Here is a 115343-nt window from a genome sequence, read left to right as displayed (position 1 = left end):
GATACCAAAAAGGATAAAACCTATTGAAACCCATGTTTCTTGTAGTGCTAAATCAGGAATAAATCGCTGGTAATTTTCCACAATTTTATGTCCTTTTTTATCCAATAAAAACCCTTGTTCATTTACTTTAAAGAGTGTTTTTTTCCAAGGCCAAACAATACCTAACGAACCTGTTATAAAACCGATAATAAGAGCCGTTACTAATTGATGCCATCGTTTTAAAACATAACCTAAAACATGTGAAATTGACACCAAACCAAAAACAGAACCGATGGTAAAAACACTTATAATTTTTAAATATCTTATTTTTATAGGATCTTTTAATACTTCAAAATTACCCGACAACAAGCTCGTTACAATACCAGCAAAAACATTAACACTGTCGACCAATAACAATACGTAATTTCCTAATAAAATTAAAATAAAAGAACCTGATAACCCAGGAAGTGTCATGCCTGAAACGCCTATAATTCCACAAATAAAAACAAACCAAAGATTATCATTTTCTTTTGCAGGGGTTAAAAAACTGATAAAAACACCAATAGAAACACCAATTATTAAGGCGATAATATTTTTAAATTTCCAATCGTTAAAATCTTTTGAAAGATAATAAATAGAGCCTAAAATCATCCCAAAAAACCACGACCAAACATAGCCTTCATTGTTTTTTAAAAAATAATCTAACACTAACGAAATGGTAAAATAACTGCACATACTCCCTAGCATTACCAGTGCTAAAAATTGCAAATTTGTGTAGTTAGCAAAACTTTTAAAACGTCCGTTAAAAAGTAATTTAAAAGCCTTGCCGTTTATCCGCTGAAAAGAAAAAATAAGTTCTTCATAAAACTCCATTACAAAAGCCACCATTCCGCCAGAAACACCAGGGACTTTATTAGCACCACCCATGGTCATTCCTTTAAAAAAAAGCAGTGTTTTTTGTAATAATGTGCGCTGTTGTTGCTTATACATTTTTAAAATTAAAAAGACTAAAGTAGTTGTTTTTTAACCGATTTTTATTATTTTTTTACGGCTAATTTTTCTAGTAATAAAATTAATGAAAATCCTATAATAATTAATATTGAAGCATACATTAATTCCGGGTTTCCATCATAAGAAAAAGGCAATACACTTTTTTCTAAAAGTGGTTTTACAGCGCCATGCCTATCTGTGTAGGTTGTTAAAACTGTTTTCCAAGGCCAAACTTTATTTAAAGACCCCAGCATAAGACCTGTTAAAGCAATTAACATTTCATTTTTATAATTATAAAACAACCATTTTAATAGTTTTGAAAAAGTGGTTAACCCTATTACAACTCCTATTACAATTGCCGAAATTGTTTTTAACTCTCTATTAGTTAAAGCATTCATCACTAGCGGATAAACACCAATTAACAATAAAATATAAGACCCTGAAATTCCTGGTAAAATCATAGCACAAGAAGCAATTGCCCCTGAAAAAACTAAGAATAAATAACTAACTTCCTGCCCATTAACAGCAGGTAAAACCGTAATTAAATATCCGAAGAAAACACCTAAAACACCAATAGATATCCCTTTAAAACTCCAGTGTTTTATTTGTTTTGCAATGTAAATAATACTTGCCAATACCAGCCCAAAAAAGAACGCCCATAATAAAATTGGTTGGTTTGTTAACAGCCATTTAATTGCTTTGGCTAAAGAAATAATACTGATAAAAATCCCTGTAAAAAGAGCTGCTAAAAAATTCCCGTTTAATTGCTTCCAAGCACTTTTAAGCCCTTGTTTTTTAAAGGTTTTCAATAAGTCTAAATTAACAGCACTTATAGCGTTTAACAATTCTTCATAAATCCCTGAAATAAATGCAATTGTTCCTCCTGAAACTCCTGGAACAACGTCTGCTGCACCCATTGCAATTCCTTTTAACATGATTACTAAATAATCTTTTTTGGTTCTGTTCATCTAATTTTTATGCTTCTTTTTTACTGTTTTTTAAACTTAATCAACCTACTTTTCATAGGTTTTATAGTGTCTTTTTTAGGTGATTTTTTTAAGCCTATTTTTTGAGAAAGCTCTGATAAGTTATTAAAATTCACTTGATATGAAAGTCCTACACCTTGAGTATAACCCTCTTCTTCAGTTGAATATTGCACTTCATTTTGTCGGTTAAAAACAGTTGCCCTTAAACTACCTTCTTTATTTAATAATACCTCAACTTTAACCTCGCCTATAATACTTGTTTGGGTATTTGCCCCCACCGGAACGCCTACCTTACCATTGACAAGCACCCGATCACTTAATTGAGTAGAAATAGAAACATCTACCTGATCGTCTGATTTTAAATTATTAATTTCCTCCCCATTTCCGCTGTCGCCCTGTGTATAACCTAGCCCTAATTGAAATTTACTACCCTCACTATTTAACATATCTGTTAAAATACTTGAAGCTATTTCCGATGCGGTACCTGTTAAACCACTTGCCGCACTATTACCTATTGTTTCTTCATTATAAAAAGTACCAAAAGCTAATAAAAATGAAAAATGCTGCATTTTAGTATTCAAATCATTTCCGTTTAAAATAAACTCTAATTCAGACGCTACTGTTGAATTTGCATTAGGAATTTTAATATCAAATTCTTGTTTTGAACTAAACAATCCGCCTGTTATTTTGGTGTATAAATTAATCGGAATTTTACGATTTGAATTAATATTATCTAATAATTGCGCAGGGTTTGCTTTGGTTTTATAAACCGCAACCAAGTCTAATTCCGCCTCGTACGGGTTTCCATTCCACGAAATTCGCCCGCCTTTTTGAACCGCAAAGGGTTTTGATATTCCTGCGTACTTAAAATTATACATTCCTTTATGAATTTCAAAATCGCCATACATTTTAAACTTACCAAGCGTATTGATATCTATTCTTAAATTACCAATACCACTTCCTTTTAAATCACTCCCCGAAACCTTATCAATTACCACTTGAGCTACAGCATCTTTAGTTACCTCTAAATTTATTTTTAAATCGAGCCCTTTTATATCTTTTATGGTTTGATGCGCATTTTCAACGGTTGGTTTTTCCGTTTTAAAACGGATTAATTTGTAATTATCAATTGTTTTTACGTCGCTTAACGGAATTACAAACAGCGTTCCTTTATTTGTTTTTCCTTCGATAACAATATCTAAATTATTAGTAAGCCCTCTAATTTCAGCATTTCCATCTAAAAAACCTGTTCCGTAATAAGATGATGTTACGGTTTCTTTGGTGTCTAAAATTAATAAATTTTTAGTATCAATATCTAATTTTAAATACCAATCTTTAAAATTTTGATGCGCAATATACCCCGATAACGTTCCTTGTGTTTTATGTTTTGTATCGGTTAATAAAACATTATTAAGTTTAAATTGTTGTTTATCTAAAAGAACCTTGGTGTTTCCTTTTAAATCAAAATCAACATTTAAATACGGAAAAGTTAACCCCGCTTTTTCAACATTTAATACACCTTGAAAATTCGGATTATCTAAAAAACCTGTTGCCATAAAACCTCCAGAAACATTCCCTCTAAGCCTGTTTAAAACATCTTTTCCTAAAGGGCTGAATGCCGTTAATTCATAGTTTTCTAAAGCTGTTTTTAAAGAAATAGTTGGCTTGTTTTTTGAAAAATCAAGAGTTCCAATAGCTGAAATATTTTTTATCGAATCATTAATTAATGATAGGTTTACCTTATATTTGTCAAAAGAATTATCTCCTAAAACTTCCATTGCTAAAGTTCCTTGAGCCAGGTTATTTATTTTAAAATTTGTTATTGATAGGTTTCCCTTTGGCGCTATGTTGCCTTCTTTTTGTTGTAAATCAACAGCACCACTTAAATTTCCTGCTAAGCTCAAGTTATCTATCAGCGGTAAAAAACCACCTAATTTCACTTTGGTAAAACGGGCATTCAAATTTTTATACGTACTATCTTTAACAACTCCTTTAAATTCAATTTTTTGCTGGTCAGACTCTACTAAAAATGGGCTTATTTCGTAGGTTTTCTTTTTTAAATCAAAAGCAACTTTGTGTTTTTTATCTGATGTTTTATTAATAATCCAATCAAATCCTTTGTAATTAAAAGTCGATTTTTGAATACCAACAACTGATTTTTGCAATTCGTTAATCGTATAATAAAAATCAAGATTAAAGCCTTCTGAATAATTTTTCCCACCTTTAAATACCGATTTAAAAAATAAAGTATCGTTTTGAGTTCTGTTTAGTAAGTTTAATTTTTTAATATTATAATATGGCGTATTTATTTTTCCAGCCGTTAAATGCGTGTTATACAGCGGATTTTTAGTATCCATTCTTAACACAATATTTTGAATAGCACTTTTGTAAACATCAATTTCTGGTGATGAAAACTTTAGTTTCAACGCATTTTTATCGGCATTAATTCGCCCTTTTAACTTGGTGTTTTCAGCAATAGCGATGTTTGGTAAAAACACATCGATAATTTGATTATAAATAGTAAAATCAAATTCTAAAAACTGATTTGGCGCTACTTTATTAGGCAGGTAATTCGTGTAAACACTTCCTAAGGCATTTTGAGTAATCGGAATTAACTCTTCAAAAGAAAACTTCCCTCTTAAAACACCTGTAACAATTTCTTTTGAATTTACTTCAATGGTTTTTATACTATCTTTTACCGATGAATTTATTTCAAAATTTTCAAACAGGTATTCTTTTTTTTGATTTTTGTACGCTACATTTTTAAAAGTTGCTTTACCTATAATGTCATCAAAAGTATTCCCTGAAATATTCAAATTAACAACCCCTTTTAATTGAGCAATACTATCACGCGTAAAAAGACTTGTTTTTTTCAAATCAATTTGATCAATATTGGCAATGAAATCAAATTTATTGATTACTGATGAAAAATCGGCCAAACCTTCAAAATTCAGCTTAAAATTTTCATCTTTTGCATTTAAAACACCATCAAATTTTTTATTTTGAAACTGCCCGTTAATATATAAGTCTTTGTAATTATAGTTGTTAAATTCTAAACTGCTAATTTTACCAATAGCAACCGTATTTATGTTTTCTAAATTAAAACCACGACCATCTACATCGGCTTTTAATGATATTTTACCAAGTATCGGATTGTTTGAAAAAACGCCTAAATCAAAATCTATAAGTGCCAACTCTCCTACATAACTAGCCTTGTCAATATCATCAATATTGGTTAACTGCAAATCAGAAATAGTCGTTCCTATTTCCGATTTTACAGAAATAGTCGCCTCCATTTGCTCAGGTGTAATTTTCACCAATCCTTGCAGTGTAAAATTCCCTAATCGCTGAAATTCAGAAGGCAATGATTTACCTAATAAGTTTGGAAGCACGCTTTTTAATTGCGCGTAATTTGCAGTAACATTTTTAAAATCGGCATCAAAAATAAAACCTCTTTCTTTTTTGATCGCATTTACAAAGCCCATATTTCCTATAATCTTCATTCCTTTTCGAGAATGAAGACGCACATTGTTTAGGCTAAAATTATTTAAAACCCCCTTCATATTCCCTGTAAAATAGAGCATATCATTACCGCTTAACTCATTGTATAATTTACTGATGTCTTTAATTGAAATAGCACTTTTTAATATTTTAGCCCTAAACCTTACTTTATCATTAAAATTAACAAAATCTTTTCGGTTATAGCTAAGTTTAATAGCCCCTTTTATTTTTGATTTATTATCAGTTTCCAACACTGTTTTATCAAAATTCATAAATGATTTTGTGTAGGTGAAATCCGTAGACATATTGGTTATGTTAATGCCCCTGTTTTCAGAAAAACACATGTCTCTCATTTTTAAAGAAACATCGGGTCCTTTTATAGAAAAATCTAATAAATTACCGCTTGCATGATACGCCGCAAACTCCAACGGATCTTTTTTATTAGCATCTAAAAACTTAAAAGTTAAATTTTCAACCGCTATTTTATCACTTTTTAAAACAAAAACACTTGACAGACTATCTTTTGGCGTATCGCTATCAAAACGATCTATAAATATCGCAATATTATCATCTTGCTCACCTTTGTATTTTTTCATATTAAAATAAACCCCACGCAAAGAAGCATCGCCTAAATTAACTTTATTGTCTAATATTCGTTTGGCATTTAAAAGTGAAGTGCTTAAATTTTCAACAAAAATAAGGGTATCTTTATGATGGTCTCTAATTTCAATACCTTTTAGTTGAACGCTTCCTAGCCAAGAAAAATCAATCTTTTTTACAAGAATATCGGTGTTGTATTCTTTATTTAACCAATTGGTGGCCTGTGCGCCTATTTTACTTTGCACAAAAGGTAATGACAGCAAAAAAACAAGCAATAACAGCCCAAGTAACACGTACTTTGATACCCTATATAGTATGTTTTTTATCTTTTTAATAATGAAAAGCTTCATAAAGTTACAAACAAATGTAATCAGCTAATGGCAAAAATATTGCCTTATTTTAAAGAAATATTAATTTTAACGAAAATGTAACACAATAACGATATTTTTGCATTTTAATACATGAAACATTGAGTACAGAAAACAGCTACATTTTAGGTATAGAAAGCTCTTGTGATGACACAAGCGCTTCGGTAATTTACAACGGAAAAGTAATCAGCAACGTGGTTGCAAACCAAGAAATACACGCTAAATATGGCGGTGTTGTTCCTGAATTAGCTTCAAGAGCGCATCAGCAAAACATCGTTCCTGTAGTACAGCAAGCTATTGCACAGGCAAATATTACCAAAAATGATTTGAGCGCGATCGCCTTTACACGTGGCCCGGGATTAATGGGTTCTTTATTGGTCGGTACTTCTTTTGCAAAATCGTTCGCCTTAGGATTAAATATTCCGCTAATTGCCGTAAACCATATGCAAGGGCATATTTTAGCACATTTTATTGAAGATGAAAATGCTAAAATTCCACCGTTTCCGTTTGTTTGTTTAACCATTAGTGGCGGACACACGCAAATTGTTAAAGTTACCAATCATTTTGAAATGGAAATTTTAGGCGAAACTATTGATGATGCCGTTGGTGAAGCTTTTGATAAATCAGCCAAAATATTAGGATTACCGTATCCTGGAGGTCCTTTAGTTGATAAATATGCACAATTAGGAAATCCGAAGGCTTTTCAGTTTACCAAACCGAAAGTGGGCGATTTACAATTTAGTTTTAGCGGATTAAAAACAGGAATCTTACGTTTTATTCAGAAAAATGTAAAAGAAAATCCTGATTTTATCAAAGAAAACTTACATGATATTTGTGCTTCAATTCAATATACTATTGTTGAAATTCTGATGGATAAATTAAAAAACACCGTGAAACAAACCGATATCAAACATATTGCGATTGCCGGTGGCGTTTCTGCAAATTCAGAAATCAGAAAACGTTTAGCTTTAGCAGAAAAACATTGGGGATGGACAACCTATATTCCAAAATTTGAATATACAACCGATAATGCTGCAATGATTGCCATTGCTGGATATTTAAAATATATAAATAACGATTTTTCTGATATTTCAGTTACCGCAAAAGCGCGTTTAAAAGTTACCGAATAACTATTTTAAATCCTATTTATGTACAAAAAATACCGTTAAAATTATTTAACGGTGTTTTTTGTTTAAGAGCCTGTTTAGAAATAAAAGAAACTGTCAGTTCGAGTGATTTTTTTCCTTCAAAAAATTGTATCGAGAACTTTTTTAACATCAAAATAAAACAATTCAAATTCTCGATACAATTTTAATTTCTTTTAGTCATTAAAATCACTCGAATTGACAAAATTGTAGCAAATCAGGATGAGAAACTCAAATAAATTCTGTTTGACGGATTCAATTGACTGTTTCCTTTCTATAAAATTTAAACTCGAAATATAAAACTTAGCACAAATTTCTAGCCCCGATTGACGCATTTGTTTGAGCTCTTTTTTGTTTTTTTCAAACAAAAAAAGCGAGTGCGGAAAGCGGGAAATTGCTTCTAAAAATAATTTTATAAATCGATTTCTTTTAATGCTTTTATATTATTTCGTTCTAAGAAAACATCAATAGTTTCGAAATGTTCAATAACGCGTTGTTCTTTAAATTCGAATACTTTTTCTGATAATCCTTGTAAGAAATCACGGTCGTGAGATACCAAAATTAACGTTCCATCGAAATGTAATAACGCTTCTTTAATTACGTCTTTCGAGCGTAAATCTAAATGATTTGTAGGCTCATCTAAAATTAACACATTTACAGGTTCTAAAAGTAATTTAACCATTGCCAAACGTGTTTTTTCTCCTCCCGAAAGCACTTTTACTTTCTTTTCAATATCATCACCAGCAAACATAAAACGCCCTAAAATATTTTTTATTTGCGTTCGTACATCTCCTTCTGCAACCTCATCTACGGTTTGAAAAACGGTTAATTCAGGGTCTAATAATGAAGCCTGATTTTGAGCAAAATATCCAACCTTGGCATTGTGACCTAAACCGCATTCGCCTTCAAAATCTATTTCGCCCATAATAGCTTTTATCATGGTTGATTTCCCTTCTCCGTTACGCCCTACAAACGATACTTTTTCTCCACGAGCTATTGAAAAACTTGCGTCTTTAAATACGGTTAAATCGCCATATTTTTTGGTTAAGTTTTCTACTTTTACAGGATAATCTCCAGAACGTGGCGATGGTGGAAAACGTAATTTTAATGATGTTGTATCAACTTCATCAATTTCAATAGGCACAATTTTTTCTAACATTCGAACACGTGATGCTACTTGATTTGTTTTCGAATATGTTCCTTTAAAACGTTCGATAAATCCTTTAATATCATCAATCGTTTTTTGTTGTTCTTGATAGGCTTTTATTTGATGCGAACGGCGTTCTTTTCGTAATTCTAAATAATGAGAATACTTTGCTTTATAATCGTGAATTGTTCCCATAGTAACCTCAATGGTTCTATTGGTTATGTTATCGATAAAAGCTTTATCATGCGATATTACCACTACTGCTTTGGCTTTGTTTAGCAAGAAATTTTCTAACCAAATTACCGATTCTATATCTACGTGATTTGTTGGCTCATCTAATAAAATTAAATCGGGTTTTTGCAGTAAAATTTTAGCCAATTCGATACGCATACGCCAACCTCCACTAAATTCTGACGTTAATCTGTCAAAATCTTCTTGTTTAAAACCTAATCCTTTTAAAGCTTTTTCTACTTCTGCTTCGTAATTTATATCTTCTAAAGCATAAAAAGTTTCTCCTAAATCGGTGACACGTTCAATAATTTTCATGTACGCTTCCGACTCATAATCTGTACGAGTTTCTAGCTCTTTATTTAAGTGTTCCATTTCGGATTTCATCTTAAAAACAGCGTCGAATGCTTTGGATGCTTCTTCTCTTACCGTACAATTATCTTCCATTAATAAATGCTGTGGCAAATAAGCAATTACGGTATCTTTTGGGCTTCTAACACCTCCTTTAGTAGCTTTTGAAACTCCTGCCATAATTTTCATCATGGTCGATTTTCCTGCGCCATTTTTACCCATTAAGGCTATTTTATCGTTCTCATTTATGACAAACGATACGTCTTTAAACAAGGTTTTTCCACTAAATTCAACCGCTAATTGATCTACAGTAATCATGTATATATATTTTGAATTGCGAAAATACTAATTTTGTTAATTACAGATTTTCTTTTTGAAATTAATGCAATATTTTAAACAATAATTCTTTTAAAATATCTTCGGATGATTGATTTGCTCCTACTCCTTTACTTTTAATATCTGCCTCTCTTAAAAAACCGATTACTTGCGATACTTTTCGCATCGGATATTTTTTTCCAGCCGAACTATAATCATCCACAAAATAAGGATTTACACCCAAAACCTTCGCCACATTACCTTTCGATTTATCTTTTAAACCGTGATACATTAATAATTGTGTAAAAAAACTATTCAATAATGAAATAGTCATTACCAGCGGATTATTTTTAGGGTTTTGCGTAAAATAATTGATAATTCTGTTTGCCTTTACAACCTGTTTTTGACCGATTGCTTTTCGCAATTCAAAATTGTTAAAATCTTTTGAAACACCAATGTTATCTTCAATATGTTTATCTGTAATAATGGTTTTTTTAGGCAAAACAGTCGTTAATTTATCCAATTCGTTGGATATTTTACTCAAATCAGCTCCTAAAAATTCCACCAACATTTGTGATGCTTTTGGCTCAATACTATATTTTTTACCTGCTAAAACTTTACGAATCCAATCGGCTACCTGATTTTCATATAATTTTTTACTCTCGTAAATTAAACCGTTCTTGGCAATCGCTTTATAGATTTTTTTACCTTTATGAAGTTTCTTATATTTATAGTTAAAAACCAATACCGTACTTAATTGCGGATTTTCGGCATAAGCTTCAAGTTTATCTATTGTACGAACTAAATCTTGTGCTTCTTTTACAATAATCACCTGCTTTTCTGCCATCATCGGATAGCGTTTTGCCGAGGCTATAATTTCATCAATCGTTACATCTCTTCCATACATTACCACTTGATTAAAGCCTTTTTCAGACTCGTCAAGTACATTTTTTTCAATATATTCAGATATTTTATCAATATAATAAGGTTCATCGCCCATTAAAAAATAAATAGGTTTTATATTTCCCTTTTTTATATCGGATACGATCGTTTTAATTTCGTTCATTTTCTTATTTTTGAAGCATGCAAAAATTGAATCTTCCTACCTACAAATTTAGGCTCAAAAGTAACGATAATAAGACGTTTATTTTTGATAATTTAAGAAAAAAATACTTGGTATTGACTCCTGAAGAATGGGTTCGGCAACATTTTGTACAGTTTTTAATCGAAGAGAAAAAATACCCTGCAACTTTAATTGCTATTGAAAAACAGCTAATTATTAACAACTTAAAAAAACGAACCGATATTGTTATTTTTTCTTCGGATGGAACGCCGAATATTATTGTAGAATGTAAAGCGCCAAAAATTAAAATTGCCCAAGATACTTTCGACCAAATTGCACGTTATAATTTAAAACTAAATGCCAATTATCTAATTGTTACCAACGGATTAGAGCATTATTTCTGTCAGCTCGATAAAGAAAACGAAACCTATATTTTTTTAAGAGATATTCCTGATTATAAATAATAAATAATTGATAAATTCGCAATTATGAAAACAGCAGTCGTTATATTAAATTGGAATGGTAAACAATTATTAGAACAATTTTTACCAAGTATCGTAAATTTCAGTGTAAATCAGGCTGATATTTATGTTGCCGATAATGCTTCTTCGGATGCTTCTATTTCTTTTATCAGACAAAATTTTCCGACCGTTAAAATAGTAGAAAACAGTAGTAATGGTGGTTATGCAAAAGGATATAATGATGCTTTACAACATATTAATGCCGATATTTATTGTTTAGTAAATTCTGATATTGAGGTTACTAAAAACTGGCTTACACCTATTTTAGATACTTTTAAAAAAGAAGAAAATACGGCAATTATTCAGCCTAAAATTTTAGATTTTAAACAAAAAACGAAAGATAAAACTAAATTTGAATACGCAGGTGCTGGCGGGGGTTTTATCGATTTATATGGGTATCCGTATTGCCGTGGACGTATTTTTAATCATTTAGAAACCGACAACGGGCAGTTTAACGATACTACCGAAATTTTTTGGGCTTCTGGAGCTTGTTTTTTTATTCGCTCAAAAGTGTATCATCAACTAAATGGTTTTGATGAAGATTATTTTGCACATCAAGAAGAAATCGATTTATGTTGGCGAGCAAAAAATGAAAATTTTACTATTAAATATGTAGGGAATTCAACAGTTTATCATGTTGGCGGTGCAACCTTACAGGCAATAAATCCGCAGAAAACCTATTTGAATTTCAGAAATAGCTTATTGAATATCCTTAAAAATGTTCCGAATAAATTAGTGTTTTTTGTGATTTTTTCTAGATTAATTTTAGATGGAATTGCAGGGATTAAATTTTTAGCAGAATTAAAACCCAAACATACTATGGCTATTTTAAAAGCTCATTTTAGCTTTTATGCGAACTTTTTTAAATTCCTTAGTAAAAGAAAAAAATTACAGCAAAAATCAAATTATAACAAACATACTTCTATTGTTTGGCAGTGTTATGCTTTGGGGCGAACGAAGTTTGATGAATTAAAATAACGCGCATATCACGTAGAGACGCGAAGCTTCGCGTCTCTACGTGGCGTATTTTTTACAAAATATCTAAACTTCCTTTACCTTGTCGAATTACTTCAGGATAATCGCTAGTTAAATCAATTACTGTTGATGCTTGATTATCGCCATAACCGCCGTCAATAACAATATCAACAATATTTTGCCATTTCTCAAAAATTAATTCAGGGTCGGTGGTATATTCTATAAGCTGATCATCATCGTGAATAGATGTTGAAACTATTGGGTTTCCTAAAGCCGCCACAATTGCTTGTGCTATGGCATTATCTGGCACACGAATCCCTACGGTTTTACGTTTTTTAAAAGCCTTTGGCAACGAATTACTTCCCGGTAAAATAAAAGTATAAGCACCAGGAAAGGCTCTTTTTAATATTTTAAAAGTTGAAGAATCTATTTGTTTTACGTAATCTGATAAATGACTCAAATTATTACAGATAAACGAAAAATTAGATTTTTCGAGCTTCACTCCCTTTATTTTGGCAATTTTTTCTAATGCTTTTGTATTGGTAATATCACAACCTAGCCCATAAACGGTATCTGTTGGATAAATAATTAAACCGCCATTTTGTAATACTTTTACAATTTTAGCAATTTCTTTCGGATTTGGATTTTCGTTATACAGTTTTATAAATTGTGCCATCTTTTAATATATAAAATTTAATATTCTAATGCAACTCTTTTCATTGAAGTAATTCCTAAAAATATATTGATGCTAAAAAAAGTGCGGATTATTTTAAAATAACACGCACTTTTCTTATCGCTTTAGTAGTTTTCGAAATCGAAATCATCGATATTTTCAAAACTTGTAAACTGATCATTCAATTGATCATCAAAATCATCTTCAAAATTACCATCTTGATCTTCTTTGGTGGCTGTAAATTCTTTTTTAGGAGCCTTGTCTGGAATTTCACCAATGGTTAAAATTATTTTAGTTTCACTAACTTCTTCGGCTGATTGCTCTACAACTTCTACATAAAAAGTCCACATTTGTAAAAAATCATACACATATATTAACTTATCGTTCGTATTTGGTAAGGTTTCTTTTATAACACAGCTTGCCATTGATGGTGCTTCACCATCTTCTGACATATCAAATAAAGGAATTTCTTCTCCTTGATTCCAATCTTCATCTGTTCGATAAAAAGATGCCATTTCTTGCCCATTAAAACCAAATGATTTAGCAATATCAGCATGCAAATCTTCTAATGATTTTGCCTGATTAACCACCAAGGTTCTTATTACATCTTTTTTTGTATCTAAAATTACACGTACTTTATACATTCTATCATTTTTTGTCGCTACAAAAATACGTATTTTTGAATGATAATTTTAATAAAATGGATACACAACAATCACTAGAAATACTTAATAGTTACAATAAAAACACCTTAATGGAAACGCTTCAAATTGAGTTTGTTGACGTTGGCGAAGATTTTATTACCGCCAAAATGCCTGTAAATTCAAAAGTACATCAGCCTCACGGAATTTTACACGGTGGTGCTACTGCTGCTTTAGCGGAAACCGTTGGTAGCTGTGCTTCGGCTTTTTTTTTAAATGATAACAGCAAAATTGTAAAAGGAATTGAGCTTAGTATTAATCATGTAAAAAGCAAAAAAGACGGTACTGTTTTCGCTACTGCAAAAGCCGTTCACCAAGGAAGAACTACGCATTTATGGGAAGTTAAAATTGTTGATGAACAACATAATTTAATTTCTTTATGTAAAATAACCAACATTGTTTTAGATAAAATTTCAGATAAAAAGTAAGATTTTTAGCCTAATTATAAAATAAATTTAGATTGAACATATTTTCAAAAATAGAAAAAGCACTCGAAAATAAACTACCTTTTGTTGTTTACAGAAAACCAAATTCAACCTTATTAAATGGTTTTTTTCAAAATAACGACACCTTATATACCGCTACAAACTATACTGAGAGTGGCTTTGTTTTCGCAGCTTTTGATGATAAAAACACAGCGGTTTTAATCCCTAGAAATACGGCGGAATTTTTACAAGAAAACTCCTTAAATCTTATTATTTCTGATACTAATTCAGAAAGTAAGCCAAAAAATCATCAGAAAAACAAGCAAGATGATCGCCAAGAAAAAGCACATATCAAGTTAGTTCAAAAAGGAATTGATGCTATTAATTCAGGGCTTTTTAAAAAAGTTATTTTATCGAGAAAAGAACTCATAAAACTTACCGATTTTAATGTAATTAGTGTTTTTAAAAAACTACTTGCAAATTACAACACCGCATTTACTTATGTTTGGTATCATCCAAAGGTAGGAATGTGGCTTGGCGCGACCCCTGAAACTTTAGTTGAAATTAAAGGACAACAATTTAAAACAATGTCTTTAGCCGGAACTCAAGTTTTTAACGGAACAACAAATGTTATTTGGCAACCTAAAGAACTTGAAGAACAACAATTTGTTACCGATTATATAACCGATAAACTTTCTGAAATTTGTAATTCACTCGAAAAAGGCGAAGTAAAAACAGCAAAAGCAGGGAATTTACTACATTTAAAAACATTAATTTCAGGAAAAATAACCACTAAAAATGCTATTCTAATCAAAAAACTGCACCCAACTCCTGCGGTTTGTGGTGTGCCTTTAGAAGCTTCTAAGGCATTTATTTTAAAAAATGAAAACTATAATAGAGCGTATTATACCGGTTTTTTAGGCGAATTAAACTTAAACGAAACAAGTAAAAACACTTCGGAACTTTTTGTGAATTTACGATGTATGGAAATTAAAAAAGATATAGCAGTTCTTTTTATTGGCGGCGGAATTACAAAAGAAAGTAACCCTAAAAGTGAATGGTTAGAAACGGTATCAAAATCAGAAACGATGAAAAAAGTGTTGTAATTAAAAGTAAAAAGCACCAACTGTTAAAAGTTAGGTGCTTTTAGTGTAAATTGAATTTAAAATACTATTTTTTTAGTAACAATTTATAACAATAAATTGCTGTATAATTATTCGTTTTTATGCTGATTAAATATCATCAAAAGAAACATTGGTAAAGCTTTCTGTAGACGCTAAAGCCACTTCGACCTCACTTTCACTCTCTTCTTCTTCTTTTTTATAATCTTTTTGATGACGCTCACTAATTACTTCCGAACCTTTTTCATTAACAATAAAACTGGTTGCTTTGTTTAGCATTTCTTTAAAGTCTGAAAAATCTTCTTTATATAAGTAAATTTTATGTTTTTGATAATGAAAAGAACCATCATCATGCGTAAATTTTTTACTTTCAGTGACTGTTAAATAGTAGTCATCTGCTTTTGTAGACCTTACATCAAAAAAGTAGGTTCTTCTTCCTGCTCTTAAAACTTGTGAAAAAATCTCTTCTTGTTCTACTCTCTCTCGCTCACTCATAGTTCGTTTCTTAAATAATAATTATTTACTTAAAATTGCTCAACAAATCTAACAAAATAATTGATTTGGCAATACGAAACATTACATTTCTTTTTCTAAAAGTTGTTGTTCATATAACTCTTTATAATAACCCGCTACTTTTATCAATTGATTATGAACGCCTTGCTGAATAACTTTACCAGCATCTAAAACGATTATTTTGTCGGCATTTTTAACAGACGAAACACTGTGACTAATTATGATACTTGTTTTATCTTTTGAAATACGGTCTAAATTTGAGAGAATTTGTTGCTCTGTTTCGGTATCAACTGCCGATAAACAATCATCAAAAATTAATATCTTCGGAGTCTTAATAATAGCTCTAGAAATAGCGGTTCGTTGTTTTTGTCCGCCCGATAAAGTAACGCCTCTTTCACCTAAAACAGTTTGATAGCCATTTTTAAAATTGATAATATTATCGTGAATTACCGCATTTTTAGCTGCTTGAATAATTTCTTGTTTCGTAGCATTTTCTTTCCCAAATTTAATATTATTTTCAAGGCTATCAGAAAATAAAAATGGGTCTTGCGGTACAAAACCAATTTGATTTCTAACATCGTATAAATTACAGTCTTTTATGTTTTTTCCATCGATTAAAACAGCACCTTTACTAACATCATATAATCGAGCAATTAAATTTATAATGGTTGACTTACCACTTCCTGTAGTTCCTAAAATTGCCAAGGTTTCACCTTTTTCGATAACTAAATTTACGTTATTTAATGCGGTAATATTAGTATCATCATACGTTAAACAAACATCTTTAAATTCAATTTTACCCTGTATTTCTGTAGCTGTATCTGTATTATTTCTAATTTCAGGAACCTGCTCTAAAAACTCATTAATTCGTTCTTGCGATGCTGCCGCCTGTTGTACCGTAGAGGTTACCCAACCAACCACCGCTACCGGCCAGGTAAGAATATTTACATACATAACAAACGCAGCGATAGCACCTAATTGAATTTCGCCGGCAATATATTGTTGCCCTCCAATATATAAAACGATGCTATTACTAATTCCGATTAATAAAATCATCAACGGAAAAAACAAGGCTTGTACCTTATGTAATTCGATATTTTTATCTTTACTTTTATTGGCAATTTCATCAAAAGAAGCAATTACTTCTTGTTCTATTGCGTACGATTTAACCACATTAATTCCTGAAAAAAACTCTTGATTAAACGTCGTTAATTTTGATAAATATTCTTGAACAACCGTACTTCGTTTGTTAATTTGTTTGCTTAATACGAAAATAGAAACCGACAAAATAGGAAACGGAATCATAGTATATAAAGTAAGCGTTGGCGAAATTTCATACATTTGACTAAACCCAACAATTAACGAAATTATCATGTTTAAAGTGTACATCACTGCCGGCCCGAAATACATACGCACCTTAGAAACATCTTCACTAATACGGTTCATTAAATCGCCCGTTCTATTTTTTTTATAAAAATTAGTAGACAGTCGTTGGTATTGCTGATAAATTTCATTTTTCAAATCAAATTCTATCATTCTTGAGGTCACAATAATAGTTTGTCGCATAAAAAAAGTAAAAAAACCACCCAATAAAGTAACACCAATAATGAGCATTATATTTTTGAATAATACTGTTTTTACTTCGGATAAAGTAGTGGCGTTTCCAAGTTGATAATCTTCTACAATATTTAAAGAATTCCCTACAAAATCAGGTATTTTAAGTGTTAAAATTTTTGCCAAAACTGTAATTAAAGTTCCTAGCAATAAGCGCCATTTATATTTAACAAAATATTTATTAAGATATTTTAATGATTTCAAGATAAAAAATGTTTTTAAGTTAAAAAAGCAACGGTATAAAGTGACGTTGTTAAAGATACTGTAATTAAGACTTCTTTTTTTGCTTATGTTTTAACGATTTCTTACTTTTGTCTTCAAATTTTTAGAGATTGATAAAACAGTTTCTAAATTAAAAACCAAAACAAATGAAATCAGAAATCGTTGATATTAAAGACCTTAAAAATGACCCAGTATTTGGTCAATTATCTTTTGACAATCACGAACAAATCGTTTTTTGTAATGACGAAGATACAGGTTTAAAAGCAATAATTGGTATTCATAATACAACATTAGGACCTGCATTAGGAGGTACTAGAATGTGGCAGTATAAAAGTGAATCAGAAGCCTTAAATGATGTATTGCGTTTATCACGTGGAATGACTTATAAAGCAGCAATTACAGGCTTAAATCTTGGTGGTGGTAAAGCCGTAATTATCGGTGATGCTAAAACTCAAAAAAACGACGCATTAATGCGTAAGTTTGGAGCGTATGTAAACTCATTAAGTGGAAAATATATTACTGCTGAAGATGTTGGTATGGAAACTCACGACATGGATGTTATTCGTGAAGTAACCCCACATGTTGCTGGTATTTCTGAAGAAATTGGTGGTTCAGGAAACCCATCGCCTGTAACAGCTTATGGAGTTTACATGGGTATGAAAGCTGCTGCTAAATACCGTTTCGGATCAGACAACTTAGCTGGTAAAAAAGTATTAGTTCAAGGAGTTGGGCATGTTGGTGAAACTTTAGTAAAGCATATTACTGACGAAGGAGCTCAAGTAATTTTAAACGATATTAACGAAGTTCGTTTAGAAGAATTGAGTAAAAAATACGGTGCTAACGTTGTTTTAGGAAATGATATTTATGGTTTAGATGTTGACATTTATGCTCCATGTGCCTTAGGTGCTACCTTAAATGACCAAAGTATTGCGCAATTAAAAGCAAAAATTGTTGCTGGTGCGGCAAATAATCAATTAGAAAACGAGTTAAGACACGGTAAATTATTAAGAGAAAAAGGAATTGCTTACGCACCTGATTTTTTAATTAATGCTGGTGGAATTATAAACGTATATGCTGAAGTTGCAGGCTACGACAAGGCGGAGAGCTTAAAAAGAACTGAAAATATTTACAATACAACCTTAGATATTTTCAATTTAGCAGATAAAGAAAACAGCACAACACACCAAGCTGCTTTTAATATTGCACAGGCTAGAATTGATGCTCGTAAAAAAGAACAAAATAACTAGTTAAAAAATAAAAAAGTTTTATTTTTGCAGAGCGTTAGAAATACTTTCTATCGCTCTTTTTTTTTAAAGTTTTTAAAAGTTCTTTCAAATGATTAACAGAAGACATATTCGAGTTAAAGTAATGCAGTCGGTTTACGCCATGCAACAATCGCACAGTGATGACATCCTAAAAGAAGAAAAGTTCTTAAAAGACAGCATTGATAAAATGTATGACTTATATGTTTTGAACCTTCAACTATTAATTCAAGTTCAAAAATTAGCAAACAAGCGAATAGCGCTTTCTAAAAAGAAAATACTTGCTACCAAAGAAGACTTGAATCCAAACACTAAATTTATTGACAATCGAGTAATCAATAAATTAAATGAAAGCAGCAGTTTAAGTGCTTATGTTGAACTTCATGAGCTTAATTACTGGGAACTTGATAGTGAATATGTACGAATTATTTTAGATGAATTATTAAACAGTGAGTTGTATAAAAATTATGCAAATACTCCAGGTGATTCATACCATATTGATAGTGCTTTTGTGGTTTCTTTTTTCAAAGAAATTATAGCGCCTAACGAAAAATTAGCCGATTATTTTGAAGATAAAATGATTTCTTGGGTTGATGATATTCCTTTTGTAAACACTTGGATTGTTAAATCATTAAACAAACAAAAAGAACAGAATCCTTTTATCCTTGGAAGCCTTTATAAAGATAGTGAAGACAAACAGTTTGTGTCTAAATTATTTCAAAAAACGGCATTAAATCAACATACCTACGAAGACGATATTATTGAAAAAACACCTAACTGGGAAGCTGATAGAATTGCCGATATTGACATGATTATTATTAAAATGTCGATTACTGAATTTTTACATTTCCCATCAATTCCTAGTAGCGTAAGTATTAACGAATATATTGAGGTAGCAAAAGATTATTCAACCAATAAGAGTAGCTATTTTATTAATGGTGTTTTAGATAAATTATCGAAAGATTACTTAGCATCAAATAAGATGGTTAAAATTGGTAGAGGTTTATTGTAAAAAATTATTATTTTTACCAAAACAAATTAAAATATTTAACATGAAGAAAATAGCAGTAGCAATTGCAGTTGTTCTTTCAACAGGAATTTTTATTTCTTGCGGAAAAAGCGATGCCTCATCTAAAGTAAAAAAAGAGAATGTAGAAAATGCTGAAAAAAGAGATGTTTCTATTAGTAAAGGAACAGCTTCTATTTCTTTTGATAAAGAAGAGCATAATTTTGGAATCGTAAACGAAGGTGAAGTTGTTAAAACTACCTTTACGGTAACAAACAGCGGTAAAACCGACTTGGTAATTACAAATGCACAAGCAAGTTGTGGATGTACAGTGCCTGTATGGCCTAAAGGCGCTATTGCACCTGGAGAAACTGGAGAAATTCAAGTAAGTTTTAATACCAGTGGAAAACCAAATAAACAATCTAAATCTATTACACTAACAACCAACACTGTAAAAGGTAAGGAAGTTATTAAGATTACAGGTATGGTAACTCCTAAAAAGAAAACAGCATAATGTTTACAACTATTTTTTTACAAGCAAGTACCCAAGAAAGTATTATGAATATGCTTCCTTTTGTAGCAATGATAGGTGTTTTTTATTTTTTGATTATTCGTCCACAGATGAAACGTCAAAAAGATGAAAAAAAATTCCAAGCTACTGTTGTCAAAGGAATTAAAGTAATTACCTCTAGTGGTATTCATGGTAAAATTGTTGAAATTAACGATACCGAAAATACTGTTACTATCGAAACAGGTGCTGGTAAAATTAAATTTGAACGCTCTGCTATTTCAATGGAATTAAGCAAAAAATACACAGCGGTTAAAAAATAACAACTACTACTTTTTATAAAAAAGAGCGCTAATTAGCGCTCTTTTTTTGTTTTTTATGTAGATTGCAATATATTCAACACTTTGAAAAAAACCTTTAACATACCAAAAACCTTTTTTGGATTTTTATCAGCTTCCGTACTTTTTTGGTTGCTCATAAATTTATCAAAACAATATACTACCGAAATAGAAACAGTAGTAACTTACAGCAATATTGCCATACAAAAAACAATTATTAATACACCCATTAAAAAAATAGCGCTTGTAGTAAAAGGAAGTGGTTTTAAATTAATTGCCCAAAATTTTATAAATTCTAATATAAAACTCAATTTAGAAAAAGCCCATAGAAAAAAAAATAATGCCTATTATTTTTTAACTAAAAATAGCTATTCAGAAGTACAGCGACAGCTAAATTCAGGAATTGAATTGATTAAATTTCAAAGAGACAGTATTCCTTTAGAAATGGGAACTTTAGCGTCAAAAAAAGTACCTTTAAAAGCAAATTTAGAACTCAAGTTTCAATTAGGTTATGACTTAGCTAGCCCTATAAAAATAACTCCTAGCCATGTGTTAATTTCTGGAGAAACTTCTTTAATTGATAAAATTACTTTTTTAAATTTAAAAAAAATAACGCTAGAAAATATTTCTGAAAGCACCACACTTAAAGGGACTATTGAAACACCTGAACAACTAAAAAAAGAGGTTAATTCTGCCAAAATAAGCATCATTGTTGATAAATTTACAGAAGGTGAAATAGAAGTGCCTATTAGCATCAAAAATGCACCAAAAAACATCAATATATTTCCTAAAAAAGTAAAGATAATTTACAAGGTAGGCTTAAAAAACTTTAATAAAATAAATGCCAATTTATTTAAAATAGCCTGCGATTATAAGCAGATAACAAGTAACGAAACTTCTTATTTAACGCCTAAATTAATTCAATTTCCTGATTCTATCACAATACTGCGAATAGTTCCTAAAAAAATAGATTTTTTAATACATAAAAAAACACAAAAATAATGGTTATAGGTTTAACAGGTGGTATTGGTAGCGGAAAATCTACGGTAGTAAAAATGTTTGCTGAGTATAAAAACAGTACTATTTATATTGCAGATAATGAAGCTAAAAAATTAATGAATTCTTCGGATGAAATTAAAACAAAATTAATCGCTGAATTTGGTGAAGATGTTTACAAAAACAAGCAATTAAACAAACCTTTTTTAGCCGATATCGTTTTTAACGATAAAGATAAATTAGCTATTTTAAACGCCATTGTACATCCTGTGGTAAACAATCATTTTAAAGACTTTATTCTTAAAAACACCAATAAAAACTATATTTTATACGAAAATGCCATTCTTTTTGAAAACGGTAGCAATATTTTTTGTGATAAAATAATTACCGTAACAGCCCCTGAAAACATTAGAATTGAACGTGTTTTAAAAAGAGACAACACTACAATTGATGCCGTTAAAAGCCGTATTAATAATCAATGGAGTCAAACTAAAAAAACACTACAATCTCATTATATTATTGAAAACATTACCCGTAAAAAAACACAACAGCAGGTGGCGATAATTCATGCTATTTTAACTAAAAAAGTAAAAAATTAACGTTTTACAAAGCATTTTTGTTAAATTTGTCTTAATTTCATAAAAACTTAGTTAATATACGTTAAAAGCAACGCTCTCTTCAGTTTATTAATTTATTTTTGGATAATGGGTAAGAAAATCTTTATTCTTATTGTTGTTTTAATGAGTATTTCTTTAATAGGAATCATCTCAGTTCAAGTATATTGGATTAAAGACGCTGTAAAAAACAAGCAACAACAATTTGACAACAACATCAAAATTGCATTAGCTAGAACTTCTGAAAGGATTAAAGAAAGAGAGTACGCTGATTTTTTTCAAAACAATCAAGAGTTTCTTAAGGATAAAAAATTTGTTTCCAAAGCAAAAATAACCACCTATTTATTTCAACAAATAGACACCACTAATAAAAGAAAATTTACCTTCGGAACAACTGTTTTAGGAGAAAGCATTAAAATGCCTGGTGATTTTATTAACAATGACTCTATTGTTATTAAGCGGTATTCGGGGAAACAAGATTTTTATTTTTCCCAAATAATGAAATCAAATAATGATTTTACACCCTTTGTTAAAGAGGGTCGAATTTCGAGATTTAAAACCTATCCTAAATTCAATAAACAATTAATTGAAGATATGTTGCAGGAAAGAAAAAAAATCTTCCCTATAAATCAACGAATTAGCAATAAAGAACTTAATTTTACCATCAAAGAAGAATTGGCTAAAATGAATATCACCCAAAAATTTAAATACGGTGTATATGAAGATGGCTTGGCTACGCAATTAAAATCGGGTTATTTTAACATAAAGCCAAACGATGCAAATTATCCTTTATTAGCAGATAATAACGGCATTAGCAAATATAAATTATATATAAAATTTCCTAATGAACGAAAAAAATTATTATCAGAAATATTTAATGTTTTAGGGCTTTCTTTATTATTTATAATTATAATTATTGCGGCTTTTGCAACGTCATTATATCAATTAATTCGTCAAAAGAAAATATCGGCAATAAAGACCGATTTTATCAATAATATGACCCATGAGTTTAAAACACCTATTGCAACTATAAATTTAGCTTTAGATGCCATTAAAAACCCAAAAATAATATCAGAACCTGAAAAAATAAAGCGCTATGTAAAAATGATTCGTGAAGAAAATAAACGAATGCACGGACAGGTTGAAAATGTTTTACGAATTTCGAGATTAGAAAAAAATCAGATTGAAATTAGTAAAGATGCTATCGATATACACGATACGATTGAAGAAGCTATTGAACATATTCAATTATTAGTCGATGATAAAAATGGGACGGTAACTTCGCATTATCAAGCAATATCTACCGAGGTTCTTGGAAACCAATTTCACCTAACAAATATCATTGTGAACATACTAGAAAACGCTTTAAAATATTCAGAAGGCGCACCTAAAATTGATATTTACACCGAAAGCACCAATAAATACTTTATTTTTAAAGTAAAAGACCAAGGAATTGGAATGAGTAGAAATGCTCAAAAATATATTTTTGATAAATTTTACAGAGAACATAACGGAAATATACACAACGTAAAAGGACACGGTTTAGGACTGGCTTATGTAAAAGAAATTATTGACAGCCATCAAGGGTCTGTTTACGTTGAAAGTGAAAAAAGTAAAGGAAGCTTATTTACAGTGAAATTGCCATTAATATAAAATAAAATACATGGGAAGCAAAAAAATATTATTAGTAGAAGACGATCCTAATTTCGGAACAGTTCTTAAAGATTATTTAGCCTTAAACGATTACAACGTTACACTTGCCAAAGATGGTATTGACGGATTAATTATGTTTAAAAACGGTGAATATGATTTATGTATTTTAGATGTAATGATGCCTCGTAAAGATGGCTTTTCATTAGCGCAAGATATCCGAGCAACAAACAAAGAAGTGCCTATTATATTTTTAACTGCTAAAACATTAAAAGAAGATGTTTTAAGAGGATATCAAGTTGGTGCTGATGATTATTTAAATAAACCTTTTGATTCGGAAGTTTTATTACATAAGATAAAAGCAATTTTACAACGTAAAGAGAACGAAAAGTCAAGTGATTCTGATGAATTTGAGTTCAAAATTGGTGGCTTTGAATTTAATTCTAAATTACGTCATCTTTCACTTAACGGTGCTGAGGCTCAAAAACTTTCACCTAAAGAAAGTAAATTATTAAGAATGTTAGCAGTGCATAAAAATGATTTAATGCCACGTGAATTAGCCTTAACAAAAATTTGGAGAGATGATAATTATTTCACTTCTAGAAGTATGGATGTGTATATAGCCAAACTTCGAAAATACTTAAAGGGTGATGAAAATGTTGAAATTATCAATATCCACGGGGAAGGTTTTCGATTGTTAGAAAAAGTATAAAAAGCTACTTTATAAACAATTATCTACAATATAAAAACAGTACAAAAGACTTCCTTTTCCCAGGAAGTCTTTTTTTTTGTATCAGGGTATAAAATAATTTAATCAATAAATGGTAATTTTTTTTGCTTGCTTCACCTGTTAAAACATCCACCTTTAAAATATTTTCAATCGTCGTAGCTATTTGATTGCTATACAACTGATTTTCATTCTTTATTTCTCCTTGTTTTTTAATTCCACTTCCAAAAGCAGCAAGCCAAACCTGGTCTGATCCTTTAATTGTATATGTTTTTCCATGGTCTTTTAAGTTATTCCCGTGATGTTTCCATGTTTCTAAAGGCACTGTTCCCCGTCCGTGATCTGTGGTTATAATAAAGGTAGTGTTGTTTTTGTAATAAGTGTCATTTTGAACAAAATTCCACAAATCTTTAATAAAAGTATCCGATCTTTTTATAGCGTTTAAATACTGATCATATTTACCATCGTGGGCAAAATCATCGGTTTCTCCGTAGGCTATATAAACCAGATCAGGATGTTTTTCTTTCATGTAATTAAGAGCGTAATTATGTGTAAAAACGTCTAATCGCACATTGTGCCAAGGGCTTGGTGTTTGTTTTTGATAGCTATTTAATTGTTTTTCTATCGCTGAAATACCTGTTGTTCTATCGGCAGATTCAAAACCTGCATTTATTGGTAATTTACTTCTTGTTCTATTAATAATACTCGGAAAAACATCCCAACTAGCAAAAGCAGCTACCTTATTTTTATAAACTTCTGAATTATTTACTAATTCTAAAATTGTTTTATTAGGATTATCAATTTTAGCATTGCTTTTTATCCTTTTATCATCTGCTAATCCACATAAAATTTCACTATAACCAGGATATGAAAACCAACGATTATTCGTTAAATTTACTTTATTACCTTCCTTTCTATTTCCATAAATAACACCGTTTCTAGCGATATAACTCCACATAAAAGGAAACAAAACTTCCCTTCTTTTACTTGGTTTTTTTGCCCAAAAATGCGACGCTAATACTGCCGTGTCTTTTACATATTTATCATTAGAAACCAACAATGAATCTGCTCCTGAAAATAATTCTTGCCAACGAACACCATCTAACGTTATTAAAACAACTTTTGGAGTAGCAGGTTTCTTTTGGGCTTGTTTATTTTCTTCTTGCTGATTATTTTTATTGCTTTTATCCTTATTATTTACTTGTTTATTACAAGCGGTTAAGGCTATTAAAAACAAGATAAAAAACACTTTTATTTTTACCATAATTATTTTATTTGAAGTACTAATATTAAAAAACCTGCTGTAATTGCTTTACAAAACAATAATCACAACAGGTTTGGTTTGTCTTTAAAATTTATTTTATTCTTTTATTTATCCCACCAAGATTCAGCGTTATAATTATTTTCTCCTAACCAAGAAACTGCTGTGGTATTGTTTACTTTATTAGTAAAAGTTTCTTCCGATGGATATTTAAATCGAACTGGTATTTTATCTGAATTTGTATTATTAAGTGCTGCTGTTAAAACAGGAAACCCTGTTCTTCGATAATCAAACCAAGACTCATAACCCGACATGATATTTGCCAAGTATTTTTGTGTTATAATATTTTCTACCGTTCCTTTAAAGGCTCCTTTTGATGTTGCAGTTAAATAATCCGCAGGTATTTCGATATTTCTATATTCAAAATTTGCTTTTACCGCATTTTCATAATGTAATTTTGCTTTTGAGCTATCGATAAAACCTTTACTTGCTGCTTCGGATAAAATAAACTCTTGCTCAAAATAGCTTGCAAAAACCATGTCTAATACATTGCTTGCTCTTAAATTATCCGATAAACCAGTGTAATTACCCGATCTATCATTTGAACCTGGTGTTATTCCTACATAGGTATTTGACGCGTTTGGCTTATAATAAAAAGAAATTCGAGGATCTTGTCTGTCGGTTAACATTTTTAAAATAGTCGTTGTAATGTTTAAAATTTTAAAATCGCCTTCTCTTGCTGTTGATAAATACCAATTATTTGGTGCTGAAGTAAATGGTAAAATAGCATTATCGGCATTCGATTTAAAAATATCTCCTGAGGCTACAATCTGATTTATTTGAGCAGCCGCATTGGGGTATTTATCACTAATCCTAAGCAAATAACGCAATCTTAAAACATTTGCAAATTTTATCCAAGCATTTTTATTTCCCGCAAACATTACATCTCCTGTTATTGAAGATTTGTCTTTTGATAAAGTACTCACAGCCTGAGAAAGTAATTGCAAAACACCATTTGAAGCCGTATAAATATCCTTTTGTTTATCGTATTTTGGTGTTAAATTATTTTTATCGCCTGCTTCAAAAAAAGGAATCGGATCATATAAATCGGTTAATTGTGCGCCAATAAAAGCCTTCATTATTTTGGCAACAGCTTTAATCGAGGCATTTGTTTTTTGCTCTTTTAAAACGTCATTCATATCTCCTAAAAGCCTGTTATTGGTAATCCAAAGTGAATTATTGGCATCAATTTTATATTGATCTATTACATTAAAATCAGACTTACCTTGCTCTTGCATTAAAATACTTGCGTAGGTAAAACCACCGCTAGTCGTTTGATTTCCTACGGTATAAATTGTATTGGTTAGTAAATAAGTTGCCTGGGCAGTAGTTGGTTCATTTGGGTTTACATTAATATCGCCAAAATCATCACAAGAAATAAAGGTTGCAACTGCAAGGACTATAAATCCTTTAAATATTTTAGTAACTTTCATATTTTCTAAGTTTTCTAAGTTTCTTTAATTAAAATTTGAATAAAAAATTGATTCCGTAACTTTTTGATGATGGATACGATACGTCCTCGATTCCTGGAACAACATTTGCGCCTTGCATTGCTAAAGTTTCTGGATCAAAATGAGGGTTTGACGATGGTGTCCATAATCCTAAGTTTCTACCTACTATAGATACTTTTAAAGATTCCATTGCTAATTTTTCAATCAAACCAGCAGGAACATTATAGCCAAACTTTACCTCTCTTAATTTTACATAAGTGGCATCTACAATCCCTGTTTCTTGTTGATTTTTTCTATTGTACAACGGCTTGTAATAACTCCACCAACCTATTGCATCGGCATCGGTTAAAGCAACATATTCACTGCCTACTTTCTTTACGCCATCGGGTACAATGTCTTGGTAATTATTTCTATTTTCAGAAATATCTAAATTTCCAGCATACGCCGCTATCTGTTTTGTTCTTGAAATAATGGTTCCACCTTGTTTCCAATCCATTAAAACAGATAAATCAAAGTTTTTATATTTGAAACTATTTTTAAATCCTAAAGAAAAATCTGGATTATAGTTTCCTAGTAATTGTAACTTATCATTTACAACTGGCTTACCGTCTTTGTAAACTATTTTTCCGTTATGGCGTTCGAATTTTCTTCCGTACATATTTCCTAACTTCTCTCCTTTTCTTGCCTGTATAAAAACTTTTGAAGTTTCCGCACCATATACCGAAGCATATGCCATGGTTAAAACGTCCATGTTTTCTGTTAACTCAACGACTGTTCCTTGGTTTTTAGAAAAGTTTAAACTGGTTGTCCAAGCAAAATTTTCATTACGGATAGGTTTTATCGTTAACAAAGCTTCAATTCCTTTATTTTCAATTTTACCCGCATTGATTATTTGTGCGCTATACCCTACTGTATTGGTAATTGGAACCGACATAATTTGATCTTCCGAAGTAGATTTATAATAGGTAAAATCGATTCCTACAGCTCCATTAAACATTCTTAAATCTGTTCCAAATTCATAAGAAGTACTCATTTCTGGCTTTAAATTTTCATTTAATAATACCGAACTTCTACTTAATGTTTTATTTCCTGCATAGGGTGTTTGATATGAATATGGTGTTTTTAAATTATACGCAGACGTATCATTACCAACCTGGGCGAAAGAACCTCTAATTTTAAAGAAACTAAAAGCTTCAGGCATTTCAAAAATTTTATCGATCAATAAACTTACAGATGCCGATGGATAAAAATAAGAATTGTTTTTTGCTGGTAATGTAGAAGACCAATCGTTTCTTGCTGTTACATCTACAAAAACTTTATTTTTATACCCAATACCTAGCGTACCGTATAAACTATTAATTTCTTTTTCTTCTTTATATTGCGTTGTTACTACATTTGATATAGAATTTTGAAGATTATAAAGCCCTGGAATAACCAAACCATTTGCCATGCTCGATAAAAAATTAATTTCTTGTTTCATTTGATTTCCTCCAAAATTCACATCAACATTCCAAGCATCATTTATTTTTTTATCATAAGAAAATAAAAAATCGGTATTTACCTCTGTAAAATCAACTCTTTCATCTTTATAAGCTCCTTTTAAAAATCGTTGTGTACTATAAGCTCTTTTTGAGGCTCTTTTATCAGTATAATAATCTAAACCACTTTTTGCTTGAAATTTCAAGTTTTTTAATACTTGATATTCCAATTGGATATTCCCTAAAAGCCTGTGCTTATTAAAGGCGTTGGTATTTTCATTGAGCATAAAATAAGGATTATCGTGCCAAGCATAATTATAGTTGTACTGCTCTAAACCTTCATAGCCTTTTTGCCAATAATTTTTTAAAGCCGATGTATTTACTGTTCGTCCGTACCAGGTAAACATATACATTGCCGATTCTGAACCATATCCTGAACTTGGGCGGTTATCACTACTTGATTTTATATAGTTTGATTTTAACGAAATTTTTAACTTATCGGTTAAATCAACACTTCCATTTATTCGGTATGATTTTCTTTTTAAGCCTGTATTAGGAATAATTCCTTGATTATCTAAAGAACCAAAACTAAATAAAAAGTCTGATTTATCTGCTCCAAACCCTATTGCGGTACTAAAAGTGGTTGTAAATCCTGTTTTATAAAAATTTTCTACATTATTTGGTCTTGCTACAAATGGTGTTGCAATAATATCGTTCGGCATTGTTGTTGGCGATATAATTTTTCCATTAGCATCCCTAACCCATCCTCTTACGAATATATCTCCGGCTCTTACTCCCGATGTTGTTGGGCTATCAAACTGAGTAACTAATTGACCATTCGCCTCAGGTCCCCAAGAAACATCTTCCTGATCATTTATACCTAAATCATTCGCTAATCCATCGGCATATTTAAACTTTCCTGCCCATCCTTGCCCATATTTATTTTGATATTTTGGCAACCTCAACGCTTTTTCGATTGTTGTACCAGTATTTACGGTAACGGTTAAACCTTTATTTCGTCTTGCTGTTTTAGTGGTTATTAATATGACTCCGTTAGAACCACGAGAACCGTATAAAGCTGCCGCATTTGCACCTTTTAATACACTAATATTCGCTACATTATCAGGGTCAATTTCAGAAGCACCATTACCATAATCGACCTCTTGCATTTCATTTCCACCCGTATTTTGACCTGTACCAAAAATAGTATTGTTATGAATTGGCACTCCATCAACCACAAATAAAGGACCATTAGCTGTTGATGTTAAAGAAGCTTCTCCACGGATTACAACTCTTGATGTTGAACCTACACCTGTAGATCCGTTGGTAATTTGAACACCTGCAATTTTTCCATTTAAAGCATTTACTAAATTTGTTTCCTTTGCCTGATTCAGTTCTGCTGCTTTTAAATTTGATACAGAATATCCTAAAGCCTTTTCTTCTTTTTTAATTCCTAAAGCCGTAATTACAACCTCATCTAATTGCTGTTCTAACTGTTTTAAAACAATTGTTCCTAGCTTTTTATGCGCTCCTTTACTTAAAGAGACCTGTACTCTTTTTTCTTGATATCCTATAAAAGATATTTTTAAAGTTACTTTTTCAGAAGTTACTTTATTCAGTTCAAATTTACCATCAAAATCGGTATCTGCTCCAATAGTAGTTCCTGCTAACACCACACTTGCCCCTGGCAATGGATAGCTACCGTCGCTAATTACTCCTGAAATAGTAGAAGATTGTGCTAAAATTGTGCTGCTAATAAAAACACCTAGCAATATGCTTACAAAAAGCTTAAAATTATTCATTTACTTACGTTTTACAATCGTTAAAAATTACAATTCAAATTAAATTATAATTTGACCGTATGTACAATTATGAACGTTAAGAAAACACCTATTAAAAGATACCTTAGCGTAATGCCAATGTAAAATAACAAGACATCAAATTGAACTAAACATTAATAAGCTTGATTATCAGATAATTAAAAAATTCAATTGTTAATTTAAAGCATCTTACTTCTTTTTTGTTTACAACAAGCGATACTATTTTACAAAAAAAACGGACAACTTTAAAGTTGTCCGTTTTATAAAATATATAATTAATGTTACTATTAATTAAAATCAGTGTTCATTTTTAAATAATCTAAAAACTCACGCTTTGTTTCTTTATTTTTAAACTTACCGCCAAACTCAGCAGTAACTGTTGAGCTTTCAATATCTTTTATTCCTCTTGAATTTACACACAAATGCTTTGCATCAATAACACAGGCTACGTCTTGCGTCCCTAAAGCTTCTTGCATTGCTTGTACAATTTGCATGGTTAAACGCTCTTGTACCTGTGGTCTTTTCGAAAAATATTCAACAAGACGATTCATTTTAGACAAACCGATAACTCTTCCACCAGAAATATACGCCACATGCGCACGTCCTATAATTGGCAATAAGTGATGCTCGCAGGTAGAATACACAACGATATTCTTTTCCACCAACATTTCGCCATAATTATAATTATTTTCGAAAGTAGATGCTTTTGGCATATTTGCAGGATTCAATCCCATAAAAATTTCATTCACAAATGATTTTGCAACACGTTTTGGCGTTCCTTGCATACTATCATCGGTTAAATCCATCCCTAAGGTTTCTAGAATATCTTTAACACTTTCTTGGATTTTAGCTATTTTTTCTTGGTCAGATAAATCAAAAGCATCAGCTCTTAAAGGATTTTTAGCCGAGGTTCCTACATGATTATCTCCTATATCATCGATTCTATCTTCATTCATTTTGTTGCTATTCACTTCAAACATTTCTTTCTTTTATTAGGGCACAAATTTACAACATTGTACTTAATTTACTGTATTATTTTTTTCAATTCGTCTAAAGAACAAGTAGTTTGCTCACCATTTAGCATGTTTTTTAAAACAAACACATCGTTATTTACATCAGTAACTACAAATTCTATGCCTCTGCTACCAACATATTTCCATTGTTTCTTTTCTTGCTTATTACTCGTTGCGGTATCAGGGTATAACTCTGATTTTATATTGTTTTCTCTTAAATTTTTAATCGCTTTTATTTTTGATAAATTCTCCGCTTCGTTAAAATTTAAAAATAATACACGAGGTTTTGGCAATTCAACCGCTTCAAACAAGTTTAATTCTTCCATCACCAAGTAAATTCTGTCTAATCCGAAAGAAATTCCAACTCCTGAAACATCTTTTAAACCAAAAATCCCTGTTAAATCATCATAACGACCTCCGCCTCCGATAGAACCCATTTTTACTTCTTTTGGTGCAGCAACTTCATAAATTGCACCTGTGTAATAATTTAAACCACGTGCTAAAGTTACATCTAATTCTAAACTTGCAGATGATAAACCAATTTCTTCAATCATATTTACAACGGTACGCAATTCTTCTACCCCTGCTAAACCTTCTTCGGATGCTTCTAACATCGCACTTAAAGAACTTAATTTATCTTGATTAGTTCCTGAAAAACTAAATAACGGCGCTACTTTTTCAATGGCATCTTGTGAAATTCCTTTTTCAAGCATTTCTTTTACAACACCCTCTTTTCCTATTTTATCTAATTTATCAAGGGCTACCGTAAAATCGATTAATTTATCAGATGCGCCAATAACCTGTGCAATTCCTGATAATATCTTACGATTATTAATTTTGATAGTCGCTCCGTTTAAGCCTAATTTACTAAAAACAGTATCGTATAATTGAATAAATTCAACTTCTTGTAATAACGATTTACTTCCTACAACATCAGCATCACATTGATAAAACTCTCTAAAACGTCCTTTTTGCGGGCGATCGGCTCTCCAAACAGGTTGAATTTGATATCTTTTAAAAGGAAATGTAATATCATTTTGATGCTGTACCACGTAACGTGCAAACGGCACTGTTAAATCGTAACGTAATGCTTTTTCTGATATTTGAGCCGTTACTTTTTGGCTATTTTTTTCAGATAATAAGGTTTCATCAGCCTTTTTTAGATAATCGCCAGAATTTAAAATTTTAAAGATTAAGCGATCTCCTTCTTCACCATATTTACCCATTAAGGTTGATGAATTTTCAAAACTTGGTGTTTCAATAGGTTGAAATCCGAAGTTTTCAAACGAATGTTTTATGGTATTAAATATATAATTTCTTTTCGCAACTTCTGTTGATGAAAAATCTCTTGTTCCTTTTGGAATTGATGGTTTCATAATTGATGGTAAAATTAAGGGTTCAATAAAATACTAAAACCCACTTTAAATGCAAATATCTGAATTTATCGCTAATTTACGAAGTTTTATGGGTACGTTTTAATCGGTAAATTGACGCATTTAATTCAAAACCTAACAATAAAATAATGGCGTTTATCCAAATAAAAAGCATCAAAATTAAGAGCGCTCCAATCGAGCCATATAACTGATTATAAGTAGAAAATTCTACCACATAAATCCCGAAAACATAAAATGTAAACAACGATAAAACAGTGGTTAAAATAGCGCCTGCTGAAAAAAACTTTATATCCTTTCCTTGAGTTGTTCCAAAGCGAAATAACAGTGAAACAATCGTGAAAATCATAATTAAAAACAACAAACCTCGCCCCCAATAAAACAAGTTTAAATCATCGGTATGTAGCCAACCTGTATTGTCAATACTAACAAGCGCTACTTGATATAGAATAATTAAAATCACTGTTATTATCAAAAAAAAGGACATTAATAACGATACACCTAATGAAATAAAATACGTTCTAAAAATACTTCTAATTTCTTTGATATGATACGAATATTCAAAACCTCCAAAAATAGCATTTACCCCATTGGTCATTAAAAAAATAGAGGCTAAAAACCCAAAAGACAATAAACCACTATATTGATTATTAATAATATCTTTTAACACGAAATCGACGGCATCAAAAGTTTTAGGCGGTAGCATTTCTTGGATTAATCCGAAGAGATTTTCTTGAAATCCATCAATAGGAATGTACGGAATTAGCGTTAAAATAAATAACATAAAAGGGAAAATAGCCATAAAAAAACTAAACGCAATTCCTCCTGCTCTTGTTGTTAAAGCGCCTTTTACAATGCCGATTACATATAATTCAATAACATCGTATAGGCTCATTCCTTGTAGCCTCGGTATTTTTATTTTCTTCAAAAAAATCACCAATAAATTAATTATAGGTATTTTACTTAGTCTATTTTCTATTGGTTTTGTCATTATTACAGCTACATTTTTCAACAAAGATACAATCGTTTTAAGATATAAAAGTGTAAAAAATGTAAAGGAAATTATAAATTTAAAGATAAACAATTACAATAAAAAAGCATAATAAAACATCTTCTAAGCCTCAACAAAAATATTGTATTTATGTAATAACCCGATTACATTTTCTTTTGAAAATTTTGCTCCTTTTAACTTATTATTTTCAGGATTTATTGAGAAATTAAAAGCCGTTTTAAAATCTGATTTCTCTAAGATTGTATCCTCAAATATGGCTTTTTTTAAATCGCAAGTATCAAATTTTGCATTAGTAAGAGTTGCTTCTGTAAAATCAACTTCTTCTAAATTACAGTTTACAAATAATGTTTTTGGTATTTTTAGTTGATAAAAAGATGAAAAAGTCAATTGACAATCAGTAAAACGAAATTGTAATAAAAACAGATTACATTCATTAAATTTAACACCTATCATTTTACATTTTATAAAAGACACTTCTTTAAAAGCGGTGTTTGTTACAATAGTATTGCTAAAATTGCAATCGATAAATTCACATTCTAAAAACTGAATATTAGAAAGATGAACATTTTCAAAATTACAATTCGAAAAAGTACAACTATCATACTCTCCTTTTTTAATTTTTATTTTTGAAAAATCAATTTTAGAAAAGGTTTCACTGTCAAAAAAATCATCCATAATAAAAAAGTAAAAAATAAGATGCTGTGTTTATAGAAACACATAAACACAACATTCTTTATATAAATTAAAAATTGAATTATTTTAAACCTCTTGCTTTTAACATTGGGGTAGCTTCAGGATTTCTTCTTGCAAAATTTTGATACATTTTTGCATAATCCATCGTGTTTCCTTTTGATAAAACTTGCTCACGGAATTTTTGCCCGTTTTCACGCGTTAATAACCCGTTGTCTTTAAACCAAGCGTAGGCATCGTGGCTTAGCATTTCTGTCCATAAATATGAATAATATCCAGCGCCATATCCGCCGCTAAAAATATGTGCAAAATAGGTTGAGCGGTATCTTGGTGGAATTTCGGCAAGTTTTAATTTCATTTGAGTTAAGGCAGCTTCTTCAAATTTAGCCACATCTTCAATTTTAGTATTTGCAGAAACCGTGTGCCATTTCATATCTAAGCTCGACGATGCTAAATTTTCAATCATTGAATACCCTTGATTAAAAGTTCCAGCATCTTTAATTTTTTTCAATAACTCAGCAGGAATTACTTTTCCTGTTTTATAATGCACCGCATAGTTATTTAAAATGGCTGGATGTGTTGACCAATTTTCATTAAATTGAGACGGAAATTCTACAAAATCTCTAGAAGTACTTGTTCCTGAAATTGACGCATATTGTTGGTTTCCAAATAAACCGTGTAAAGCGTGCCCAAATTCATGGAACATTGTTTCAACCTCATCAAAACTTATTAAAGCAGGTTCGCCAGCCGCAGGTTTTGACGAATTACAAACATTATAAATTACAGGTTTTTGATTTCGTAATTTTGATTGTTTTACAAAAGAACTCATCCACGCACCACCACGTTTGCTATCTCTGGCATAAAAATCGCCATAAAATAAGCCTAATTTACTTCCGTCTTCTTCAAAAACCTCGTACACAACGACATCTTTGTGATAAACAGGTAAATCGGTACGTTTTTTAAAGGTGATTCCGTATAATTTTGTAGCGGCATAAAACACCCCTTTTTCTAAAACGGTGGTCATTTCGAAATAGGGTTTTATTTCATCTTCATTTAAATTATACTTTGATGTACGTACTTTTTCGGCATAATGATTCCAATCATAAGCAGCTAAAGTTGCTCCTTTAACTTGCTTGTTCATTTCAGCCTGAATTTCTTTTTTTTCTGCGGATGCTTTCTCTAAAGACCCTGGAATTAAACCTTCAAACATTTCAAAAACCTTAGCAGGTGTTTTTGCCATCGTTCCTTGCAAACTCCAACTTGCGTAATTTTCAAAACCTAAAATTTGCGCTTTTTTAGCTCTTAAAGAAACCATTTTTTGTACTAATTCACTGGTATCGTAAGTACCTGAATCGGCTCTGTGAATCGATTTTTCGTATAATTCTTTACGAACTTCTCTGTTCTCTAAACTTTGTAATGATGACTGTTGTGTAGTGTTTACTAGCTGAATTTCGTAAGTTTTAGTATTATCAGCTTGTTTTTCTAATGATTTTATTTTATCCGCAGAAAAACCTTTTAATTTTTTAACATCAGTAATTATAACACCGCCTTTTTTACTTGCGTCTAATAATTTTTTACCAAAATCGTTCGATAAAGTTGCTATTTCAGAATTTATATCCTTTAAAACTGCTTTTTTATCTTCGGATAAATTAGCGCCTGCTTTTACAAAATTCTTATAATACTCTTTTACTAAATGTGTGCTTTCAGCATCTAAATTAGCCGTATCTAAAGCATTGTACACTGTTTTAATTTTAGCAAACAATGGAGTATTTAATAAAATATCATCGGAATGTTTAGAAAATTTTGGTGCTAATTCTTTTTGAATACTTTTAAGCGTATCGTTTGTATGTGCGCCTGTTAATCCGTAAAAAACAGCCGTAACGTTGTCTAGAGTTTCGCTACTTTGCTCTAAAGCTAAAACTGTGTTTTTAAAGTTTGCCGCTTCTTTATTGGCAATTATTTGTTGAATCGCTTGGTTCTGTAATTTCATCCCCTCTAAAATAGCAGGCATAAAATGTTCGTTCTTAATTTTAGTAAAATCAGGCGCTCCGTACGCTAAAGTGCTTTTAACCAACAAAGGATTATTTGCACTATTTATGGTATTTTCTGTTTTCACGGCGGTTTTATCTTTTTTAGCTTTTTCGCTTGGGTTTGTAGTACAAGATACTGCCAAAGCAATTGTTGTTGCTACGATGATATGTTTTTTCATTGTCTTACTTATTTTATCATTGAAACAAATTCAAATAAAAAGATTACTGCTTTTGCTTCAATGACACTTTATTAAATTAATCTACTGCTTTTAAACTTAAATCTAAATTATAAACCGAATGCGTTAAAGCGCCCGACGAAATAAAATCGACACCACAATCGGCATATTTACGGATGGTTTCTTCGGTAATTCCTCCTGATGATTCTGTTAAACAAGTATCGCCAATTAAAGCAACTGCCTTGCGTGTATCTTCATAATTAAAATTATCGATTAAAATTCTGTACACGCCTTTATTTGATAAAATTTCTTTGATTTCCTCTAAACTTCGTGCTTCTACAATAATTTTAATATCTAGTTTTTTATCAGCTAAATATTCTTTAGTTTTAGTAATTGCTTGTGTAATTCCGCCCGCAAAATCAATATGATTGTCTTTAATCATCACCATGTCGTACAAAGCAAATCGATGGTTTTCGCCGCCACCAATTTTTACCGCCCATTTTTCAATAGCACGAATTCCAGGCGTTGTTTTACGCGTATCTAATACTTTGGTGTTTGTTCCTTTTAATAAATCGGCAAAAAAAGCAGTTTTCGTAGCAATAGCACTCATACGTTGCATCGCATTTAAAACCACACGCTCTGCCATTAATATAGATTGCGATTTTCCTGTTACATAAAAAACAATGTCGCCATATTTTACAGAATCACCATCATTGATAAAAGTTTCTACTTTCAAATCGGCATCAACATAGTTAAAAACCATTTTAGCAAATTCAACGCCTGCGATAATCCCCTGATCTTTTACCAATAATTTTGCTTTACCAGTAGCATCCGCAGGAATACATGATAATGAGGTGTGATCGCCATCGCCAATATCTTCACGAATCGCATTTGTTATTATTAAATTTAGCTCTTTGTTAAATTGTTCTTTTGATATCATGCTTTTCTGTCTTCTTTAATTATCCCGTAAAAATACGGATTGATTTTATCCTACGGAATTAAATTATTCTTTCTGATGAATTTTATGAGTTAAAATAAATAAATTTGCAGATAAAATTAATTCAAATTAACAGCCCTTTATACCCTTTTACAACTTATGAAAATAAAACTAATCGCTATTGGTAAAACTGATGATAAAAATTTAATGCAACTCATTGATAATTATCAAAACAGGTTAAAACACTACGTAAAATTTGAATTGGAAATTATTGCCGATATCAAAAATGTAAAAAACCTAAGCGAATCGCAACAGAAGGAAAAAGAAGGTGAATTAATTTTAGCCAAATTACAAGCAACCGATCAATTGGTGTTGTTAGACGATAAAGGAAAAGACTTTACTTCTATTGGATTTTCGCAATATTTACAGAAAAAGATGAATTCGGGCATCAAACAATTGGTGTTGGTTATTGGCGGTCCTTATGGTTTTTCTGATGCTATTTACAAAAAATCGACAGGAAAAATATCGCTATCAAAAATGACCTTTTCACACCAAATGATTCGTTTGTTTATTGTAGAACAAATTTATCGAGGATTTACTATTTTACGCAATGAGCCGTATCATCATGAATAATATATAAGTTCCTTTTTATTAGAATTTTACTGTTTTAAATTATATTTTTTTTAACACTTTTTAAGCTATTTTCAGGCGTCAAAAGCCGTAATTTTGTCATCCCCCAAAAAAAACAAGAAAAAAACAATAACTATCGTTATGAATACAATCAAAATTATTTTAACTACTATCTTTTTCACTTTTATTATCGGAATACAACAAACAAGTGCTCAAAGTGACATTAAAATTTTAAAAAACAACGTAAAGATTCAAAAAAATAAAATTAGTGCGAATGAAGCTGTTTTAATGAGTGGTATTAAAGCCTTAAAGCGTGTAAATAGCAATTTAGAAAACTTCAAAAAAAGTAAAAAAGCTACTAAAGAAAACATCCGCAGAAAAGAAAATATTGTTAATAATATAGAAAATAAATTAACAAAATTGAATACTCAAATTGAGCATCAAAAACAAGAATTAGTAACTCTTGAAACAAAATTAGCTAAAAAGAAAGGGAAAGAAGCAGCTCAAAAAAATAACAAAACCAAAAAGAATAACAAATCAGCACAAGTTGAATTCGCTAAACAGACTCAAAAAGCTCAAGAGCCAAAGCCACTTGAAAACACCAACAATACACTTTCTAAATTAGCATTGCGAAAACAAGAGTTAGAAAAAGCTCGTGTAAAATTAGAAGAAGATCGTAAAGCTAAAGAAATTGCGTATTTAAAAGAGCAAGAAGCTTTGCATTTACAAGCTGAAAAATTAAAGCAATTAAGCAACGAAATTAAAGCGGAAGAAAAATCTATTGTTAAAGAAAAAGGTACTTTAATTAGCGATTATGAAGATGATATTAGCATTAATCAAGAAATTTTAATTAGTGCTAAAGAGGGCTTAGACAAAATGAAAGCCAAATTAAACAAAGCACAGTTAGACCCTACAACATCACAAGAAAGCATTGCTCGTAAAAAAGCGATTATTATTAGAATTGAAGAGCGTTTAAATAAAATACAAGCTGAAATAACAGCCAAACAAGTAGAATTAAATAAATTAAAAGGATAATTTTATTATACTTTTTTATTAAAAATAACGAAATATAACAAGGGTTGTATTTCGTTATTTTTGCTTAAAAAACAATACATTTGTGTACTTAAAATTTTAACTTATATGAAACTTGTTTTCGCTACCAACAACTTAAATAAACTCGCGGAAGTACAAAAAATGCTTCCAAAAAGCATTGAGTTACTTTCTTTAAAAGATATTAATTGTTTTGATGATATTGAAGAAACAGCAGCGACTTTAGAAGGAAATGCTAAGATAAAAGCAGACCATATTACCGATAATTTCAAATTAAATTGTTTTGCTGACGATACCGGTTTAGAGGTTGAAAGCTTAAACGGACAACCTGGCGTTTATTCGGCACGTTATGCGGGTGAACCTTCTAATTCAGAAAATAATATGCAAAAAATATTGACGGAATTAAATAAAACTGAAAATAGAAAAGCACAATTTAGAACGGCTATTTGTTTAAATTTAAACGGACAGCAATTTTTATTTGACGGAATTTGTAAAGGCGATATTTTAACCGAAAAACAAGGCGAAAAAGGCTTTGGATACGATCCTATTTTTAAGCCTCAAAACGTTAACAAATCGTTTGCACAAATGACATCCGAAGAAAAAAATGCCATTAGTCACCGCGGATTAGCTATTCAAAAATTAGTGGAATTTTTAAAATCAAACGCTTAAATTAAACTTTTATTCACTATTGAATACTTCAAAAAAATACAGCAAACATTTTGTCACCTTAGCGATTTTATTAGTTGTCGTTTTTTTTATAAATATTAGTTTAGGCTCGGTTTCCATTCCTTTTAAAGATATTTTTAACGCATTAACAGGCGGAACTGCAACGAAAGAAAGTTGGCAAACCATTATTGTAAATTTCCGATTACCAAAAGCAATCACAGCTGTTATGGTAGGTTCAGGCTTGTCAATTTGTGGGTTATTAATGCAAACTTTATTCAGAAATCCGTTAGCTGGTCCTTTTGTTTTAGGAATTTCATCGGGCGCAAGTTTGGGTGTTGCCTTGCTTATTTTAGGCTCAGGGGTATTTGGTGCTGCGCTGTTTTCAATAACAACTTCTAATTGGACGCTGGCTATCGGCGCTAGTTTAGGTGCTTTTTTGGTTTTATCTGCCGTAATTATAGCGGCTAATAAAGTGCGAAATACCATGGCTATTTTAGTTATCGGATTAATGTTTGGCTCCTTAACTTCTGCGGTAATTAGCGTATTATCTTATTTTAGTGAAGCAGCACAAATTCAACAATATTTATTTTGGAGTTTTGGAAGTTTAGGGAATTTATCATGGCAAGAATTGGCTGTTTTTGCTAGTATTTACAGCATCGGAATTATAGCGAGTTTTAGTATTATAAAACCTTTAAACAGCTTTTTATTAGGTGAAAATTACGCTAAAAGCCTAGGGATTAACATTAAAAAAAGCAGAACCATTATCTTACTAATTACCAGCCTATTAACAGGTGTAATCACGGCTTTTTCAGGACCTATCGCCTTTATTGGCATTGCAATTCCTCATATTGCTAAGATAATTTTTAACACATCGAACCATAAAATATTACTACCCGCAGCAGCTCTTATCGGTGCCATTATTTTATTAATTTGCGATGCAATTGCACAATTACCAACAAGCCAATTTACCTTGCCTATTAATTCCATTACCTCGCTATTTGGCGCACCTGTGGTAATTTGGTTATTAATTCGTAAGAAAAAAATACATGTATAATTTTGATAAATTCTAAAAAAAAAACGGTGCTTACTACTGAAAATTTAGCCATCGGTTATCAATCAAAAAAGGAACAAAATATTGTTCTTTCAGCCATTGATTTAACAATAGAACAGGGAAAATTTGTAGCGCTTTTAGGTAAAAATGGTGCAGGAAAATCAACTTTATTGCGTACGCTTTCTAATATTCAAAAACCATTAAAAGGCAGCGTTAAAATTAATCAGAAAAACATTTTAGACTATTCATTTCAAGAATTAGCAACCACTTTAAGTTTGGTTTTAACCGAGCGTTTGCCTGAAAGCCAACTAACTGTTTTTGAACTAATTGCCTTAGGAAGGCAGCCCTATACCAATTGGATTGACAGCTTAACACATAGCGATATTGACAAAATTAATTGGGCAATTGATCAAACTGATATTGCGCATTTAAAAAACAAACCCTTTTACCAATTAAGCGACGGGCAATTACAACGCGTTCTTATTGCACGTGCCTTAGCCCAAGATACCGACCTTATTATTTTAGATGAACCCACCGCACATTTAGACATTCATCACACCTTTAAGGTGTTTTCGTTGTTAAAAAAATTAGTCAAACAAACAGGTAAAACTATTATTATTTCTACCCATCAAGTAAATATTGCCATTCAACTTGCCGATGAATTTATTTTACTTGCCGATACACAAATTTATTGCGGAAATTCGCAAGAATTAATCAAAAAAAATGCTTTTGATTCGCTATTTCCTAAAGAACTTATCAGTTTTAACAAAACATTAAAACAATTCATTATAAAGAATAATTAAATTTGACCTTTGGTAATAATTATTGTTACTGAACACAAACCCATAAAAAACCCTTTATTTATTGATGAAAAAATTACTTTACATAGCAAGTGCAATTGTGTTTACAGCCTGTGGAAGCACAAAAGAAACAGCAAGTATCGAAATTGATAAAACCATAGATTATGCTGATAAATTTGCAAAAACAATTACTGCAAAAGATTTAGCAAAGCATTTATTTATCTATGCTTCGGATGAATTTGAAGGACGAAATACCGGAGAACCTGGGCAAAAGAAAGCGGTAAAATATTTAAAAGATTTTTATATAACCCAACAAATTAAATCACCTTTAGGTGGTAGCAATTATTTTCAAGAAGTGCCTAGTGCTTTTTTAAGCAAAAACAGGTATGACTTGGTATTAAAAGATTCTGAAAACGTGCTTGCCTTTATTAAAGGTTCTGAAAAGCCTGATGAAATTATTATTATTTCGGCACATTTAGACCACGAAGGTATTAAAGACGGACAAATTTACAACGGTGCTGATGATGACGGTTCGGGTACAGTAGCAATATTAGAAATTGCAGAAGCCTTTAAAAAAGCAGCAGATGCTGGTAAAGGACCTAAACGTTCTGTTTTATTTTTACATGTAACAGGCGAAGAAAAAGGTTTATTAGGATCAAAATATTATAGCGAAAATCCTATTTTTCCTTTAAAAAATACCGTTACCGATTTAAATATTGATATGATTGGGCGTGTTGACAAAGCACACAAAGAAACACCTAATTACCTTTATTTAATTGGTGCCGATAAATTGAGTACAGAGTTGCACAACATCTCTGAGGCGATGAATAAAAAATATACCAATATTGCCTTAGATTATACGTATAATGATGAAAATGACCCAAATCGTTTTTACTATCGTTCAGATCATTATAATTTTGCAAAGCATAATATTCCTGTTATTTTTTACTTTAACGGAACCCATGAAGACTACCACAAACCAACCGATACTGCCGATAAAATTAACTACGAACTATTAGAAAACAGAACGCGTTTGGTTTTTTATACAGCTTGGGAAATTGCCAATCGTGAAAATCGTTTAACTGTCGATAAAGTAGCTGAAAAATAATAACATCTATTTTTTTACCTAAAAAAAACGCATCAATTTGATGCGTTTTTACTTTTTTAATAAAGCCATAATTTTCTTCAATTTTCTTTTTTAAGCCTACTGAAAAACACGTTTTATAAAAATTTATTACTTCAAATTACATCTAAAATTTAAAAAATGAACAAAATAAAAGGAATGATATTCGTTTCTATAGGAGCAGCTAGTTATGGTATTTTAGCAACTATTATTAAATTAGCCAATCATAATAATTTTGGTACAGCGGGGCTTACTTTTTTGCAATATCTTTTTGGGGTACTTGTTTTAAGTATCGCTACTTTTGTTATTAATACGAAATCAAAAAAAACTATTTCAGCAACAAATACAGCAAACCAAACAGCCATATCAACAGCAAAGTACCCGAGGTTAAAATTGATTTTTTTTGGAACTTCTTTAGGGCTTACCAGTAGTTTTTATTATTTATCAATACAATATGTTCCTGTTTCTGTAGGAATTATTCTGTTAATGCAAACAGTTTGGATGGGCATCCTTTTAGAATTTTTTATCGATAGAAAACTTGTTTCAAAAGCAAAAATAATAGGTTCAATAATGGTATTACTAGGTACTTTATTAGCCTCAAAAGTTTTTGAAAGTGATTTTAATTTAAATTTTATGGGGTTTTTATACGGCTTTTCGGCAGCCATATTTTATACCGCTTCTATGTATGCTTCTAATAAAATTTCGTTAGAATTACCAAGTTTAACTAGAAGTAAATATTTAGTATATGGCGGTTTTTTAGCAATCCTTATTTTTTGGAATTTTCAAATTATTGAAGAAGTAAATTCCGTAGAAATACTAAAATGGGGAATGGTTTTAGGCTTGTTTGGTACCGTATTACCTCCTATTTTATTTAGCAAAGGTGTGCCCGTAATTGGTAACGGATTAACAAGTATTATTGCCGCTTTAGAAATACCTATTTCGGTTTTAAGTGCTTTTTTAATACTAAATGAACAGATTGGTTTTTTACAAGGTGTTGGTATTATTATTATCCTTGCCACAATATTATTTATTAATGTTAAAAAGAAAAAATAGAAAATAGAAAAACCTGAAACTTCGTAAAAATGCCTAGCCCCGATTGAAGCATTTGTTTGAGCTCCTTTTTTGATTTTTTTCAAAAAAGAGCGAGTGCGGAAAGCGGGAAATAGCTCCAAAAAACAATACCTTTACTTATACAAACAGTTTATAAAAATGGAAGATTTAACAAATAAAAAAGCCATCATTACTGGTGGAAGTAGAGGATTAGGAAAGGCAACCGCAATCGCTTTTGCTCAAAAAGGAATACACGTTGCCATTACAGGTAGAAACGAAAAACGATTGCAAGAAACCGTTGCCGAATTAAAATCATACGGAATTGATGCTATCTATACCGTTTTTGATGTTGGTAATTATGAGCAAGTTCAAAAAGGAATCAAAGAAATTATTGACACCTTTAAAACCGTTGATATTTTAGTAAACAATGCAGGAATTGCAGCCTTTGGAACTTTTAACGAGATGAAAGTTTCAGATTGGTCACAAATTATACAAACCAATTTAATGGGAATGTATTATGTTACTAAAGAGGTTTTACCGTATTTAATCGAAAAAAATCAAGGTGATATTATTAATATTGCTTCAACGGCTGGTTTGAGTGGAAATGCGACAACCTCAGCCTATTCTGCCTCTAAATTTGCGGTTATTGGAATGTCGGAATCGTTAATGAAAGAAGTTCGTAAAAATAATATTCGTGTTTGCACGCTTACCCCGAGTACGATTGCTTCCGATATGTCGTTAGAATTAGGGATTACCGACGGAAATGTTGAAAAAGTGTTACAACCTGAAGATTTTGCAGAATTAATTGTTGCTGGTCTAACTTTACCAAGAAGAGCAATGTTAAAAGGCGCTTCTTTATGGTCAACAAATCCATAATTTAGATAATTTTTAATAGGCGTTTTCTTATTAATTTATCAGATAAATAATAAGAAAACGCTTTTTTTGATGAAATATTTATTTTTTAAACAAAGAACTTATTTTTTTTAAAATCCCCAAATCTTCTTTACTTTCTACTTTAGAAGTTAATTCTGAAACATCATTTCCTTGAATATCATTAGTGTTTTTAACATATTTTTCTTGATGACTTTCTTTATAAGAATGTGCTTTCAGAATATCACCTACTTGACTCTTATATTTAACACCTTTTTCTTTATCTACCTGATAAATATAATTTGCATATCCGTCAATTTCTGCTAAAACATTCAATCCGCCGTTCCATGTTTTACCTGCAATACCTTCTTTTTCAATTTGATATAACAATGCTCTAAAACGTTTTAATGATTTTTTATTGATATTCAATTTTTCATTCACCACAATACCCGTTACTTCCTGTCGTTGATTTCGCTTCATTATTTTAAGCTTATCAGGATGTAAATTAAAATTTTCTTCGGATATAATTTTTTTAGAATATTTTAATATCGCTGTAATATGTTTAAATTGTGCTTGATTCCCTGAAAAAGTAGTATCATCAACATATCGAGAATAGGCAAAACCATATTTCATCGCCAAACCATCTAATCGAAAATCCATTTTACGACATAAAATATTAGTTATCGCAGGGCTACAAGGCGAACCTTGTGGTAAAAAACGTTCTCCTCTTTGTGAAAAATAATTTTCTCCTAATAAAGAAATATCTAAAATTTTAGATTCTGAACATAACAATGAAAAAACAACCGCTAATTGTTCTGAATATCCTAATGATTTAAAAACTCCCTTTATTCTTTTATAAGTAACTGATGGAAAAAAGTTTTTCAAATCTTGATTAATAACAACAGCTTTATCTACATGAGGCATTGCGTTACTAATAATCGACCGTTCTTTTACACAACCATGCGCTTTTTCATGAACGATTACTTTATTTAAAATATTTTCTAGAATAAAATGTTGCGCTCTTTTCAAACGAGGCATTGGCGCAGAAATTAAACGATATCCGCCTGATTTTTTAGCAACTTTAAAACGTTTGTAGTGTTCAATTTGTGAGTTTTTTCTTGAAAAAGCTAAAAACCGAAGTTCATTTACCGTAATTTTCATCGCCTCAGCTAAATCTTTTACCGAATGATAAATTGGTAAATCAGCTTCTTTCAGTCTTACCTCATCTATTTGAGTATCGTTTAACTGATGAGAATAACCAGCACCTAAATAAGTAATATCTTCTTTTTTAGTTTGCTGCCATTTTTCCGCTTTTTCCTTACGGATTTGCTCTCTTTTAAGCTTAGTTTCTTTTTGTTTTTCTTTTGATAACTTCTTTCGCTCTTTGTGTTTATTGGCGATAAAAGCATCGGTATCTTTTATTAATCTTTCCTTTTTTACAAGTTTTGACAAATCCCCCGATAGGGCATTTTCTTCTTTTAAAAAGGCGTTTACTTTTTCGAAATTTACTTTGTCATCGCCCCAAAAACCTAATCGTTTCATTTCTGAAAGAATAAATTCATGTTTTGATGATTCTTTAATTTTGTCGTAAATCTCTTGTTTTCTCGTAGCTGAATTATCCATAAAACAAAAAAGAGGTAGCAATAAGATGTATATTTTTTCCCTTCGTACAATTCTAAAGACTGAATTGAACAACTCCAGTGAAATAGGTACTATAGTGCTATTTCACTTCGAAGAAGTTTAACCGGAAATGGCATTATAGTACCTATTTCACAAGTTAAGTTCGAGTCAGTGACGCGTTGGGTGTCTGTAAGCTAGATTGGCGATACACCAATCAAATTGCAAGGTTGTTATCTTATTACTACCAAGGTTTAAATATATTAATTTTTTTTATCAAAAGCGATTCTTGTGGCTAAAATATGTTCACAAGGTCCTTTTGTCATTTTATTTTGATGATAATAACTGCAAACACACTTAGCATCAACAATTTGAAGGTCGTTGTTAATAAGTACACTTGTCTTATAATTATTACTTACTGTCGCATTTATCGTTATATTATTGCCATCAATAGTTGTTTTTAAGTTTTCAACAGCTCCTGACTCCATCAATTCATAGGCTGTTTTATCAATTTCATTAGAAAAACGTAAGCTATCTAAATCAATTCCATCTTTCTTTAATTCCCGAATTCGATATACATTATTCTTTAAATCGTACACCACTTTTCCTGCTTGTGTAAAAGTTTGTAACGATTGTGTTACCGTTGTTTTATCTAGTCCTAAATCATTAGCCAAATTACTCGGAGTATTTAACCAATCTTTTCGCAATGCCAAATAAATAGTTTGCATGGTTGTTGCAGGAACTTGTCCTCTTGGCGAAAGCAAATCTAAATTAGTTGTCTGTGTCCAATCATTGGCTGTCCAACCAGATAATCCTAATGTAAAATACATATCATTTGCCAAATGTGCGATATAAAAAGAAGGCATACCGCTTCCCAATAAATGAACTGTAAATTTAGTAGTAACTGGCAATAATCGTTCTAAAAGCGTTATTCTTCTTCTTCCCCAAACTCTTATTTCCTTTTCTTGATCACCTTCATATATCGATTGTAAACAAGCTACTTCAATATTCCAAGGTTCAAAAACAGCAATAATAGGTTTACCAGGTTTTAAGATATATTTTATCGCCCTTGGTCCTTTCTTTTCTTTGTGTCTTTTTAATACGGATATAAAATTAGCAATATCCACAGGATGTAAATCAAAAGATACTTTATCGCTTGTCATGGCACTACTTACTTGTAAAAATCCACGAACCCAACTATCGGGCAAATCAATTTTTACTTCTCTGTAGGTATCTTCTCCTGTTGTTTTTACATCAAAACCCTTCGGATCTACTTTAAATTCGGTTTCTTTATAAGTTCTTATTTTTTGAAACTCATTATATAACGCCTTAGAATAATCAATGTTAGTTGTTCCACATTTAAACTCATTTATGTTTTTAAACACATCGTAACCACAAGATAATTTCCCGTAAACAGATTCATCTTGACTAAAACATTCAAAAAATACTTGATCTGGATGCACTGTAATAACAGGATCTAAAACAAACCAAGCAGCATAATCTCGTTTATATAAATAATTAAAATAGTTTCGTTGTGCATCATAAAAAGGCTTTGTAATTTCTTCTCTTTTTGAACGTAATTTTTTTAATTTTTCTTGAACTTCTCTAACATCTTCTTTTAGCCCAGATAATTCTGCTGTTGCATCTGCAATCCATACTTCTTCCTGACCTTTTAACCAAGCTAAATATTCTGTATTATCTTTAGGTTGAAAATTAAAATCGGCAATTACTACATGATGTAAGGCTGAAATAGCTTCTCTAAAAGGAATTTTCTTGTCTAAGCTTCCTACAAAATACGTAGGTTCTCTTAATACATCTGGTGCAAAACTTACGCCTGTAGATGCAATTCCGTTATTAACAGTACTATTGCCACTATATTTAAAATTAAACTTCATTCTTTTTCTTACGCTTATTTAATTAATAATGGCACTTCTACATCTGTATGTATTTCAGAAATAGTGATTAAAATATCTATAATTTTATCTTTATCAATTGCTGTTTTTGTATCTAAAATAGCTGTTAAAACTCTTACGGTCATCTCAGCGATTTCTTTATATTTTTTCGATTGATTTTCTAAAAAAGAATACACTCTTGTTTTTGTAGCTCTGTTAGTATTTATATAAAATAAGGTTGTTTTAAAATAATCTTCTAATTGTAAGATAACTTTTATATTATCCGAAGCATATCCTTCTAAATAATTGGTTACAAAAAACTGCATACTTTTCGTTGGATGCTCTTGTAAACTAACAAGTAACGGCAATCCTTTTTCTTCTGAAAAATGAGTTGTAATTAGGCTTCTACCTAAATGCTGTACTTGATTTTTTATGTGGTCGCATACATATAATAATAATGCGACTGTCCAATTTTTAGCATCAATCGATGTTCTAAAATAAGTATCAGCCCAATCGATAACATCTTGCCAATTCGTATTAAAAATAGGCAATGCTTCTTCTAATTCGTAATTTACTCTGGCTACGTTATTTTTAAAATAATTATGTAATTGTGTTCTTACAGAAAATACATCACTATGTGCTAAACGTACTAATTCAGGCATTTTTAAGTTATTCATATCTACTCTTCTTTCAAAAAGTGGCGTTCCTAACTTCTGTGCAAATTCATGTTTTGATAAAATTAACGCTATTATTTCTTCTTCAGATACAGGCTCTTTTTGAGTTCCATAAAATTGTACTAAAATATTAAAACAATTTTGATGTAAACCTTCATACGTTTCATCTTCTATTAAAGAAGCTAATAATTTTTTACGTAAATACTCTTTAAACTCTTCATCTAAATGAATTAATTTACGAATTGTTGGCTCTATTGCTTTTCTAACTGCTTCATCTTCTGAAAAACAAAAACCAATAATATTTTGTTTATTTTCTAATAAGAACTCATCAGGAAAATATGTTAAAAGTTCAACACCTGCAGTTCTTAAAACCGCTTCATCTGAAGTAATATATTCTTTATAAGTATCTTTAAAAAGTTCGTAAACAGATGTAGTATTGTGTTTTGCTAAATTGATTGCAAACAACTGATTTGTTACAAATTTTGAAGCCGATAAACTAATTATATATTGAGCAGATGTAGCACTTAATAATTCTCCGAAAAATGTATTTCCGATTAAATAATTAACCGAAATTAAAAATTCAGCAGTATATTTAGAAGGCTCATCAAACAATGTTATTAAATCATCTATAGATACTGACGTATTATATGCTACATTATTTTTATATAAATTACTTAAATAATCAATAACTAAAACCTCATCAGTAAGTAGTAATTTGGTTAGTAAAGAAGTGCTTGATAAATACGAAGCTTCATGTTTATCTAACCATTTTATTCCTAATTCAACAGCTTTTTTATATCTTGAAGATACTAAAATCAATAGAATTTCTTCTGATGCTTGGGCTATCGCATATTTTTGCTCTAAAACCTCAGCTATTAAATCTAATACCTTCGGATGATAATGTCGTATTAATTTGGCTATTATTTCTTCGGATAAATTTTCTAAAAAATGTGGATTCTCTTTTATAATTTTTAACGAAAAATCAACAGCAATACTACTTTTTGCATTAGCAAGAATGTACAATACTTCTTCTGATTTTTCATTCCAAAGAGTTGGAAGAATATCTTCTCTTATAGTATTATCGGTAAGTTCATCAATATAAAACCATTTATTACCGATACATTTAAACCTTGTTGAATTTCCATACAAGATATACATCAAAGCTAAAAATTGATGGTATTTCGGATACTGTCTTTTTTCTAATTCATAACCAGTTTCCTGATTATAAACCCACTCACTAACCGTATTTTCAGGAGCTACATCTATCTGATCATTTAAAGAACATAATATCTCTTTAGCACATGTAATATACCCTTGTTGATTCTCTGTACTTAAGGTATATATTTTCTGATAGGTATTTTTATTAAAATAGTTTTTTGTTTTTCCTGAAAAAGCAATTCTTGGATTTGGTTTTTTCTTTTCTACGGATGCTTCTACCCAATTATATTCATCATCTATATTTGGATAATCAGAACTGTAAGTGGCGTTACTAATAGCAATTCGTTTAGATACTAAGGCAAAAAATTGAATATCATTTATAGCATAAGCCGCTCTATAAATATAACGTACAGATTTAAAAGTGTTTACTTTTAAAGGGATTTTCGCTATTATATCGAATAAAGTAGCTCTCTCCACATCATTATTATAGGAATGAACATACGTATAAAATAACAACATCGGATTTTTACTTCCTTCTCCTAAAAACTGTGTTGCTAAAGAATCTATTTCAGTTTTTGTAATATGCTTTGCAACTTCGTTTTGTACTATTTTTACATTTGTAGCATTTCCATACTTTAAAATATAAGCTACGGATATTCTAGCTCCAATAGTATTAAAAGTATCTTTTTTGAAGATTTTAATTGCATCTTCAACATAATCTGATTCATTAAAATCAATTAAAACAGATAACGCATTATACTGTTCAAACTCATCCGATGAATGGATAAATTGAGCTATTAATGGTATTGCTTCTCTTATTTTTAAAACACCAACTCTATTTATAATTCTAGATACTTTCCAATTTCGGGTATAAGTTCCTTTTAAAGCTTGATTTAAATACTTTAAAATAGTATCTTTTCGTGTAGTACTTTTTTCTTCTTTCTTTTCTAAGTCTTTATAGGATTTAAAGAAATGAGTAATTTCTTCTTGTAAATGAGTGTTTAAATTGGCTTCTGAATATCCTTTCTTTTCTTTACTTCCGACTAATTTATTGAAGATTTTCTCGGCTTCTTCATAAGATACAGGAAAAACAGTTTTTGTTCCTTCTCTTAAACTCGCGCCTCTTCTACCATATCTAAAGTTTACTATAAATAAATCTTGACTTTCACATAGGTCAACTTCATAAACTTTGTCTGATTTTTCATCTGAAAAATATAATTTCTTTTGTTTGATTAATTTCAAGGCTTAATTTTTTTTTAAGACTTTAAATATATAAATATTTTAGAAAATAATCCTCTATTTGTTGTTTTTAACACGTATTTATCTTTTTATAAGAGCCGCTAGTTTAAAAATTAAATTATCGTCATGCTGAATTTATTTCAGCATGACGGATTCGATTTTTTATTTTTATGCTATAAACCTGTCTAAATGAAATTTAAACAGGTTCTAAAAATAAATACGTGTTAATTTTTTAATTTAAACCATTTTTAAGGTTTATTAAAATTGCCTCTTTTAAGGAATCTTCTAAAAAAGAAATCGCTCTTTTACTTCTAATACCCGATTTACAATATACAATTACAGGTTTCGTTGTATCAATTTCATTTAATCGGTCTGGTAATTCTACCAAACGAATATGCTGTCCTCCAATATGATGTTGTTCTCTTTCCCAGTCTTCACGAACATCTAATAAATTATATTTTAATAAATCTACTTGTAATTCTTCGATTGTTATTTCATTTTCAGCTTCTATAATTCCGCAGAAAAAATCATAATTATCTTCTAATTTTGTAATAACTCCTTCTGGCGTTTTTTCAAAATCTAAAACCATTTGACGCATTGTTAAGGTATCATACATCAATAATTTATTAGCTAAAACATCGCCAATTTCACAAATTATTTTAATCGCTTCATTTGCTTGAAAACTACCGATAATCCCTGGTAAAACACCCAGAACACCAATTTGAGAACAATTTGGCGATTCATCAGGTTTTGGTGGCGTTGGATACAAACATCTGTAACTCGCACTGCCTTTATAATTAAAGACACTTACCTGTCCTTCAAACTTAAAAATTGCGCCATAAACCAATGGTTTTTGAGTAATTACAGCAGCATCGTTGCTTAAATAACGGGTTGAAAAATTATCACTCCCATCAACAATAACATCATATTGTTCAAATAATGAAATAGCATTTAATCGTGTTAATTTCTCCTTATAAACATTAAATTTCACAAACGGATTTAACTTTGATAATCGGTTTTTGGCAGTTTCTGCTTTTGAAACTCCAATATCATCAATTGTATATAAAATTTGACGTTGTAAATTACTTTGCGAAACTTTATCATCATCAATAATACCAATTGTACCAACACCTGCGGCTGTTAAGTATTGTAATACAGGACAGCCTAATCCGCCAGCACCGATTACTAAAGCTTTTGAATTTTTAAGTTTTAACTGCCCAACTGAACCTATTTTATCTAAAATAAGATGACGGTTATATTGTTTTTTTTCTTCTTTTGATAAGCTCATTTTCTTTTTTTAGCTATAAATTAAATCACATAAATTATACAGATTCAAAATGCTCCCAGTCTTTCCAAACCACTTCTAAACCTTGACTTTTCAGCATTTTCACTACTTCTTCGGTACTTCTTTCATCTGAAATCTCAAACTGCTCTAACGACTCTGGTGCTACCGCATATCCTCCAGGATTTGTTTTTGATTCTGCACTTATAGAAGTTGTCCCTAAATTTACGATATTATTTCTAAAAACTTCACTTTCTCTTGTTGACATTGATAACTCAATATCTTGGTCTAACAAACGAAAAGCACACATTAATTGCACCAAATCGGCATCTGTCATTTCAACTTTTGGTTCTAATCCACCAGAATGCGGTCGTAACCTGGGAAACGAAATAGAATATTTTGTTTTCCAATATGTTTTTTGCAGATATTTTAAATGCAATGCGGTAAAAAAACTATCGGCACGCCAATCTTCTAATCCGAATAAAGCACCCAATCCTATTTTATGAATTCCTGCTTTTCCTAACCTGTCGGGCGTATCTAAACGGTAATCAAAATTAGATTTTTTCCCCTTCGGATGATGCTTTTTATACTCCTCTCTGTGGTAGGTTTCCTGATACACCAACACCGCATACAATCCAGCATCAATTAACGATTCATATTCTGCTTGATCTAAAGGTTGAACTTCGATCGTAATATTTGAAAATTGCGAACGAATTAACGCAATCGCATTTTTAATATAATCTACGCCCACCGTTCTATTCGCTTCACCGGTAACTAACAAAATATGGTCGTAGCCTTTATCTTTCAAAAAAGCGACTTCTTTTAAAATTTCAGCGTCTAATAAAGTACGTCTAGGTATTTTATTGGTCATACTAAACCCACAATAGGTACAAATATTCTGACACTCATTACTTAAATACATCGGCGCATACATTTGTATGGTATTTCCGAAGCGTTTTTTAGTAAGCGAGCTACTTTTTTGAGCCATTTGCTCAATATAAGGGCGTGCCGCAGGCGATATTAATGCTTTAAAATCTTCTAAATCTAATTTTTCTTTAGATAACGCATTTTCTACCTCAACAGCGGTTTTCTCGAAGATACTTTGTAGGCTTTCATCCCAATTATAGGTATCGAAAAGTTCTTTAAAATGACTCATTATTTAGTTTAAAAAGATTTAATTTAAAAAACTCGTTAACGGGCTACTTGCTACTGCTTGTTTTTGAATAGGCGCTAATTTTGCTTCGTACGCCATTCTCCCTGCTTCAACAGCCATTTTGAACGCTTTTGCCATTGCCACAGGATTTTGAGAAACCGCAATTGCCGTGTTTACTAAAACAGCATCGGCGCCTAATTCCATAGCGTATGCAGCGTGCGATGGTGCGCCAATACCAGCATCCACAATTACAGGAACGTTAGATTGTTCTATAATTATCTCTAAAAAATCAGCTGTTTTTAAGCCTTTATTACTTCCTATTGGTGCTCCTAATGGCATCACACATTGTGTACCAACCTCTTCTAAACGCTTACATAAAACAGGATCGGCATGAATATAAGGCATCACTACAAAACCTTTTTTAACCAATTCTTCAGCAGCTTTTAAGGTTTCGATAGCATCGGGTAATAAATACCTCGGGTCGGGATGAATTTCTAATTTAACCCAATTTGTTTCCAATGCTTCCCTAGATAATTCAGCCGCAAAAACAGCTTGTTTTGCCGTTCTAACACCAGAGGTATTTGGCAATAAATTTATATGAGGCTGCTTTAAATGAATTAAAATATCATCCTCTTTATTTTGAACATCTACTCTTTTTAAAGCCACCGTTATCAATTCACTTTCACAGGCTAATAATGCTTCTTTCATTAATTTTGAAGAACTAAACTTACCTGTTCCAGTGAATAATCGCGATGTAAATTCTTTAGCTGCTATTTTTAATGTTTTGTTCATTTTCACTTTAATTTTTCACTTTAATTTTTACTTTAATTTTCACTTTAATTTTGACAACTATTTATCATCCATTTTATACACTTGCTCTTGCGTGCTTGGCGAACTTAAAATTTTATGAAAAACAGGAATACTCGTAAAATCGCGGGTAATAGCTCCTGATGCAGCAACCCCATAAATACCTGCTTGTACAATTGGAGCAACGTCATCTAAAGTGATGCCTCCAATTGCAATTATTGGTGTTTGAGTTTTTAATTCCTCGATGATTTTTTTATAGCCATCTACTCCTAAAACAGGGCTTAAATTCTTTTTAGTTTCTGTAAAACGAAAAGGACCTAAACCGATATAATCTACTTTTTTATCTAGTAAAACCTTACACTCTTCTAAAGTGTTTGCAGTTCCGCCAATGCTATAAAATTTCCCTAAATACGCACGTACTTTTAACGGGCAGTCATCTTTTTTACCTAAATGAACACCATCTGCATTTACTTCTTTTGCTACTTTGTAGTAATCGTTTATAATTAACCTTGTTTGATAATGAGCCGTTAATTCTCTGGCTTTCTTTGCGGTTTCTAAAATCGTTTTAGGATCAAAACCTTTTAATCGTAACTGTACCCATTCTGCCCCCGAAGCACATGCCGTTTGAATATGATCTAAATGGTCTTGTGCTGTTTCTCCTTGTGTTATATATTGTAATTTACTTATCATTTATTTTATAAATTAAGGTTATAATTATGCGTTCCTAGTAACGATTTATTTGAATTTAAAAATTGTTCTGTGTAATATTTGGTGTTTTTACAAGCATCTTCTAACGAAAAATTTAAGGCTAAGTTAGCCGCTAAAGCGGATGATAAAACACAACCGCTTCCGTGTTTTTCAGAAACAACAGTTGTTATAGGCGGAATATTTAGTTTTACTATTTTACGATAATAAACTTCATCCCAACCTTTTTTATCTGCTCTATGTCCTCCTTTTAAATAGATATTTGTTTTTTGGGATATAAAATCAATAGTTTCCTCAATATTTTTGCTTGGAAACAAGGCTTTTATCTCATCGTAATTTGGTGTTACAAAATAACAGTTTTGCAATACTTTTTCAAATACCTTTAAATTTTGTGTGTTATGAAAATCGAATCCTGCACTTGCTTTCAAAATAGGATCTAACACAATTTTTATGCTAGAATTTAACTTTTTCAACGTCAAAACAACCGCTAATAAAACTTCCCAAGATTGAATAATTCCTATTTTTACCAGCCCAATTTCAAAACGTTCAAATACTGTTTCAATTTGATTTAATATTACCTGTTTTTCAATCCAAATACAATTTTTGAAAGCGATATCATTTTGAACAGTAACCGCTGTACATACCGATAATCCATGTAAACCATGAGCTTCAAATGTTTTAATATCGGAAGTAATGCCCGCACCACTTGACGGATCAAGCCCAGCAATAGTGAGTATGTAATTTTGATTTTTCAAATTCAATGCTTTATTGTAATGAATCAAACTCTTTTTGAATCTTTTTAAAACTTTCCACAGCATTTTGTGAATTCCAAACACCTCCTAAAACACCAATTCCTTGAAAACCTAAAGCAAGCGTTTTTGATATAGTCTCACTTGTTATTCCGCCCATTCCAATAATTGTTTTATCAATATTATTGACATCAAAACCTCTTCCTTGGTATCCTTTTTTTGAGATAGATGAAAAAATAGGGCTTAGCAAATGATAATCAAATTCGATATCGAAATTAGCAAGTTCTTCGGGCTCATGAAAAGAACTGCTCATGGTTTTTCCTTGCATTTTTAATCCTATAAAATAACGACTGCCGTTTTCTAGGGCATCACGCCTTTTTTGCTCTTGGAAATGAATTCCTTTTAACGAATATTCATTAACTAATTCGTGAAAATAATGTGTTACTATTTTGTTGTGATATTTTTCAGGTATCTGATTTAGGTAAACAATATGTTCTTGGTAATCTTTAAATGGTTTTCTTAAATGATAACACTCCAAACCTGCTTCAAATAATTGATGTAGTATTTGCATTTCATTTGCTACATCTTTTTCTGGAGATATAAGGACAATCATAGTCGTTTGGTTTTGTGGATGCTTATTTTGGGCAAAAATAACCTAATTTATTCTTGGAACGGTAAATTACTTGCCTAGTAGTTTCTAATAATTACAGCATATTTTTTTTGGGTTAGGGATTGCAGTGGCATCCTTTTTTATTTTTTTTCAAAATAAAAAAGATAGAACGGAAAGCCCGACTACGCCTTTTTTTTAAGGCGTAGGAACCTCCTAATTCTTCTTCTTTTTTTACTTTCCCTTCTTCTTCTTTTTACTATATTTTTATAAATACACCTCTGATCCTTTTTCGATAAATTCTTTTGATTTCTCTTCAAAACCTTTTTTAATAACCTCATTATCTGTGGTTATTTTATTAACGGCTGCAAAATCACGCACTTCTTGCGAAATTTTCATAGAACAGAATTTTGGTCCACACATAGAACAAAAATGTGCAATTTTAGCACCTGCTGCTGGTAAAGTTTCATCGTGATATTCACGAGCTCTTTCAGGATCTAATCCTAAATTAAATTGGTCTTCCCAACGAAATTCAAAACGTGCCATACTCAAAGCGTCATCTCTGTGCTGAGAACCTGGATGTCCTTTTGCCAAATCGGCAGCATGCGCCGCTATTTTATAGGTAATTACTCCCACTCGAACGTCTTCTTTATTTGGCAATCCTAAATGTTCTTTTGGCGTTACATAACACAGCATCGCACAGCCGTACCAACCAATCATAGCCGCTCCAATTCCTGAAGTAATGTGGTCGTAACCTGGTGCAATATCGGTTGTTAAAGGCCCTAAAGTGTAAAAAGGAGCTTCGTCGCAAAGTTCAATTTGCTTCTCCATATTTTCTTTAATCATGTGCATTGGTACATGACCTGGTCCTTCAATAAAACACTGAACTTCATGCCTGCGGGCTATTTTTGTAAGCTCTCCTAAAGTTTCTAACTCCGCAAATTGTGCTTCGTCATTGGCATCGGCTACTGAACCTGGGCGCAATCCATCACCTAAAGAAAAGGCAACATCGTACTGTTTTAATATTTCACAAATATCTTCGAAATGCGTGTATAAAAAGCTTTCTTTATGATGTGCCAAACACCATTTTGCCATAATAGAACCCCCACGAGAAACAATTCCTGTAACACGTTTTGCGGTCATTGGCACATAACGCAACAAAACGCCTGCGTGAATGGTAAAATAATCTACTCCTTGCTCGGCTTGCTCGATTAACGTATCACGGAAAATTTCCCATGTTAAATCTTCGGCAACACCGTTTACTTTTTCTAATGCTTGATAAATTGGCACTGTTCCTACAGGTACCGGCGAGTTACGGATAATCCACTCACGAGTTTCATGAATATTTTCTCCTGTAGATAAATCCATAATATTATCAGCTCCCCAACGACAAGCCCAAACGGCTTTTTCTACTTCTTCTTCAATAGATGATGTTACCGCAGAATTACCAATATTTGCATTTATTTTTACTAAGAAGTTTCTACCTAAAATCATAGGTTCTGCTTCTGGATGATTTATGTTTGATGGAATAATTGCACGACCTCTTGCAACTTCTGACCGTACAAATTCTGGTGTAATTTTATCAGGAATATTAGCTCCAAAATGTTCTCCTTTGTGTTGTTTTGTAATTTCGGTCATTTCGTCTATTCGTTGATTTTCACGAATAGCGATATATTCCATTTCTGGGGTGATAATTCCTTTTTTAGCGTAATGTAATTGTGTTACATTCTGCCCTTTTTTAGCTCGTAAAGGTTTTTTTAACAACTTAAAACGCATATGATTTAAACGAATATCGTTTAAACGTTCGTTGCAATATTTTGAAGAAAACTGCGTTAATTGCTCTACATCGCCACGGTCTTTAATCCAAGGTTCACGGATTCTTTCAATACCTGCATGTACGTCAATTTCTTTACTTGGATCGGTGTAAGGACCTGAAGTATCGTAAACCGTTACCGGCTCGTTTGGTGTTTTCTTTTTGGTCATAGAATCTACCGTGTCACTTAACGAAATTTGACGCATCGCTACTTTAATTTGCGGGTGAATTGTTCCGTTTACATAAATTTTCTGTGAATTCGGAAACGGTTGTCTTGTAATTCCGTCTTGTTTTGGTGCAGTGTCTTTGTTCTTCATTTGATAGGTAATTTTCTTTTTTTTAAACAAAAATCAACGTCAGCCTTAGCCTCCTTGGGTTGATTTTATAATTAAAATATCATCATTATCTTGAAGCAACCTGAAAGCCCAATCCGTTTTTTTAACCACACTGCTATTTATAGCAATAGCAATACCGTTGGTTTGAATTTTTAAATTTTCAACGAACTTTTGCAGTGTTTGGGTTTCTAAAATTTGATGTTCTTGTTGGTTTACTTGTATAGTAATCATATTTATAAAATATTACTGTAAACCAAAATGGTAGTATTTCGATGTAGTATCGAACATAACTTTTTCCTACGTTGGTATTAACCAAATCAGGTTCTAAGGATGTTTCTCAAACTAATTTAATAGCTACTCCTAAAGTTTACAAGGCAAATGTATTATTATTTTTGATAAAAAAAAGATTATAGCCTTTTATTTTGTTAAAAAAACAAAAAGCACCAAACAGTAAAGTTTGATGCTTTTTTTAATAAATAAATTTCTTATTTATAATTTTTCAATGGTTTTTGCTACTTGTTGAAGTACATCAAAAGCGGTTTCTGCCATTTTATTTCCTTTTAAATCTAATAATGGATTTACTTCTACAAACTCAACACAAGCAACTTTTTTACTAGCTAATAACCCGTTGATAATTTGAACGATTTCTTTGTCGTCAAAACCTTTTGCAACAGGAGTTCCTGTTCCGTAAGAAATCATATCACAATCCATCGCATCTACATCAAAAGAAACATAAAGAATATCACAATCAGCTAATTTTTCTAGTGCTTCGTTTACACAAACTTCTAAACCTCTGTAACGAACCTCGGCAACCATATAATTTTTGATGCCGTATTTTTCCATCTGCTTTTCTTCAGGTTCTTCGGTATCTCTAACACCAAAAAACACGATATCTTCAGGCAATGCTTTCTGACCTGGTGTTCCGATATTTTTCATTCTGTCCCATAAATCAGTAGTTTCTCTATCTACTTCATTTATTTGACAGTCTAAATTATCATCAGAAATTACAGCACCTAAAGGCATTCCGTGAATATTTCCTGAAGGAGATGTATATGGCGTATGTAAATCACCATGGGCATCAATCCAAATAACACCGACTCTTTTTGTTGGGTTTGCAGCTTTAACACCACTAATTGTACCTAATGCTGATGAGTGATCTCCTGATAAAACAATTGGGAAATTTCCTTCTTGTAAATTTACTTTTACATGATTACTAACTCTTTTACATTGGTTTAAAACACTGTTTATTTGCTTACCAAATGAGTTGTTTTTTTTATCGTAAACAGATTCATTTTCTGTAATTACATCTTCAAAATCATAGCGATTAAAAAAATCGTTATCTTGATTAATTGCCGCTATTTCAATGGCATCAATTCCCATATCAGAACCACGTGTTCCGGCACCAATATCTGACCTATTTTTTATAATTTTTATGGTATTCATTTTCTTTGATCTTAAATTGTTAAATGCTACTACTTCACATAAAAAAGTGTCATTAATACGTCATTTTTGAATGATGTTTTTTAATGACACTTTTTATTATAATTTTATTGATTACCTTTCGCTTACTTCTTTGAAAGGTCTAATGTTTTCTCCAACATATACTTGACGAGGACGTCCAATTGGTTCTTTTCCTAAACGCATTTCTCTCCACTGAGCAATCCATCCTGGTAAACGACCTAAGGCGAACATTACGGTAAACATTTCAACAGGTACACCCATTGCACGGTAAATTATTCCTGAATAGAAATCTACGTTTGGATATAATTTTCTATCAACAAAATAAGGATCACTTAACGCTTCTTCAGCCAATCCTTTTGCGATATCTAAAATAGGATCTTCAATTCCTAAATCGTTTAAAACCTCTTCAGCAGCAACTTTAATAATTTTTGCTCTTGGATCAAAGTTTTTATAAACACGGTGTCCGAATCCCATTAAACGGAACGGATCGTTTTTATCTTTGGCTTTTGCCATGTATTTTTTAGTATCTCCTCCATCAGCTTTAATTGCTTCTAGCATTTCTAATACTGCTTGGTTTGCTCCACCGTGTAATGGTCCCCAAAGTGCAGAAATTCCTGCTGAAAGTGATGCAAATAATCCTGCGTGAGAAGAACCTGTAATTCTTACAGTAGATGTTGAACAGTTTTGCTCGTGATCGGCATGTAAGATTAATAATTTATTTAAAGCACTTACAATAACATCATTTTTTACATAATCTTTATTTGGTTGCTTAAACATCATTTTATAGGTGTTTTCTACATACCCTAAACTACAGTCACCGTAATCTAACGGAAGCCCTTGTTTTTTACGCATTGTCCAAGCTACTAATACTGGAAATTTACCTAAAATTTTAACAATTGCATTGTACATTTCTTCTTCTGAATCTACATTTACAGAAGTTGGATTAAATGCTGTTAATGCTGATGTTAATGATGAAATAACACCCATTGGATGTGCAGTTCTAGGAAATGCATCTACAATTTTTCTGATGTCTTCATCAACAATAGACTGCTCACAAATATCTTTTTTAAACTTCTCTAATTCTGTTTTTGTTGGTAATTCTCCAAAAATTAATAAGAAGGCAACTTCTAAGAAATCTGCTTTTTCCGCTAATTCTTCAATTGAATATCCTCTGTATCTTAAAATTCCTTTTTCACCATCTAAAAATGTAATTGCACTTAAACAAGAACCTGTATTTTTATATCCTGGATCAATTGTTATAACACCTTCAGATGCTCCTCTTAATGTTTTAATATCAATTGCAGTTTCGTTTTCTGTTCCTTTAATTAACGGGAATTCATACGTGTTATCACCAATTTGTAGTTTTGCTATATCTGCCATTTTTATCTTTATTTTTAAGTTGAAGTGAATTACAAATATACCATTTTTAAAAGTATTTTAAAACTAGCATTCAGCGTTTTTTAATAATCGTAAACACCGTATTATTCAGTATTTTTAGCCTAAAAAAAATTATGTTTTTACATTGATAAAATACGTCCTATAAAACTAAAAAACAATTAAATAGCTCTTTTTAAAAACATCATAAAGAATTCTTTTAAGTTTAGTAAAACACTGATATTAAATTTTTAAAAACATGGTTTTATTCTTTTATAACTAAAATGTGCTATAAAATAAAACGTCAGATTGTTTCTTTATTTTATTAATTCTGCATTTTTAAATAAATTATACTGATAATATTGTAAAATAGATTCTTAGCCGTTCTTTTTTAACAAACTGTTTTCACTTGTTTTTTTATTTTTTTCAGGATGTTTTTTATATCTTTTTATTTCAGATAAAACTTCTTTTTCTGAAGATAGTAAAAGTTTTATTTTAGTTTTTTTTAAAAGAATTGATTAATTATAAACAGTCTTTTTTGAGTTTATTTTGAAATATAAAATGGGTTTTAAAGGGCTTTTTTTGAAATAGTTTCTTAGGTTATTATTTTGTAAATATAAAAACACCGCTATTTTTTTAACTTATTTTAGCATCAAATAAATTAGAATCTATTAAAAATTAGACCTCACAGATTTTAAAAACCTGTGAGGTCTATTGTTATTGAGATAAATATTAAATTTCTTTCTAAATTAATCTAAAATAGTACAAAACCCTAGCCCCGATTGAAGCAATTGTTTGAGCTCCTTTTTTGATTTTTTTCAAAAAAGAGCGAGTGCGGAAAGCGGGAAATTGCTTCAAATAATTTTTATATTTTTAAAACTATGGCATAAAAAAAACCCATACAAAAGTATGAGTTTTCTTATATTACAAATAAATAATATTTAACTATTTGAATTTAAAAGCCTTGTCTTTAGGGAAATAAGCTGTCCCATCTAATTGCTCTTCAATACGCAATAATTGGTTGTACTTCGCCATTCTGTCTGAACGAGAAGCCGAACCAGTTTTAATTTGTCCGCAGTTTAATGCAACGGCTAAATCGGCAATTGTGTGGTCTTCAGTTTCACCAGAACGATGACTCATTACAGAAGTATATCCTGCATTATGCGCCATATTTACTGCCGAAATTGTTTCGGTTAAAGTTCCTATTTGGTTTACTTTAATTAAAATTGAATTGGCAATTCCGTTTTCAATTCCTCTTGATAAACGCTCCACATTGGTTACAAATAAATCGTCACCAACTAACTGCACTTTATCGCCAGCAATTTCTGTTAAATATTTCCAACCTTCCCAATCGTTTTCATCCATTCCATCTTCGATAGAAATAATAGGGTATTTTTGAGCTAATTCAGCTAAATAATCGGCTTGTTCTTTACTTGTACGAATTTTTCCTTTTGCTCCTTCGAACTTGGTATAATCGTATTTTCCATCAACAAAAAATTCAGCAGCAGCACAATCTAAAGCGATCATTACTTCTTCCCCGAATTTATATCCTGCATTTTTAGTTGCTAAAGCGATGGTTTCAATAGCATCTTCAGTACCGTTTAAAGTTGGTGCAAAACCTCCTTCATCTCCAACAGCTGTTGATAAATTTCTGTCGTGTAAAACCTTCTTTAAATGATGAAAAATTTCAGAACCAATTTTCATTGCCTCTGTAAAATTTTTAGCTTTTACAGGCATTATCATAAATTCTTGAAACGCAATTGGCGCATCAGAATGTGATCCTCCGTTAATAATATTCATCATCGGAACAGGTAATGTGTTGGCTGAAACACCACCTACATACCTATATAAAGGCAAGCCTAACTCGATTGCAGCAGCTTTTGCAGCAGCCAAAGAAACACCTAAAATAGCATTGGCTCCTAATACAGATTTATTTGGAGTTCCGTCTAAATCAATCATTAATTGATCAATCATGTTTTGTTCAAAAACAGAAACGCCTAATAATTCTTGAGCAATTAAAGTGTTTACGTTTTTCACCGCATTTAACACGCCTTTACCCATATAATCTTTTCCGCCATCACGTAATTCAACAGCTTCGTGTTCTCCAGTAGAAGCCCCTGAAGGAACTGCAGCGCTACCAATAACACCGTTTTCTGTAGTAACATCTACTTCTACAGTTGGATTACCTCTTGAATCAAAAATTTGACGTGCGTGAATGTTGATTATAATACTCATAGTTTTTATTTTTAATATAGCTTCCTGTAAATATTGATTCACAGGAAGGCTATTTTTACAATTTCTAATTTATAAATTGAAGCTCATTTTAATTAATTATTACAACTAATTGATAAAATGATTATGCTTCGGTTTTTGCCTTTTTAATATTTTCAATAAATTCATCAAATAAATATTCTGCATCGTGTGGTCCAGGGCTTGCTTCTGGATGATATTGTACAGAAAATACATTTTTAGATTTCATTCTAATACCAGCAACCGTATGATCGTTTAAATGTACATGTGATATTTCAACATCAGGATGTGCTTCTGTTTCTTCTCTATTAATAGCAAAACCATGGTTTTGAGAAGTTATTTCACCTTTTCCTGTTACTAAATTTTTTACAGGATGATTAATTCCTCTATGCCCATTGTGCATTTTGTAGGTAGAAATTCCGTTTGCCAAAGCAATTACTTGGTGTCCTAAACAGATACCAAATAACGGTAAATTTCTTTTGATAATTTCTTTTGCCGTATTTTGAGCAGCGACTAAAGGCTCAGGATCTCCAGGTCCGTTTGAAATAAAATATCCATCAGGATTAAAATCACTCATTTGCTCAAACGTAGCATTGTAAGGATACACTTTAATATAAGCGTCTCTTTTAACTAGGTTTCTTAAAATGTTCTTTTTAATTCCGATATCTAAAGCCGATATTTTAAGTGAAGCATTTTCATCTCCAATAAAATAAGGTTCTTTAGTAGATACTTTTGAGGCAAGTTCTAAGCCTTCCATGTTAGGAGTTGCTGCTAACTGCTCTTTTAAAGCTTCAATATTGTCTACATCAGTAGAAATAATAGCATTCATAGCACCGTTATCTCTTATGTAGGCTACCAATGCTCTGGTATCTACATCAGAAATAGCTACTACATTATGCTCTTTAAACCAGTCAAACAAATTTCCATCAGAATCTACACGAGAATGTGTAAAACTAAAATTACGGCAAATTAATCCTGAAATTTTAATTCCTTCCGACTCTACCTCTTCTTTGTTAACGCCATAATTACCAATATGTGCATTGGTGGTAACCATTAATTGTCCAAAATAAGAAGGGTCAGTAAAAATTTCTTGATAACCAGTCATACCTGTATTAAAACAAATTTCTCCTGTTGAAGTGCCTTCTATTCCAATAGACTTTCCATAGAAAATAGTTCCGTCTGCTAACAAAACTAGTGCTTTTTTACGTTGTTGATATTTCATTTAGTGTGTGTTGTGTAATTTTGTTTGCAAAAATAAATAAAAAAAAAGGGATAAACATTAAATGTTTATCCCTTTGATATAAATTATAAAAATTTTCATTTTTATTCTTCTTCTTGTGAAGTTTCAGCAGCTGCATCAGCAGTCTTAGCTCCACCACGACGGCTACGACGTGTGTTTTTCTTAGCTTTGTTTCCTTTAGGATTGTAAATTTCGTTATAATCAACTAATTCAACCATTGCCATAGAAGCATTATCTCCCTGACGGTTTCCTAATTTGATGATACGTACATATCCTCCTGGTCTATCTGCTACTTTTACAGAAATTTCTTTGAATAATTCGGTTACAGCTTCTTTGTTACGTAAATAACTGAATACTGTACGACGATTATGAGTAGTATCTGTTTTAGACTTTGTAATTAAAGGCTCAACAAATGTACGAAAAGCTTTTGCTTTAGCAATTGTTGTGTTAATACGTTTGTGCTCTATTAAAGAACAAGCCATATTAGCTAACATTGCCTTTCTATGCGCTGTTTGTCTACCTAAATGATTAAATTTCTTTCCGTGTCTCATGACTTTGGTTTTTATCTTTCATCTTGCTACAACCTTTTAAGGGAGCAAAATATGAAAGGTTAATCTCTATCTAATTTGTATTTGCTTAAATCCATTCCAAAATTAAGGCTTTTATTTGCCACTAACTCATCTAACTCAGTTAATGATTTTTTACCAAAGTTTCTAAACTTCATTAAGTCACTTTTATTGAATGATACTAAGTCTCCTAAAGTATCTACTTCAGCCGCTTTTAAACAGTTTAAAGCACGAACAGATAAATCCATATCTACTAATTTCGTCTTTAATAACTGACGCATATGTAATGATTCCTCATCGTATGTTTCAGTTTGTGCAATTTCATCTGCCTCTAAAGTGATACGCTCATCAGAGAATAACATAAAGTGGTGGATTAAAATTTTTGCTGCTTCTGTTAAAGCATCCTTAGGGTTAATAGAACCGTCAGTATCAATATCGAAAACTAATTTTTCGAAATCGGTCTTTTGCTCTACACGAAAATTTTCAACAGCATACTTTACATTCTTTATAGGAGTGTAAATAGAATCTGTAAAAATTGTTCCTAATGGCGCACCTGGTCTTTTGTTTTCTTCTGCTGGCACAAAACCTCTACCTTTTTCGATAGTGATTTCAGCGTTAAAACTCACAGATTTATCTAAGTTAAATAATACTAAATCTGAATTTAGTACTTGAAAACCTGACATAAATTTCTGTAAATCTCCTGCAGTAAATTGCTCTTGCCCAGATACAGCTATTGATACTGTTTCTCTATCAGTATCTTCAATTTGTTTCTTAAAACGAACTTGTTTTAAATTTAAGATGATTTCAGTAACATCTTCTACAACTCCTTGAATTGTTGAAAATTCATGATCAACACCGTCAACACGTAATGATGTAATAGCAAAACCTTCTAATGAAGATAATAATACTCTTCTTAAAGCGTTACCAACTGTTAATCCAAAACCTGGTTCAAGAGGTCTGAATTCAAATCTTCCTGAAAAATCAGTAGATTCAATCATTATTACTTTATCAGGCTTTTGAAAATTTAAAATTGCCATTTTTCTTCGTTTTAATTGTTATTTAGTTGCGCGGTTTATTAGTTTGAAGAAACACAGATAAACCCTTTGGCTAAATACCAAGATGATTATTTTATTATTTAGAATATAATTCTACGATTAATTGTTCCTTGATATTTTCAGGGATCTGTAATCTCTCTGGAGCTTTGATAAAAGTACCAGACTTTAAATCAGAATTCCAGCTTAACCATTCGTAAACATTACTGTTAGCAGCTAAAGCATTTTCAATTGCTAATAATGATTTAGATTTCTCTCTTACAGCAATAACGTCTCCTGCTTGTACATCATAAGAAGGAATGTTAACAATTTCTCCATTCACAGTAATGTGACGGTGAGAAACTAATTGACGTCCACCTCTTCTTGAGTTAGCAATTCCTAAACGGAAAACAACGTTATCTAAACGAGATTCACATAATTGTAATAAAACCTCACCAGTAATTCCTTTAGAAGCAGAAGCTTTCTTAAACAAGTTACTAAATTGACGCTCTAAAATTCCGTAAGAATATTTCGCTTTTTGCTTTTCCATTAACTGGGTAGCATATTCCGATTTCTTACCTCTTCTTCTTGCGTTTCCGTGTTGTCCTGGAGGGTAATTTCTTTTTTCAAAAGATTTATCTTCTCCAAAAATTGCTTCACCAAACTTACGAGCAATTTTAGTTTTTGGTCCTGTATATCTAGCCATTTCTTGTTGTTTTAGTAGGGATTATGAATTAAGGCGTACTCCTTCGATAATCTTATTCCTACTTAGTTAAAAAATATTTTATTTGCGCACAAAAGTACGCGAAACAAAAATATAAGTTGATAAAATCAACTTATACTCTTCTTCTTTTTGGTGGACGACATCCGTTATGAGGAATAGGAGTAACATCAACGATTTCAGTTACTTCGATTCCAGCATTGTGGATAGATCTGATTGCAGACTCTCTACCGTTACCTGGTCCTTTAACATACACTTTTACTTTACGTAAACCTGCTTCTTTTGCTACGTTAGCACAGTCTTCTGCGGCTAATTGAGCTGCATACGGAGTGTTCTTTTTAGAACCTCTGAAACCCATTTTACCAGCAGATGACCAAGAAATAACGTCACCTTTTTTATTTGTTAAAGAAATAATAATGTTGTTAAATGATGCAGTTACGTGAGCTTCACCAACTGATTCAATTACAACTTTACGTTTTTTTGTTATTTTAGACTTTGCCATGATTATTATAGTTTTAGTAATTTAGTTTTCTAACTTTATAGTTTTACAACTATTATTAGATCTTTATTACTTATCTAACTTATTTTTTCTTGTTAGCTACAGTTTTTCTCTTACCTTTTCTAGTACGAGAGTTATTCTTTGTTCTTTGACCTCTTAAAGGTAAGCCAAGTCTATGACGTATACCTCTTTGACATCCGATATCCATTAAACGCTTAATGCTTAATTGAACCTCAGAACGTAACTCACCTTCAATAGTAAAACTACCTACTTGCTCACGAATTGCTGCAATTTGATCATCGCTCCAATCTTGAACTTTGATACTTTCGTCTATATTTTTTGCTGCTAAAATTTCTTTAGCTCTACTGTTTCCTATACCAAAGATGTAAGTTAAAGCGATAACACCTCTTTTATTCTTTGGAATATCAATACCTGCTATTCTTGCCATTACCCTTGTCTTTGTTTAAATCTAGGATTCTTTTTATTTATTACGTATAATCTGCCTTTTCGTCGTACAATCTTGCACTCGGCGCTTCTCTTCTTTAATGATGCTCTTACTTTCATCAGTGTGTGTTTTTAATATCTGTAAGTAATTCTTGCCTTTGATAAATCATATGGGCTCATTTCTAACTTTACCTTATCTCCTGGTAAAAGCTTGATATAATGCATACGCATTTTTCCTGAAATGTGAGCCGTAACAATATGTCCGTTTTCTAATTCTACACGAAACATCGCATTTGACAATGCTTCAGTGATTGTTCCGTCTTGTTGAATTGCTGGTTGTTTAGCCATATTATTTTAATGATTTTCTGTTACTGTTACCTGTTTTCATTAAACCGTCATAACGACTATTTAATAAATACGAGTTAATTTGCTGTATGGTATCTATTGCAACTCCAACCATAATGATTAAAGAGGTACCTCCGAAAAACATTGCCCAGTTTTGAGTTACCCCAAACCTTACAATGATTGCTGGTAAAATAGATAAAGCTGCTAAAAATAAAGATCCTGGAAATGTTATCTTTGATAACACAGCATCTAGATAATTTGCAGTTTCTTCTCCTGGTTTATACCCTGGAACGAAACCATTACTTCTTTTTAAGTCTTCAGCCATTTTATTTGTAGGGATTGTAATCGCCGTATAAAAATAACTAAATACAATAATTAAGACCGCAAAAATAACGTTATACCATAATCCGAAGTTGTCAGTTAAACTGTTTAATGCTGGAAATTTCTGACCTAAAGCTACTGGTAAAAACATAATAGCTTGTGCAAAAATAATTGGCATTACACCTGATGCATTCAATTTTAAAGGAATGTACTGGCGAGCACCGTCAACATCTTTAATATCAGTAATCGCTGTACGACGTGCGTATTGAACGGCAACTTTACGTACTGCGGTAACTAATAATACGGTTAACAAAATCACTACAAACCAAACTATTAATTCTATTAGAATCATCATCATACCTCCTGCTCCAGTTGTTCCTTTAGAAACTAGCTCTTGAATAAAAGCTGCTGGAAAATTCGCTAAAATACCTACTGTAATTAATAATGAAATACCATTACCAACTCCTTTGTCTGTAATACGTTCTCCTAACCACATTGCAAAAACTGTTCCTGCAGTTAAAAGAATAATTGATGATACCCAAAAGGTAACTCCTGGTACTAAAAATGCTTCAGGTCCTAATCCCATTTGGTTTTGAATAATCCCAATATAGGTTGGCGCTTGAAACAATGTAATAGCAATTGTTAACCATCTTGTAATTTGCGTAATCTTCTTACGTCCACTTTCTCCATCTTTTTGCAATTTTTGTAAATATGGTACCGCGATACCCATTAACTGAACTACAATCGAAGCAGAAATATAAGGCATTATACCAAGAGCCATTACTGACGCTCTAGCAAATGCCCCACCTGTAAATGCGTTTAATAAACCCAAAAGTCCACCTGAAGTACTGTCTTGCAATGCTGTTAACTGTGTCGGGTCAATTCCAGGTAATGGAACTGCCGACATAAAACGGTAAACAGTAATTAAACCAAAGGTTAAAAGTAATTTCTCTTTTAACTCTTCTATCTTCCAAATGTCTTTTAATGTATTTATAAAATTCATCATTTACAGTTGTTTTATAATGTAACTACTTCACCTCCTGCAGCTTCAATAGCCGCTTTTGCTGTTGCAGTAAATTTGTGTACGGTTACGTTTAATTTAGCTTTTAACTCACCATTTCCTAGTATTTTTACTAAGTCATTTTTACGAGCTAAACGATTTTCTACTAAAATCGCTAAAGTTACTGTATCTGAAATCTTTCCGCTTTCTACTAATTCTTGTAATTTCTCTAAATTAACACCAACATACTCTTTACGATTAATGTTTGTGAAACCAAATTTAGGTACACGTCTTTGAAGTGGCATCTGACCTCCTTCAAATCCTATTTTACGAGAATAACCAGAACGAGATTTCTGACCATTATGACCTCTTGTTGCAGTACCTCCTTTACCAGAACCTTCTCCACGTGCTATACGTTTACGGCTCTTTGTAGATCCTACTGCAGGTTTTAAGTTATGTAAACTCATCTTATTATTGTCTTATTTAATTTCCTCTACAGAAACTAAGTGTGAAACTGTTTTTACCATTCCCAAAATTTGAGCTGTTGCATTGTGCTCTACAGTTTGGTTCAATTTGCGTAAACCTAATGCCTCTAACGTTGCTTTTTGACTTTTAAGGCGACCAATTTTACTTCTTACTTGTGTAACTTTAATTTTACTCATCGTCTTAAATTTTAACCGTTAAAAACTTTCTCTAAAGAAATACCTCTTTGCTTAGCAATAGTTGCAGCATTACGTAATTGTAATAAAGCATCAAAAGTTGCTTTCACTACGTTGTGAGGATTTGAAGATCCTTGAGATTTTGATAATACGTCTTTAACACCAACTGATTCCAATACTGAACGTACTGCACCACCGGCGATAACTCCTGTACCATGAGAGGCAGGCTTGATAAATACTTTCGCACCACCAAATTTACCTTTCTGTTCATGAGGTAAGGTTCCGTCTAAAAGAGGAATACGTACTAAACTTTTCTTAGCATCTTCAATCGCTTTAGCAATTGCAGAAGCAACATCTTTAGACTTCCCTAATCCATGACCAACAACACCGTTACCATCTCCAACTATTACGATTGCAGAGAAACCAAATGCTCTACCCCCTTTAGTTACTTTGGTAACACGTTGTACACCTACTAATTTATCTACAAGCTCTAATCCGCTTGGTTTTACTCTTTCTACGTTTTTATATCCTAACATAATATAATTTCTTAAAATTTTAAACCAGCTTCTCTAGCAGCTTCAGCTAATACTTTAATTCTACCGTGGTATAAAAACCCATTTCTATCAAAAGAAATAGTTTCAAAACCTTTTGCAGCAGCTTTTTCAGCAATTGCTTTACCTACTGCAGCAGCAGCTTCTGATTTAGAACCAGCTGTAATTTCTTTATCTCTTGATGATGCAGATGCTAATGTCACACCTGTAACGTCATCAATTAATTGAGCATAAATTTCCTTGTTACTTCTAAAAACTGATAACCTAGGTTTAGCAGTTGTTCCAGTAATAACTTTTCTAATTCTATACTTAATTCGTTGTCTTCTTTCAAGCTTTGATAATGCCATAATAATTTCTCTTATTTATTATGCAGATTTACCTGCTTTTCTTCTTAATATCTCTCCTACAAACTTAATACCTTTTCCTTTATATGGCTCTGGAGCACGGAAAGAACGGATTTTAGCTGCTACTTGACCAACTAATTGCTTATCAAAAGAAGATAATTTAATGATTGGGTTTTTACCCTTATCAGATACTGTTTCAACTTTTACTTCTGGAGCAATGTTTAAAACAATATTATGAGAGAAACCTAAAGCTAAATCTAATTTTTGCCCTTGGTTAGATGCTCTATAACCTACACCTACTAACTCTAACTCCTTAGTATAACCTTTAGAAACACCTTCAATCATGTTACTGATTAAAGAACGGTATAAACCGTGTGCTGCTCTATGATCTTTACTATCTGATGCTCTTTTAACTGTTAAAACACCATCTTCAATTCCTGCAGTAATTTCAGATCTTAACTCTTGAGTTAATGTTCCTAATTTACCTTTTACTGTAACCACATTTCCGTCTACTTTAACTTCAACACCTTGTGGTAATGCGATTGGATTTTTTCCTATTCTACTCATCGTACAAAGTGATTAATAAACGTAACATAATACTTCACCACCAACATTTTCAAGTTTTGCTTTTTTGTTTGTCATTACACCTCTCGATGTAGAAACAATAGCAATACCTAATCCGTTTAATACTCTTGGCATTTCTTTCGAACCAACGTATTTACGTAAACCTGGGGTTGAAATTCTTTGAATCTTTCTGATTACTGATTCTTTCGTGTCTCTGTCGTATTTTAAAGCGATCTTGATAGTTCCTTGAACTTTATCGTCATTGAACTGATAGCTTAAAACATAACCTTGATCGAACAAAATCTTCGTCATTTCCTTCTTCAATTTTGAAGCAGGAATTTCAACTACTCGATGATTTGCTGCAATAGCATTTCTCACTCGAGTAAGAAAATCCGCAATTGGATCTGTATACATAATTAATTAAATTTCGGTTTTGGTATTTAGTAATTTCTATTGACCCTACGGATACACCGTAACTACTAAACCTGAAACCAGTTAATATTTATTTTTTTGCTTTTATGCCCACTATTAAACTTAATTACAACGCTATCAAAAACAAGTGTTTTATTATTTCGTTGATATTAAAGCACAAATAGCCCATAAAAACAGACTGCAAATATACGTAAACATTTTGAAAATCAAAAGGTTTTGGGCTTTATCATTTTATAAAACTTTTTAGTTACACATCTTTAAATCAAAAAAAAAGTGCTACTTACCCTAAAAAAAGCTTTTATATTCAATTAGACTAGGCGTTTTAATGCTATAAATTTCATAACAAAACAAATAGACTTCTTAATTCTTTATTTAGATGATTTTTCAAAAAAAACACCCTGAAAACAGTGATGAAAAAATCAATGTAAAAGAGTATTTTTACACATATAAACAACTAAACAGTAATAAAAAACAAGTCTTATGAAGCATTTAGAAAAATACCTTATTCTTACAAAAGATAGAAATACACACTTTTGTATTATCACTTTTAAAAAGAAAACATGTACAATTATTAATCGTATTTCTGATGAAAACCCTAGCATAAAAATAACTTATTTTGACACTTCTGAAGCAGCCGAAAAAGCAGCAGAAGCACTTCTTATTACCAAAATAAAACAAGGTTATAAAGAACAAACACAGCCGAACGATCTTTCTGTATTTTCTATCGCTATAAAAAATTTAAAAACAGCGGATGCAACAATTTTTGAAAGCGGAATTAAAACGCTAAACGAATTAATAACCATCTATTATAACGATAATAAACATCCTTTTACTCAATTTTTGGGAGTCAAAATGAAAGATGAAAGTTTTGTTACCACTCCTATATTAGACGAATATTTTAAAAAACACATCAATAATCTTTCGCCAGAAACACTAGTTGCTGTTGTTCAAATGACACTACAAAACATCTATTTTAATTTTGAAATCACCTCTTTTGCTATAGCAGAAATTATCAAAAGAAAAAATATAGATGCTCAACTTGCTATTGTATCTCAATTTCTTAAAGCTTGTGAATATTATGATGCAGGGCATCGTTTTTGGAGCACTACCAATCAAGATAAATTAATTGACAATCATTTCCCTAAATTTCAATCTGAAGCCTTGTTAAAATTATTAGAAGAACTTCCTACGGATATGCTTAGTGGTGAAGATGGCGACGCTATGGAAGCTCTTTTTATTCCTGCATTAAATAACACTAAAAATAAAGAAATACAGCAAGCTATTTTAACAATTCTAGAAACCTATAAAAAGGAATATGAAGAAGAGGGTTATGTAGACGACGATTATTTTGAGGCATTATTTGAAGAAATATCAGCCAATGCTTCTAATAATGTAATTAAAGAGCTTGAAAAAATAACAGCGCGTAAAAAAAACACACACGCTTAAAATATGTTTAAATTTTATAATTAAACTAGCTTTTTTAAGAGTAAAAAAGCTAGTTTAATATTATTTTTTCCAAGGTTTTTTTACGTTGGATTTTTTTCGTGTCTGTTTCTATAAAATCATCAATAAAATAAATTTCTTTAGGAATTTCAAACCTAGTAAGTGTTTTTAAATTTTTAATTTCAAAATCGAAATCATTCTTTGCTTTATCTGAAATTGTATCTTCAATAATTAAAATTAATTTTTCACCTAAAATAGCATCAGAAATTCCGATAACAAAAAAACGGGGTGTTATTATTTCTGATAATTTTTCTTCTATTTTTTCGGGATGTAATTTTACGCCTCCAGAATTAATAACATTATCAAAACGTCCTAACCACTCAAATTTAGTCGCAGAAATCAACTTTACAATATCATTCGTTATTATTTTTTCTTCGGATACTTTTGGTGCTTCAATAACTAAACAATCTCTGGTATCAACAGTAATTTTTACGTTTGATAAAACGCTATAATCAGACGCTGACACAGATTCGTGTTCTTTAAAATTATTCAGTTTTTTAACAGCAATATGCGTAATTGTTTCAGTCATTCCATAAGTAGCAAATACTTTTGTTGAAATATTTTGAATAGCACGTGTCAAATCCGAAGAAACCACGCCTCCACCTACAATTAATTTATCAATTTTGTGTAAATCGGCTAATGAATTTCGCAATTGCAACGGAACCATTGCCGAAAAATCATAGTGTTTTTTAAGTAGTTTTTTATCTTTCAACGGATTAGAATCTGCTATTACAATATCTAATTGCCACCCTAAAGTTAAGGCACGAACTAACATCATTTTACCCGCAATATAATCGGTAGATAAACACAGTAAAGCTGTTGTATTTTCTTTTAAATTAAAAAAATTCCCTGTTGCTAAAGCCGAATTTTTTATAAATTCTTTTTGCAACTTAATCGGTTTTGGTTTTCCTGTTGAACCTGAGGTTTGTACGATTACAAAATCGCGCTCATTAAACCAATCACTTAAAAAAGCATGTATAGATTCTGATATTTTACCAGAAAAAACAAGCAATTCTTCTTCGGATAAAAAAGAAATTCCGTTTAATTGAAAACCCTTATGAAAACGTCTATAATTATTCAATATTCGCTAGATTTCCTTGTGGTTTTTGAATACTTCCTGTTAATTTTTCTTGCCAGTTTTTCCAGCCGTATTTTTTAGAAAACAACAATAAAATTAACGGATACAATACAAAAACAGGTAAAAACATTTCGATACCTACTGAAGGTTCTGAAGTATCAACAAATAAAGCATCTGTTTGAAAAACTGTCCAATTTGTAGTTACTAAAAAAGCAGCTACAATATTATTTATAGCATGTACGCCTAAAACTAACTCTGTTCCTTCATCCATTAAAGTTGTAATTCCGAAGAAAAAACCAGTTCCTATGTAAAAAACCATGGAAATATACCCTAATTTTTCAACCTCAGGATTTGCACCGTGCAATAACCCAAAAGCTACAGAAGTTATAATTAAAGGCATCCATCTATTTTTAAACCAAGTCCCTAAACCTTGCATAAAATACCCTCTAAATAACAACTCTTCAAAACTAGTTTGTAAAGGTAAAAACAAAAAAGAAACGGCTACTAATGTAAAAAAAGGTACAGGTTTAAAGTTCCAAGTATAATTTTCTGGAGATAAAAAAACGCCTAACAACGTTACACTTACGGCAATTATTCCAAAAGTTACAAAACCAAACCAAAAACGGCTCCAATCAATATTTCTACGGCTTGTTACAACTGTTTTGAAAGCTCTTTTATGAATAAATTTTATAGCTACGAATAAAAAAAATAATCCGATAGCAAACATTAATATCATCAGAAATAAAAACAAATTTTTGTCAATTCCTAAGCTCATAAAACTTTCGTTTGCAGCATTCGAAAACTCTCCCAAATTTTTCGAATGTAAAATCGCTACTAATGCCAAAGGAAGTATTCCTATTAATTGCCATCCGAAGAGGATTAAAGTAATCGCAGCGAAGTAATAAAGCCAATTATTTCTTCCTTTATATGCTTGTTGTATAAAATTCATTTGTTAAAAATTTTGATATTATTATGATAATAAAAACTAAATAACGTTAATCTAAATTAAATTCCCAAGCTATTTTACTATTATAACCTAAACTTCCGTTGGAAACTTCTAACGGACTTTCAAAATTATTGGTAAATAAACTCCCTGTTCCTAAGCCTTGCGGCAGCGGGTTCTTTAACGTTTGCGTAAATTGTGCAATGGCATTTAAACCAATATTACTTTCTAATGCTGAAGTTATCCAATTATCGGCATCGTATTTTTTAGCGATTGAAATCCACTGTTCACTTCCTTTAAATCCGCCCACTAAACTTGGTTTTAAAATAATGTATTGCGGTTTAATTGTTTGAATACATTTTTCTTTTTCTTCGGATGTAAAAACACCTATTAATTCTTCATCTAAAGCGATTGGTAATGGTGTTTTTTCACACAAATTTGCCATTTCTTGCCATTGCCCTTGCTTTATCGGCTGTTCGATCGAATGTATGTCTAATTCCGATAATCGTTGTAATTTTTGTAAAGCATCTTTTGGCGTAAATCCGCCATTTGCATCAACTCGTAGCGTTATTTCTTCGGATGAAAATTCTTTACGAATAGATTTTAACAAACCTATTTCTGTTTCAAAATCAATAGCGCCAATTTTCATTTTGATAGTATTAAAACCTTGCTGTAATTTATCTTTAATTTGCTGTTGCATAAAGGCTTTATCACCCATCCAAATTAAACCGTTGATTGGAATATTTTCTGTTCCTTCTGTGAAATTTGAAGGAAATAATTCAAATTTATTTTCTGCTTTTAATGATAAAAAAGCTTGTTCTAAACCAAATTGAATAGAAGGGAAACAAGTCGCTTCAACTAATAACTTTTCTAAACCTTGATTGATATTTGCACAAAACCATTGTAATTTTTCTTCGTAATTTGGAACATCATCAATACTTAAACCTCTAAATAAACCGCATTCTCCTATGCCTGTTTTTCCGTCTTTTTTTAAGATGATAAACCAAGTTTCTTTAGTTCTTAAAATACCTCGAGATGTACCGCTTGCTTGTTTAAAATTCAATAAATGTTTATGATAAGTTGCTTGTATCATCTGTTGGCTTTATTAATGTTTTTTGTTAGAATGTAAGTTGGTTTTGCGTTAGGGATTGCAATGGAAATCCTTTTGTGAGGCACGAACAAAAGATTGTAATGTAAAGCCCGCTCGAACGCCCAAAAAATTATTTTTCTACGTATTCTTTACATTTTTTTAACGATAATAAACTTATTTTTTTGAAAGTCCCTTTAAAATAAGGATACAAACAAGCTGTCATATATGATTTGCTATTTACACTGCTATTTTGAACAATTTTAGTAGTATTTCCGTTGGCTATAAAATTATATTCGGTGGTTTTTACCATTTGATTAGAATGAAACTGAAAAGTTATTTTTTCATTTTCGATATAATCTGAAATTCTTTGAACCATTTTTACTTCCTGTCCATTATTTTCGACAATTACGTTATAAGTACTGCCTAATACACCTGGTTTTTCTTGCTTTGGTTCGATTGATTTTACATCTGGCAACCATTTTTTTAGCTGATCTACATTTTTAAAATTTTCAAAAACGATAGCAATCGGTTTGTTAACTTCAATTTCTGTGCGATATTTAACTTCAGTAATAATGATTCCTGTTAAGAAAAAAACAAGCACTAAAGCAGTTACAATTCCTAAAATTATTTTTATTGATTTCATGCAGATATTATAAATTTATAGTTTGTCCTATTTCTAAAATAGTCAATTCTTTATTAGCTTTCGTAAATTTGCTTTTGGCATCATTCACATCAATTTCTATCGGTGGAAACGTGTTAAAATGACAACCGATTACTTTGTTACATTCAACTAAATTACTAGCAATAATAGCATCTTCAATACCCATTGTAAAGGTGTCGCCTATTGGAAAAATAGCTGCTGTTAATTTTGTAGTCATCGGAATTAATTTCATATCCATAGTAACGGCAGTATCTCCAGCAACATATAATGTTTTTTCTTCGGATGAAATTACAAATCCGCCTGGTTGCCCTCCGTAAGTTCCATCGGTAAATGAAGAGGTATGAATTGCATTTACATATTTCGCTGAAAAAGCATCAACTTTAAAAGTTCCACCATGATTTACAGCGGCTGTTTTGAAATTTTTAGCGCTATAATATTGTGCTATTTCAAAATTAGAAATAATGGTTGCACCTGTTCTTTCTGCTATAAGTTCAGCATCTAAAACATGGTCTTGATGTGCGTGTGTTACTAATATATAATCCGCTTTAATATCGTTCATTTCAATATTTGATGCCAACGGATTTCCTGTAATAAATGGATCTACTAATAAATGTGTTCCGTTAATTTCGATACCGAAACAAGCATGTCCGTAAAATGTAATGTTCATTGTATTCTTTTTATAATATTAGTTTGTAAGCTTGCTATAAAACGTTTCCTAAAGCAAATAAAATTGAAAATAAAAAAGTACTTAATGCTACTTTTTTTAATTCGCCGTCTAATAAGGGTTCTTCTTTATTTTTATAGACAAAAAATAAATGTTTTATAATTGGTAAATAAGCGAGTATAAATAAAAATTGCAAAGGCGATTTATAGCTAATTACTACATATATCATTGCAAATAAAAAGGATGCAATAATCAAATTATAATGATACAATTTAGCTAGTTTAGCTCCCATTTTAACAACTAAGGTGTTTTTACCAACTTTTGCATCGTTTACTCTATCTCGCATATTATTTAAGTTCAAAACAGCCGTACTTAACAATCCGATAGTAATTGCAGGTAAAAAAACAGTAAAGTTTAATTGTTTCGTATATAAAAAATACGTTCCTACAACGGCTAATAATCCGAAGAAAACAAATACAAAAACATCACCAAAACCACTGTAACCATAAGCCGATTTACCAACCGTGTATTTTATAGCGGCAACAATAGAGGCAACTCCTAATCCGAAGAAAATGACGGAATATAAAAAATTATCTTTTCCAAAAGATACATAAATAAGCAATAATGCCACGATTAAAGTAATAACTGCGGTAATAATTATTGCCATTTTCATCTGTTTTGGCGTAATTGCTCCTGAGCAAACCATACGGGCTTCTCCTTCTCTGTTATCGTCTGTTCCTTTGATGCCGTCTCCGTAATCATTAGCGAAATTTGATACTACTTGAAAACCTATTGTTGTTAATATTGCTAGCCAAAAAATAGGCGTTTGCCAGAAAGAACTTGTGGTGTTTTCTGAAAGTATGGTTGTTGATAAAAAGGCTTCAAAACCTAAGGCGCTTCCCACAATAATTCCTGAAACCGATAACGGTAAGGTTCGTAAACGTGCTGCTTTTATAAAATTTTTAATCATTTATTATTTTGTTTTAATAATTTGAAACATAAAAAAGGAAAGAGTAAATCTTTCCTTTTTTAAGATGTAACTTTCTAAATTATGTTTTTTATGCGTTTTTTTAATCAGTACTTGACTCTTTTAAAGTATCGAAAGGATCTGTATTTGATAATTTTACAGCAGTACTAATCGATATTTTTTTTCCGTTACGTAATGCAACTACAAATCCATCTTTAATACCTATTTTTTTTATTTCATCTCTAAATATTCGAGCATTTTGATAGGTAGAAAAAGCGCCTGCAATATATTTTTCTGTTTTTTCACCTAAATTGTTAGGCATTTTTCGAATCCCTCCTTCTTGTGTTAATGTCTCAGGCATTTTAAGATTTCCAAAAGCACCAATTTGAACGGTGAAAACAATTTTATTTTTTACTAAAAGAGCCACTGTTTTTTGTTTTTTTAACCGTGCCGATTCTTCTAATTTTGTTACATTATTAATGCTATCGATTAATTTTTCTAACGATTTCTTTTGATGATTAATCGCTGTAAATTTATCATGTTTATAATACATGTTTACAATCAAAAATAAAACTAAGGTCCCTAATGCAAAAATAAGTAAAATTCGGTGTTTTTTACCGCTGCTAATTTTGACATTTTCTAATTTTAAGTCAATATAACCTCGTTCAAGATCTTTTTCTTTTTCTTTTAAATGATCTAACTCTTTACATATTTTAAGAAACTCTTTATCATCTATTAAAGGCATCTTTTTATTTTTTGGAACTATAAATTATTAGCATCAGCAATTAATTCGGCAATATCTTGCACGATAACTTGATCTTCTTTTAGTTTAAATTTTACACCATCAGTCATCATGGTATTGCAATATGGGCAACCTGTTGCTATAATTTCTGGATTGGTTTTTAAAGCATCTTCGGTTCGTAAAATATTAATTTCTTTATCCCCTTTTTCGGCATCTTTAAACATTTGTGCACCTCCTGCACCACAACATAAAGCAGTAGATTTATGACGTTTCATTTCGGTCATTTTAACCCCTAAACTTCGTAATAATTCACGTGGAGTTTCATAAATTTCGTTGGCTCTACCTAAATAACAAGGATCATGATAGGTTAATCGTTTGCCTTTTAAATTAGTGTCATCTATTGATAAACGCCCGTCTTTTATTAATTTACTGATAAATTGCGTGTGATGATATACTTCATAGCTACCTCCTAATTCAGGGTATTCATTTTTTAAGGTATTAAATGAATGTGGGTCGCAGGTTACTATTTTTTTTATTTCGTATCCGTTTAAAACCTCAATATTCATCATTGCCTGCATCTGAAACAAAAATTCATTTCCTGCTCTTTTTGCTGCATCTCCTGTTGAACTTTCTTCAGTTCCTAACACCGCAAAATTTACATTTGCGAGGTATAATATTTTTACAAATGCTTTGGTTATTTTCTTTGCTCTATCATCATAACTTCCTGCCGCTCCTACCCAAAACAACACCTCTGGTTGTTTTCCTTGCGCCATCATTTCTGCCATCGTTGGTACTATCATAATTTACAAATTTTTGAATTATAGGTTTTGAATTAATACAATTCAGCACGTATAATTGTTAATTAAAAAATGTTTATTCTTCGTCTTTCCAGTTTAATCTATCTTGCTGGCTATACTGCCAAGGCGCTCCGTTATTTTCAATATTTGCCATCATTGAATTTAATTCTTGTGGTGCTGCTGATTCTTCCATCACCAAATAACGACGCATTTCTAAAATAATAGATAAAGGATCAATATCTATCGGGCATTCTTGCACACAAGCATTACAACTTGTACACGCCCATAATTCTTCCGGAGAAATATAATCGTTTAATAATTGCTTTCCATCGTCTTTAAAAACACCGTCGTTTGCATCAATATTTTTACCAACCTCTTCTAAACGATCACGTGTTTTCATCATAATAGCACGTGGCGATAATTCTTTTCCTGTTAAACTTGCCGGGCATGACGAGGTACAACGTCCACACTCGGTACAGGTATAAGCGTTCATTAATTGTACCCAGTTTAAATCGGTAACATCGGAGGCTCCAAATTTCTCAGGAACTTCTTCTTCTGCTCCTTCTTCGGGCATAGCATACGGATCAGCATCGGGGTCCATCATCATTTTTACTTCTTTAGTAACCGAGGCAACATTTGTAAATTGTCCTTTTGGTTTTAAATTGGCAAAAAAGGTGTTTGGAAATGCTAATAAAATATGTAAATGCTTTGAATAATATAAATAATTTAAGAAAATTAAAATTCCTATAATATGCACCCACCAAGCTGATTTTTCAATAATATGTAGTGTTTCTGCTGAAAAACCATTAAATAAAGGCGCTATAAATTGAGAAACTACATTTCCTGTTCCTGCTTCTTGAAAAGGAATATCCGTAGCATTCATAATTAAGAATAATGACATTAATACCATTTCAAAATATAGAATAATATTCCCATCGTTTTTTGGCCAACCTGTCATTTCTTTACTCCAGAAACGTTTTACTCTTTGGATATTTCTACGCAGCCAAAAAATAGTAACTGCTACAAAAACTAAGGCAGCTAAAATCTCAAAATTACCGATTAAAAATCCGTAAATGGCATCACCTAAAATAGGTTGAAAAACACGGTGTGTTCCTAATAACCCATCAATTACAATTTCTAGCATTTCGATATTAATCAAAATAAATCCTACATACACTACAATATGTAAAATTCCTGAAAGCGGACGACGAACCATTCGGTATTGTCCTAAGGCTATTTTTGCCATATTTTTGAAACGCTCAGGCTTCCTGTCAGACCGATCAATGTCTTTTCCTAATTTGATATTTCTTATCAGCTTGCGAACATTCATTACAAAGTATCCAATACCTGTAATTAAAATTGCTGCAAAAATAATGTTTGATAAATATTTCTCCATCGTTCTATATTTATTTAAGTTTGTAAAGGGTTTGTATTTATAAGCTTATTTAGAGCTTATGTTTTTGCTATTTGCTTCTTTATTATAAGGTATTGCTTTTTTACCAAATAATGATATATGAACAAATCTTTTGGGATTTAACTTCATTTCTCGCAATAGTTCTTCCATTTCTTTAGAAGCATTGGTTAAATTAGTGTACATTTTATCATCAGTCATTAACTTTCCTAAAGTTCCATTACCCGCTTTCATATTTGCTAATAAACCGTTTACATTTCCTAGGGTTGTTTCTAGTTTTTTAACGGTTGCACCTAAATTAGAGTTGGCTAAATCATCTGATAATTTTGAGAAGTTATCCGTAATTTTTTTAGTATTTGTAAGCGTTGCTGTTAGGTTTTCTTTATTATCAACCAATAAATTATTTACTGATTTTAATGTTTTTTGAATACCTGTTATTGTTCCTTCTAAACCACGAATACTGCTATTTAAACTTGTACGTGATTTTTGATCTAGCACAGTATTCATTCCTACTAATAATGAATCAGCGCCTATAAGTACGTTTTGTAAATTTGACTGAATAGGGTTTAATTTTTCACCTACAGATGAAAAAAGATCCGATTCTACCTCTCCTTTTAAATAATCACCAGAAACAGCAAGTCCGCCATCATATTTTGGTACTATTGCTAAATTTTGCCCACCCATTAAGCTTGCTGAGTAAATTCGAGCAATACTATTTTTAGAAAATTCAAAATCGCTATCTAAAGATATCTCTACTAATAAAACACCTTGTTTTTCAGGGGTTGTATTAAACGAAATATCATCAATTTTACCAACTTTTAAGCCGTTTATGGTTACTAAACTTGCCTTGTTAAGCCCGTTAATATTTTTATACTCCACAAAAAACTGCCTGCGACTACCGCTAAATAAATTTTCTCCTTTTAAAAAATTATAGCCCCAAATAAATAATACGATAATAACAACAGCAACAATACCAGTTTTAAGTTCTTTTGACATATATAAAAATTATAGCACGAAAATACTAATAATTTTCGGGAGTAGAAATATTGATTTCTGCTAAATCAACGGTTTTTTAACGCTTGTTTAACCGATATTCTTTTACCATTTTTAAAAGCAACCACCCAGGCATCTTTATACCCTGCCTTTCTTACCTTAATCAGGCTGCTATTTGCTTTAGATAAACGCGTCGAACTTCCGTAGTAATATTTATAATAACCGCTAATATATTTTGATTCTATGTTTTTTAAGCCTCTAAAATTAAAATTTCGCTTATTTAATCGTTTTTTAGACGCTGCTATTTGTACTTTAAAGAGTATCTTTTTTTTACGAACTGCTTGTTTTTTTCTTTTAACAGCTTTCTTTTTTCTAATAACAACGGTTTTTTTAGGCTTAGAAACCGCTACTACATCTTGATTAACAGTGTTTAATTTTAACCTTTTTACATATTTTTTAATAGCAGTAGCAATTGATTTTGCCATTTTTAACTGCCCGTACTTTGAATTTAAAAACCGTCCTTCTGTTTTGTTTGATAAAAAACCTAACTCAATTAAAACACTTGGCATAGCGGTTTCACGCAGTACTAAAAAATTAGCCTGCTTTACTTTTCGGTCATATCTTTTGATGCTTTTAAAATTGGTTTGCACAAAACTAGCCAACGCCAAACTTGCATCTAAGTTTTCTTCCTGTAAAACAGATAATCCAATTAAAGACTCAGGCGAATTAGGATCGTAATCATAATTTTTCCTATAATTATCTTCTAATAAAATTACAGCATTTTCTTTTTTTACAATTTCAAAATTCTCATCATTCCCTTTTAAACCAAGCACATAGGTTTCTGAACCATGTGGTTTTACTGATTTATTAGAATTACAATGTATCGATACAAATAGATCCGCATTTTTCTTATTAGCAATACTAGCGCGTTTATGAAGCTCTATAAAAACATCTTTCGTTCGGGTATAACGAACATTAATACTTGGGTCTTTTTTTAAAATAGCCCCTATTTTCAGAACTAATTTTAAGGCTATTTTTTTTTCGATATATGCACCTCTCGAAGCACCAGCGTCCTTTCCCCCATGACCAGCATCTAAAACAATAGTGTATTTTTTTTGGGCAAAAACACCCTGTGAAACCCACAAAAAACAAAAAATGAAGATTAAAAATAAAAAATTATTTTTCAAGTGATTATATTTACGTAATTTTAAGAATTGCATCAATAAAATTTAACTATTTTTGGTTTTTGTATTTTGGCATACAAATAGCACGCCAAAGCTTTTAAATATAACACAAAAATAGCATTTATAACATTGCGAACAAATCTAACTTACATACTTTTAGTTTTCTGCCTTTTTTGTTATCAAATTAGCGCAGCTCAAGACATTGGTAACTCAAGGATTACCTCTAAGAAAACGAAAAAAAAGACAATAATAAATCAATCAAAAGATAGCCTAATTGATTTAAAAAAAGAGCAACTTTTAAACTTTAAAAAAGACAGCATTGCAAACGACTCTATTAAACCAAAAGAGGTTATTGATGGAATTATTACTCACAATGCAGAAGATTACACCATTCAAAATGCAAAAAATAAAACAGTAACCTTATACAACAAAGCGCAAGTAACCTATACTGATATTGATTTAAAAGCAGGAATTATTGTTTTAGATTATAAAAACAATACCGTATATGCCAAAGGAATAAAAGACAGTTTAGGTTATCATCAAAAACCAGTTTTTAAACAAGGAGCACAAGAATCGGAACAAGATTCTATTTTATTTAATTTCAAGACAAAAAAAGCCCTTATTTACGGTGTAAAAACGGTTCAAGATGGAATTATAACCTATGCCGAAAAAACAAAACGAGTAAACGATTCTACTATTTACATGCGTAAAATGCGTTTTACAACCTCTAAAAAGAAACGTCCCGATTATTATATACAAACCAGTAAAGCAAAACTTGTTCCTGGTAAAAAAATAATTATAGGCGCTAGTCATTTAGTATTGGCAGACGTACCAACACCCTTAGTTTTGCCATTTGCCTATTTTCCTTTAACTGATAAAAGAACCTCTGGTTTTATCATCCCTTCTTGGGGAGAAAACAACAGTCAAGGTTTTTTTATGCAAAATGGTGGATATTACTTTGCCTTAAGCGATTATTTTGATTTAACTGTTTTAGGTGATTTATATACCAATGGAAGTTGGGGCTTACAAGTAGAATCTAGTTATTATGTACGCTATAAATTTAGCGGGAATTTTAATTTTCAATTTCAAAACAAAATTCAAGGAATCAGAGGTTTATCAAACTATAATAAAAGGTCTAGTTTCAATATTAATTGGAGTCATAATCAAGATTCAAAAGCAAGCCCAAACTCTAAATTTTCAGCAGCGGTTAATTTAGGAAGCAGTCGTTTTTTCTTAGAATCACAAAATCAAGCAAATAATGCTCGGGCAATAGACAACAGTTTAAACTCTTCTATATCTTACTATAAAAAGTTTGTTGGTACTCCTTTTAATATGAGTTTAACCTTGCAACATGGTCAAAATACGAATACCGAAAAAATAACCATGACACTACCTTCTTTGCAGGTAAATTCAGAACCACTTTATCCGTTTACAGGGAAAGATGGTGCTAAAAACAATGCCATTCAAAAAATGGGATTTAATTATAATATGCAAGGGCGTTATGAAATAAATACTACTGATGATGAATTTTTTACTCCTAAAATGTTTAAAACAGCTAAGTCAGGAGTTCAACATAGTTTAAGCACTAGTACTAGTTTAAAAGCCTTTAAGTACTTTACTTTATCGCCTAATGCAAGCTATAAAGATGTTTGGTATTTTGATAAAATTCATAAACGATACGACCCTAAAAAGATTAATGCTAGTAAAAATTTAGGCGCAGTTGTAAACGATACTATTAGTGGTTTTAATCGATATCATAATTATAATTTTGGCGCATCATTATCAACCAATATTTATGGTACTTTTAACTTTAAAAAAGGGCGTTTAAAAGCCATTCGTCATACTATTAGACCATCTATTTCTTACGGATATACGCCTAATTTGGCTAAGAATTACGACCTACAAGTACAGCAAAGCTCAGACCCTACTGACCTACTTACTTATTCGCCTTTCGAAGGAGGAATATATGGTAAACCTGCAAATGGAACCTCAAATGCAATTGGTATTTCGGTAAACAATGTTTTAGAAGCTAAAGTTGCACCAAAAGACCCTGATAGCGATGCCGATGATCAGAAAATAATGCTTTTAAATAACTTAGATTTTTCTACCAGATATGACATTACTAAAGATAGTATTCGTTGGAGTGATGTTTCTGTAAACGCAAGCACACGATTATTTAAAGACAAGTTAGCCTTAAATACCAATATGTCTTTAGACCCATATCAAATAGATAAAAACGGGAAGCAAATAGATAAATTTAACGCGAATTTATTTAGAGTAAAACAAATAGGATTAACAGCAAACTATTCATTGTCAAGCAAAGATTTTAGCAAGAATAAAGAAGGTGAAAAGAATCCTAATAAAAATAATGGAAATGGTGCGCAAGACACTCCTGACTTATTTGGGCAAACATCTCAAAATGCCAATGATTTTTCTAACACATCAAAAAACAAAAATAAAGACGTAGCAGAAACGGTATTGTACCATCATAAAATACCATGGACATTAAACTTAATTTACACCATGAACTATGGTAATGATGGGCTTAAAAGTGGCATTAATATAAACACTTTACGATTTAGCGGAAACATAGAATTATCACCCAAATGGGGCGTTGGTTTCAATTCTGGTTACGATATTAAAAACAATGGATTTTCTTATACCAATTTAAATTTTTCTAGAGATTTAGACAGTTGGCGTTTAAATTTTGGTTGGACACCCTTCGGACCAAGAACTTCTTACAATTTCTTTATCGGTGTAAAATCAGCAGTATTAAGCGATTTGAAATGGGATAAAAATAAACCGCCAGATAGAGCCTTATTTTAATCGAAAATAACACACACTTTTAATACATCAAAAGATAAAATATACTATGAAAAAAATTATCACTACCTCAAAAGCTCCTGCACCTATTGGTCCTTATAACCAAGCTATTTTAAGCGGAAACACCTTATATACCTCAGGACAGATTGCTTTTAATCCTGAAAATGGTGAATTAGTAATGGACACCATCGAAATTGAAACAAAACAAGTAATGGAAAATATGAAAGAAGTTTTAGTCGCTGCTGAAATGACTTTTGAAAACGTAGTAAAAGCATCTATTTTTATTTCTGATATGAATAACTTTGCTAAAATAAACAGCGTTTACGCCCAATATTTTGATGAAGCAACTGCACCTGCAAGAGAAACTGTAGAGGTAGCAAATTTACCGAAATTTGTAAATGTAGAAATTAGCATGATTGCCGTTAAATAACCATACTAAAATAATCAAAAAACCCCCGCTAATAGCGGGGATTTTTAATTCTAAATTTCAGCTTTTAAACATTGATAAAGAAGCTGAATATTCTATTAAATCTACAATTTTTGTAGCGTAACCATATTCGTTATCGTACCAAGAAATTACCTTAAAAAAGTGTTCGTTCAGTTCTAAACTTGCTGCTGCGTCAATTACCGATGTATGTGTTTCTGAAACAAAATCTTGAGAAACAACCGCATCTTCAGTATAACCTATAATTCCTTTAAATTCATTTTGAGAAGCCTTTTTAAAAGTTTCCATAATTTCTTTTAACGAAGTTGCCTTTTGAGTTTTAAAAGTCAAATCGATTAAAGAAACATCTGCCGTAGGTACTCGAACTGCCATTGCCGTTACTTTCCCTTGCATTTCAGGAATCACTTTTACCAACGCTTTTGCCGCTCCGGTAGAGGTTGGAATAATATTATTCATTGCCGAACGTCCTCTACGCCATTTTTTATTAAAACCATCAACAGCATTTTGTGTAGCCGTTGCCGCATGAACCGTAGTCATTATACCTTCGGTTAAGCCGTAAGCATCATTAATTACCTTTACTACAGGTGCCAAACAATTTGTAGTACAAGAAGCGTTTGAAAAAACCACCTCATCGGCTTTTAAATCTTGATGGTTTACCCCCATCACATACATATTGGCATCTTTTGATGGCGCTGAAATAATTACTTTTTTAGCACCGCCTTTTATATGTAAAGCTGCTTTTTCTTCATCAGTAAATAAACCTGTTGCTTCTAAAATATAATCTGCCTGTACAGCATCCCATTTTAAATTTTCAGGGTTTTTATCCGAAGAAATTCTTATTTCTTGTCCGTTTACAATTAAATTTCCTTCTTTTATTTCAATATCACCATCAAAACGACCGTGTACAGAATCATATTTTAATAAATAGGCTAAATACTCCACATCTAACAAATCATTGATCGCAACAACTTGTATATTTTCTCTTTTCATGGCAGTACGAAATGCTAACCTTCCTATTCTACCAAACCCGTTAATTCCTATTTTTATCATTATGTTAACTATTTAATATTCTTATTTTAAATTATGTGGTCATAATATCAGAAACTCTTAAAAGTTCCATATTTATACTATTATTTCCTTTTATTGCTTTTTCTAAAGTAGTTGTTGCTACCTTATTATTCTGAAGCCCAACCATTAAATTGGTTTTTCCGTCAAGTAATAATTCAACCGCTTTTACACCTAATCTGCTCGCTAAAACTCGGTCAAAACAACTAGGAACGCCACCTCTTTGCAAATGTCCTAAAACAGATACTCGAACTTCATATGCTGTCATGTTTTTTTCAACATAATCGGCTAATTCAAATACATTTTTACCTGTTTTATCTCCTTCGGAAACCACTACAATACTTGATGATTTACCACTTTTACTACTTTTCTTTAAAGATGCTAACATACGCTCTAATCCTAAATTTTCTTCAGGAATTAAAATTTCTTCAGCTCCTGCACCAACCCCTGCATTTAAGGCGATAAACCCCGCATCTCTCCCCATCACCTCAACAAAAAACAATCGATTATGCGATGATGCCGTATCTCTAATTTTATCAATCGCTTCAACAACCGTATTTAAAGCCGTATCGTAACCAATAGTGTGGGATGTTCCGTAAATATCATTATCAATCGTTCCTGGAATTCCGATAACAGGAAAATCAAATTCCTTGCCAAAAAGAACCGCACCTGTAAAAGAGCCATCGCCACCGATAACAATTAAAGCATCAACCTTATTTTCTAGTAATTTTTCGTGTGCTTTTTTCCGCCCTTCTTTGGTTCTAAAATCATCAGAACGCGCCGTTTTTAATATAGTGCCCCCTTTATTGATAATATTATTAACACTTCGAGCTGTAAAAGAAACTAAATCGCCTTCTATTAAACCTTGATATCCTCTATAAACACCCATACATTGAGTCTGATAATAAGCACATGTTCTTACTACCGACCTAATTGCTGCGTTCATTCCTGGGGAATCTCCTCCAGAGGTCATGACTGCTATTTTTTTTATTTTCATCATAAAATAAAGTGAATATCAAATTTACTCTTTTTAAGTGGTTTTTTATCAAAAGATAAAATCATTTTTTAGGGTTTAGCAGAAATTTAACGTATCATATTATTTAACTACATTTAGCCCTTTAAATAAAACTAGATGACATTAACGACGCTTGATTACGCAATTATTATAGGATTTTTTCTCATTTCATTACTTATTGGTGTTTGGGCATCAAAATCGGCAGGAAAAAGTAGTGCTGATTTTTTTTTATCAGGTAGAAATATGCCTTGGTGGCTTTTAGGAGTTTCGATGGTTGCTACCACTTTTGCCGCCGATACACCAGGTTTAGTAACCGAATTGGTGCGTAAAAATGGTGTTTCAGGAAACTGGGTTTGGTGGGCAATGCTGCTCACAGGAATGCTAACCGTATTTTTTTATGCGAAATTATGGCGAAAATCAGGAATTACTACTGATTTAGAATTTTATGAATTGCGGTATTCGGGTAAAATGGCTGGTTTTTTAAGAGGATTTAGAGCTATTTATTTGGGCGTAATTTTTAATATTATTACCATGGCTGGAGTTTGCTTGGCAGGGGCTAAAATCGCAAATATTTTATTAGGAATATCACAAAGTGAAATGCTAATCTATTCGTCTATTATTGTGGTTATTTATTCGTCTTTAGGCGGATTAAAAGGTGTTTTACTTACCGATTTTGTTCAATTTATACTTGCCATGATTGGTTCGGTTTGGGCTACGATTTATATTGTAAATATGCCTGAAATAAATGGTTTATCAAATTTATTAAGCCATCCAAATGTAAGCGGGAAATTAAATATGTTACCTGATTTTTCAAATACGGAATCGTTAATTACTTTGTTTATCATTCCGTTTGCCGTGCAATGGTGGAGTACTTGGTATCCTGGAGCAGAGCCTGGTGGTGGCGGATATATCGCTCAAAGAATGCTTGCTGCTAAAGATGAAAAAAATGCTACCTGGGCAACTTTATTTTTCAATTTTGCACATTATGCCTTGCGTCCTTGGCCGTGGATTATTGTCGGGCTGGCATCTTTAATTATTTTCCCTAGTTTAGAAAGCATGAATCAGGCATTTCCTAATTTATCCCAAGAAATGCAAGGGCATGATGTTGGTTATGCCGCTATGATGACTTATTTACCCGCAGGTTTACTAGGGATTGTATTAACTTCTTTAATAGCCGCTTTTATGAGTACGATTTCTACCCAATTAAATTGGGGAAGTTCGTATATAGTGAATGATTTTTACAGTCGTTTTATCAATAAAGAAGCTTCGGAAAAACAAAAAGTTGTTGTTGGGCGAATTTCTACCGCTTTATTAATGATTTGTGCCGCCTTATTTTCATTTTATTTGCAATCGGCTAAAGATGTTTTTGATTTATTATTGCAAATTGGTGCAGGAACAGGCTTATTATTTATTTTAAGATGGTTTTGGAGCCGAATTAATCCGTACAGTGAAATTGCTGCAATGGGAATATCATTTATAATTGCGCTTTTCTTTTTTATCAACAGAAAATTAGAAAATCCATTTTTTGAAATCGCAGGCTACTGGCAATTAATTATTGGTGTCGTAATTACTACTTTCGGATGGATTTTAGTAACGCTTTTAACAAAACCTACGGATAAAAAAACAATTGATAATTTTGAGGGTTTAATTTTTGAAGGCGAAGATAAATTTAAAAATATCGGTATAAAAATTGTCGGTTTTATTACGGGAACAATCGGAGTTTATAGTTTTTTATTCGCTACAGGAAACTGGATTTACGGCAAAACATTACTAGCATCAATATTAACTGTAACAACTTTAATTTGTATAGGGATTTTACTAAAAATTTGGAAGCGAATTTCCTAAGTTTTTCAGCTTATTTTAGGTGATTTTTTTATCCAAAGAAATAAAAAAAAGCCTTGAAATAATTATTTCAAGGCTTTTTTATAATCAGAAACCATTTCTTGAACTTTTTCATGCTCAAAAACAGTAGGATACAACTCATTTATAATATCGTGCAATTCAAAATTAATCGCCAACGCATTTTTTAAATGTGTTAAACCATAGGCTTGCTTGTCTAAAATCATAAACAAACCACACAAACGATATTCAATTTCAGCAAAGTCTTCATATAATTTTTTCGCTTTAATCAACGTTTTTAAGGCTTCATCAAATTCACCTAAAAACAATAAAATATCTGCCAAATCAGTATAAACTTCCATTTCATCGTCACCTAATTCAATGCAAGTATAAAGTCCTTTTACAGCCTCTTCATAAAAATTTAATTTTAAGCTTATATCGCTATATATTCGCCAATAAAAAGGATTTATTTCATCTATTTTAATCGCTTTTTTCACATAATACAATGCTTTCTGATAATTCTGATCTTCAAAACAAATAGTTGTTAATAATATCCAGGCTTTGTCTAACGATGGATCTTGAGCAACGGCTTTTTTGTAAAAATGAATTGCCGCATTAACATTTTCTAACTTTTCGTAACACTCCCCTATTCTTATATATGAAAAAGCAGTAGGATCGTCTAACTCTAAGGTTATTTTATAGTTTTTAATAGCCTCTTCATAGCGGTTTAAATCTTCTAATGTTTTTGCCATTTCTAAATAACCAGCGATAAAAGTTTCATCGATTAATACCGAATATTCAAATGCCGTAAGCGCCTCTCTATACATGCCTATTTCGGCATATTTTCTACCTAATTGATGCCAAGCCACCTCACAATAAGGGTTTTTATCTATATAGGTGTTTAAAAATTGTATCGCCTCAATATGCCTTTCTTCTACATCAAAACAATACACAATATTATATAAAGACGAAAAATCTTCGGCATCAAAAGCTACACATTTTTCAAAATTTAAACGGGCATTTTTATAATCGTCTAAATACAAATACTCCATACCTAACATTGACCAAATATCTGCTGGATCTTCTATAAAAGATAAGGACTCTTTTAAGACAGCAATCGCTTCAATATGCAATTCCTTTTTAGATAAAATTAATGCTTTTTGAATAAAAACCTCATCGTTATAAGGCTCAACAGCTTCAATATTTTTCAGTAATTGAGTGGCTTCTTTTAGTTCATTATCAAAAACTAAAAGCTCTACTTTCATCAATTTTAATTGAATTGATGACGGATGCTGTTCTAAACCTAAGGCAACCGCTTTTTTAGCTAAAGAATTTTTAGCTATATTTAAATAGTGTTCAATAATTGTTTCAAACTCAACAGCATCAAAAAAATAGACATCGTTGGTTTTCAACATAGATTCAAATTTTAATATCGACATAGGCTACCTGTTTGATTATAGCTAAATATACTACAATAATAATACCTAATTACTTTATTTTATTTTTGTTTTCAACAATTTAATTAACAACAATTCAATACAAGGCGCTAGGGTTAAAATAATACTTATTAGGAGCTGTTTCCTGCTTTACGCACTCGCTCTCTGCGAGGAGCTCAAACAATTGCTGCAATCAGGGCTAAGCCACAACAAGCGTGTTTTTATTACCTTCGTATAACAATTGGTTTATCTACAAAAAATAAGTTCCTATATTTTTACTGTCAATTTGACTTTTTACTGTCAAAGGATGCTTAAAAAATGATAAACTTGTTTTTTTAAGCTAAAAAACACCCTATTTTAACCACTCAAAATAATACTATTATTATAAATTACTCCTTAAAAACACCAAAATCACAATAAATTATTCGAATTTATTAAAATAAATAACAACTATACAATATCTATTTTTCTTATTTGAAAGAACAAATTATTTAGCTATATTTGGAATCATTAATGCTACAACACCTAGATTAACAAATAATTAAAAGAAAAAAGATGAGTAAATTTGACGAAAAAGTAGAATTGTATAAAAAGTTTATGGACGACAGAAAACTGTCTGTAAACCTTGAATTATTAACAGCAGTAACTAAAGGATTAGGTCCTTCAATTTACAAAACAGATGCCGAAACAGTATCAGGTACCGACCCAAAAGAATTGCTAACCGTTAAAAACAACTTTTTAATAAAAAAGTTAGGTTTAGCAGATACCGCTGAATTAGACCAAGCTATTGACCAAGTTATGGAACAAATAGGACGCTCAGAAAGAAAGAAATACAGAGCTGTAGTGTACTATTTATTAGCAAAGAAATTTAACAAAGAAGCAGTGTACGGAATGTAAGCGAAATACAAAATGCACATTTTTCATAAAAAAAAGTCCTGTATTGATTTTAATACAGGACTTTTTCTATTTTAGCGCTCAACAAACAAATTAAATTTATGTCTCAATTTATTAGTGTTTTTGATATGCTTAAAATTGGCGTAGGTCCTTCAAGTTCACACACTTTAGGTCCTTGGAGAGCTGCCCAACAATGGATTGAAAAATTAAAAAAAGAGCGTGTTTTTGATACTATTGATGGTATTAAAATAGACCTATACGGCTCTTTATCGTTAACAGGAACAGGTCATGCAACTGATTTAGCCGTTTTACTAGGTTTAAGTGGTACCGATCCTGAATACATTCCTGTTGATAGTATTGAAACAATTATCAATAAAATAAAAGAAACTAAAAGCTTACATTTTAATGCCGAAAAACAATTGGTTTTTTCTATTGAAAATGTAGTTTTTAATCAAAATTTCTTGCCTTTTCACTCTAATGGATTAATTTTTAGAGGTTTTTGCAAAGGAAAAGAAATATCTACAGAAACCTATTATTCTATCGGGGGTGGTTTTGTTATTCAAGAAGAAATAAAAGTAACTCAAGATACCGAAATAAACGAAGTAAACTTTCCATATCCTATAAACAGAGCCACACAATTAGAAGATTATTGCGAAAAAGAAGGCAAAAATATTTCTGAAATTGTGTATCAGAATGAATTGGTTTTAAAATCGCCTGCTGAAATTGACACAGAGTTAAAACGTGTTTGGGATACCATGCTCGAATGTATGTATATCGGTTGTCATACAGGTGGTATTTTACCCGGCGGATTAAATGTAAAACGTAGAGCTTTTGGTACGCATCAAAAATTAATTAAAGACGCTACTTACAGCAACGAAGAACAATGGATTACCGCTATTAGAAGCACCGAAGTTAAGTTTCGTGAAATATTAAAATGGGTAAGCTGTTTTGCTTTATCAGTAAATGAAGTAAATGCCGCTTTAGGTAGGGTTGTAACCGCTCCTACAAATGGAAGTGCAGGTGTAATTCCTGCTGTTTTAATGTATTATTTAGTGATTGAAAATCATGATGCTGATTTTGAACACATCAAAAAATTCTTATTAGTCGCTGGTGAAATTGGAAGTATTTTCAAGAAAAATGCAACCATATCGGCAGCTATGGGTGGTTGTCAGGCAGAAATTGGCGTTTCATCGGCAATGGCTGCAGGAGCACTTACAGAGCTTTTAGGCGGAACTCCTGGGCAATGCTTAGTTGCCGCAGAAATAGCCATGGAACATCATTTAGGTTTAACCTGCGATCCTATTGGAGGTTTGGTGCAAATACCTTGTATTGAACGCAATGCTATGGGCGCAATTAAAGCAATTAATGCCGCAGAATTAGCCTTAGAAACAAATCCTAAAGAATCGTTAGTTCCTTTGGATAAAGTGATTGATACAATGTGGGAAACCGCAAAAGATATGAACAGAAAATATAAAGAAACCTCTGAAGGTGGTTTAGCAATTACGGTTGGTTTAGCAGCTTGTTAAAAAAATCATCATTATAAAAAAACTATAAAAACCCTCTTAAAAAGAGGGTTTTTGTTTTTTAATAAAGTAATTTACTTTCTTATATCAGAACTTAAAAATTTTATTTATTAAATTTATTCATCTAAAGAACATAACAAATGTTTATTCAAAAAACATGAAAGAAAAAATAACCATTATAATCCTTAGTTTCTTTTTATTTCAATCCTGTAAAACTGATAATGAAAAAATAAGAGATAGTTTTCGTGAAAAATATCTAACAGAGCTTTTCTCTATATATAAGGGCTATTCTATTGGAAAATATTATATTATTTATAATTTAGACCATAATTTTACATTAGGTACTGTAGATATAGAACTCTATGACGAAAGTTTAAATGATTTTAATAAAGATGATACACAAGATATGTGGGCAAAAATAACGGATACCAGTGACGGTGGAAATGAATTTATGGTTTCTTATGGTATTGTTCAAATAAAATCGCCAAAAAATATAGATTATATCGGGTATTTTGGCTTTGGCGATTTCTCTAATTACATCTATAATATTGAAGGATTTAAAAACAAAACACCTATTATCAAAATAAGTACAAGCCATCAAAGTAAAATTAATAAATTCCCTATTTATCATATAAATACGCATCTTGGATTTAAAATTGGTAAAATAATATCGCTGAATTATATTGATTGTGCTATGTCAGCAATGAAAAATAAACGCATCTTTAAAGAAGAGTATGAAACCAATTATGATATAGATCCTGCTTTTAATCAACTAAAATTAGAATTTTACAAAGAAGAAGGTTTTGAATACGCTTTTAGTATCAACGGCTGTAATAACTTTTTATTAAAAATGTATGTTTTAGGGAATGAGAACGAAGCCGTTTTAAAAGAAAAACTTTTAAATACTGCTATTTATAAAACAAGATTCAAAACAATTGCGAAACACATCAAAAATAATAAAATAACAGTTACTGATTATTTTAATAATGAAAAAGAAGTTATTTGTAACGAATGTGTATCTACTAAATATACAGAAAATAAAAAAGGTAAAAACAGGTTAGATATTAGCTATCTAAAAAGAAATTAATCATTTTGTTATAAAAACCAACCTACCTCACTTCTATTGATTTCCCTAAAAACTTAGGCTGAACATTAAATAAAATATCAACAAATACTTTTACTCGGGCTAAATATTCTCTTAATTGAACTTTTAGCCCATATTTGCCAGAAACATCTTTCGCATTAAAACCGATTGCTTTAACGCCAAAATGATTAGCCAAATAAATAGCTCTTTCATTATGAAATTTTTGAGAAATAATAATAACATCGGTTTGCCCGAATATTTCTTTCGCTCTTACAACAGAATCTAAAGTTCGAAAACCTGCAAAATCTAAGAATATTTTATCCGAAGGAATACCCGCTTTTATCAAATCATTTTTAAACGTAGTTGGCTCGTCATATTTTTCGGTGCTGTTATCACCACTTACAATAATAAAAGTAATTTTTCCTGATTTATATAACGATACCGCCGCACGTATTCTATACTTGTAATATAAATTTACACGCCCATTTAACAGATGTTTTGACGTACCCAAAACAAGCCCCACGTTACGCTTCGGAATTTCAGTTACGCTAGAATACAGTTTATTTTTTGTTTGTTTTTCTATTAAAAAATTACACAAATAAATGGCAATCAACGCAAATACTGTTGATAAAATGGCTAATTTCAGGCTTTTTTTAATCATTTATCTAGTAAAATATAATTCCGTTTCAGTTGACATTTCTTGTGAAAAACCATAATTATCGATATTAAAACCTTTTAATTCTTCTATAGTTTTAACATTATTTTCGATAATATAACGCACCATAAAACCCCTTGCTTTTTTGGCATAAGTCATTACTGTTTTATATTCTCCATTTTTAAAATCTTTAAAAACAGGCGTTATCATTGGTACTTTTAAAAGTTTTTTTGGCAAGGCTTTAAAATATTCTAAACTCGCTAAATTTACTAATAATTCATCATCTTCTAACTCATCATTTAACGAATTTACCAAGGTATCATTCCAAAATTTATATAAGTTTTCGGTTTCGCCGACTTTTAATTTTGTTCCCATTTCCAAACGATACGGTTGAATTAAATCTAAAGGTTTTAACAAACCATATAATCCTGATAAAATTCTAAGATTGTTTTGTAAGGTTGGTATTTTTTCTTCGGATAAAGAATTTACATCGATTCCTTTAAAAACTGCTCCTGTAAAAGAATAAATCGCCTGTTTTGCATTGTCTAAATTAAAAGGAGTTTGCCAATCTTGGTTTCGTTGATAATTTAAGTTTGATAAATCATCAGAAATTTTCATTAAATCACTTAAATCTTGTGGAGAAAGTGTTTTTAATTGCTTATTTAATTTTGTTGACTGTTCTAAAAACCTTGGTTGAGAATATAATTTTGTAGAAGCTTTTGTTTCAAAATCTAAGGACTTTGCTGGAGATATAATTATTTTCATTCAAGTAATTTTTTAAGTGTTTTCTAATCTGATTTTGATGTAAAAATAAGATGCTATTTTAAAAGATAAAATTAATTATGATACTTTAAATCAATATGAATATTAGAAAAATAAATATTAGAGCCTGTTTAAATTTCATCTGAAAAAAATATATAACAGAAAAATAAGGAATCGAATCCGTCAAAGGGAATCTATTTCAGTTTCACATCCTGATTTGCCGTAATTCTCCTGTTGATGCGATGCTGAAATAAATTCAGCATGACGAGAATTTAAATTTTCAAACCATCATAGGCTAAAAAAACATTTTCGGGCAATTCTTTTTCAACCTCTTCATGCAAACCTAATAATTCGCTAATATGTGTTAAATAGGCCTTTTTAGGTTTTATTTCGGCAATAAAAGCCAAGGATTCTTCTAAATTAAAATGTGTTGCATGCGGTTCTTTTCGTAATCCTGTAACAATTAACACCTCTAAATTAGTCAGTTTCTTTTTTTCTTCGGATGAAATAGTTTTAATATCTGTTAAATACGCAATATTATTAAAACGATAGCCTAAAATAGGCAATCTTCCGTGCATTACTTCTATTGGTGTAACTTTAACTCCATCAAGAATAAAACTATTTTTATGCGAAATTACAGTGCTAAAAACCGCTGGTGCACTCGGATATCGGTTTTCTGTAGTAAAAATATAATCGTATCTTTTCTTTAAAACACCTAAAACTCGCTGGGTTGCATAAATTGGTACTTCACCCATTTGAAAACAATACGGGCGTATTTCATCTAAACCCGCAATGTGATCGGCGTGTTCGTGGGTAAATAAAATCCCGTTTATTGAGCTTACTTTTTCACGTATCATCTGCTGCCTAAAATCAGGACCACAGTCAATAACATACTTAATTTTATCCCAAGAAATAACAATAGAAGAACGCAAACGCTTATCTCTAAAATCGTTAGACAACGCCACAGGATGCGTACTATTAATCATCGGAACGCCTGTAGATGTTCCTGTACCTAAAAAAGTAATTTTCAATTGCATTTTTTTCATCATTGTTAACACAAAAATAAGACAAAAAGTATATGATAGTTGCTATTTTAAGTACATTTGTAGCGATAACATAAAATTAGAAAAATGGCCATCACACTTAAAGGAGATAAAAAAATAAGTACCGTACCCACCACAAATAGTAAAGCGTTAAAAATTAACTTAAATTCTCATATTTATGGGACATTTGCTGAAATTGGTGCAGGACAAGAAACTGTTCGTAATTTTTTTAGAGCTGGAGGTGCTTCAGGTACTATTGCAAAAGCAATGAGTGCTTATGATAAAGATTTTTCAGATGCTATTTATGGGATTGAAAATGATAATCGTTATGTAACTGAAAAACGATTAAAAAAAATGCTAAAACATGAAATGGATTTAATTGAAGATCGTCTTGATCGTCAAAAACATCCTGATAAATTATTTTTTAGCTACGCAAATACCGTTGCAACGATTAATTTTTCTAAAAAATTTAAAGGACACGGATGGGTTGGTATTCGTTTTCAGTTAGATCCGTTAGAAGATTATAACGAAATTATTTTACACCTGCGTTTTAAAGAAACCGATGCACGTCAGCAACAAGAAACTTTAGGAATTTTAGGGGTTAACTTAGTATATGGAGCGTATTATTTAAATGATAATCCAAAGGAATTATTAAAATCTTTTTACGATAATATTGATAGCGATCGCTTAGAAATTGACATGATTAATTTCTCAGGACCTCGATTTATGTATGTTGATAATCGTTTAATGAGCCTACAATTGGTTAAAAACGGAATGACAAATGCCGTAATGTTCGGTCCTGATGGAAACAACTTATTGCCTGCTCAAGTACTTTACAAAAAGAATATTTTAGCATTACGTGGTAGTTACCGCCCTGTTACCAAGGTAAATATGGATATGTTTGAACGCTCTAAACAATTGTTTTTAGCCGATAAAAAAGTAAACCCCGATAAAACACAAATTATTTTCGAAATTACCCTTAGTAATCTTCGTTCAGAAGGTGAAATTAATGAGCGTGATTTCTTAGACAGAGCCGAATTACTTTGTGCACTTGGGCAAAATGTAATGATTACCAATTATCAAGAGTACTTTAAATTGGTTGATTATTTTGGTGAATTTACCAAAGAACGAATGGCCTTAACAATGGGGGTTCAAAGTCTTGTTCAAATTTTTGATGAAAAATATTATCGCAATCTTAGCGGTGGAATTTTAGAGGCTTCTGGTAAACTTTTTTACAGAGATTTAAAAATATATACCTATCCTTACAAAGACCAAGAAACAGGTGAATTTATCAATACTGAAAACCTAAAAGTACATCCTCGAATGAAAGAATTGTACAAGTTTTTTAAACACAACGGACGCTTTGTAGATATTAAAAACTTAGATGAAGATAGCTTACACATATTTTCTAGAAAAGTTTTAAAAATGATTAAAAACAACGAAGAAGGTTGGGAAAAAATGCTTCCTGAAGGTGTTTCTAAAACCATTAAAGACAAACGTTTGTTTGGCTGTTCTAGAAAACGAGTTTAAAAACTTAGTTAGGTTTTAAACCTTTTACGATCTTTAAAGTCTAACAACTAAATTATTTTAGTTGACCACAGACGAACTTACACTTATAAAAAAGCTGCAAAATCCTACCACAAAGGATGCAGCTTTTAAACAATTACTATCGCTCTACAAAGAGCGATTGTATTGGCATATACGAAAAATTGTAATTTCTCATGCCGATGCTGATGATGTTTTACAGAATACTTTTATTAAAATTTTTAAAAATATAGGTGCTTTTAAAAAAGAAAGTAAACTGTATTCCTGGATGTACAGAATAGCAACGAACGAATCTATTAGCTTTATCAATAAAAGAGCTAAAGAAAAAAATGTTGCTATTTCTGAATATCAGCAACAATTAGTTTCTTCTTTAGATAGCGACCACTGGTTTACCCCAGATCAAATAGCCATCGTATTACAAAAAGCAATAGCCACACTACCTCAAAAGCAACAATTAGTCTTTAACATGAAGTATTTTGATGAAATGAAGTATGCCCAAATTTCCGACATACTAGGAACATCAATAGGGGCTTTAAAAGCATCTTACCACATTGCTGTAAAAAAAATTGAAAAATTTATTAAAAACAGTCATTAAACCTTTTAACAATACGGTAGTCTTAAAGTAGAGATGGATAAAGAATTAAAAAATAAAATAGATTTTATATCTAATAAAGCAGGATCGAAAACAAATTTTTCTGTTCCTGAAAATTACTTTGAAAATATTGAAGCTACTATTTTGTCGTCTATACAAACAGCTCATTTCTCTAAGAAAAATAGTTTTAAAACACCTAAAAACTACTTTAATACTGTTGATGAAAATATTTTATCAACACTAAATATCAAAACATCGAAAGAAATAAAAACAATTTCTTTCTATAAAAAAATACGACAATTAATTCCTATTGCAGTAGCTGCTTCAATATTACTTTTTATAGGCTTAAACCATCTTACTACTGATAAAAAACATTCTTTTGATGATATAACACAAGCAGATATATCCTATTGGTACGAAAATGGATATGGTACTAGTAGCAATGATGAATTAGCAACAATTTTAGATGCTGAGGATTTTGACGAAGATGTATTCGCTTCAATAAACAAAGAAAATTTAGAGGCCTATTTAAATACTATTGACAACGCTTCTTTTTTTAATGAAATTCAATAAAAATGAAAAAAATTATAATCCTACTATTAATAACCTTCTTAACTAGCTTTACTAGTCAAGCGCAATTCCGAAAAGGAGGATCGCATAAAATACATGCTTATAAAATTGCTTATTTAACTGAAAAATTAAATTTAACCCAAAGTGAAGCGCAAAGATTTTGGCCAGTATATAATAAATATGACAAAAAAAGAATTGCCTTACATAGAGAACAACGCTTCATTTTAAAAAAAAGAATACCAGATAGCGGAGGTTTTGAAAAATTATCCGAAAAAGAATCTAAAGATATTTTAGAAAAAATACATGCCATAAAAAAAGAACAATATCAAATTAAAACATTGTTTCAATCTGAAGTTTCTAAAATATTATCTTACAAAAAAATACTCGCTTTACAAATTTCAGAACACAAATTTAACCACAAACTAATAAAAAAGCTAAGAGGTAAAAAAAAACAGTAGAAAAATAAAAAAAGAAGCCATACAGCTTCTTTTTTTATACTAATTATTTAACTAAAGCCAAACTAGGATATAATTTAGGCTTATTTACAGTATATTGTTTTAACCAGATGGTTAATTCATTTATTTCGTAAGGTAATAATCTATTTAATGCTTTTTCTAGCTCTCTACAAAATAAATCAGTATTAAAACTTACCTTTTCTAGTACTGTTTTGGTGTACTCATACATTGCTCTTGCCATGTTTATTATATATTAACGGGGGTTTATATGTTCTATATTACGAACGTAATTTACAACATTTTATTCCTTATAATATGTTAAAATTCAGCAAAAAAAAACTGACACCTGTTAAAGTATCAGTTTTAATCATTTAACTTACAGTTAACTATAAGTTATTTAATTTTTCTATTAAAGCGTTTGCTTTGGTTTCTAATTCAGTACTAATTGCTTTAAAATGTGCTTTTTTATTTTCAACATTTTTAGCATTAATTTTTGCAATTAAAGTATCAAAAGTTTCAAAAACTTCGTCTACAATAGCTTCTGATTTTTCTGCAGTTTCACCTGGGTTTAACGCTGCTGATAATCTACAGATATCAATAATATCTCCTAAAGTATAATCGATATCTTTTTTTAAATTTTTAATGCTTGCCATAATTATTATTTTTTTGCAAAATTAATCGATTTTATCTAATTCGGCCTGAAATTTATCAAAAAATTGTCCTACATGATATCCATCGACCAACGCATGATTCACATTGATTGCTACAGGCATTAATTTTTTATTGTTTACTGTTTTTATTTTTCCAAAAGAAAATTGTGGAACACTATCGTTTTTATTTCCTGAATTTGGTTCTTTATGACTTGTAAAACAAACCCAAGGCAAGGCTGAACAATGTACACAAGCTACTGAATATTTAGGCGGAAATAAATTATCGGAACTAAGTACACGCTTTTTTTCTTGCTGATAATTTGCATTAAAAACCTCAAAATCAGTTGAAAAATCAATAAACGAAAAGCCAAAAGTAGTATCTGCTCGTGCAATAGTTGCTGATACATTAATTACCTTATGAATTGCTATTTTATTGCCTTCTATTCGGTATTTAAAATTATCAATGGCATTAATTGCCTTCATACACGCGTGAAGATAGCGTACAAAAAAGGAGTCTTTCCGCTGTTTTGCTTGCCGATAACAACTAGAAACATCAACATCGGCAACAAGCCCGAATGTTGGGTCGGCTAAAGTTCTAAAATGATTAAAATGCTCTTTTCTATTCCAATTTTCAATATCTAAATATTGCATCTATAAAAAATTTAACACTTCAGTAATATTGCTAACCGTTTGATATTCTGTTGATTTTTGATTTCCTTCTACCTGTTCGTGCGCCCAAGTGGTGTGAAAAGGCACGTGAATTGCAGCAGCACCGATTTCAATTAAAGGCAAAACATCCGATTTCAACGAATTTCCAATCATTAATAATTCCGAAGGCTGAATATCTAAATGCTTTATCAACTTTAAATAATCAGCAGGTTTTTTATCGCTCATTACCTCGGTATGGTGAAAATATTTTAAAATACCTGATTTTTCTAATTTTTGCTCTTGATCTAATAAATCACCTTTGGTGGCAACAATTATTTTACACCTTCCTTGTAATTCTTGCAGTACTTCTTCTACCCCATCTAATAAATCGATTGGCTGGGCTAGCATTTCTTTACCGATTTCAAGAATTTTATCTATAATTTTTTGATCTACTTTATAATTAGATAATTCTAAAGCACATTCTACCATTGATAACACGAAACCTTTTACCCCATACCCGTAAATTTTAAGATTATCAATTTCTTTTTTATATAATTCCTGATGAATTTTATTTTCAGTTTCGTAGCCCGATAATAATTTCGCAAACTCCTTTTCAGCTTCTCTAAAAAAAGTTTCATTTATCCAGAGTGTGTCATCGGCATCAAAGGCAATTACTTTTATTTTATTCATTTTCGAGTTGTTTTATTGCTTTTTCTAAATCTTCAGGGGTATCAATTCCAATACTTTCTACCGATGTTTCAATCATTTTTATTTTTTTACCAACCTCTAAATAACGGATACATTCTATTTTTTCGGCAGCTTCAATTGGCGTCATTGGCGTATTATAAAAATCTAGTAAGGCTTGTTTTCTAAAAGCATATACACCTTTATGTTTATAATATGTAACGTTTAATTCTTTATCTCTATGAAAAGGAATTACACTTCTCGAAAAGTAGATAGCAAAATTATTAACATCGGTAATTACCTTTACATTATTAGGATTTTCAATATCTTCTAAAGATGTCATTGCTACTTTTAATGATGCTAAATCTATAGTATTATTTTTATCATCTTCAAAAGATTTTATTAATTTTGATAAAGAAACAGTATCGATAAAAGGCTCATCTCCTTGAACATTTACCACAATATCTGCCTCTAAACTTTCAACAGCTTCGGCAATTCTATCCGAACCACATTCGTGTTCTTTGATGCTCATTATAGCCTTTCCTCCTTCTTTTTCGATGGTTTTGAAGATGATTTCCGAATCGGTTACCACATAAACTTCATCAAATAAATTGGCAGTAACAGCAGCTTGATAGGTTCTTACAATCACAGGTTTTCCTCCTAAATTTTTCATTAATTTCCCAGGAAAACGAGAGGCGCTATAACGCGCGGGAATCATTGCAATTATTTTCATAAATTATAGTTATTTACACAAATCAAAGATACATATTTAAATAAAGTATTAAAATGAACAAAAGCAGGCTTATTAAAACTTTAACAGTATTATTTTTAAGCTTTTAGCTGTTTTCTGATTTTTTTTATTAAATTTGACCTTAGTCAATTTGTAATGAAAGTACTTTTATACACATATCGCATTATTTTAAACACTATCGTCATGATAAAGTGTATGTTGCCTATGCGCAAAAAATATGCCTATATAAAAAGTACGCCTAGTAATCGCTTTAAACAACGGTTTTAAAACCAATTTAATACAAACTACAAAAGGTGCTTTTTTATAAAAAGCACCTTTTTTTTATACTTTTTTCACAAATCTTTTAAAATTCAACAAACTATGAACACCGTAAAAATGTCAAAACAAATTAATATGCGCTTAAAAACAATAATGTGCTTGGTTCAAAATCCGTTTTACGAAAAATCTAAATTTCCACCAATAAACCCATAAATAATGAATACCCAAATCACTTCTAAAAATAGTACGTTACAATTTACCGTTAGTAAAAAACAGGTTCACAAAAATAAAACGCTAAAAACAGGTGTTTTATATCGAAAAATTGAAACTAGCGTAACTTCTTCCCTTGTATTTCACAAAAACTTCCCTAATTTAAGTTTTAAAAGCATTGATTTTGATATTATCAAAAACGCCTATTTAAATGATAATCTTATCATTAAAAATAATATTAAAAAATTGAGTGACACCGAAATTATTTTACAGATAACGGTTTCAAAAGAAGAAAAAAAGCAAGAAATAATCTGTAAAGCACTCTTTGGATATCACTTACAAAAAGCATCTTAATTTTGATGCTTAAAGGTAAAAAAGAAGCTCAAAATGAGAGATTTACTTGTTTTGGGCTTATTTTACGCTTCTTTTGAAGTGTTTTTTATTTAATATAAACTTCTAAAAGTTTGGCATTTTCGGTGATAACAGTTACATTTTTAATACAAGCTGGCACTAAAATAGTTTCACCTAAACGAAGTTTTTCCTGCTGTTTTTTATACTCAAAAACTACGGTTCCTTCAACACACATATAAATTACAAAGCTATCTTTATCATCGTTATTTAAAATCAAGTTTTTAGTTAAATGTAAATAATTTGTAGTAAAATATTTACAATCAACAATTGTTGATGGATTATTTTTACGCTTTAAATATTCTGCTTTATAGTTTGATTTTGCCGAATAATCAATGGCATCTAATGCCAAATTTAGGTGTAAATCTCTTAATTTTCCGTTCGAATCTTTTCTTCCCCAATCGGAAATTCGATAGGTAACATCCGACGTTTCTTGTATTTCTGCCAATAAAACACCTTTTCCAATGGCGTGTACACGTCCTGATGGCACTAAAAAAGTATCGCCTTTTTTAACATAATCGATATTAAGCAACGCTAATTCATCGTTATTTTCAACCGTTTTTAAGAATGTTTTTTTGTCTGTTTCCTCTGAAAAACCAATAATTATTTTTGCTTTTTTATCAGCATCTACAATATACCACATTTCGGTTTTCCCGAGCGAGTTATGTCTTTTTTGTGCCAAAACATCATTCGGATGTACTTGTAAACTCAAGGTTTTTTTAGCATCAATAAATTTAATAAGTAACGGGAATTTATCGCCAAAAATTAAATATACTTTTTCGCCAACAATTTGCTCTTTAAACTCTTGAATAAGTGATTTTAAACTGCGTCCTTTTAAAGCAGCATTGCTAACAATTGAAATATCTTGCTGTACATCTGAAATTTCCCAACTCTCACCAACATCTTTTTTGGTTGCTTTTTTATGGAGTACTGTTTTTAACTTCTGCCCTCCCCAAATTTTAGATTTTAAAATAGGTTCAAACCGTAATAATTGCTGTATCATACCATTAAGATCCGTTATAAGTAACGTAATTTCTTTGAGTTTCATAAAGCGTAATTTCTAACGCTAAATTTACAGGAATATGCCCACGTAATTTATTAAATATTACTACTGATATATTTTCAGCCGTAGGATTCAAATTTTCAAAATCGGCAACATCAAGGTTTAAATTTTTATGATCAAAAACATCTTCTACCTGAGTTTTAATCAATCCTTTTAAAATTCCTAAATCATAGACATACCCAGTTTCTGCATTTATTTCACCTGTTAAAGAAACAATTAAATCGTAATTATGCCCATGATAATTTGGGTTATTACACTTCCCGAAAATTTGCTGATTTTTTTCATCAGACCAATCAGGGTTAAACAACCTGTGAGCAGCATTAAAATGCGCTTTTCTATGTACAGTTACTTTAGGCATTTTTATAATTTATTTAAGCATTTTTTAAAATATCGTACGATTCTTTAAATATAATTTTAAACCAAGCCGTATAAATTTCAGGGTTTTCTTCCATATCTTTTTTAACAGCTTCTAAAGTCATCCATTTATGGCTTTCAACCTCTTCTTTATTGATGTTTGGCTGGTCATTAAAAGTTCCAACCATTACATGATCTAATTCATGTTCTGTTAATCCGTTATCAAAAGGTGCTTTATAAATAAATGAAAATACTTCTTTTAAATCGCAAATAAAACCCATTTCTTCTTGAAGCCTACGTTTTCCTGCACCTAAATTGGTTTCGCCATCTCTTTGATGTGAGCAACAGGTATTGGTCCATAATAAAGGAGAATGATATTTATCGGCGGCGCGTTGTTGCAGCATTAATTCTTTTTTATCATTAAAAACAAAAACAGAAAATGCCCTGTGTAATAACGCTTTTTCATGCGCTTCTATTTTTTCCATTAACCCAATCGGATTATCGTGGGCATCTACTAATATTACCTGTTCTTTCATGTATCATTTTTACTAAAAGCAAACATACAAAATTGCAATCAATTCAACAATTAAACCTTTAGACAGTTAAGCAGTAAAGCCTTGAAAAATTAAGCATTAAACCGTACCTTTGCAGCCTTAAAATTTGATAGATGGGCTTTTTAGAAGAAATACAAAAACGACGTACATTCGGAATTATATCACACCCCGATGCAGGTAAAACTACTTTAACTGAAAAGTTATTATTATTTGGTGGCGCAATTCAGGAAGCTGGTGCGGTAAAAAACAACAAAATAAAAAAGGGAGCAACTTCCGATTTTATGGAAATTGAACGTCAAAGAGGTATTTCGGTAGCCACATCTGTATTGGCTTTTATTTATAAAGATAAAAAAATAAATATATTAGATACCCCTGGGCATAAGGATTTTGCTGAAGATACTTTTAGAACTTTAACCGCTGTTGATAGTGTTATCGTTGTAATTGATGTTGCAAAAGGTGTCGAGCCTCAAACTGAAAAATTAGTAGCAGTTTGTAGAATGCGTAAAATTCCGATGCTAGTTTTTATCAATAAATTAGATAGAGAAGGTAAAGATGCCTTCGATTTATTAGATGAAGTGGAGCAAAAGTTAGGTTTACGTGTTACTCCGATGAGTTTCCCAATTGGAATGGGGTACGATTTTAAAGGAATTTATAATATTTGGGAAAAGAAATTAAATCTTTTTTCTGCGGATAATAAAACAAAAATTTCAGAAGGTGTTCAGTTTGATGATTTATCAAACCCTCAACTAGATGATATTATTGGAGAAACTGCTGCCGAAACTTTAAGAGAAGAAGCAGAATTAGTTACAGAAGTATATCCTGAATTTAATCAAGAAGAATATTTAGCAGGTGATTTACAGCCTGTTTTCTTTGGTTCGGCTTTAAATAATTTTGGTGTAAAAGAATTATTAGATGCTTTTATTGAAATTGCTCCTGAACCACAACCTAAAAAAGCAGAAGAACGTTTAGTTGATTCTAAAGAAGAAAAATTAACAGGTTTTGTATTTAAGATTCATGCAAATATGGATCCTAAACACCGAGATAGACTTGCTTTTATCAAAATTGTATCTGGAACTTTCAAAAGAAACTCTCCTTATTTACATGTTCGTAATGGTAAGAAAATGAAATTTTCAAGCCCGAATGCCTTTTTCGCTGAAAAGAAACAAATTGTTGATGAATCTTTTCCTGGTGATATTGTTGGTGTTCATGATACAGGAAACTTTAAAATTGGTGATACTTTAACCGAAGGAGAACAGTTAAACTTTAAAGGAATTCCAAGTTTTTCTCCAGAGCATTTCCGTTATGTAAACAATGCCGACCCAATGAAATCTAAACAATTATATAAAGGTTTAGATCAATTAATGGATGAAGGGGTTGCACAATTATTTACTATGGATATGAATGGGCGTAAAATTGTAGGAACTGTTGGTGCGTTACAATACGAAGTTATTCAATACAGATTAGAACATGAATACGGTGCAAAATGTACCTATGAAAACATATCTGTACACAAAGCTTGTTGGGTAGAAGCTGAGGACGAAAAAAGTGAAGAATTCAAAGAATTTAAACGTGTAAAACAACGTTATTTAGCCAAAGATAAAGAAGGTAAATTAGTGTTTTTAGCTGATTCTTCTTTTACCATGCAAATGACACAAAGTAAATATCCTACTGTAAAACTTCACTTTACGAGTGAATTTGAAAAATAATCGATTTTAATTATTTTAAAGATGCAACATAAAAGCAATCATATTATTAGTACTAAAACACTTCAAAACGTTTGTAATAACGTCTTTTTAGCTTTTATGTTGTTTCTTTTTACTCAGAACTCTTTTGGGCAAGATTTAAAAACCCTAAAAGGAACAGCATTACAGAATAAAGTTCGTTTGAATTTTATTCCTATAAAAATGCCTACGGATAAATTCCCGAATTTAAAACCGACCATGGGCTTGGCTGGTTTACATTATCAAATACCGATTAACAATTGGTTGTATGGTGGTGCAGGATTTCATTTTGCTGTTACTGGTGACCAAGGTGGATTATTTACTTTAGGTGCAGAATTAGGCGTAAATAAACAACTTTATAAAAATTTATATGTAGATGCAAACCTTCATTTTGGTGGCGGTGGCGGATACCGAAATTTGGTAAATGATGGCGGATTTATAAATCCTAATATTGGTTTACAATATAAAAAAGATAATTATTCTTTTGGAGTACAATACAGTCATTTGAATTTTTTATCAGGAGAAATAAAAAGTAACTCAGTTTCTTTATTTGTTGAAATACCAAGTATTTTACGTTTTACGGATTATAATAAAGCACATCAAAATTTTACAGCAAAAAATATTTCTTCGGATAATTTCTGGAGTAAACCTGTTGTAAAAAATGCACAGCAAATTCGTTTTGATTTTTTCAAACCTTTTGGAAATTCTAAAAAAGACAACGGAACTGCTTTAAATGAAACATTATATGTATTAGGTTTTGAATATCAAAAATACCTAAGCGAAAACACTTTTTTATTCGCTCATACCGATGCTATATATAAAGGACTACGTGCTGGTTTTATGGATTTATTTTTTGGTGCAGGATATCATCCTTATCAATCAAAATACATCAATATTTTTACAAAACTAGCAGTCGGTGCTGCTGGCGGACGTGTTGCTCCTGAAGGAGGTTTAATGGTGTATCCATCCGCAGGAATCGATTTAAAAATAACTGACAAATTTGCTTTAAGTGGTCACGGAGGTTATTATCTTGCTATTGCTGGCGATTTAGAAGCATATACCGTTGGTTTCGGATTGAAATATTACGGATTAAATGGAGGAACAACATCCGAAGAAAAAAAATACACCAATTTTTATACACAAGGATTACGAGTTGAAATTCAAAATCAAACATATTTTGATGTCGCTAAAACTGATGATAAATTTGATGCCAAAGAAATTGATTTACAACTTATCGGTTTAAAAGTAAATTACGATATTAATAAATGGCTATACATTGCTGGAGAAGCTAGTTTTGCTTACGATGGTCGCTCAGGCGGTTATGCTCACGGATTAGTTGGTGGAGGAATATACACACCTCGATTTTTAAATAATAAAGTCCGTGGTTTTGCTGAATTGATGACTGGTGCTGGTGGTGGCGCAGGAATAGATACTGATGAAGGTATTATTGTACGTCCAACACTTGGTTTTAGTTATGATATTCACGAAAGTATTTCAATTCTTGCATCGGGTGGAAAATATTATTCACCTTTCGGAAATGTAAATTCAACAAATATTAACATAGGTTTAAGCTTAAACCTTTCAACTTTATCAGTAAAGAACTAATTTTGCTTTTTCTTCGGATGATATATTTAAATGTTTTATCCGAAGAAAAAAATTTTTCAATATTAATTAAGATAATCTAACAAAAATGAATAACGGAATTTACGCAAAGTTCACAACACCAAAAGGTGCTATTTTAGTGAATTTAGAATACGAAAAAACTCCTGGAACTGTAGGTAACTTTGTTGCTTTAGCAGAAGGAAATTTAGATAACAACGCAAAACCACAAGGAACTCCATATTATAATGGATTAAAGTTTCACCGTGTGATTTCTGATTTCATGATTCAAGGAGGTTGTCCTCAAGGAACAGGAACTGGTAGCCCTGGTTATAAATTTGAAGATGAATTTCATCCAGATTTAAAACATGATGCTCCTGGAAAATTATCTATGGCAAATGCAGGACCTGGAACTAATGGTTCTCAATTTTTTATTACGCATACTCCTACGCCTCATTTAGATGGTAATCATACTGTTTTTGGAAATGTTGTTGAAGGACAAGATGTTGTAGATGCTATCGCTCAAAATGACACCATGGATATTGAAATTATTCGTGTAGGTGAAACTGCTGAAAAATTCAATGCTGTTGAAGCTTTTAGAACTTTTGAAGGTTCTCGTGAAAAACGTGAAGCAGCTGAAAAAGCAGAACAAGCTGAATTATTAGATACTGTTGCTAAAGGATATGACGAAACTCCATCAGGATTACGTTATAAAATTTTACAAAATGGTGATGGTAAACAAGCTACAAAAGGTGCTAATGTTTCTGTACATTATAAAGGTCAATTATTAGACGGTACTGTATTTGATTCATCTTACAAGCGTAAGCAACCAATTGATTTTGCTGTTGGTGTAGGTCAAGTAATTGCTGGTTGGGATGAAGGAATTTTATTATTAAAAGTTGGTGACAAAGCACGATTTGTAATTCCATCTAACTTAGCATACGGAAAAGCTGGTGCAGGAGGAGTTATTCCACCAAATGCAACCTTAATTTTTGATGTTGAATTAATGGCTGTAAAATAATTTTTTACAACAATAATTAATAAAAAAGGTACACTATTTTTAAATAGTGTACCTTTTTTTGTTAACATTAAATTAACGTTCTTAACATTAAATACGTAATTAATTAAAACAAATTATTTACTTACTTAAAACATAAGCAAGAATACTTTAGCATCTTTACAGTGCAACAAAATGCTCTCTAAAATGAAAAATCTCCCCCTACTGCTATTGATTATGCTATTAAATTTATTTAATGTGCAAAGCCAAGTAAAAGTTTGTGAATCCCCTAAAGATGACGCTATTGATTTAAATATAATTTCGATTAAAAAATGCGATATTAAAGAGGGTAAAAATAATGCTAGACAAATATCAAAAACAAACATCGCAAGAAAAAGAGTTAATAATCGATCTAGAAAAAAAGAAAACAATTTAAATTCTAGTGGTAATAAAGCATTAAACCTACCCAACCTATCAAAAGAAGTTTTATTTACCTTAGTTGAAGAAATACCAATGTTTGACGATTGTAAACACAGTGATAAAGAAAACAATATTAAATGTTTTAAAGAAAAAATTAATAAGCATATTCTTAAAAACTTCTATGCAGAAGATTATATTACTGAAAATACTAAAACTAAAGTATATATTCAATTTAGCATTGACCTTAACGGAAAAATAATTAATTCAAAAATAAGAAGTCGTGAAAACAATAAACGACTGCATAAAGAATTAGATCGAATCATAAATAAATTACCTCGTTTTAATCCAGGAAAAGAAAAAGGTTTACCTGTTGTTGTTACATACGCATTCCCTCTTAACCTAGCATCAGATTAATATTCATTATTTAGATTCATTATTGATTTAATCGTAATAAAAGGTCTTTTAAATAAAGAAATACCTAATAAAATACATATTAAAATGTTAAAAAATAGAAATATATACATATTTCTATTTTTTTTTCTGTATGTTTACAATGTTAATGAATTGTTAATAAAATAAACAGAGGGTCATATGATGAAATTTACACTACTACTAATTACTATGCTTGCATCTGTAATAAGCGTTGCACAGCAAGAAAAATGTACTTCTCCTGATGAATCTATTGCTGATCCAAATAGTATTACTAAGTGTGCTATTGAAAAAACAAAGGACGGAATAAAGAAACAATTATCTATTCAGGTATCTACAAGAAGGCGTGTAATTCGTAAAAAAAACGAAACTGTAACTGCTATTGGCGGCACTAATACTACCCAAAAAATTAGCAATATCAAAAAAAACACCTTATTAGTAGGTAAACTTGAATTAGAAGATAACTCTAAAACGATTGAAAGAATTCCTTTTAATTTGGTTGAAGAAATTCCTTTATTTTCAAAATGTAACAATGTGCCTTTAATAAAACAAGCTAAGTGTTTTGAAACACAAATGGCAAAACATATAACCAAAAACTTTGTGTATCCACAAGCGGCATTTAATGCAGGTATTCAAGGTCGAGTATTGGTTCAATTTACCATAGACGAACAAGGTAATGTTGGCGCACTTCAAATAAGAGGACCTAAAAATGGTGATGCACTAAAAAAAGAAGCTTCTAGAATTATAAACAAACTTCCTAAATTTATCCCTGGAAAACATAATGGAAAAGCAGTAAAAGTTAAATACGGTATTCCTTTCACCTTTAAACACCCTAATGCTAAAAATTTAATAGCAACAAGAAACATCAAAAAACAATCAGCAAAATCAATTAATAAAGCAGAAAAAATAATTACTGATTTCATTAAATTTAACGAAGTACAGAAAATCCCACAATTTAAAACCTGTTTGAAAGTAGCTGATACAGAAAAAAACAATTGTTTTAATGAAAGAATGATTAGTCATATTCAACGAAATTTTAATTACCCAGAAGCTGCAGCCGATCAAAACATTGAAGGTAAAGTTTGGGTACGTTTTATTATAAACAAACAAGGTAAGGTTAGTAATATAAAAATGAAAGGACCTAAAAATGGTCAATTACTAGAGCAAGAAGCAAAAAAAATGGTTTCAAATCTAGCTACTTTTATTCCAGGTACACAAGACGGAAACCCTGCTAATATTGAATATTACATACCTATTAATTTCACTTTACATTAATCAATTAAAGCACTTATAAAACCCCGAGCAATTGTTCGGGTTTTTTTTGCACCAAACTTAAACCTGTCTAGACATATTTTTTTTCTATACATTTCACCATACTATTTTTTTGAAGCAATTTCCCGCTTTCCACACTCGCTTTTTTTTGAAGAAAAGTCAAAAAAAGAGCTCAAACAAAGCTTCAATCGGGGCTAGGCATTTGTGCTAATTTTCATAAATCGATACATCAACTATAATTCCACCAATCTCTACCGTCAATTCGAGTGATTTTTTTTAAAAAAACAAACATCATACTGAATTTAGTTCAGCATCCCATCAAAAAGAGAACTAGCCTAAAAAAAACTCAAAATCGCACAAAATTACAACTGTCAGTTCGAGTGATTTTTTCCTTTAAAAAAATGTATCGAGAACTTTTTTAGTATCAAAAGAAAACAATTCAAATTCTCGATACTATTTTAATTCCTTTTAGTCATTAAAATCACTCGAATTGAAAAGAGTTATCAAAATAACTGTCAAGGATCAAGCATAATTATTGATGATAAATTAAAAAAAGTAAGGCACAAAAAAAACCTCAATCTATAAAGATTGAGGTTTCAAAGAAAGGCAACGACC

General features: G+C 31.1%; 110 protein-coding genes and 1 riboswitch (1 of these 111 running past the window's edge). Of the genes, 38 read left to right on the top strand and 72 right to left on the bottom strand.

The window, feature by feature from the left end; genetic code table 11:
- The 3 genes in view from AQ1689_RS11590 to AQ1689_RS11580 are tightly spaced (at most 47 nt apart) and all read right to left on the bottom strand, a layout consistent with a single transcriptional unit that may run on beyond the window.
- Positions 1 to 969 carry the 5' portion of a DUF368 domain-containing protein gene (locus AQ1689_RS11590; RefSeq protein ID WP_101956182.1) on the bottom strand. Its footprint begins 45 nt before the window's first position, so 969 of the gene's 1014 nt are visible here — the first part of the coding sequence; the start codon lies at positions 967 to 969; its stop codon lies beyond the left edge, outside the window.
- A gap of 47 nt (positions 970 to 1016) precedes the next feature.
- Entirely contained in the window at positions 1017 to 1937 is a 921-nt protein-coding gene (locus AQ1689_RS11585) for a DUF368 domain-containing protein (protein WP_101956181.1), read from the bottom strand.
- Between the two features lie 20 nt (positions 1938 to 1957).
- On the bottom strand, positions 1958 to 6301 hold the full coding sequence (locus AQ1689_RS11580; protein WP_232122567.1) for a translocation/assembly module TamB domain-containing protein: 4344 nt from the start codon (positions 6299 to 6301) through the stop codon (positions 1958 to 1960).
- A gap of 224 nt (positions 6302 to 6525) precedes the next feature.
- Between AQ1689_RS11580 and tsaD the strand changes: the two genes are divergently transcribed.
- Complete coding sequence (gene tsaD, locus AQ1689_RS11575) at positions 6526 to 7554, top strand: tRNA (adenosine(37)-N6)-threonylcarbamoyltransferase complex transferase subunit TsaD (RefSeq protein ID WP_101956179.1); 1029 nt, start codon at positions 6526 to 6528, stop codon at positions 7552 to 7554.
- Between the two features lie 427 nt (positions 7555 to 7981).
- On the opposite strand, the gene AQ1689_RS11570 is transcribed toward tsaD, so the two are convergent.
- Both AQ1689_RS11570 and holA read right to left on the bottom strand, forming a co-directional pair.
- Positions 7982 to 9613: an ABC-F family ATP-binding cassette domain-containing protein gene (locus AQ1689_RS11570; RefSeq protein ID WP_101932129.1), complete on the bottom strand. Its 1632-nt coding sequence runs from the start codon at positions 9611 to 9613 to the stop codon at positions 7982 to 7984.
- 61 nt (positions 9614 to 9674) lie between these two features.
- Positions 9675 to 10676: a DNA polymerase III subunit delta gene (gene holA, locus AQ1689_RS11565; RefSeq protein WP_101956178.1), complete on the bottom strand. Its 1002-nt coding sequence runs from the start codon at positions 10674 to 10676 to the stop codon at positions 9675 to 9677.
- Positions 10677 to 10693: 17 nt separating this feature from the next.
- Here holA and AQ1689_RS11560 point away from each other — a divergent pair, with 17 nt between their 5' ends.
- Positions 10694 to 11137 (top strand): type I restriction enzyme HsdR N-terminal domain-containing protein, encoded by a 444-nt coding sequence (locus tag AQ1689_RS11560; RefSeq protein WP_101914359.1) that lies wholly within the window; start codon positions 10694 to 10696, stop codon positions 11135 to 11137.
- A gap of 24 nt (positions 11138 to 11161) precedes the next feature.
- Positions 11162 to 12172 carry a glycosyltransferase family 2 protein gene (locus tag AQ1689_RS11555; protein ID WP_101956177.1) on the top strand — a complete coding sequence of 337 codons (1011 nt, stop codon included), beginning with the start codon at positions 11162 to 11164 and terminating at the stop codon, positions 12170 to 12172.
- A gap of 52 nt (positions 12173 to 12224) precedes the next feature.
- Here AQ1689_RS11555 and AQ1689_RS11550 read toward each other — a convergent pair whose 3' ends face one another.
- Together AQ1689_RS11550 and AQ1689_RS11545 are read right to left on the bottom strand one after the other, a co-directional pair.
- Complete coding sequence (locus AQ1689_RS11550) at positions 12225 to 12845, bottom strand: L-threonylcarbamoyladenylate synthase (RefSeq protein WP_101956176.1); 621 nt, start codon at positions 12843 to 12845, stop codon at positions 12225 to 12227.
- Between the two features lie 122 nt (positions 12846 to 12967).
- The gene (locus AQ1689_RS11545) at positions 12968 to 13486 is read right to left on the bottom strand and encodes an IS1096 element passenger TnpR family protein (RefSeq protein ID WP_101956175.1); all 519 of its coding nucleotides are present in this window, start codon (positions 13484 to 13486) and stop codon (positions 12968 to 12970) included.
- 56 nt (positions 13487 to 13542) lie between these two features.
- Here AQ1689_RS11545 and AQ1689_RS11540 point away from each other — a divergent pair, with 56 nt between their 5' ends.
- On the top strand, positions 13543 to 13971 hold the full coding sequence (locus AQ1689_RS11540) for a PaaI family thioesterase (protein ID WP_058884718.1): 429 nt from the start codon (positions 13543 to 13545) through the stop codon (positions 13969 to 13971).
- A 32-nt stretch (positions 13972 to 14003) separates the two neighbouring features.
- Positions 14004 to 15074, top strand: a complete 1071-nt coding sequence (locus AQ1689_RS11535) for an isochorismate synthase (protein WP_101956174.1) — start codon at positions 14004 to 14006, stop codon at positions 15072 to 15074.
- Positions 15075 to 15200: 126 nt separating this feature from the next.
- Here the strand turns inward: AQ1689_RS11535 and AQ1689_RS11530 are convergent, their stop codons facing one another.
- Both AQ1689_RS11530 and AQ1689_RS11525 read right to left on the bottom strand, forming a co-directional pair.
- Positions 15201 to 15584, bottom strand: a complete 384-nt coding sequence (locus AQ1689_RS11530) for a PUR family DNA/RNA-binding protein (protein WP_101914363.1) — start codon at positions 15582 to 15584, stop codon at positions 15201 to 15203.
- An 81-nt stretch (positions 15585 to 15665) separates the two neighbouring features.
- On the bottom strand, positions 15666 to 17420 hold the full coding sequence (locus AQ1689_RS11525; RefSeq protein ID WP_101956173.1) for an ABC transporter ATP-binding protein: 1755 nt from the start codon (positions 17418 to 17420) through the stop codon (positions 15666 to 15668).
- 164 nt (positions 17421 to 17584) lie between these two features.
- Here AQ1689_RS11525 and AQ1689_RS11520 point away from each other — a divergent pair, with 164 nt between their 5' ends.
- The 8 genes from AQ1689_RS11520 (at position 17585) to AQ1689_RS11485 (ending at position 24524) form a co-directional block, all read left to right on the top strand.
- Positions 17585 to 18685: a Glu/Leu/Phe/Val family dehydrogenase gene (locus tag AQ1689_RS11520; RefSeq protein ID WP_101956172.1), complete on the top strand. Its 1101-nt coding sequence runs from the start codon at positions 17585 to 17587 to the stop codon at positions 18683 to 18685.
- Positions 18686 to 18773: 88 nt separating this feature from the next.
- Positions 18774 to 19712 (top strand): transcription antitermination factor NusB, encoded by a 939-nt coding sequence (gene nusB / locus AQ1689_RS11515; protein ID WP_101914366.1) that lies wholly within the window; start codon positions 18774 to 18776, stop codon positions 19710 to 19712.
- 40 nt (positions 19713 to 19752) lie between these two features.
- Positions 19753 to 20220, top strand: coding sequence for a DUF1573 domain-containing protein (locus AQ1689_RS11510; protein WP_101914401.1), 468 nt, complete (start codon positions 19753 to 19755; stop codon positions 20218 to 20220).
- Complete coding sequence (gene yajC, locus AQ1689_RS11505; protein WP_101914367.1) at positions 20220 to 20537, top strand: preprotein translocase subunit YajC; 318 nt, start codon at positions 20220 to 20222, stop codon at positions 20535 to 20537. Before AQ1689_RS11510 ends, yajC begins: the two co-directional genes overlap by 1 nt.
- Positions 20538 to 20618: 81 nt before the next feature.
- On the top strand, positions 20619 to 21554 hold the full coding sequence (locus AQ1689_RS11500) for a YbbR-like domain-containing protein (protein ID WP_101956171.1): 936 nt from the start codon (positions 20619 to 20621) through the stop codon (positions 21552 to 21554).
- Complete coding sequence (gene coaE, locus AQ1689_RS11495; protein WP_198913869.1) at positions 21554 to 22147, top strand: dephospho-CoA kinase; 594 nt, start codon at positions 21554 to 21556, stop codon at positions 22145 to 22147. The genes AQ1689_RS11500 and coaE overlap by 1 nt, the downstream gene beginning before the upstream one ends.
- Positions 22148 to 22252: 105 nt before the next feature.
- A complete protein-coding gene (locus AQ1689_RS11490; RefSeq protein ID WP_101956169.1) occupies positions 22253 to 23815 on the top strand; it encodes a sensor histidine kinase in 1563 nt (520 codons plus the stop codon).
- Positions 23816 to 23825: 10 nt separating this feature from the next.
- Positions 23826 to 24524 (top strand): response regulator transcription factor, encoded by a 699-nt coding sequence (locus AQ1689_RS11485; RefSeq protein ID WP_101914371.1) that lies wholly within the window; start codon positions 23826 to 23828, stop codon positions 24522 to 24524.
- A gap of 19 nt (positions 24525 to 24543) precedes the next feature.
- Here AQ1689_RS11485 and AQ1689_RS11480 read toward each other — a convergent pair whose 3' ends face one another.
- The 9 genes from AQ1689_RS11480 to nadC form a co-directional block, all read right to left on the bottom strand.
- Positions 24544 to 25803, bottom strand: coding sequence for an alkaline phosphatase family protein (locus AQ1689_RS11480; RefSeq protein ID WP_101956168.1), 1260 nt, complete (start codon positions 25801 to 25803; stop codon positions 24544 to 24546).
- Between the two features lie 104 nt (positions 25804 to 25907).
- On the bottom strand, positions 25908 to 27293 hold the full coding sequence (locus AQ1689_RS11475) for a SusD/RagB family nutrient-binding outer membrane lipoprotein (protein ID WP_101956167.1): 1386 nt from the start codon (positions 27291 to 27293) through the stop codon (positions 25908 to 25910).
- A 28-nt stretch (positions 27294 to 27321) separates the two neighbouring features.
- Complete coding sequence (locus AQ1689_RS11470; protein ID WP_101956166.1) at positions 27322 to 30591, bottom strand: SusC/RagA family TonB-linked outer membrane protein; 3270 nt, start codon at positions 30589 to 30591, stop codon at positions 27322 to 27324.
- Positions 30592 to 30896: 305 nt separating this feature from the next.
- Positions 30897 to 31589: a GTP cyclohydrolase I FolE gene (folE, locus tag AQ1689_RS11465; protein WP_058884705.1), complete on the bottom strand. Its 693-nt coding sequence runs from the start codon at positions 31587 to 31589 to the stop codon at positions 30897 to 30899.
- A 44-nt stretch (positions 31590 to 31633) separates the two neighbouring features.
- A complete protein-coding gene (gene hisS / locus AQ1689_RS11460) occupies positions 31634 to 32998 on the bottom strand; it encodes a histidine--tRNA ligase (RefSeq protein ID WP_101956165.1) in 1365 nt (454 codons plus the stop codon).
- A gap of 76 nt (positions 32999 to 33074) precedes the next feature.
- Positions 33075 to 34004, bottom strand: a complete 930-nt coding sequence (locus AQ1689_RS11455) for a YihY/virulence factor BrkB family protein (RefSeq protein ID WP_058884703.1) — start codon at positions 34002 to 34004, stop codon at positions 33075 to 33077.
- Between the two features lie 123 nt (positions 34005 to 34127).
- A complete protein-coding gene (locus AQ1689_RS11450; RefSeq protein WP_422640690.1) occupies positions 34128 to 34718 on the bottom strand; it encodes a pentapeptide repeat-containing protein in 591 nt (196 codons plus the stop codon).
- Between the two features lie 61 nt (positions 34719 to 34779).
- Positions 34780 to 36924 carry a M3 family metallopeptidase gene (locus tag AQ1689_RS11445; protein ID WP_101956163.1) on the bottom strand — a complete coding sequence of 715 codons (2145 nt, stop codon included), beginning with the start codon at positions 36922 to 36924 and terminating at the stop codon, positions 34780 to 34782.
- A 76-nt stretch (positions 36925 to 37000) separates the two neighbouring features.
- Positions 37001 to 37861, bottom strand: a complete 861-nt coding sequence (nadC, locus tag AQ1689_RS11440) for a carboxylating nicotinate-nucleotide diphosphorylase (protein ID WP_101956162.1) — start codon at positions 37859 to 37861, stop codon at positions 37001 to 37003.
- 156 nt (positions 37862 to 38017) lie between these two features.
- On the opposite strand from nadC, the gene rlmH reads away from it, so the two are divergent.
- From rlmH to AQ1689_RS11400, 8 genes are all read left to right on the top strand, one after another.
- On the top strand, positions 38018 to 38491 hold the full coding sequence (rlmH, locus tag AQ1689_RS11435) for a 23S rRNA (pseudouridine(1915)-N(3))-methyltransferase RlmH (RefSeq protein WP_058884700.1): 474 nt from the start codon (positions 38018 to 38020) through the stop codon (positions 38489 to 38491).
- Between the two features lie 138 nt (positions 38492 to 38629).
- A complete protein-coding gene (locus AQ1689_RS11430; protein WP_145993770.1) occupies positions 38630 to 39523 on the top strand; it encodes a coiled-coil domain-containing protein in 894 nt (297 codons plus the stop codon).
- Between the two features lie 105 nt (positions 39524 to 39628).
- Entirely contained in the window at positions 39629 to 40207 is a 579-nt protein-coding gene (locus AQ1689_RS11425; RefSeq protein ID WP_101956160.1) for a non-canonical purine NTP diphosphatase, read from the top strand.
- Positions 40208 to 40226: 19 nt separating this feature from the next.
- Positions 40227 to 41258, top strand: coding sequence for a FecCD family ABC transporter permease (locus AQ1689_RS11420; protein WP_101956159.1), 1032 nt, complete (start codon positions 40227 to 40229; stop codon positions 41256 to 41258).
- Between the two features lie 2 nt (positions 41259 to 41260).
- Complete coding sequence (locus tag AQ1689_RS11415) at positions 41261 to 42058, top strand: ABC transporter ATP-binding protein (protein ID WP_101956158.1); 798 nt, start codon at positions 41261 to 41263, stop codon at positions 42056 to 42058.
- 64 nt (positions 42059 to 42122) lie between these two features.
- Complete coding sequence (locus AQ1689_RS11410; RefSeq protein WP_180947586.1) at positions 42123 to 43163, top strand: M28 family metallopeptidase; 1041 nt, start codon at positions 42123 to 42125, stop codon at positions 43161 to 43163.
- A gap of 156 nt (positions 43164 to 43319) precedes the next feature.
- Positions 43320 to 44231 (top strand): EamA family transporter, encoded by a 912-nt coding sequence (locus AQ1689_RS11405; protein WP_101956157.1) that lies wholly within the window; start codon positions 43320 to 43322, stop codon positions 44229 to 44231.
- A 156-nt stretch (positions 44232 to 44387) separates the two neighbouring features.
- Entirely contained in the window at positions 44388 to 45104 is a 717-nt protein-coding gene (locus AQ1689_RS11400; RefSeq protein ID WP_101914382.1) for a 3-ketoacyl-ACP reductase, read from the top strand.
- Between the two features lie 78 nt (positions 45105 to 45182).
- Here AQ1689_RS11400 and AQ1689_RS11395 read toward each other — a convergent pair whose 3' ends face one another.
- The 29 genes from AQ1689_RS11395 to rpsH all read right to left on the bottom strand — a co-directional run bounded on the left by AQ1689_RS11395 (position 45183) and on the right by rpsH (position 72913).
- On the bottom strand, positions 45183 to 46721 hold the full coding sequence (locus AQ1689_RS11395; RefSeq protein ID WP_101956156.1) for a reverse transcriptase family protein: 1539 nt from the start codon (positions 46719 to 46721) through the stop codon (positions 45183 to 45185).
- 257 nt (positions 46722 to 46978) lie between these two features.
- A complete protein-coding gene (locus AQ1689_RS11390) occupies positions 46979 to 48610 on the bottom strand; it encodes an SWIM zinc finger family protein (RefSeq protein ID WP_101956155.1) in 1632 nt (543 codons plus the stop codon).
- 14 nt (positions 48611 to 48624) lie between these two features.
- Positions 48625 to 51681 (bottom strand): WGR domain-containing protein, encoded by a 3057-nt coding sequence (locus AQ1689_RS11385; RefSeq protein ID WP_101956154.1) that lies wholly within the window; start codon positions 51679 to 51681, stop codon positions 48625 to 48627.
- Between the two features lie 229 nt (positions 51682 to 51910).
- Positions 51911 to 52966, bottom strand: a complete 1056-nt coding sequence (moeB, locus tag AQ1689_RS11380; RefSeq protein WP_101956153.1) for a HesA/MoeB/ThiF family protein — start codon at positions 52964 to 52966, stop codon at positions 51911 to 51913.
- Between the two features lie 34 nt (positions 52967 to 53000).
- On the bottom strand, positions 53001 to 54116 hold the full coding sequence (thiH, locus tag AQ1689_RS11375) for a 2-iminoacetate synthase ThiH (protein WP_101956152.1): 1116 nt from the start codon (positions 54114 to 54116) through the stop codon (positions 53001 to 53003).
- A gap of 18 nt (positions 54117 to 54134) precedes the next feature.
- Positions 54135 to 54905 (bottom strand): thiazole synthase, encoded by a 771-nt coding sequence (locus tag AQ1689_RS11370; RefSeq protein WP_101956151.1) that lies wholly within the window; start codon positions 54903 to 54905, stop codon positions 54135 to 54137.
- 57 nt (positions 54906 to 54962) lie between these two features.
- Positions 54963 to 55610, bottom strand: coding sequence for a thiamine phosphate synthase (thiE, locus tag AQ1689_RS11365; RefSeq protein ID WP_058884687.1), 648 nt, complete (start codon positions 55608 to 55610; stop codon positions 54963 to 54965).
- A gap of 5 nt (positions 55611 to 55615) precedes the next feature.
- On the bottom strand, positions 55616 to 56380 hold the full coding sequence (locus tag AQ1689_RS11360; protein WP_101956262.1) for a hydroxymethylpyrimidine/phosphomethylpyrimidine kinase: 765 nt from the start codon (positions 56378 to 56380) through the stop codon (positions 55616 to 55618).
- Positions 56381 to 56390: 10 nt separating this feature from the next.
- Positions 56391 to 56987, bottom strand: a complete 597-nt coding sequence (locus AQ1689_RS11355; protein WP_101956150.1) for a thiamine phosphate synthase — start codon at positions 56985 to 56987, stop codon at positions 56391 to 56393.
- 261 nt (positions 56988 to 57248) lie between these two features.
- The gene (gene thiC / locus AQ1689_RS11350) at positions 57249 to 59111 is read right to left on the bottom strand and encodes a phosphomethylpyrimidine synthase ThiC (RefSeq protein ID WP_101914389.1); all 1863 of its coding nucleotides are present in this window, start codon (positions 59109 to 59111) and stop codon (positions 57249 to 57251) included.
- Positions 59112 to 59156: 45 nt separating this feature from the next.
- A complete protein-coding gene (gene thiS / locus AQ1689_RS11345; RefSeq protein ID WP_058884684.1) occupies positions 59157 to 59360 on the bottom strand; it encodes a sulfur carrier protein ThiS in 204 nt (67 codons plus the stop codon).
- A 46-nt stretch (positions 59361 to 59406) separates the two neighbouring features.
- Positions 59407 to 59501, bottom strand: a riboswitch (TPP riboswitch).
- Positions 59502 to 59618: 117 nt separating this feature from the next.
- A complete protein-coding gene (locus AQ1689_RS11340; protein ID WP_101914390.1) occupies positions 59619 to 60572 on the bottom strand; it encodes an arginase in 954 nt (317 codons plus the stop codon).
- A gap of 111 nt (positions 60573 to 60683) precedes the next feature.
- Entirely contained in the window at positions 60684 to 61970 is a 1287-nt protein-coding gene (locus AQ1689_RS11335; RefSeq protein ID WP_101914391.1) for a citrate synthase, read from the bottom strand.
- 939 nt (positions 61971 to 62909) lie between these two features.
- Entirely contained in the window at positions 62910 to 64199 is a 1290-nt protein-coding gene (gene eno, locus AQ1689_RS11330) for a phosphopyruvate hydratase (protein WP_058884681.1), read from the bottom strand.
- A gap of 121 nt (positions 64200 to 64320) precedes the next feature.
- Complete coding sequence (carA, locus tag AQ1689_RS11325) at positions 64321 to 65436, bottom strand: glutamine-hydrolyzing carbamoyl-phosphate synthase small subunit (protein WP_101914392.1); 1116 nt, start codon at positions 65434 to 65436, stop codon at positions 64321 to 64323.
- A 101-nt stretch (positions 65437 to 65537) separates the two neighbouring features.
- Positions 65538 to 66005 (bottom strand): 50S ribosomal protein L17, encoded by a 468-nt coding sequence (gene rplQ, locus AQ1689_RS11320; RefSeq protein WP_101914393.1) that lies wholly within the window; start codon positions 66003 to 66005, stop codon positions 65538 to 65540.
- 59 nt (positions 66006 to 66064) lie between these two features.
- Positions 66065 to 67057, bottom strand: a complete 993-nt coding sequence (locus tag AQ1689_RS11315) for a DNA-directed RNA polymerase subunit alpha (RefSeq protein ID WP_058884674.1) — start codon at positions 67055 to 67057, stop codon at positions 66065 to 66067.
- A gap of 94 nt (positions 67058 to 67151) precedes the next feature.
- Positions 67152 to 67757, bottom strand: coding sequence for a 30S ribosomal protein S4 (gene rpsD, locus AQ1689_RS11310; protein WP_101914394.1), 606 nt, complete (start codon positions 67755 to 67757; stop codon positions 67152 to 67154).
- Positions 67758 to 67887: 130 nt separating this feature from the next.
- Entirely contained in the window at positions 67888 to 68274 is a 387-nt protein-coding gene (rpsK, locus tag AQ1689_RS11305) for a 30S ribosomal protein S11 (RefSeq protein ID WP_101046932.1), read from the bottom strand.
- Between the two features lie 79 nt (positions 68275 to 68353).
- Positions 68354 to 68719 (bottom strand): 30S ribosomal protein S13, encoded by a 366-nt coding sequence (rpsM, locus tag AQ1689_RS11300; RefSeq protein ID WP_058884671.1) that lies wholly within the window; start codon positions 68717 to 68719, stop codon positions 68354 to 68356.
- Entirely contained in the window at positions 68719 to 68835 is a 117-nt protein-coding gene (ykgO, locus tag AQ1689_RS11295; protein WP_073316873.1) for a type B 50S ribosomal protein L36, read from the bottom strand. The genes rpsM and ykgO overlap by 1 nt, the downstream gene beginning before the upstream one ends.
- A 12-nt stretch (positions 68836 to 68847) precedes the next feature.
- The gene (gene infA / locus AQ1689_RS11290; RefSeq protein ID WP_024740627.1) at positions 68848 to 69063 is read right to left on the bottom strand and encodes a translation initiation factor IF-1; all 216 of its coding nucleotides are present in this window, start codon (positions 69061 to 69063) and stop codon (positions 68848 to 68850) included.
- Position 69064: 1 nt separating this feature from the next.
- Positions 69065 to 70384 (bottom strand): preprotein translocase subunit SecY, encoded by a 1320-nt coding sequence (secY, locus tag AQ1689_RS11285; protein ID WP_101914395.1) that lies wholly within the window; start codon positions 70382 to 70384, stop codon positions 69065 to 69067.
- 14 nt (positions 70385 to 70398) lie between these two features.
- Positions 70399 to 70848 (bottom strand): 50S ribosomal protein L15, encoded by a 450-nt coding sequence (gene rplO, locus AQ1689_RS11280; protein ID WP_058884669.1) that lies wholly within the window; start codon positions 70846 to 70848, stop codon positions 70399 to 70401.
- Positions 70849 to 70860: 12 nt separating this feature from the next.
- The gene (gene rpmD, locus AQ1689_RS11275; protein WP_058884668.1) at positions 70861 to 71043 is read right to left on the bottom strand and encodes a 50S ribosomal protein L30; all 183 of its coding nucleotides are present in this window, start codon (positions 71041 to 71043) and stop codon (positions 70861 to 70863) included.
- Positions 71044 to 71054: 11 nt separating this feature from the next.
- Positions 71055 to 71579 (bottom strand): 30S ribosomal protein S5, encoded by a 525-nt coding sequence (rpsE, locus tag AQ1689_RS11270; protein ID WP_101903633.1) that lies wholly within the window; start codon positions 71577 to 71579, stop codon positions 71055 to 71057.
- 8 nt (positions 71580 to 71587) lie between these two features.
- Positions 71588 to 71938 (bottom strand): 50S ribosomal protein L18, encoded by a 351-nt coding sequence (gene rplR, locus AQ1689_RS11265; RefSeq protein ID WP_101914396.1) that lies wholly within the window; start codon positions 71936 to 71938, stop codon positions 71588 to 71590.
- Between the two features lie 18 nt (positions 71939 to 71956).
- On the bottom strand, positions 71957 to 72502 hold the full coding sequence (gene rplF / locus AQ1689_RS11260; protein ID WP_101914397.1) for a 50S ribosomal protein L6: 546 nt from the start codon (positions 72500 to 72502) through the stop codon (positions 71957 to 71959).
- 12 nt (positions 72503 to 72514) lie between these two features.
- Entirely contained in the window at positions 72515 to 72913 is a 399-nt protein-coding gene (gene rpsH, locus AQ1689_RS11255) for a 30S ribosomal protein S8 (RefSeq protein WP_058884664.1), read from the bottom strand.
- Positions 72914 to 73411: 498 nt separating this feature from the next.
- On the opposite strand from rpsH, the gene AQ1689_RS11250 reads away from it, so the two are divergent.
- Positions 73412 to 74377, top strand: a complete 966-nt coding sequence (locus AQ1689_RS11250) for a hypothetical protein (RefSeq protein WP_101956149.1) — start codon at positions 73412 to 73414, stop codon at positions 74375 to 74377.
- A gap of 49 nt (positions 74378 to 74426) precedes the next feature.
- Here AQ1689_RS11250 and AQ1689_RS11245 read toward each other — a convergent pair whose 3' ends face one another.
- The 11 genes from AQ1689_RS11245 to AQ1689_RS11195 all read right to left on the bottom strand — a co-directional run bounded on the left by AQ1689_RS11245 (position 74427) and on the right by AQ1689_RS11195 (position 84925).
- Positions 74427 to 75515 carry an AMP-binding protein gene (locus tag AQ1689_RS11245; RefSeq protein ID WP_101956148.1) on the bottom strand — a complete coding sequence of 363 codons (1089 nt, stop codon included), beginning with the start codon at positions 75513 to 75515 and terminating at the stop codon, positions 74427 to 74429.
- The gene (locus tag AQ1689_RS11240) at positions 75508 to 76461 is read right to left on the bottom strand and encodes a CPBP family intramembrane glutamic endopeptidase (protein WP_101956147.1); all 954 of its coding nucleotides are present in this window, start codon (positions 76459 to 76461) and stop codon (positions 75508 to 75510) included. Before AQ1689_RS11240 ends, AQ1689_RS11245 begins: the two co-directional genes overlap by 8 nt.
- A gap of 46 nt (positions 76462 to 76507) precedes the next feature.
- Complete coding sequence (locus AQ1689_RS11235; RefSeq protein WP_101956146.1) at positions 76508 to 77548, bottom strand: o-succinylbenzoate synthase; 1041 nt, start codon at positions 77546 to 77548, stop codon at positions 76508 to 76510.
- Positions 77549 to 77675: 127 nt separating this feature from the next.
- Positions 77676 to 78188, bottom strand: coding sequence for an SRPBCC family protein (locus AQ1689_RS11230; protein ID WP_101956145.1), 513 nt, complete (start codon positions 78186 to 78188; stop codon positions 77676 to 77678).
- Positions 78189 to 78195: 7 nt separating this feature from the next.
- On the bottom strand, positions 78196 to 78873 hold the full coding sequence (locus AQ1689_RS11225) for a metal-dependent hydrolase (protein WP_101956144.1): 678 nt from the start codon (positions 78871 to 78873) through the stop codon (positions 78196 to 78198).
- A 34-nt stretch (positions 78874 to 78907) separates the two neighbouring features.
- Positions 78908 to 79840, bottom strand: coding sequence for a 1,4-dihydroxy-2-naphthoate octaprenyltransferase (gene menA, locus AQ1689_RS11220; protein WP_101956143.1), 933 nt, complete (start codon positions 79838 to 79840; stop codon positions 78908 to 78910).
- A gap of 100 nt (positions 79841 to 79940) precedes the next feature.
- Positions 79941 to 80582: an SPOR domain-containing protein gene (locus AQ1689_RS11215; RefSeq protein WP_101956142.1), complete on the bottom strand. Its 642-nt coding sequence runs from the start codon at positions 80580 to 80582 to the stop codon at positions 79941 to 79943.
- A gap of 17 nt (positions 80583 to 80599) precedes the next feature.
- Positions 80600 to 81379: a (Fe-S)-binding protein gene (locus AQ1689_RS11210; protein ID WP_101956141.1), complete on the bottom strand. Its 780-nt coding sequence runs from the start codon at positions 81377 to 81379 to the stop codon at positions 80600 to 80602.
- A 73-nt stretch (positions 81380 to 81452) separates the two neighbouring features.
- Positions 81453 to 82772, bottom strand: coding sequence for a (Fe-S)-binding protein (locus AQ1689_RS11205; protein ID WP_232122565.1), 1320 nt, complete (start codon positions 82770 to 82772; stop codon positions 81453 to 81455).
- A 45-nt stretch (positions 82773 to 82817) separates the two neighbouring features.
- Entirely contained in the window at positions 82818 to 83783 is a 966-nt protein-coding gene (locus tag AQ1689_RS11200; protein ID WP_101915024.1) for an MlaD family protein, read from the bottom strand.
- Positions 83784 to 83848: 65 nt separating this feature from the next.
- Positions 83849 to 84925, bottom strand: a complete 1077-nt coding sequence (locus AQ1689_RS11195; RefSeq protein WP_232122564.1) for an N-acetylmuramoyl-L-alanine amidase family protein — start codon at positions 84923 to 84925, stop codon at positions 83849 to 83851.
- 168 nt (positions 84926 to 85093) lie between these two features.
- Between AQ1689_RS11195 and AQ1689_RS11190 the strand changes: the two genes are divergently transcribed.
- Positions 85094 to 87790, top strand: a complete 2697-nt coding sequence (locus tag AQ1689_RS11190; RefSeq protein WP_180947585.1) for a putative LPS assembly protein LptD — start codon at positions 85094 to 85096, stop codon at positions 87788 to 87790.
- Between the two features lie 46 nt (positions 87791 to 87836).
- Positions 87837 to 88217, top strand: a complete 381-nt coding sequence (locus tag AQ1689_RS11185; protein WP_101956139.1) for a Rid family detoxifying hydrolase — start codon at positions 87837 to 87839, stop codon at positions 88215 to 88217.
- A 57-nt stretch (positions 88218 to 88274) separates the two neighbouring features.
- Here AQ1689_RS11185 and gap read toward each other — a convergent pair whose 3' ends face one another.
- A complete protein-coding gene (gap, locus tag AQ1689_RS11180; RefSeq protein WP_101956138.1) occupies positions 88275 to 89282 on the bottom strand; it encodes a type I glyceraldehyde-3-phosphate dehydrogenase in 1008 nt (335 codons plus the stop codon).
- Between the two features lie 31 nt (positions 89283 to 89313).
- Positions 89314 to 90297 (bottom strand): 6-phosphofructokinase, encoded by a 984-nt coding sequence (gene pfkA, locus AQ1689_RS11175; protein ID WP_101956137.1) that lies wholly within the window; start codon positions 90295 to 90297, stop codon positions 89314 to 89316.
- A gap of 132 nt (positions 90298 to 90429) precedes the next feature.
- Here pfkA and AQ1689_RS11170 point away from each other — a divergent pair, with 132 nt between their 5' ends.
- Positions 90430 to 92157 carry a sodium:solute symporter family protein gene (locus AQ1689_RS11170; protein ID WP_101956136.1) on the top strand — a complete coding sequence of 576 codons (1728 nt, stop codon included), beginning with the start codon at positions 90430 to 90432 and terminating at the stop codon, positions 92155 to 92157.
- Between the two features lie 62 nt (positions 92158 to 92219).
- Here the strand turns inward: AQ1689_RS11170 and AQ1689_RS11165 are convergent, their stop codons facing one another.
- Positions 92220 to 93566, bottom strand: a complete 1347-nt coding sequence (locus tag AQ1689_RS11165; protein WP_232122563.1) for a tetratricopeptide repeat protein — start codon at positions 93564 to 93566, stop codon at positions 92220 to 92222.
- A gap of 576 nt (positions 93567 to 94142) precedes the next feature.
- Between AQ1689_RS11165 and AQ1689_RS11160 the strand changes: the two genes are divergently transcribed.
- The 3 genes from AQ1689_RS11160 to AQ1689_RS11150 all read left to right on the top strand — a co-directional run bounded on the left by AQ1689_RS11160 (position 94143) and on the right by AQ1689_RS11150 (position 97091).
- A complete protein-coding gene (locus AQ1689_RS11160) occupies positions 94143 to 94484 on the top strand; it encodes a DUF2853 family protein (RefSeq protein ID WP_101915019.1) in 342 nt (113 codons plus the stop codon).
- A gap of 98 nt (positions 94485 to 94582) precedes the next feature.
- Positions 94583 to 96007 (top strand): L-serine ammonia-lyase, encoded by a 1425-nt coding sequence (locus AQ1689_RS11155; protein ID WP_101956135.1) that lies wholly within the window; start codon positions 94583 to 94585, stop codon positions 96005 to 96007.
- Positions 96008 to 96161: 154 nt separating this feature from the next.
- Complete coding sequence (locus tag AQ1689_RS11150; protein ID WP_101956134.1) at positions 96162 to 97091, top strand: hypothetical protein; 930 nt, start codon at positions 96162 to 96164, stop codon at positions 97089 to 97091.
- Between the two features lie 22 nt (positions 97092 to 97113).
- Here the strand turns inward: AQ1689_RS11150 and AQ1689_RS11145 are convergent, their stop codons facing one another.
- The 3 genes from AQ1689_RS11145 to AQ1689_RS11135 form a co-directional block, all read right to left on the bottom strand.
- A complete protein-coding gene (locus AQ1689_RS11145; protein WP_101956133.1) occupies positions 97114 to 97749 on the bottom strand; it encodes a SanA/YdcF family protein in 636 nt (211 codons plus the stop codon).
- The gene (yaaA, locus tag AQ1689_RS11140) at positions 97750 to 98508 is read right to left on the bottom strand and encodes a peroxide stress protein YaaA (RefSeq protein WP_101956132.1); all 759 of its coding nucleotides are present in this window, start codon (positions 98506 to 98508) and stop codon (positions 97750 to 97752) included.
- 269 nt (positions 98509 to 98777) lie between these two features.
- Entirely contained in the window at positions 98778 to 99536 is a 759-nt protein-coding gene (locus AQ1689_RS11135) for an MBL fold metallo-hydrolase (RefSeq protein ID WP_232113303.1), read from the bottom strand.
- Between the two features lie 99 nt (positions 99537 to 99635).
- Here AQ1689_RS11135 and AQ1689_RS11130 point away from each other — a divergent pair, with 99 nt between their 5' ends.
- From AQ1689_RS11130 to AQ1689_RS11115, 4 genes are all read left to right on the top strand, one after another.
- The gene (locus tag AQ1689_RS11130; protein ID WP_101956131.1) at positions 99636 to 101078 is read left to right on the top strand and encodes a nicotinate-nucleotide adenylyltransferase; all 1443 of its coding nucleotides are present in this window, start codon (positions 99636 to 99638) and stop codon (positions 101076 to 101078) included.
- 61 nt (positions 101079 to 101139) lie between these two features.
- Positions 101140 to 101688: an RNA polymerase sigma factor gene (locus AQ1689_RS11125; protein ID WP_101915013.1), complete on the top strand. Its 549-nt coding sequence runs from the start codon at positions 101140 to 101142 to the stop codon at positions 101686 to 101688.
- A gap of 33 nt (positions 101689 to 101721) precedes the next feature.
- Entirely contained in the window at positions 101722 to 102258 is a 537-nt protein-coding gene (locus AQ1689_RS11120; RefSeq protein WP_101956130.1) for a hypothetical protein, read from the top strand.
- 2 nt (positions 102259 to 102260) lie between these two features.
- Positions 102261 to 102713 (top strand): sensor of ECF-type sigma factor, encoded by a 453-nt coding sequence (locus tag AQ1689_RS11115; protein ID WP_101956129.1) that lies wholly within the window; start codon positions 102261 to 102263, stop codon positions 102711 to 102713.
- Positions 102714 to 102756: 43 nt separating this feature from the next.
- Here the strand turns inward: AQ1689_RS11115 and AQ1689_RS11110 are convergent, their stop codons facing one another.
- From AQ1689_RS11110 to kdsB, 5 genes are all read right to left on the bottom strand, one after another.
- Entirely contained in the window at positions 102757 to 102951 is a 195-nt protein-coding gene (locus AQ1689_RS11110) for a hypothetical protein (protein ID WP_058884637.1), read from the bottom strand.
- A gap of 145 nt (positions 102952 to 103096) precedes the next feature.
- Entirely contained in the window at positions 103097 to 103363 is a 267-nt protein-coding gene (locus AQ1689_RS11105; RefSeq protein WP_058884636.1) for a hypothetical protein, read from the bottom strand.
- Between the two features lie 21 nt (positions 103364 to 103384).
- Complete coding sequence (locus AQ1689_RS11100; RefSeq protein WP_058884635.1) at positions 103385 to 104011, bottom strand: CatA-like O-acetyltransferase; 627 nt, start codon at positions 104009 to 104011, stop codon at positions 103385 to 103387.
- Entirely contained in the window at positions 104012 to 104698 is a 687-nt protein-coding gene (locus tag AQ1689_RS11095) for an HAD family hydrolase (RefSeq protein WP_101956128.1), read from the bottom strand.
- Positions 104691 to 105425 (bottom strand): 3-deoxy-manno-octulosonate cytidylyltransferase, encoded by a 735-nt coding sequence (gene kdsB / locus AQ1689_RS11090; protein ID WP_101956127.1) that lies wholly within the window; start codon positions 105423 to 105425, stop codon positions 104691 to 104693. The genes AQ1689_RS11095 and kdsB overlap by 8 nt, the downstream gene beginning before the upstream one ends.
- Before the next feature lie 492 nt (positions 105426 to 105917).
- Here kdsB and AQ1689_RS11085 point away from each other — a divergent pair, with 492 nt between their 5' ends.
- Complete coding sequence (locus AQ1689_RS11085) at positions 105918 to 106265, top strand: hypothetical protein (RefSeq protein WP_101956126.1); 348 nt, start codon at positions 105918 to 105920, stop codon at positions 106263 to 106265.
- Between the two features lie 85 nt (positions 106266 to 106350).
- On the opposite strand, the gene AQ1689_RS11080 is transcribed toward AQ1689_RS11085, so the two are convergent.
- From AQ1689_RS11080 to idi, 3 genes are read right to left on the bottom strand one after another with little or no spacing between them, the layout of a single operon-like run.
- Positions 106351 to 107367: a type I phosphomannose isomerase catalytic subunit gene (locus tag AQ1689_RS11080; protein ID WP_232118922.1), complete on the bottom strand. Its 1017-nt coding sequence runs from the start codon at positions 107365 to 107367 to the stop codon at positions 106351 to 106353.
- A complete protein-coding gene (locus AQ1689_RS11075; RefSeq protein WP_101915006.1) occupies positions 107327 to 107740 on the bottom strand; it encodes a 6-pyruvoyl trahydropterin synthase family protein in 414 nt (137 codons plus the stop codon). Before AQ1689_RS11075 ends, AQ1689_RS11080 begins: the two co-directional genes overlap by 41 nt.
- 13 nt (positions 107741 to 107753) lie before the next feature.
- Positions 107754 to 108272 carry an isopentenyl-diphosphate Delta-isomerase gene (gene idi / locus AQ1689_RS11070; RefSeq protein ID WP_101956125.1) on the bottom strand — a complete coding sequence of 173 codons (519 nt, stop codon included), beginning with the start codon at positions 108270 to 108272 and terminating at the stop codon, positions 107754 to 107756.
- Positions 108273 to 108403: 131 nt separating this feature from the next.
- Between idi and AQ1689_RS11065 the strand changes: the two genes are divergently transcribed.
- The 5 genes from AQ1689_RS11065 (at position 108404) to AQ1689_RS11045 (ending at position 114731) form a co-directional block, all read left to right on the top strand.
- Positions 108404 to 109996: a peptide chain release factor 3 gene (locus AQ1689_RS11065; protein WP_101956124.1), complete on the top strand. Its 1593-nt coding sequence runs from the start codon at positions 108404 to 108406 to the stop codon at positions 109994 to 109996.
- A gap of 21 nt (positions 109997 to 110017) precedes the next feature.
- On the top strand, positions 110018 to 111616 hold the full coding sequence (locus AQ1689_RS11060) for a hypothetical protein (protein ID WP_232122562.1): 1599 nt from the start codon (positions 110018 to 110020) through the stop codon (positions 111614 to 111616).
- Positions 111617 to 111701: 85 nt separating this feature from the next.
- Complete coding sequence (locus AQ1689_RS11055; RefSeq protein WP_101956122.1) at positions 111702 to 112631, top strand: peptidylprolyl isomerase; 930 nt, start codon at positions 111702 to 111704, stop codon at positions 112629 to 112631.
- Positions 112632 to 112814: 183 nt separating this feature from the next.
- Entirely contained in the window at positions 112815 to 113441 is a 627-nt protein-coding gene (locus AQ1689_RS11050) for an energy transducer TonB (protein ID WP_180947584.1), read from the top strand.
- Positions 113442 to 113618: 177 nt separating this feature from the next.
- Positions 113619 to 114731, top strand: a complete 1113-nt coding sequence (locus tag AQ1689_RS11045; protein ID WP_101956120.1) for an energy transducer TonB — start codon at positions 113619 to 113621, stop codon at positions 114729 to 114731.
- Positions 114732 to 115343: the final 612 nt, after the last annotated feature.

The sequence above is a fragment of the Tenacibaculum finnmarkense genome (assembly GCF_900239185.1).
In the GTDB taxonomy this organism is placed as follows: Bacteria; Bacteroidota; Bacteroidia; order Flavobacteriales; family Flavobacteriaceae; genus Polaribacter; species Polaribacter finnmarkensis.
The sequence above is the reverse complement of the archived record's forward strand: the minus strand, read 5'-3'. Positions and strand labels throughout refer to the sequence as shown.

What these genes read in the sequence shown, in the direction of transcription:
- AQ1689_RS11585 (WP_101956181.1), bottom strand. Translation starts at nt 1,937, where the DNA reads ATGAACAGAACCAAAAAAGATTATTTAGTAATCATGTTAAAAGGAATT.
- AQ1689_RS11570 (WP_101932129.1), bottom strand. Translation starts at nt 9,613, where the DNA reads ATGATTACTGTAGATCAATTAGCGGTTGAATTTAGTGGAAAAACCTTG.
- holA (WP_101956178.1), bottom strand. Translation starts at nt 10,676, where the DNA reads ATGAACGAAATTAAAACGATCGTATCCGATATAAAAAAGGGAAATATA.
- AQ1689_RS11560 (WP_101914359.1), top strand. Translation starts at nt 10,694, where the DNA reads ATGCAAAAATTGAATCTTCCTACCTACAAATTTAGGCTCAAAAGTAAC.
- AQ1689_RS11555 (WP_101956177.1), top strand. Translation starts at nt 11,162, where the DNA reads ATGAAAACAGCAGTCGTTATATTAAATTGGAATGGTAAACAATTATTA.
- AQ1689_RS11550 (WP_101956176.1), bottom strand. Translation starts at nt 12,845, where the DNA reads ATGGCACAATTTATAAAACTGTATAACGAAAATCCAAATCCGAAAGAA.
- AQ1689_RS11545 (WP_101956175.1), bottom strand. Translation starts at nt 13,486, where the DNA reads ATGTATAAAGTACGTGTAATTTTAGATACAAAAAAAGATGTAATAAGA.
- AQ1689_RS11540 (WP_058884718.1), top strand. Translation starts at nt 13,543, where the DNA reads ATGGATACACAACAATCACTAGAAATACTTAATAGTTACAATAAAAAC.
- AQ1689_RS11530 (WP_101914363.1), bottom strand. Translation starts at nt 15,584, where the DNA reads ATGAGTGAGCGAGAGAGAGTAGAACAAGAAGAGATTTTTTCACAAGTT.
- AQ1689_RS11520 (WP_101956172.1), top strand. Translation starts at nt 17,585, where the DNA reads ATGAAATCAGAAATCGTTGATATTAAAGACCTTAAAAATGACCCAGTA.
- nusB (WP_101914366.1), top strand. Translation starts at nt 18,774, where the DNA reads ATGATTAACAGAAGACATATTCGAGTTAAAGTAATGCAGTCGGTTTAC.
- AQ1689_RS11510 (WP_101914401.1), top strand. Translation starts at nt 19,753, where the DNA reads ATGAAGAAAATAGCAGTAGCAATTGCAGTTGTTCTTTCAACAGGAATT.
- yajC (WP_101914367.1), top strand. Translation starts at nt 20,220, where the DNA reads ATGTTTACAACTATTTTTTTACAAGCAAGTACCCAAGAAAGTATTATG.
- coaE (WP_198913869.1), top strand. Translation starts at nt 21,554, where the DNA reads ATGGTTATAGGTTTAACAGGTGGTATTGGTAGCGGAAAATCTACGGTA.
- AQ1689_RS11490 (WP_101956169.1), top strand. Translation starts at nt 22,253, where the DNA reads ATGGGTAAGAAAATCTTTATTCTTATTGTTGTTTTAATGAGTATTTCT.
- AQ1689_RS11485 (WP_101914371.1), top strand. Translation starts at nt 23,826, where the DNA reads ATGGGAAGCAAAAAAATATTATTAGTAGAAGACGATCCTAATTTCGGA.
- AQ1689_RS11480 (WP_101956168.1), bottom strand. Translation starts at nt 25,803, where the DNA reads ATGGTAAAAATAAAAGTGTTTTTTATCTTGTTTTTAATAGCCTTAACC.
- AQ1689_RS11475 (WP_101956167.1), bottom strand. Translation starts at nt 27,293, where the DNA reads ATGAAAGTTACTAAAATATTTAAAGGATTTATAGTCCTTGCAGTTGCA.
- AQ1689_RS11470 (WP_101956166.1), bottom strand. Translation starts at nt 30,591, where the DNA reads ATGAATAATTTTAAGCTTTTTGTAAGCATATTGCTAGGTGTTTTTATT.
- folE (WP_058884705.1), bottom strand. Translation starts at nt 31,589, where the DNA reads ATGTTTGAAGTGAATAGCAACAAAATGAATGAAGATAGAATCGATGAT.
- hisS (WP_101956165.1), bottom strand. Translation starts at nt 32,998, where the DNA reads ATGAAACCATCAATTCCAAAAGGAACAAGAGATTTTTCATCAACAGAA.
- AQ1689_RS11455 (WP_058884703.1), bottom strand. Translation starts at nt 34,004, where the DNA reads ATGACAAAACCAATAGAAAATAGACTAAGTAAAATACCTATAATTAAT.
- AQ1689_RS11445 (WP_101956163.1), bottom strand. Translation starts at nt 36,924, where the DNA reads ATGAAAAAACATATCATCGTAGCAACAACAATTGCTTTGGCAGTATCT.
- nadC (WP_101956162.1), bottom strand. Translation starts at nt 37,861, where the DNA reads ATGATATCAAAAGAACAATTTAACAAAGAGCTAAATTTAATAATAACA.
- rlmH (WP_058884700.1), top strand. Translation starts at nt 38,018, where the DNA reads ATGAAAATAAAACTAATCGCTATTGGTAAAACTGATGATAAAAATTTA.
- AQ1689_RS11430 (WP_145993770.1), top strand. Translation starts at nt 38,630, where the DNA reads ATGAATACAATCAAAATTATTTTAACTACTATCTTTTTCACTTTTATT.
- AQ1689_RS11425 (WP_101956160.1), top strand. Translation starts at nt 39,629, where the DNA reads ATGAAACTTGTTTTCGCTACCAACAACTTAAATAAACTCGCGGAAGTA.
- AQ1689_RS11410 (WP_180947586.1), top strand. Translation starts at nt 42,123, where the DNA reads ATGAAAAAATTACTTTACATAGCAAGTGCAATTGTGTTTACAGCCTGT.
- AQ1689_RS11405 (WP_101956157.1), top strand. Translation starts at nt 43,320, where the DNA reads ATGAACAAAATAAAAGGAATGATATTCGTTTCTATAGGAGCAGCTAGT.
- AQ1689_RS11400 (WP_101914382.1), top strand. Translation starts at nt 44,388, where the DNA reads ATGGAAGATTTAACAAATAAAAAAGCCATCATTACTGGTGGAAGTAGA.
- AQ1689_RS11395 (WP_101956156.1), bottom strand. Translation starts at nt 46,721, where the DNA reads ATGGATAATTCAGCTACGAGAAAACAAGAGATTTACGACAAAATTAAA.
- AQ1689_RS11390 (WP_101956155.1), bottom strand. Translation starts at nt 48,610, where the DNA reads ATGAAGTTTAATTTTAAATATAGTGGCAATAGTACTGTTAATAACGGA.
- moeB (WP_101956153.1), bottom strand. Translation starts at nt 52,966, where the DNA reads ATGAGCTTATCAAAAGAAGAAAAAAAACAATATAACCGTCATCTTATT.
- thiH (WP_101956152.1), bottom strand. Translation starts at nt 54,116, where the DNA reads ATGAGTCATTTTAAAGAACTTTTCGATACCTATAATTGGGATGAAAGC.
- AQ1689_RS11370 (WP_101956151.1), bottom strand. Translation starts at nt 54,905, where the DNA reads ATGAACAAAACATTAAAAATAGCAGCTAAAGAATTTACATCGCGATTA.
- thiE (WP_058884687.1), bottom strand. Translation starts at nt 55,610, where the DNA reads ATGATAAGTAAATTACAATATATAACACAAGGAGAAACAGCACAAGAC.
- AQ1689_RS11355 (WP_101956150.1), bottom strand. Translation starts at nt 56,987, where the DNA reads ATGATTGTCCTTATATCTCCAGAAAAAGATGTAGCAAATGAAATGCAA.
- thiC (WP_101914389.1), bottom strand. Translation starts at nt 59,111, where the DNA reads ATGAAGAACAAAGACACTGCACCAAAACAAGACGGAATTACAAGACAA.
- thiS (WP_058884684.1), bottom strand. Translation starts at nt 59,360, where the DNA reads ATGATTACTATACAAGTAAACCAACAAGAACATCAAATTTTAGAAACC.
- AQ1689_RS11340 (WP_101914390.1), bottom strand. Translation starts at nt 60,572, where the DNA reads ATGAATACCATAAAAATTATAAAAAATAGGTCAGATATTGGTGCCGGA.
- AQ1689_RS11335 (WP_101914391.1), bottom strand. Translation starts at nt 61,970, where the DNA reads ATGGCAGATATAGCAAAACTACAAATTGGTGATAACACGTATGAATTC.
- eno (WP_058884681.1), bottom strand. Translation starts at nt 64,199, where the DNA reads ATGAGTATTATAATCAACATTCACGCACGTCAAATTTTTGATTCAAGA.
- carA (WP_101914392.1), bottom strand. Translation starts at nt 65,436, where the DNA reads ATGAAATATCAACAACGTAAAAAAGCACTAGTTTTGTTAGCAGACGGA.
- rplQ (WP_101914393.1), bottom strand. Translation starts at nt 66,005, where the DNA reads ATGAGACACGGAAAGAAATTTAATCATTTAGGTAGACAAACAGCGCAT.
- AQ1689_RS11315 (WP_058884674.1), bottom strand. Translation starts at nt 67,057, where the DNA reads ATGGCAATTTTAAATTTTCAAAAGCCTGATAAAGTAATAATGATTGAA.
- rpsD (WP_101914394.1), bottom strand. Translation starts at nt 67,757, where the DNA reads ATGGCTAGATATACAGGACCAAAAACTAAAATTGCTCGTAAGTTTGGT.
- rpsK (WP_101046932.1), bottom strand. Translation starts at nt 68,274, where the DNA reads ATGGCAAAGTCTAAAATAACAAAAAAACGTAAAGTTGTAATTGAATCA.
- rpsM (WP_058884671.1), bottom strand. Translation starts at nt 68,719, where the DNA reads ATGGCAAGAATAGCAGGTATTGATATTCCAAAGAATAAAAGAGGTGTT.
- ykgO (WP_073316873.1), bottom strand. Translation starts at nt 68,835, where the DNA reads ATGAAAGTAAGAGCATCATTAAAGAAGAGAAGCGCCGAGTGCAAGATT.
- infA (WP_024740627.1), bottom strand. Translation starts at nt 69,063, where the DNA reads ATGGCTAAACAACCAGCAATTCAACAAGACGGAACAATCACTGAAGCA.
- secY (WP_101914395.1), bottom strand. Translation starts at nt 70,384, where the DNA reads ATGAATTTTATAAATACATTAAAAGACATTTGGAAGATAGAAGAGTTA.
- rplO (WP_058884669.1), bottom strand. Translation starts at nt 70,848, where the DNA reads ATGAGTTTACATAACTTAAAACCTGCAGTAGGATCTACAAAGAGCCGT.
- rpmD (WP_058884668.1), bottom strand. Translation starts at nt 71,043, where the DNA reads ATGAGTAAAATTAAAGTTACACAAGTAAGAAGTAAAATTGGTCGCCTT.
- rplR (WP_101914396.1), bottom strand. Translation starts at nt 71,938, where the DNA reads ATGGCATTATCAAAGCTTGAAAGAAGACAACGAATTAAGTATAGAATT.
- rplF (WP_101914397.1), bottom strand. Translation starts at nt 72,502, where the DNA reads ATGAGTAGAATAGGAAAAAATCCAATCGCATTACCACAAGGTGTTGAA.
- rpsH (WP_058884664.1), bottom strand. Translation starts at nt 72,913, where the DNA reads ATGTATACAGATCCAATTGCGGATTTTCTTACTCGAGTGAGAAATGCT.
- AQ1689_RS11250 (WP_101956149.1), top strand. Translation starts at nt 73,412, where the DNA reads ATGAAGCATTTAGAAAAATACCTTATTCTTACAAAAGATAGAAATACA.
- AQ1689_RS11240 (WP_101956147.1), bottom strand. Translation starts at nt 76,461, where the DNA reads ATGAATTTTATACAACAAGCATATAAAGGAAGAAATAATTGGCTTTAT.
- AQ1689_RS11235 (WP_101956146.1), bottom strand. Translation starts at nt 77,548, where the DNA reads ATGATACAAGCAACTTATCATAAACATTTATTGAATTTTAAACAAGCA.
- AQ1689_RS11230 (WP_101956145.1), bottom strand. Translation starts at nt 78,188, where the DNA reads ATGAAATCAATAAAAATAATTTTAGGAATTGTAACTGCTTTAGTGCTT.
- AQ1689_RS11225 (WP_101956144.1), bottom strand. Translation starts at nt 78,873, where the DNA reads ATGAACATTACATTTTACGGACATGCTTGTTTCGGTATCGAAATTAAC.
- menA (WP_101956143.1), bottom strand. Translation starts at nt 79,840, where the DNA reads ATGATTAAAAATTTTATAAAAGCAGCACGTTTACGAACCTTACCGTTA.
- AQ1689_RS11215 (WP_101956142.1), bottom strand. Translation starts at nt 80,582, where the DNA reads ATGCCTTTAATAGATGATAAAGAGTTTCTTAAAATATGTAAAGAGTTA.
- AQ1689_RS11210 (WP_101956141.1), bottom strand. Translation starts at nt 81,379, where the DNA reads ATGATAGTACCAACGATGGCAGAAATGATGGCGCAAGGAAAACAACCA.
- AQ1689_RS11205 (WP_232122565.1), bottom strand. Translation starts at nt 82,772, where the DNA reads ATGGAGAAATATTTATCAAACATTATTTTTGCAGCAATTTTAATTACA.
- AQ1689_RS11200 (WP_101915024.1), bottom strand. Translation starts at nt 83,783, where the DNA reads ATGTCAAAAGAACTTAAAACTGGTATTGTTGCTGTTGTTATTATCGTA.
- AQ1689_RS11185 (WP_101956139.1), top strand. Translation starts at nt 87,837, where the DNA reads ATGAAAAAAATTATCACTACCTCAAAAGCTCCTGCACCTATTGGTCCT.
- gap (WP_101956138.1), bottom strand. Translation starts at nt 89,282, where the DNA reads ATGATAAAAATAGGAATTAACGGGTTTGGTAGAATAGGAAGGTTAGCA.
- pfkA (WP_101956137.1), bottom strand. Translation starts at nt 90,297, where the DNA reads ATGATGAAAATAAAAAAAATAGCAGTCATGACCTCTGGAGGAGATTCC.
- AQ1689_RS11170 (WP_101956136.1), top strand. Translation starts at nt 90,430, where the DNA reads ATGACATTAACGACGCTTGATTACGCAATTATTATAGGATTTTTTCTC.
- AQ1689_RS11165 (WP_232122563.1), bottom strand. Translation starts at nt 93,566, where the DNA reads ATGTTGAAAACCAACGATGTCTATTTTTTTGATGCTGTTGAGTTTGAA.
- AQ1689_RS11160 (WP_101915019.1), top strand. Translation starts at nt 94,143, where the DNA reads ATGAGTAAATTTGACGAAAAAGTAGAATTGTATAAAAAGTTTATGGAC.
- AQ1689_RS11155 (WP_101956135.1), top strand. Translation starts at nt 94,583, where the DNA reads ATGTCTCAATTTATTAGTGTTTTTGATATGCTTAAAATTGGCGTAGGT.
- AQ1689_RS11150 (WP_101956134.1), top strand. Translation starts at nt 96,162, where the DNA reads ATGAAAGAAAAAATAACCATTATAATCCTTAGTTTCTTTTTATTTCAA.
- AQ1689_RS11145 (WP_101956133.1), bottom strand. Translation starts at nt 97,749, where the DNA reads ATGATTAAAAAAAGCCTGAAATTAGCCATTTTATCAACAGTATTTGCG.
- yaaA (WP_101956132.1), bottom strand. Translation starts at nt 98,508, where the DNA reads ATGAAAATAATTATATCTCCAGCAAAGTCCTTAGATTTTGAAACAAAA.
- AQ1689_RS11130 (WP_101956131.1), top strand. Translation starts at nt 99,636, where the DNA reads ATGGCCATCACACTTAAAGGAGATAAAAAAATAAGTACCGTACCCACC.
- AQ1689_RS11120 (WP_101956130.1), top strand. Translation starts at nt 101,722, where the DNA reads ATGGATAAAGAATTAAAAAATAAAATAGATTTTATATCTAATAAAGCA.
- AQ1689_RS11115 (WP_101956129.1), top strand. Translation starts at nt 102,261, where the DNA reads ATGAAAAAAATTATAATCCTACTATTAATAACCTTCTTAACTAGCTTT.
- AQ1689_RS11110 (WP_058884637.1), bottom strand. Translation starts at nt 102,951, where the DNA reads ATGGCAAGAGCAATGTATGAGTACACCAAAACAGTACTAGAAAAGGTA.
- AQ1689_RS11105 (WP_058884636.1), bottom strand. Translation starts at nt 103,363, where the DNA reads ATGGCAAGCATTAAAAATTTAAAAAAAGATATCGATTATACTTTAGGA.
- AQ1689_RS11100 (WP_058884635.1), bottom strand. Translation starts at nt 104,011, where the DNA reads ATGCAATATTTAGATATTGAAAATTGGAATAGAAAAGAGCATTTTAAT.
- AQ1689_RS11095 (WP_101956128.1), bottom strand. Translation starts at nt 104,698, where the DNA reads ATGAATAAAATAAAAGTAATTGCCTTTGATGCCGATGACACACTCTGG.
- kdsB (WP_101956127.1), bottom strand. Translation starts at nt 105,425, where the DNA reads ATGAAAATAATTGCAATGATTCCCGCGCGTTATAGCGCCTCTCGTTTT.
- AQ1689_RS11085 (WP_101956126.1), top strand. Translation starts at nt 105,918, where the DNA reads ATGAATACCCAAATCACTTCTAAAAATAGTACGTTACAATTTACCGTT.
- AQ1689_RS11080 (WP_232118922.1), bottom strand. Translation starts at nt 107,367, where the DNA reads ATGAAACTCAAAGAAATTACGTTACTTATAACGGATCTTAATGGTATG.
- AQ1689_RS11075 (WP_101915006.1), bottom strand. Translation starts at nt 107,740, where the DNA reads ATGCCTAAAGTAACTGTACATAGAAAAGCGCATTTTAATGCTGCTCAC.
- idi (WP_101956125.1), bottom strand. Translation starts at nt 108,272, where the DNA reads ATGAAAGAACAGGTAATATTAGTAGATGCCCACGATAATCCGATTGGG.
- AQ1689_RS11065 (WP_101956124.1), top strand. Translation starts at nt 108,404, where the DNA reads ATGGGCTTTTTAGAAGAAATACAAAAACGACGTACATTCGGAATTATA.
- AQ1689_RS11060 (WP_232122562.1), top strand. Translation starts at nt 110,018, where the DNA reads ATGCAACATAAAAGCAATCATATTATTAGTACTAAAACACTTCAAAAC.
- AQ1689_RS11055 (WP_101956122.1), top strand. Translation starts at nt 111,702, where the DNA reads ATGAATAACGGAATTTACGCAAAGTTCACAACACCAAAAGGTGCTATT.
- AQ1689_RS11050 (WP_180947584.1), top strand. Translation starts at nt 112,815, where the DNA reads ATGAAAAATCTCCCCCTACTGCTATTGATTATGCTATTAAATTTATTT.
- AQ1689_RS11045 (WP_101956120.1), top strand. Translation starts at nt 113,619, where the DNA reads ATGATGAAATTTACACTACTACTAATTACTATGCTTGCATCTGTAATA.